At 69.2% G+C, this 115,343-nt stretch carries 75 protein-coding genes and 1 tRNA gene; 39 read left to right on the top strand and 37 right to left on the bottom strand.

The window, feature by feature from the left end:
* Window positions 1-241: 241 nt before the first annotated feature.
* Window positions 242-502, top strand: coding sequence for a hypothetical protein (locus DL991_RS28100; protein ID WP_125787356.1), 261 nt, complete (start codon window positions 242-244; stop codon window positions 500-502).
* Here DL991_RS28100 and DL991_RS28095 read toward each other — a convergent pair.
* Window positions 407-1,381: an RNA polymerase sigma-70 factor gene (locus tag DL991_RS28095; RefSeq protein ID WP_233599042.1), complete on the bottom strand. Its 975-nt coding sequence runs from the start codon at window positions 1,379-1,381 to the stop codon at window positions 407-409. The two genes, DL991_RS28100 and DL991_RS28095, sit on opposite strands and share 96 nt — an antisense overlap.
* Window positions 1,382-1,550: 169 nt before the next feature.
* Here DL991_RS28095 and DL991_RS28090 point away from each other — a divergent pair, with 169 nt between their 5' ends.
* From DL991_RS28090 to DL991_RS28080, 3 genes are read left to right on the top strand one after another with little or no spacing between them, the layout of a single operon-like run.
* Window positions 1,551-2,030: a carboxymuconolactone decarboxylase family protein gene (locus DL991_RS28090; protein ID WP_233599037.1), complete on the top strand. Its 480-nt coding sequence runs from the start codon at window positions 1,551-1,553 to the stop codon at window positions 2,028-2,030.
* 30 nt (window positions 2,031-2,060) lie between these two features.
* Window positions 2,061-2,807, top strand: coding sequence for an SDR family oxidoreductase (locus DL991_RS28085; RefSeq protein WP_125787355.1), 747 nt, complete (start codon window positions 2,061-2,063; stop codon window positions 2,805-2,807).
* A 38-nt stretch (window positions 2,808-2,845) separates the two neighbouring features.
* Window positions 2,846-3,988, top strand: a complete 1,143-nt coding sequence (locus DL991_RS28080) for a cytochrome P450 (RefSeq protein WP_370307930.1) — start codon at window positions 2,846-2,848, stop codon at window positions 3,986-3,988.
* Between the two features lie 126 nt (window positions 3,989-4,114).
* Here DL991_RS28080 and DL991_RS28075 read toward each other — a convergent pair whose 3' ends face one another.
* The 3 genes from DL991_RS28075 to DL991_RS28065 form a co-directional block, all read right to left on the bottom strand.
* Window positions 4,115-4,753 (bottom strand): NAD(P)H-dependent oxidoreductase, encoded by a 639-nt coding sequence (locus DL991_RS28075; protein WP_125787353.1) that lies wholly within the window; start codon window positions 4,751-4,753, stop codon window positions 4,115-4,117.
* A gap of 83 nt (window positions 4,754-4,836) precedes the next feature.
* Entirely contained in the window at window positions 4,837-8,163 is a 3,327-nt protein-coding gene (locus tag DL991_RS28070; RefSeq protein WP_158634464.1) for an RHS repeat-associated core domain-containing protein, read from the bottom strand.
* Between the two features lie 178 nt (window positions 8,164-8,341).
* Entirely contained in the window at window positions 8,342-9,133 is a 792-nt protein-coding gene (locus tag DL991_RS28065; RefSeq protein ID WP_199754100.1) for a phytanoyl-CoA dioxygenase family protein, read from the bottom strand.
* A gap of 234 nt (window positions 9,134-9,367) precedes the next feature.
* Between DL991_RS28065 and DL991_RS28060 the strand changes: the two genes are divergently transcribed.
* On the top strand, window positions 9,368-10,168 hold the full coding sequence (locus tag DL991_RS28060) for an SDR family oxidoreductase (RefSeq protein WP_125787351.1): 801 nt from the start codon (window positions 9,368-9,370) through the stop codon (window positions 10,166-10,168).
* A 141-nt stretch (window positions 10,169-10,309) separates the two neighbouring features.
* Here DL991_RS28060 and fgd read toward each other — a convergent pair whose 3' ends face one another.
* The 3 genes from fgd to DL991_RS28045 form a co-directional block, all read right to left on the bottom strand.
* Window positions 10,310-11,314 (bottom strand): glucose-6-phosphate dehydrogenase (coenzyme-F420), encoded by a 1,005-nt coding sequence (gene fgd, locus DL991_RS28055; protein WP_125787350.1) that lies wholly within the window; start codon window positions 11,312-11,314, stop codon window positions 10,310-10,312.
* Between the two features lie 95 nt (window positions 11,315-11,409).
* Complete coding sequence (locus DL991_RS28050) at window positions 11,410-12,171, bottom strand: alpha/beta hydrolase (RefSeq protein ID WP_125787349.1); 762 nt, start codon at window positions 12,169-12,171, stop codon at window positions 11,410-11,412.
* Window positions 12,172-12,297: 126 nt separating this feature from the next.
* Window positions 12,298-13,116: an LLM class flavin-dependent oxidoreductase gene (locus DL991_RS28045; protein WP_125787348.1), complete on the bottom strand. Its 819-nt coding sequence runs from the start codon at window positions 13,114-13,116 to the stop codon at window positions 12,298-12,300.
* 458 nt (window positions 13,117-13,574) lie between these two features.
* Here DL991_RS28045 and DL991_RS28040 point away from each other — a divergent pair, with 458 nt between their 5' ends.
* Both DL991_RS28040 and infA (DL991_RS28035) read left to right on the top strand, forming a co-directional pair.
* Complete coding sequence (locus DL991_RS28040) at window positions 13,575-14,324, top strand: N-acetyltransferase (protein WP_233599036.1); 750 nt, start codon at window positions 13,575-13,577, stop codon at window positions 14,322-14,324.
* Window positions 14,321-14,542, top strand: coding sequence for a translation initiation factor IF-1 (gene infA / locus DL991_RS28035; RefSeq protein ID WP_125787346.1), 222 nt, complete (start codon window positions 14,321-14,323; stop codon window positions 14,540-14,542). The genes DL991_RS28040 and infA (DL991_RS28035) overlap by 4 nt, the downstream gene beginning before the upstream one ends.
* 484 nt (window positions 14,543-15,026) lie before the next feature.
* Here the strand turns inward: infA (DL991_RS28035) and DL991_RS28030 are convergent, their stop codons facing one another.
* Window positions 15,027-15,209: a hypothetical protein gene (locus DL991_RS28030; RefSeq protein ID WP_125787345.1), complete on the bottom strand. Its 183-nt coding sequence runs from the start codon at window positions 15,207-15,209 to the stop codon at window positions 15,027-15,029.
* Between the two features lie 209 nt (window positions 15,210-15,418).
* Window positions 15,419-15,547 (bottom strand): hypothetical protein, encoded by a 129-nt coding sequence (locus DL991_RS43805; protein ID WP_255431311.1) that lies wholly within the window; start codon window positions 15,545-15,547, stop codon window positions 15,419-15,421.
* Window positions 15,548-16,061: 514 nt separating this feature from the next.
* Between DL991_RS43805 and DL991_RS28025 the strand changes: the two genes are divergently transcribed.
* The gene (locus DL991_RS28025) at window positions 16,062-17,348 is read left to right on the top strand and encodes a helix-turn-helix transcriptional regulator (RefSeq protein ID WP_158634463.1); all 1,287 of its coding nucleotides are present in this window, start codon (window positions 16,062-16,064) and stop codon (window positions 17,346-17,348) included.
* A gap of 178 nt (window positions 17,349-17,526) precedes the next feature.
* On the opposite strand, the gene DL991_RS28020 is transcribed toward DL991_RS28025, so the two are convergent.
* On the bottom strand, window positions 17,527-18,342 hold the full coding sequence (locus tag DL991_RS28020) for an NAD(P)H-binding protein (protein ID WP_125787343.1): 816 nt from the start codon (window positions 18,340-18,342) through the stop codon (window positions 17,527-17,529).
* Window positions 18,343-18,568: 226 nt separating this feature from the next.
* On the opposite strand from DL991_RS28020, the gene DL991_RS28015 reads away from it, so the two are divergent.
* The 3 genes from DL991_RS28015 (at window position 18,569) to infA (DL991_RS28005) (ending at window position 21,184) form a co-directional block, all read left to right on the top strand.
* Entirely contained in the window at window positions 18,569-19,699 is a 1,131-nt protein-coding gene (locus DL991_RS28015; protein ID WP_199746225.1) for a questin oxidase family protein, read from the top strand.
* A gap of 469 nt (window positions 19,700-20,168) precedes the next feature.
* Entirely contained in the window at window positions 20,169-20,963 is a 795-nt protein-coding gene (locus DL991_RS28010) for an N-acetyltransferase (RefSeq protein ID WP_125787341.1), read from the top strand.
* Window positions 20,960-21,184, top strand: a complete 225-nt coding sequence (gene infA / locus DL991_RS28005; protein WP_125787340.1) for a translation initiation factor IF-1 — start codon at window positions 20,960-20,962, stop codon at window positions 21,182-21,184. Before DL991_RS28010 ends, infA (DL991_RS28005) begins: the two co-directional genes overlap by 4 nt.
* 77 nt (window positions 21,185-21,261) lie before the next feature.
* Here the strand turns inward: infA (DL991_RS28005) and DL991_RS28000 are convergent, their stop codons facing one another.
* The 3 genes from DL991_RS28000 to DL991_RS27990 all read right to left on the bottom strand — a co-directional run bounded on the left by DL991_RS28000 (window position 21,262) and on the right by DL991_RS27990 (window position 25,534).
* Window positions 21,262-22,518, bottom strand: a complete 1,257-nt coding sequence (locus tag DL991_RS28000; RefSeq protein ID WP_125787339.1) for a cytochrome P450 — start codon at window positions 22,516-22,518, stop codon at window positions 21,262-21,264.
* 36 nt (window positions 22,519-22,554) lie between these two features.
* Window positions 22,555-23,751, bottom strand: coding sequence for a glycosyltransferase (locus DL991_RS27995; protein ID WP_125787338.1), 1,197 nt, complete (start codon window positions 23,749-23,751; stop codon window positions 22,555-22,557).
* A gap of 235 nt (window positions 23,752-23,986) precedes the next feature.
* Window positions 23,987-25,534: an FAD-binding oxidoreductase gene (locus DL991_RS27990; RefSeq protein ID WP_125787337.1), complete on the bottom strand. Its 1,548-nt coding sequence runs from the start codon at window positions 25,532-25,534 to the stop codon at window positions 23,987-23,989.
* Between the two features lie 260 nt (window positions 25,535-25,794).
* Between DL991_RS27990 and DL991_RS27985 the strand changes: the two genes are divergently transcribed.
* A complete protein-coding gene (locus DL991_RS27985; protein ID WP_125787336.1) occupies window positions 25,795-26,721 on the top strand; it encodes a putative sugar O-methyltransferase in 927 nt (308 codons plus the stop codon).
* On the top strand, window positions 26,718-27,707 hold the full coding sequence (locus DL991_RS27980; protein ID WP_233599035.1) for an NAD(P)-dependent oxidoreductase: 990 nt from the start codon (window positions 26,718-26,720) through the stop codon (window positions 27,705-27,707). The genes DL991_RS27985 and DL991_RS27980 overlap by 4 nt, the downstream gene beginning before the upstream one ends.
* Window positions 27,708-27,714: 7 nt before the next feature.
* On the opposite strand, the gene DL991_RS27975 is transcribed toward DL991_RS27980, so the two are convergent.
* The 4 genes from DL991_RS27975 to DL991_RS27960 all read right to left on the bottom strand — a co-directional run bounded on the left by DL991_RS27975 (window position 27,715) and on the right by DL991_RS27960 (window position 32,851).
* Window positions 27,715-29,091 carry an NDP-hexose 2,3-dehydratase family protein gene (locus DL991_RS27975; protein WP_125787335.1) on the bottom strand — a complete coding sequence of 459 codons (1,377 nt, stop codon included), beginning with the start codon at window positions 29,089-29,091 and terminating at the stop codon, window positions 27,715-27,717.
* Window positions 29,092-29,152: 61 nt separating this feature from the next.
* Window positions 29,153-30,451: an acyl-CoA dehydrogenase family protein gene (locus tag DL991_RS27970; RefSeq protein WP_199746224.1), complete on the bottom strand. Its 1,299-nt coding sequence runs from the start codon at window positions 30,449-30,451 to the stop codon at window positions 29,153-29,155.
* A gap of 14 nt (window positions 30,452-30,465) precedes the next feature.
* Entirely contained in the window at window positions 30,466-31,701 is a 1,236-nt protein-coding gene (locus DL991_RS27965; protein WP_125787334.1) for a class I SAM-dependent methyltransferase, read from the bottom strand.
* A gap of 28 nt (window positions 31,702-31,729) precedes the next feature.
* A complete protein-coding gene (locus DL991_RS27960; RefSeq protein ID WP_125787333.1) occupies window positions 31,730-32,851 on the bottom strand; it encodes a DegT/DnrJ/EryC1/StrS aminotransferase family protein in 1,122 nt (373 codons plus the stop codon).
* A gap of 890 nt (window positions 32,852-33,741) precedes the next feature.
* On the opposite strand from DL991_RS27960, the gene DL991_RS27955 reads away from it, so the two are divergent.
* From DL991_RS27955 to DL991_RS27940, 4 genes are all read left to right on the top strand, one after another.
* Entirely contained in the window at window positions 33,742-34,695 is a 954-nt protein-coding gene (locus DL991_RS27955; RefSeq protein ID WP_125787332.1) for a phytanoyl-CoA dioxygenase family protein, read from the top strand.
* A gap of 135 nt (window positions 34,696-34,830) precedes the next feature.
* Window positions 34,831-35,865, top strand: a complete 1,035-nt coding sequence (locus tag DL991_RS27950) for an NADPH:quinone reductase (RefSeq protein WP_125787331.1) — start codon at window positions 34,831-34,833, stop codon at window positions 35,863-35,865.
* 116 nt (window positions 35,866-35,981) lie between these two features.
* A complete protein-coding gene (locus DL991_RS27945; RefSeq protein ID WP_125787330.1) occupies window positions 35,982-36,779 on the top strand; it encodes an arylamine N-acetyltransferase in 798 nt (265 codons plus the stop codon).
* A gap of 23 nt (window positions 36,780-36,802) precedes the next feature.
* Window positions 36,803-38,089, top strand: coding sequence for a condensation domain-containing protein (locus tag DL991_RS27940; protein WP_125787329.1), 1,287 nt, complete (start codon window positions 36,803-36,805; stop codon window positions 38,087-38,089).
* A 60-nt stretch (window positions 38,090-38,149) separates the two neighbouring features.
* Here the strand turns inward: DL991_RS27940 and DL991_RS27935 are convergent, their stop codons facing one another.
* From DL991_RS27935 to DL991_RS27905, 7 genes are all read right to left on the bottom strand, one after another.
* Complete coding sequence (locus DL991_RS27935) at window positions 38,150-39,370, bottom strand: cytochrome P450 (protein WP_125787328.1); 1,221 nt, start codon at window positions 39,368-39,370, stop codon at window positions 38,150-38,152.
* 30 nt (window positions 39,371-39,400) lie between these two features.
* Window positions 39,401-41,041, bottom strand: a complete 1,641-nt coding sequence (locus DL991_RS27930; RefSeq protein ID WP_233599034.1) for a class I adenylate-forming enzyme family protein — start codon at window positions 41,039-41,041, stop codon at window positions 39,401-39,403.
* 43 nt (window positions 41,042-41,084) lie between these two features.
* Window positions 41,085-42,665, bottom strand: coding sequence for a class I adenylate-forming enzyme family protein (locus DL991_RS27925; RefSeq protein WP_158634462.1), 1,581 nt, complete (start codon window positions 42,663-42,665; stop codon window positions 41,085-41,087).
* A 572-nt stretch (window positions 42,666-43,237) separates the two neighbouring features.
* Window positions 43,238-44,773, bottom strand: a complete 1,536-nt coding sequence (locus tag DL991_RS27920) for a fatty acid--CoA ligase family protein (protein ID WP_158632585.1) — start codon at window positions 44,771-44,773, stop codon at window positions 43,238-43,240.
* 197 nt (window positions 44,774-44,970) lie between these two features.
* A complete protein-coding gene (locus tag DL991_RS27915; protein WP_125787324.1) occupies window positions 44,971-45,972 on the bottom strand; it encodes an acetamidase/formamidase family protein in 1,002 nt (333 codons plus the stop codon).
* 484 nt (window positions 45,973-46,456) lie between these two features.
* A complete protein-coding gene (gene infA, locus DL991_RS27910) occupies window positions 46,457-46,684 on the bottom strand; it encodes a translation initiation factor IF-1 (RefSeq protein WP_125787323.1) in 228 nt (75 codons plus the stop codon).
* Window positions 46,672-47,304 (bottom strand): GNAT family N-acetyltransferase, encoded by a 633-nt coding sequence (locus DL991_RS27905; protein WP_199746223.1) that lies wholly within the window; start codon window positions 47,302-47,304, stop codon window positions 46,672-46,674. The genes infA (DL991_RS27910) and DL991_RS27905 overlap by 13 nt, the downstream gene beginning before the upstream one ends.
* 368 nt (window positions 47,305-47,672) lie before the next feature.
* Here DL991_RS27905 and DL991_RS27900 point away from each other — a divergent pair, with 368 nt between their 5' ends.
* Entirely contained in the window at window positions 47,673-63,536 is a 15,864-nt protein-coding gene (locus tag DL991_RS27900) for a type I polyketide synthase (RefSeq protein ID WP_233599033.1), read from the top strand.
* Between the two features lie 388 nt (window positions 63,537-63,924).
* On the opposite strand, the gene DL991_RS27895 is transcribed toward DL991_RS27900, so the two are convergent.
* Window positions 63,925-64,092, bottom strand: a complete 168-nt coding sequence (locus tag DL991_RS27895; protein WP_125787320.1) for an MbtH family protein — start codon at window positions 64,090-64,092, stop codon at window positions 63,925-63,927.
* Window positions 64,093-64,151: 59 nt separating this feature from the next.
* Complete coding sequence (locus DL991_RS27890) at window positions 64,152-65,357, bottom strand: cytochrome P450 (RefSeq protein ID WP_125787319.1); 1,206 nt, start codon at window positions 65,355-65,357, stop codon at window positions 64,152-64,154.
* 310 nt (window positions 65,358-65,667) lie between these two features.
* Here DL991_RS27890 and DL991_RS27885 point away from each other — a divergent pair, with 310 nt between their 5' ends.
* The 5 genes from DL991_RS27885 to DL991_RS27865 all read left to right on the top strand — a co-directional run bounded on the left by DL991_RS27885 (window position 65,668) and on the right by DL991_RS27865 (window position 70,285).
* Window positions 65,668-66,291: a class I SAM-dependent methyltransferase gene (locus DL991_RS27885; RefSeq protein WP_125787318.1), complete on the top strand. Its 624-nt coding sequence runs from the start codon at window positions 65,668-65,670 to the stop codon at window positions 66,289-66,291.
* Between the two features lie 163 nt (window positions 66,292-66,454).
* Window positions 66,455-67,615, top strand: coding sequence for a DegT/DnrJ/EryC1/StrS family aminotransferase (locus DL991_RS27880; protein ID WP_125787317.1), 1,161 nt, complete (start codon window positions 66,455-66,457; stop codon window positions 67,613-67,615).
* The gene (locus DL991_RS27875; RefSeq protein WP_125787316.1) at window positions 67,612-68,706 is read left to right on the top strand and encodes a Gfo/Idh/MocA family protein; all 1,095 of its coding nucleotides are present in this window, start codon (window positions 67,612-67,614) and stop codon (window positions 68,704-68,706) included. The genes DL991_RS27880 and DL991_RS27875 overlap by 4 nt, the downstream gene beginning before the upstream one ends.
* Window positions 68,706-69,371, top strand: coding sequence for an HAD-IA family hydrolase (locus tag DL991_RS27870; protein WP_125787315.1), 666 nt, complete (start codon window positions 68,706-68,708; stop codon window positions 69,369-69,371). The genes DL991_RS27875 and DL991_RS27870 overlap by 1 nt, the downstream gene beginning before the upstream one ends.
* Window positions 69,338-70,285 carry an ROK family protein gene (locus tag DL991_RS27865; protein WP_233599032.1) on the top strand — a complete coding sequence of 316 codons (948 nt, stop codon included), beginning with the start codon at window positions 69,338-69,340 and terminating at the stop codon, window positions 70,283-70,285. The genes DL991_RS27870 and DL991_RS27865 overlap by 34 nt, the downstream gene beginning before the upstream one ends.
* A gap of 50 nt (window positions 70,286-70,335) precedes the next feature.
* Here the strand turns inward: DL991_RS27865 and DL991_RS27860 are convergent, their stop codons facing one another.
* Together DL991_RS27860 and DL991_RS27855 are read right to left on the bottom strand one after the other, a co-directional pair.
* Window positions 70,336-71,568: a class I SAM-dependent methyltransferase gene (locus DL991_RS27860; protein WP_125787314.1), complete on the bottom strand. Its 1,233-nt coding sequence runs from the start codon at window positions 71,566-71,568 to the stop codon at window positions 70,336-70,338.
* 48 nt (window positions 71,569-71,616) lie between these two features.
* Window positions 71,617-73,029, bottom strand: a complete 1,413-nt coding sequence (locus DL991_RS27855; protein WP_233599031.1) for an aldo/keto reductase — start codon at window positions 73,027-73,029, stop codon at window positions 71,617-71,619.
* 279 nt (window positions 73,030-73,308) lie between these two features.
* Between DL991_RS27855 and DL991_RS27850 the strand changes: the two genes are divergently transcribed.
* Window positions 73,309-73,926: a dTDP-4-dehydrorhamnose 3,5-epimerase family protein gene (locus tag DL991_RS27850; protein WP_125787396.1), complete on the top strand. Its 618-nt coding sequence runs from the start codon at window positions 73,309-73,311 to the stop codon at window positions 73,924-73,926.
* Between the two features lie 328 nt (window positions 73,927-74,254).
* Window positions 74,255-75,358, top strand: a complete 1,104-nt coding sequence (locus tag DL991_RS27845) for a glycosyltransferase (RefSeq protein ID WP_125787313.1) — start codon at window positions 74,255-74,257, stop codon at window positions 75,356-75,358.
* 68 nt (window positions 75,359-75,426) lie between these two features.
* Here DL991_RS27845 and DL991_RS27840 read toward each other — a convergent pair whose 3' ends face one another.
* The 3 genes from DL991_RS27840 to DL991_RS27830 all read right to left on the bottom strand — a co-directional run bounded on the left by DL991_RS27840 (window position 75,427) and on the right by DL991_RS27830 (window position 93,582).
* Window positions 75,427-76,461 (bottom strand): glycosyltransferase, encoded by a 1,035-nt coding sequence (locus DL991_RS27840; RefSeq protein ID WP_233599030.1) that lies wholly within the window; start codon window positions 76,459-76,461, stop codon window positions 75,427-75,429.
* Between the two features lie 211 nt (window positions 76,462-76,672).
* Window positions 76,673-92,041 carry a type I polyketide synthase gene (locus tag DL991_RS27835; protein WP_125787311.1) on the bottom strand — a complete coding sequence of 5,123 codons (15,369 nt, stop codon included), beginning with the start codon at window positions 92,039-92,041 and terminating at the stop codon, window positions 76,673-76,675.
* Between the two features lie 41 nt (window positions 92,042-92,082).
* Window positions 92,083-93,582 carry a bifunctional 3-(3-hydroxy-phenyl)propionate/3-hydroxycinnamic acid hydroxylase gene (locus DL991_RS27830; protein WP_125787310.1) on the bottom strand — a complete coding sequence of 500 codons (1,500 nt, stop codon included), beginning with the start codon at window positions 93,580-93,582 and terminating at the stop codon, window positions 92,083-92,085.
* Window positions 93,583-93,756: 174 nt separating this feature from the next.
* Here DL991_RS27830 and DL991_RS27825 point away from each other — a divergent pair, with 174 nt between their 5' ends.
* The 5 genes from DL991_RS27825 to DL991_RS27805 all read left to right on the top strand — a co-directional run bounded on the left by DL991_RS27825 (window position 93,757) and on the right by DL991_RS27805 (window position 101,025).
* Entirely contained in the window at window positions 93,757-97,737 is a 3,981-nt protein-coding gene (locus DL991_RS27825) for an amino acid adenylation domain-containing protein (RefSeq protein WP_158634461.1), read from the top strand.
* Window positions 97,734-98,963 carry a cytochrome P450 gene (locus tag DL991_RS27820; protein WP_125787308.1) on the top strand — a complete coding sequence of 410 codons (1,230 nt, stop codon included), beginning with the start codon at window positions 97,734-97,736 and terminating at the stop codon, window positions 98,961-98,963. Before DL991_RS27825 ends, DL991_RS27820 begins: the two co-directional genes overlap by 4 nt.
* Window positions 98,960-99,709, top strand: coding sequence for a 3-oxoacyl-ACP reductase FabG (gene fabG, locus DL991_RS27815; RefSeq protein ID WP_125787307.1), 750 nt, complete (start codon window positions 98,960-98,962; stop codon window positions 99,707-99,709). The genes DL991_RS27820 and fabG overlap by 4 nt, the downstream gene beginning before the upstream one ends.
* A gap of 39 nt (window positions 99,710-99,748) precedes the next feature.
* Window positions 99,749-100,189 (top strand): type II 3-dehydroquinate dehydratase, encoded by a 441-nt coding sequence (locus DL991_RS27810; protein WP_125787306.1) that lies wholly within the window; start codon window positions 99,749-99,751, stop codon window positions 100,187-100,189.
* A gap of 62 nt (window positions 100,190-100,251) precedes the next feature.
* The gene (locus tag DL991_RS27805; RefSeq protein ID WP_125787305.1) at window positions 100,252-101,025 is read left to right on the top strand and encodes a thioesterase II family protein; all 774 of its coding nucleotides are present in this window, start codon (window positions 100,252-100,254) and stop codon (window positions 101,023-101,025) included.
* Window positions 101,026-101,042: 17 nt separating this feature from the next.
* Here the strand turns inward: DL991_RS27805 and DL991_RS27800 are convergent, their stop codons facing one another.
* Window positions 101,043-102,266, bottom strand: a complete 1,224-nt coding sequence (locus DL991_RS27800; protein WP_125787304.1) for a 3-deoxy-7-phosphoheptulonate synthase — start codon at window positions 102,264-102,266, stop codon at window positions 101,043-101,045.
* Window positions 102,263-103,315: a 3-dehydroquinate synthase gene (locus DL991_RS27795; protein ID WP_125787303.1), complete on the bottom strand. Its 1,053-nt coding sequence runs from the start codon at window positions 103,313-103,315 to the stop codon at window positions 102,263-102,265. Before DL991_RS27795 ends, DL991_RS27800 begins: the two co-directional genes overlap by 4 nt.
* A gap of 970 nt (window positions 103,316-104,285) precedes the next feature.
* Between DL991_RS27795 and DL991_RS27790 the strand changes: the two genes are divergently transcribed.
* A complete protein-coding gene (locus DL991_RS27790; RefSeq protein ID WP_125787302.1) occupies window positions 104,286-105,335 on the top strand; it encodes a hypothetical protein in 1,050 nt (349 codons plus the stop codon).
* On the opposite strand, the gene DL991_RS27785 is transcribed toward DL991_RS27790, so the two are convergent.
* On the bottom strand, window positions 105,332-105,883 hold the full coding sequence (locus DL991_RS27785) for an NUDIX hydrolase (RefSeq protein ID WP_125787301.1): 552 nt from the start codon (window positions 105,881-105,883) through the stop codon (window positions 105,332-105,334). The genes DL991_RS27790 and DL991_RS27785 overlap by 4 nt on opposite strands.
* 6 nt (window positions 105,884-105,889) lie before the next feature.
* Complete coding sequence (locus tag DL991_RS27780; protein WP_125787300.1) at window positions 105,890-106,834, bottom strand: hypothetical protein; 945 nt, start codon at window positions 106,832-106,834, stop codon at window positions 105,890-105,892.
* Window positions 106,835-106,878: 44 nt separating this feature from the next.
* Between DL991_RS27780 and DL991_RS27775 the strand changes: the two genes are divergently transcribed.
* Genes DL991_RS27775 through xerC form a run of 3 tightly spaced genes read left to right on the top strand, consistent with a single transcriptional unit; the run spans window position 106,879 to window position 109,374 of the window.
* Window positions 106,879-107,970, top strand: a complete 1,092-nt coding sequence (locus DL991_RS27775; RefSeq protein WP_199754098.1) for a replication initiator — start codon at window positions 106,879-106,881, stop codon at window positions 107,968-107,970.
* A gap of 16 nt (window positions 107,971-107,986) precedes the next feature.
* Window positions 107,987-108,166, top strand: a complete 180-nt coding sequence (locus DL991_RS27770) for an AlpA family transcriptional regulator (protein ID WP_037319078.1) — start codon at window positions 107,987-107,989, stop codon at window positions 108,164-108,166.
* An 11-nt stretch (window positions 108,167-108,177) separates the two neighbouring features.
* On the top strand, window positions 108,178-109,374 hold the full coding sequence (gene xerC / locus DL991_RS27765) for a tyrosine recombinase XerC (RefSeq protein WP_158634460.1): 1,197 nt from the start codon (window positions 108,178-108,180) through the stop codon (window positions 109,372-109,374).
* Window positions 109,375-109,413: 39 nt separating this feature from the next.
* Here the strand turns inward: xerC and DL991_RS27760 are convergent.
* Window positions 109,414-109,489, bottom strand: a tRNA-Lys gene (locus DL991_RS27760).
* A gap of 98 nt (window positions 109,490-109,587) precedes the next feature.
* Between DL991_RS27760 and DL991_RS27755 the strand changes: the two genes are divergently transcribed.
* The 3 genes from DL991_RS27755 (at window position 109,588) to DL991_RS27745 (ending at window position 112,604) form a co-directional block, all read left to right on the top strand.
* Window positions 109,588-110,127, top strand: coding sequence for a DinB family protein (locus tag DL991_RS27755; RefSeq protein WP_125787298.1), 540 nt, complete (start codon window positions 109,588-109,590; stop codon window positions 110,125-110,127).
* Between the two features lie 25 nt (window positions 110,128-110,152).
* Window positions 110,153-111,526: a 3-carboxy-cis,cis-muconate cycloisomerase gene (pcaB, locus tag DL991_RS27750; protein ID WP_125787297.1), complete on the top strand. Its 1,374-nt coding sequence runs from the start codon at window positions 110,153-110,155 to the stop codon at window positions 111,524-111,526.
* Between the two features lie 82 nt (window positions 111,527-111,608).
* Window positions 111,609-112,604: a hypothetical protein gene (locus DL991_RS27745; protein ID WP_125787296.1), complete on the top strand. Its 996-nt coding sequence runs from the start codon at window positions 111,609-111,611 to the stop codon at window positions 112,602-112,604.
* A gap of 2 nt (window positions 112,605-112,606) precedes the next feature.
* Here the strand turns inward: DL991_RS27745 and DL991_RS27740 are convergent, their stop codons facing one another.
* Window positions 112,607-113,203 carry a DUF4383 domain-containing protein gene (locus DL991_RS27740; protein WP_125787295.1) on the bottom strand — a complete coding sequence of 199 codons (597 nt, stop codon included), beginning with the start codon at window positions 113,201-113,203 and terminating at the stop codon, window positions 112,607-112,609.
* A gap of 131 nt (window positions 113,204-113,334) precedes the next feature.
* Between DL991_RS27740 and DL991_RS27735 the strand changes: the two genes are divergently transcribed.
* On the top strand, window positions 113,335-114,225 hold the full coding sequence (locus tag DL991_RS27735; RefSeq protein WP_125787294.1) for a hypothetical protein: 891 nt from the start codon (window positions 113,335-113,337) through the stop codon (window positions 114,223-114,225).
* Window positions 114,226-114,270: 45 nt separating this feature from the next.
* Complete coding sequence (locus tag DL991_RS27730) at window positions 114,271-115,110, top strand: oxygenase MpaB family protein (RefSeq protein ID WP_125787293.1); 840 nt, start codon at window positions 114,271-114,273, stop codon at window positions 115,108-115,110.
* Window positions 115,111-115,343 lie beyond the last annotated feature (233 nt).

Below are 115,343 nucleotides of genomic sequence, written 5' to 3'. Positions count from 1 at the left end.
ACAACCCGGCCCTGAGATCCTGCTCCCGATCACCGTCCGGGACCTGTTCCTTGATCGGCCCCGTGCCGCCTGACCGGCTTGTCTCACCTCGCGGGTAGTTACGTCATCTCCCGCGCCTGCTTGACGTTGTCTTTCTCGGTACGAGGAGAACATTACACACACCCGGCGTTGAATGTCTACCTCGGCCAGCATAGATTTTCTGAAGCGCGTCGGACGGGTGAACGCAGAAGGGGAGACGACCATGAGTGACGACCTCGCCGGGGATTCGCTCGACGAGCGGTACGGCCTGGCCATGGTTCGTGACCTGGAGGAATACGCCGAAGCGTTGTCACGGCTGGTCGAGAAGGGGCTCCAGGACCGGCGCGCGCCACTGCTTTCCGAGGCCGAGGCCTACGCCGCGGCGGAACTACTCGGCCGGTTCGCGCTCGATGAACCTTGGAGCGCCTTGAACCAGCTGGCCGCCACCCTGGCCAGCCGGATCTACCACCGCCTCGGCGCCTGAACACCGGCTGACGGTGATCTCCCGCCCCACATTCGCCAGCTTCTCCGGATTGCGCACGTGGTAGGCACCGGTGACCAAGCCGTTCTCGACCCGCACCGCCAGCACGCCGTCGATCTCCCCGTCGACCCGGATGAGCAACCCCGGCCCACCGTTGATCTGAACCGGTTCGACCGACCTTTCCGCGTCCCGTTTCCACCAGCCGGCGGCCAGCAGACGCGCCACGTTGTCCACGCCGACGACCGGCCGCAGCAGGGCGTGTTTGACCCCGCCGCCGTCGCTGAGGGCGACGACGTCCGGAGCGAGGACGTCGAGCAGGCCCTGGAGATCGCCGGTTTCGACCGCTGCCTGGAAGGCCAGGAGCGCCGCCCGGTGTTCGGCGGGAGAGCCGGCGCCGCGGGGCCTGCGCGCGGCGACGTGCGCCCGCGCCCGATGCGCGATCTGGCGCACGGTGCTCGAGGTTTTGCCGACCGCTTCGGCGATCTCGTCGTAGTCGAGTGCGAAGACCTCGCGCAGCACGAACACCGCTCGCTCGGTCGGCGCGAGCGTCTCGAGCACCAGCAACATGGCCATCGAGACGCTGTCGGCCAGCTCCACGTCCTCGGCCACGTCCGGCGCGGTCAGCAGCGGCTCGGGTAGCCACGGGCCGACGTAGGACTCCTTGCGCCTGCCGAGTGTCCGCAGCCGTTTGAGCGCCTGCCGGGTGGTGATCCGGACCAGGAACGCACGAGGGGCCAGCACCGTCGCGAAGTCCACGCCCACCCACCGGATCCAGGTCTCCTGCAGGACGTCCTCGGCGTCGGTGGCCGAACCGAGCATCTCGTAGGCCACGGTGAAAAGCAGGTTGCGGTGGGCCACGAACGCCTCGGTGGCCGACTCCATGGCGGTGTCTCGTTCGATCGTCACCGGTTCCTGCCTTTCTCGAGCGTGCCCATACGACCCCGGCCCTCCTCCTTTTGTGACGGTGGCCTGCGTCACAAGGCCGATCTGTCACGGGGATCGCGTCGCCGGGATCTCTTGGTCGCAACGCCGAAGAGAAAGGAAGCCCGCCATGCCCCCGCGGTCACGCATGCCCAACCCGATCCCCTTCGTACCCGAGATGGCCGAAGTCGCCGGCGGCCTGCACAAGGTCCTCAAGAACGGCGCGATCCCCTCGACGACCATCAGCCTGCTGCAACTGCGCGCCGGACAGCTGCTCGGCAGCACGTACTTCACGATTCGCGAAACCGGCGATCTCCGCCAAGCCGGGGAGCCCGAGGAACGCATCACCGCGGTGGCGACCTGGCAGGACGCCACCTGCTTCACCGACCCCGAACGCGTCGCGCTGGAGCTCGTGGAGGCGGTCCTCACGCCGAATCCGGCCGGCGAACGTGTCCCCGACTCGTTGTACGCCAAGGCATCCGAGTGCTACGACGCCAAGGCGCTCTGGACGCTCGTCATGGCGATCGCGCATATCGGCTTCTTCGCCCCCGCCGCGCTCATCGCCAAGCCGATTCCCGGAATGCCGCCCGGCCTCAACTACACCGACTGACTTCCCCACGCTCGAGAAAGGTTCTGAATCATGAGCAAGTTCGCAGTGGCCGGAGCGACCGGACGGCTGGGACAGCACGTCGTCGACGTCCTCGCCGAACGAGGACACCACGTCGTGCCGATGTCCCGCGCCACCGGCGTGGACATCATCACCGGTGAGGGACTCGCCGAGGCGCTCACCGGCGTCGAGGTCGTCATCGACGTCGCCTCATGGCACGGCTCCGAGCAGGAGGCGGCGACGGAGTTCTTCCGCACAGCGGCCCGCAACCTGCAGGAAACGGGCCGTCAGGCGGGGGTCGCCCGGATCGCCGCGGCGTCCATCATCGGCACCGACAAGGCCACCGCCGGTTTCATCGCCGCCAAGAAGGTGCACGAGGAACTCCTTCTGGCGGGCCCTCTCCCCGTCCGCCTCCTGCGGGCCGCACAGTTCCACGAGTTCGTCGGCCAGCTCCTGGACTGGCAGCAAAGCGACGTCGTGCACCTGCCGGCCCTGCCCACGCAGCTCGTGGCCTGCCGCACCGTCGCGGAGGAACTGGTCGACCTCGCCATGGACCCGAGCGACCCTGGACCGCCCATCCCCGAAATCGCGGGGCCCCGCAAGGAAATCATGGCGGACGCGGCCCGCATCCTCGGCGCCCGCCGGGGCATCGAAGTCGTCGGCGTCGACGGCTCGGGCATGCCCGACGCCGACATCGTCGCCGCCGGCGGCTTCCTGCCCAGCCCGCACGCCAAGCTCGCGGGCCCCACGTTCCAAGAGTGGCTCGACGCCCAGTCCTGAACGGAAGGCAGAAAATGACCGAAACCATGCCGCTTCACATGCGAAGGAACGGTCTCGACCCGATCGAGGAACTGGCGCGGGCTCGCGACGGCGAGGGGATCGTACGAGTCGAGACGCCGTTCGGCCTACCCGCGTATCTGGTCTGCCGTAAGGAAGATGTCCGCCAAGTGCTGGCGGATCCGGCCCGGTTCAGCAGCGCCACGCCGTTGCCGGGAGCCGGACAAGACGACGTCACGGCGGGACAGCTGATCAGGCTCGACCCGCCCGACCACACGCGCTTGCGACGGCTGCTCACCCCGGAATTCACCGTGCGGCGGATGAACAGGCTCGAACCGCGGATCACCGAGATCGTCCAAACGGCCCTGGACAACCTGGAGCGAGCCGGTAAACCCGCCGATCTGGTCGCGCACTTCGCGTTGCCGGTGCCGTCGCTGGTGATCTGCGAACTGCTGGGCGTCCCGTATGCCGACCGCGGCGAGTTCCACGAGCGCGCCGCGCGGATTCTCGACACCTCGTTGCCGGTGGACCAGCGGGTCGCGGCGCAACGGGAGGACCACGACTACATGGCCGGACTGGTGGCCCGCGCCCGGGCGGATCCGGGCGAGGACATGCTGGGCATGCTCGTGCGCGAGCACGGCGACGATCTCACTTCGGACGAGCTGACCGGCATCGCGGGACTTCTGCTGCTCGCCGGACACGAGACGACCGCGAACATGCTCGGCCTCGGCACGCTGGCGCTGCTGTGGCATCCGGACCAGCTGGCGTTACTCCGCGAGGATCCCGAGCTGATCGAGCCCGCCGTCGAGGAGCTGCTGCGCTGGCTGTCCGTCGTCCAGTCGCTGCCGCCGCGGACGACCACGACGGACGTGGAGATCGGCGGGCACCGCGTCCCCGCGGGATCGCTCGTGATCTGCTCGATTCCGGCAGCCAACCGCGACCCCGCCCTGATCGACGCCCCCGAGACCCTCGACATCACCCGGGGAACGACCGGCCACGTCGCCTTCGGACATGGCGCGCACCATTGCCTCGGGGCACCACTGGCGCGGATGGAGCTGCGCATCGCTCTCCCGGCGCTGCTGCGGCGTTTCCCCCGTCTCGCCTTGGCCGGTCCCGACGAGCGAGTGGAATTCCGCGCGTTCAGCCTCGTCTACGGCGTGCGCGCGTTGCAGGTGACGTGGTGAGCCCCGTTCGTCTCACGCGGGAGGCGGTCGGCTATTGAGGGTAAGGCAAACGTGGAGCGAGGAGGCTTTCTCACCTCTACGGCTGTCCGGCCGCCGTGACCGGACCAGACACGTTTGCCTTACCCCTCAAGAACTGTTCCGCGCTCGGCCGGCGGCGAAGTAGGCCCGCAGCGGAGCCACGGCGTGCTCGCCGGCGCCAGCCTCGACCGCGGCGGCCAGCGCGTTCAACTGGACCGTGGCGATGCGCACGGATACCGGGTCGGAAAGGGTGGGCACGAACTGACCCTGCTCGTCTTCGACGTCGGCGAGCTTGCCTTCCGCCTCGGTGAGCACCACCCATGGTCCGCTGACCACGTGCGCGTGACAGTCGTGCAATACCCGGCCGAGATCGGTCAGCACGTTGCGGCCGAGGCCACGCCCGGGGGTGGCCACCATGGTCACCACGCATTTGCCGTGCAACGCGGCGCCCACCATGGGCCGGGACACCCAGTCGACCGCGTTCTTGAGCACGCCCGGAATCGAGCTGTTGTACTCCGGTGTGACGACGAGCAGACCGTCCGCCTCGCGGACGGCCTCACGCCACCGCTCGACCGGAGCCGGGCCGCCCTCCCGGGAATCGAGATCTCCGTTGTACAGCGGCAGATCGCCGAGTCCGTCGAAGACATCGATCGTCATCCCCTCCGGGGCCAGCTGCCGAACGGCCGCCAGCAGCCGGGTGTTGAACGACTCCTTGCGAAGCGATCCGGAAATGCCGAGAATCCGCAACTCACCACACTCGCATTCGTTTCGTAACGGTCCATGAGGGATTCCCGCCGTTCGGGGCGGTACCGCTTCGGCCACTCACGGCATCATTGCGGACCGCGGGCGTTTCGGGCACGCGCCGACTCCATCCCGACCGGCCCTCCGCCCGCGAACAGACGCGCGTCGAACCCGTCAAGGTCGGCGAAAAGCAGCAGATGATGATGATGGTGGCGAAGCAGAGAACCCACCCAGTTGCCTGCCGTTTCCGCCCGCGCCGCTTCAGCACGACTCAGGAACCCGAGAGGATCGTCGGCGGCAGGGGGATTCGGGACGTACGCATGGGGGTTCGGCGCAGCCGCCAGGCCAAGCGGATCCGGGGAGAGGTACGCGCCGGTATCGGGATCGAAATAGCGGTGATCGTGGTAGTGCAATCCCGTTTCCTGGTCGTGATACTGACCGGCGAATCGCAGCGGGGACGTCGCGGTATCACGTTGCCAGTGGGATTGCCCCCACAGTGTGCGCTGCTGATTTCCGGCGATGACGCCGTCAGCGGAGACCAGCTCGGTCGGCGCACCACTCGGGTCCGTGACCACGGAGTGGAATTCTTCGTCGACCTTCTCGTCTTCGGATCCTGCACGGACAACGGTTCGCGAGGTCTGCGTGACCGGAATGAACGAGTCGTTCCGGTAATTCCATGTGGTGATCTTCCGCCGATCGCCTTGAATGTCCTCTTGCTCGGCGAGAACTCCCCCGTCCCACGAGAACCGGGTCTGCTCCAGCAGTTCACCGTCGGCGGAAAGATGACGCTTGCCGATGCGGCGGCCGAGGGGATCGTAGTGATAGTGCCACTTGCTCCCGTCGGGAAGGGTGGCGGAGAAAAGCCGGCTGTCCGCGTCCCACGCGAAGCGCCAAGTCTCCGGATCGCCGGATATCCGTGTCCGCGTCCGCGTCACGACTCGCCCGGCGGCGTCGTACCCGTAACGGACGTTCCCGGCCCGGGTGGTGAAGGTTCCGTTCACCTCGCGGGGTCCTTGCGATGAGGTCTCCGGAGTTCCGGAAGCGGGGAAAGTGGCCGAAGCGGGCCAGACGGCGTTCACGATGTTGCCGACGGGGTCGTAGTCATAGTGCTCCGACCATTCGTCACCCCGGCCGGTCACGGCGGTGACCCGCCCTTCGGAATCGAGCCGGAACGCCCGGCCGCCGGTGAGCAGATCTTCCAAGTCCGCGACGAATCCGTCCGGGCCGTAGGTATACGCGCGCCGTTGGAGCGGTTGCCCAGCGACGATGGATCCCTCCGGACCGGAGGAAGCGGCCCGGCCGGTGAGGGTTTGAGTCACGAGACGACCGAGCAGGTCCCATTCCTGGGCGAGGACGGTTCCGCCGGGTAGCTCCCGCCGGATTTCCCGTCCGGCTTCGTCATGGGCGAACCGCAGTTCCCTGCCGTCGGCGGTGAGTGCCGAAGGCAGTCCGGCGGCGTTGTAGACCCAGGCGGTACGGGCCCCGGATGGAGTGATGCGGCTCGTTACCCTTCCAGCGGCGTCGTAGGTCTTGGTGACGGTGCGGCCGTTGCAGGTTTCGGTGATCACCCGTCCGAGCGAGTCCCGGACGAAGACCAAATCCATGTCGTCGTTTTTCGCGCGAAGGAAGCGGCCTTCCGGATCGTGGTCGAACTTCGTCACGGTGCCCTCCGCGGCGTGATGAGTCGCCAGCTTGCCGAGCGGGTCATACGCGAACGAGGCCTCGTGGCCGCTGGCGTTCACCCGGTGCACGAGCTGGCCCACGGCGTCGTACCAATACTGGGTGGTGGCGCCGTTGTAATCGGTCTGCGCGCTCATCCGGCCGGCGGAGTCCAACTCGTATTGCCACGTCAGCCCGCCGTGGGTCACCGAGACGAGGCGGCAGTTGTGGTCGAAGTCGAGCTCGCTGCGGGTACCGCCCGGCCAGTCGATCGACACGAGCCGCCCGAATGGCCCGTAAGCGTAGGACGTGACCGATCCCGTGGCGGAGACGCGTCGCAGCAGATTCTCTTCGCCGTCCCAGTCCCAGGACTCGGTCGAACCGTCCGGCAGGGTACGGGAGGCAGGGAGGCCATCCGTCGTCCACGTATAGGCGGTCGCCCCGCCGCCGGAACTCGTGACGCGTACGACTCGTCCCAGCAGGTCGCGCTCGTACCGGGTGGTTTCGCCGGTGGGTGCGGTGACCATCACGGGCATCCCGGCGGGATCGCATTCCATCGTGGTGACCGCGCCATCCGCGCCGATCACCTCGGCGAGGTGCCCGCGGCTGTCATACCCGTTCTTGAGCACCGAGCCGTCGGGCGCGGTCAGTTCGGTGAGATTGCCGCTCTTGTCGAAGGCCTGTAGCCAGACACCTCCGTCCGGCCCGGTTATCCGTACCGGGAGGCAGGCCTCGTCGACTTCGACGTTGGTGACGCGGCCGTCCGGATTGGTCACCGAGACCAGGTTGCCGCGATCGTCGTAGGCATATCGCGTGACCCTGCCGAGGGCGTCGGTGCGGACGGTGACCCGGCCACGTTCGTCGTAGTCCGTCCGCGCCGTTTTCCCGATCGGGTCGGTGATCGCGGCGACTTGGGCGGACTCGGTGATCGTGTGGATGGTGACATCTCCGTCGATGCCGGTCCACCGGGTGATGCCGTGCTCGTAGGCAAAGGTGCCGGACAGGAAACCCTCAGGGCCTTCCCCGCGTACGCAACGGCCTTCGGGATCGAAGGTGTAGTGGTAGGAGTAGCCGTTGCGGTCGGTCCAGCTGGTCAGCCTGCCCTCGCCGTCGTAAGTGAAGCGTCGCGGCAGGCCGGAGGAGTTGACGACGCCGGACAGGTTGCCGGAGTCGTCGTATTCGAAGCGGCGCAAGGGGATTTCGTCCTGGCCGTCGGGGCGGGCGAGGGTCAGCGCGGTGACGTGCTCGCCGGTGACCGTCACCAGGACGCGGTAGCCACCGGAGTGGACGATGCTGAGCGGGCGGCCGGCCTCGTCGTGGCTGAAGGTGATCTCGTGGCCCGCGCGGTCCGTGACCGAGACCAGGGGCAGTTCGTCGCCTTCGAATCCGGGCCGGCGTTCGTATCGCCAGACGAGGCCGCGTTGCGGATCGCTGATGGCGTAGGAGCCGTCCGGGTTCAGCAACAACGGCCAGGCGGGACCGGTCACCGGGATGGAGCGGGGATCGCCGGCGCCGCCCGGATGTGTCCAGGTCAGGATCTCCCCGCCGGCGAACCTCGCGTCGATCCGGTCTCCGGTCACCCGCAGGCACTGGTCGAGGCTCGACGTCCAGGACCGTCCGAACCATCGGCCGGTGCGAGCGGACGACCTGTGGGCACGCTCGAGCACGAGGGGCAAGACGCCGGGCAGCGTGACATCGGTCTCGGCCAGAATGACGTCGCCGGTCGCCACGTCCACGAGATCGCTGACGTCAGGCATCATAGTCTCCACCCTTGATTTTTAGTCCCATTTACGGCTTCATCGAGCTTTGCTCGCCGGTGGCGGTGGCGCGCTCACCGGCGTCGTACACGTTTCGTCGCCGCCCCGACAAGAGCGGACAGCCGCGGAACCAACGAGATCTCACGGCCGCCGACCCTGCGGAGGCGATTTCACCGGACTACGGAATCAGCCCTCGCAACGGCGCGAGATCGTGCCAAGGATCCTGCAGCGCTTCACGCCACTTCGCTTCGTGCTCCCGATGCCGGAGCCTGAAGTAAACCGTGCGCCGAATGGAGTCGCCGGTGTTGTTGCCACCATTGTGGCCGAGCAGGTAGTGCTTCAACAGCAGGTCGCCCGGACGACCGCGCACCATCTCCCGCTCCGGCAGCTTGACATTCGGGTAGGTCGTGAAGGCCTCGGGGCCGCGCTCGCGGAACAATTGTGCGTGCGCACGGTGTGTTCCCGGCCAGACGAAGAGGTTTCCCGTGTCATCGCTCGACTGGTCGGTCAGGAAGAACCCGGCGAGCATGGTGAACGTCCATGGGGGGTCATCGGGTTTCCGTCCCTTGCCGCCGTCGATATGCGGCTTTTCCCTGGCGTCCTTGAAGGGCGGGTAAGTCAGTGCGATCTGCACCGACTCCGGCACCTCCAACTCTCCTTCGCCCGTGAGGTTTTCGGCGAGCGAGAAGGCGGCGGTGTCACGCAACAACGCCGCGAGCACCGGTGAATCCGCCAATTCCTGGAACCGGTAGACCACCCCGACGTGGCCTTCCGCCGGCGGGCGCGCGCGCAGCTGCTCGTCGACCACCGCGTTGGCGGCGGCGATCAGATCCGGCGGCACGACATCCGGAATCACGAGGTAACCGCGCTCGGCGAACTCTTCCAGCTGTTCACGAGTCAGTGCCCGTTTCGCGCTGAATGTCGCCTGCCGGTCACCATTCTTCGGTATGACTTCGGTCGGATCCACCACGAAATCTGCCACCCACCTTCTGTCGAGTCTGCCGTCTCGGGTACCCGGCTGATGCTAGGGCGCTCGCGGAGGGATCCCTATCCCTCGGTATGACAGTTGCCCGCGCCACGGCATCGGGAATTTGCTTGACCTTCAACGTCCTCGCGGTCGCCGAGGAAACTCGCGCCGAAACAGATGCGGTAAGTTGGCTGGGATTCGGTCGAACGTCGACCTGTCAACCCTTTTGGAGGAGCCATGTCCGTCCTTGTCATCGGCGCGTACGGCAGTGTGGGCAGTCACGTGGTGACTGGGCTTCTGTCCGCCGGAGCGTCAGTCCGGGGAGCCAGCAGGAAACCGAAACCGGGCGAATTGCCGGACGCCGTCGAGATGGTCCGCCTCGACCTCGATGAGCCGGAGAGTCTTCCGGCCGCGCTCGAGGGCGTCAAAAAGGTCTTTCTCTACGCCAATCCGGGCAGTGCCGCCGACTTCGCCGCCGCGGCGCGGGCGGCCGGAGTGGAACACGTCGTGTTGCTGTCGTCGGCTTCCGTGGTGGAACCCACCCTGCAGAACAGTCGCAGCGCGAAAGAGCACTCCGCGGTGGAGAAGGCGCTGCAGGAGTCCGGAATCGCGTGGACCTTCCTCCGCCCGACCACGTTCGCCACCAAGCAGCTCAGCTGGGCTCCGGCGATCCGGGCCGGGGAACAGCTGCGGATTCCCTTCCTGCACGGGCGTGCCGCGTCCATCCACGAACGCGACATCGCCGACGTGGCGGTCCGGACACTGACCGACGCCGGACACGAGGGGCAGGGGTACTGGCTGACCGGGCCGGAAGCCTTGACGCAGCAGGAACACATGGACACGATCGCCGCGGTGATCGGGCAGTCGATCGACGTCGTCGAGGACACCGAGCCGAAGTGGCCGGAGTTCCTCATCCAGACCATGAAGCAGCTCATGAAGGAACCGTGCGTCGTGACGCCCGCCGTCGAGGAGATCACCGGAGTGCCGGCCCGCTCCTTCCGGCAATGGGCCGAGGACCACGCCAAAGACTTCAGCTGACCGGGCGGGCGTGCCGGCCACCGCGTCGTGGCGGTGCCGGCACGCTCATCGTCACTCGGTCTTGCCCCGGCTACCGGCGCAATTCGTCCTGATTGGACACCCCCGCCGAGGTGAACCGCTCGGTGGGGTGGCCACGAGTGGTCAGCCGAGCTGACGCAGTCCGGGGAGGACCTGCTCGGCGAAGTGCTTGAGGAACCGCTCTTGGTCATGTCCGGGGCCGTGGAAGACCAAGTGGTCGAACCCGGCGTCGACGTACTGCTTGATCTGACCGATCGCCTCGTCCGGGGTGGAGGCGACGATCCAGCGTTTGGCGATCTGCTCGATGGGCAGTTCGTCGGCGGCCTTCTCCATCTCGACCGGGTCCTCGAAGCCCGCTTTCTGCTCGGGAGACAGTGACAACGGCGCCCAGAACCGGCAGTTCTCCAGTGCCTGGTCCGGGTCCGGGTCGTAGGAGAGCTTGATCTCGATCATCTTGTCGATCGCGTCGTGGTCGCGGCCTTCCTGCCCCGCGCCCGCTTCCACGGCAGGCAGGAGTTTCTCGGTGTACAGCTCCATGCCCTTGCCACTGGTGCAGATGAAGCCGTCACCCTTGCGGCCGACAAATTTGGCCATGACGGGACCGCCGGCGGCGAGGTAGATGGGGACCGGTACCTCGGGCCGGTCGTAAATGGACACGGCGGTGGTCTGGTAGTACTGCCCCTCGAACGTGACGCGGTCTTCCGTCCACAGACGGCGGATCAGGTCCACGGCCTCACGCAAGCGGGCGAACCGCTCCTTGAAATCCGGCCAGGTGATGCGCGCGACCGCGACTTCGTTGAGCGCCTCGCCGCTGCCGATGCCCAGCGCGACCCGGCCGGGGTACAGCACCCCGAGGGTGCCGAACGCGTGCGCCACCACGGCCGGGTTGTACCGGAACGTGGCGGTCAGCACGCTGGTGCCGAGCTGGACCCGCTCGGTGCGCTCCCCGACCGCGCTGAGCCAGGACAGGGAGAACGGCGAGTGGCCGCCCTCGTGCCGCCATGGCTGCAGGTGGTCGCTGATCCAAACGCTGTCCAGGCCGTGGGCTTCCGCGCTGACCGCGTACTCGACGAGCTCGCGCGGGGCGAACTGCTCGGCCGACGCCTTGTAACCGATCTTCAGTGCCATGCTTCCAGTAATAGGCCGCGCTGGGAGGGATCCCTATCCCCCGTCCTGACGGTTGGCGGTGCCGACGGATCGGGCCGGACGCCGCCGCGCTCGCCTCAGGCCGGTGAGGTGAGCGCCCGGTCCAGATGCCGGGCGAAGAACCGGACCGCGCTGTCGACCTCGAACCTCGGCACTTCATGGTGCTTGCCCGCGTTGGCGTGCAACGTCTTCTCCTTCGAGGCGAAGGCGTCGAACAGCGTCAGGCTGGCCTCTCGCGAGATTTCCTCGTCGTCCCACTGCATGTCGAACTCGATCGGGATGGTGATCCCCTTCGCCTTCTCCGCGAGGACATCGGGCCAGTGCTGGCCGAAGACCGCGGCCGTGATCCTGGGCTCGATCGCCACCAGCGGCACCCCGATCGCGGTGCCGAGGTTGATACCGAAGTAACCCACCGGCCCATCGGCGCCGATCTCCGCGAGCCCTTGAAGGGCATCCAGGGTCGCCCGCCACTCCGGCACGGCCAGCTCCGCCAGATACGCGCTGTAGCGCCGGGCGACCGGGCCTTCCGACTCGCCCGCGGCCTTCGCCGCCAACAGCGCGGCGACCTCCTGCTCGTCGCGCGCCGAGCGCGGCCGGTCACCGTGACCGGGCGCGTCGACGACGGCGACGTGAAAGCCGCCTTGAGTCACGAAGCGCTGTGCCCGGCCCGCCATCGCCGGATGCTTTTTGTGGTTGCCCCCACCGTGGCCCATCAGCACCAGAGGCGCCCGCTCGCCGGCGGCAGGCGACCAGAGAACGCCGGGGACCTCACCCACGACGAAGTCGCGTTCGACCATGCCGTTCGACGAAGATTCGGCAAGGAACCGCAGAGAATGCATAGGTGTCGCCTTTCGAGAGGGCCGTGACGCTGGTCCTCCGCAACCGGCGTCCGGGACCACCACGCTCCCGCCGAAAGCGCCGACGCGTTCTCGGCGGTCCGGCGGAAGCCGTGGTGGTCCGCGTGATCAGGCGAGAAGTTCGAGCACCGGGGCGAACTGCTCGGCGAACACGGCGTTCAAGGTGAAGCAGTTGATGCCGAGCGTCTCGCGCCGCCGCAGCAGTTCGTCGGCCATCACCCGCGGGCTGCCGCGGAGGATGCCCAGCGAGTCGTGCTCGATGAGCGTCTTCATGTCGGTCTTCAGCAGCCGCGGGACCCACGGCGGCGCCACTTCGCCGATGACGAAGATCGGGGAGACGAACTCGATCTGGTCGCCCCGGTCCCCGGCCTGCGCACGCATCCCCGCGACCAGCGCCGCGATTTCCTCCCGGGTCGCGATCGGGCTCGCGGCGACGGTGATCCTGTCCGCCTTCGCGGCGGCCAGGGCACGGGCCTTGGGACCGCCGGCGGCGATGAGCACCGGGGTGTGCGCGTCCCCGTCGAGGGCACGCAGTTCGTCGATCGTCTGCTCCACCTGCGCCAGGCGTTCCGCGGGCGAAGACGGCGTGATGCCCAGCAGCTTCACCGCGTCATCCAGGACGAACGGCCTGCCCGTCCCGATACCCAGGTCGAATCGCCCGCCACTCAGCAGTGACAGGGTGTGGGAATCCCAGGCCGCCATGCGCGGCGCGCGCAGGGGGCTGGCGGCCACCCACGTTCCCACCCGCAGGGTCGTGGTCGCCCCGGCCGCGATGGCGAGGGCGGGGAACGGTGACGGTGCGGTCAGGACGTCGGCCGAGAGCAGGCTGGTGTATCCCAGGTCTTCGGCCTGCCTGGCTATGCCCAGCCACTGCTTCTCGTCCGTTGGCTCCGCAATCACGGCGAACTTGAACGCCTTGTCGGTCATGGGGGAAACCCTGTCCTTTCGTAGAGCGGACGCCATCGGGCACGGAGGCCGCCCCCGATCGCGGGCGGGGCGGACCCCGCGGTCCCGCGGCTCGGATCAGCTCCGGTGCGTGCGCGTGGCGGAGTACCCGGACGAAACTTTTTCGGCCCGCGTTCAGCAGGCTAAAAGCGGCTGCACCCCCTCCGGCATCCCTCAGCCTGATAGCCCGGCCGCCCGGCGATGGAAGCGCGCCGGAAGGATTGCGTGAGTCAGCGATCCGCTGCTAACGTCGTTTGAGACCGTGAATTCGTCGGAGGAGGTGAGACCCGTGAACGTAAACACCCATGGGTGCTCCCTGAGCCCTTTACGGTCCGGCGGCTGAGGTTCGCTGCCGCCAGGAGCGCCTGAGACCGAGGCACTCCTGGAAGGAGTCTCCGATCAACACGAAGCCTTTGACATCCGGCCTGAGCGAGAACGCGGTGGTGATCACGCGCGTCGCGGACAGGCATTGGCACGCACTCGACGACGACAGGGTGGTCGGCCGCGGATATGCGGAGCACCGGCCCGATGGCCGGTTGTTCGTTTGCGTCGACGCCTGGCGCGAGGCCACGTTCGACCGGCTCGCCGAGGCGATGGTGGCCGAACTCCCGGAGCCGCTGTACACGGTGGTCGACGAAGCCGACGTCGAGCTGACGGCTTGCTGGCAACGAGCCGGTTTCACGATCCGGCGCCGCGAGTGGGAATACGCCGTGCCGACCGACCCGCGGACCACGGGACTCGAAGAAACCCTGCCACCTTCCGGTGTGACGATCGTGCCCGCCGGCCAGGCGGACGAGGGTCTGCTGCGGGCGGTGGACCGCGCGATCCGTGACGAAGTCGAGGCGACCGTCGGGTGGCAGTCGATGCCTGCCGAAGTGATCCCCCGCCCCGAAGGCGACACCATCATCGACCCGTCGAAGTACGCGGTCGCCGCGACACCGGACCGCTACCTCGGCCTGATCCGCGTAGTGACGGTGAACCGGCCGCGCATCGGACTGCTCGCGGTCCGCACCGTCGAGCGGCGCCGCGGCATCGCGCGTGCGCTGCTGGCCCACGCGCTGGGGACGCTGCACCGCGCCGGATTCGCCGAAGCCTCGGCCGAAGTCCAAGAGCTCAATCACGCGGCCTCTGCCCTGTTCGAAGGCATCGGCGCCCGGCCGATGAACAGCAACCTGGAGCTGGTGCGATGAAGACTAGAAAAGGCATCGAAGTCGAGGGCAAGGTCGTCGAGGCGCTGCGGGCCGGCATGTTCACCGTGGAGCTCGACAACGGCCACCGGGTGCTCGCGCACATCAGCGGCAAGATCCGCCAGAACTTCATCAAGATCTACCTGGAAGACCGGGTGCTGGTGGAGCTCACGCCGTACGACCTGTCGCGCGGCCGGATCGTCTTCCGGTACCGCAACTAGCTTGAGTTCCTTGAGCGGAAAGTCAAACGTGTCGCGGCGTGGGGCCAGTGTCGCTCCTGCGTCTGGTCGTGAAGTACATGAAGGCCCCCTTCCTTGCGTCTAGCGCAAGGAAGGGGGCCTTCATGTACTTCGGCAAGGCGTGACTCGCGTGCGTGGGGACGTGCCTCACGTGCCTGGATGCCGCACTCGGGGGTGTGGAGTCTGAACACGCGAGTTCCGTCTGCCTTGGCCCTCAATAACCTGTTCGGCGGGGTCCGCCGTGGATCCACGGGGTTCCTGGCGAGACGGAGAAAGCCGCTTGCACCGACCGGTTTTCTCCGGCGCGACCAGGGCCGCGCGGGCCGCGGCGGCGGGAGACGAGCGAGGTCACACGACACGGGCGCTCGGCCGTGGTCCAGGCACGCTCATAATCGGAAACGAGTTTATCGGCGTCCTGCCTCCGGCCGGACGCCGATCACGTTGGTCACCTGTTCGGTCCGCGCTGCTATTCGACGGTGTCGTCGCGCAGCCACAGACCGTCGATGTCCACCTCGATACACGGAGAGAAAAGGACCCTCTGGTGCAGGTCGGCATCCGGGGGAACCGACATGGTGAACAGGTAGAACTCCGCGGGCAAGGCGCAGCATGCGAATTGCGCCGCCGGATACGGGGAATTCGAGCCAAGCATTGCGGTGTTCCTGACCCACCGACGAAGAATGCCTCTGAGACGGAAGCCCATTACTTTCCTTCGCTTTTCGGAGACCAGAAAAGCCTGGCCCCCACCGCCGCGACCCATCAGGTCACCCGGATCGACAATCGAGGGCTCATCGAGAGCCGATGCGCGCCCCCTGTCCGGATCGGACAGGCCTCACTCACGCCCCGGAGGAGCGATCACCTTCAGCCCGCCGCGGCCACCTCGTCGCCGTCCAGCACCGCGACGAAGTCACCGGCTCGTCCCACGACGAACCTCCCGTTCCCGCCCCCGAGAAGTTCCGAGGATCGGTCCACCAGCGGCAACGCGGACATAGGCCACCTCTCGAAGTGCCGATGCGGACAGCGCCGACCTTGACCACCATCGTGCCCATCCCGCCGCACTGACGGCAACTACCCAGCCTGACAGTGTCCGACTCCTGTCTCGCCGCGGTCCGCTGAGCCACGCATGCCCGAGCCCTCCGGGGAACCGACAATTCGGACAGAACCAGTCAGTTTTTCCGCATTCTCGGTATTCAACCGGTTGGCGGTTTCGACGACGAAAGGCCAATGACTCACAGGCTTCCATCGGGCGCACTCCGGCAGCGCTGGCGGAAAATCATAGCCGTCGTCACTACTCCGTGTGACCTTGACATAGCGCAGCGATCAGGTATCGTCGGCCAGGTCTGGGGTGCTCATAACAACTGGGGTAAGTATAGCAATTTGACGCAATCTCTCCGCCGAAGAGAGATTGGGCTTAAATCGTGCTGTCCAAAGATCGAGTCGTGCTCTTCACCATAAATGGGCTTGGAGACTTCCTTAAATGTGCATGGAAACTTCGGGGGTTCGATTGGGCATTCTGGGACTAAACGCGTCAATTCTCTCCTCTCATGACTGCATCAATCTCGAAATCCTGCACACAGCCGGTTCGGTCTGGCTCGAGGGCGACGTCGTCTCCGCCATCTCCCTGGCCGAGGCCGCGGCGACGGCCAGGTGCCGTCGGGGCAGCGCGCACTGCACGGCGCTGGCGAGCCTGCAACTCGCGCTGCTGCTGACCAATCTCCGGTGTATCGACGAAGCCAAGCGCGCGGTCCGTCAAGCCAACGCGGCGGTCGACGACCCTGCCATCGACGCGGTAACGGCGCTGGTCAGAGCCAAGATCGCACTCTGCGAAGGCGACATCGACGAGGCGGTCGAGCTGTGTGACGCCGGCATGGTCGTGGCGAACGACCCGCGTCTCGCGTCGTGGGCCTCGATCGGGAACACGGTCCGCGCGATCACCGCGATGCGGCGTGGCGAACTCGCCGCGATGATCCATCATGCCAACCAGCTCAAGGATGACGTGCTGTTCGGCAGGGACGTGCTTTTCGGCAGGCGGGATACCTTTCCTTGGGACTCGCCCGCCTGGCTCGTCGTCCAGATCCTCGAAGCGGAGAAGGGCTGGGAGGTCGCCGTACCACTCGCCCGAGGACTCTTCGAATCCGAATCGTCGGCCCGTGGTCTCCTGCTGTCCGAGCCCGCGGCTGCGTCGTTCCTCGTCCGGATCCTGCTGCGGGCGGGCGACCGGGAAACCGCCCAGCGCGGCCGTCGTTGCGCGGCGGCGCTCTCCGCGGACAACCCGGACATCCGCGCCATCACGGCCGCCGCCCTGCACCTCGACGCGCTGGTCGAGGAGGACGTCAGCCTGCTTCAGCAAGCGGCCACCGCCAGCCGCGACGCGTGGACCCGCGCCTCGATGAACGAGGACATCGGCGACCTCCTGTCCGCGAACTACGGAGAGTTCCGGCAGGCATGCACGCATTACGACACGGCCATGCACTCCTACGCGGACGCCGGCTCACCGCGCGACTCGTCCCGGGTCCGCAGCAAGTTGCGGCGCCACGACACGTCCAAGGCCGCGGCGAGGTTCTGGCCAAGCAGCCGGATCCCCATGCTGACCGACACCGAGTACGCGGTGGCCGAACTGGTGGCGGGCGGACTCACGAACGCCGAGGTCGCCGGCAAGATGTTCCTGTCTCGCCACACCGTCGCCTTCCATCTCCGCAAGATCTTCCAGAAGGTCGGGGCGAAGTCGCGCATCGAGCTCGCGGTCATGTGGAAGCAGCTGGTCGGGCAGGACATCACCACGTCGATGTGAGTCGTCGACGCGGGTTCGCCGGGACTGCGCGGCGGAGGTAAGTCAAAGGTGGCGTGTCGCGAAAACCACTTTCGGGACACCAGATGTCCCGAAAGTGGCTTTCGCGACATGAGCACCGGACGCCGAATCGCCACTCACGACCGACCCGGCCCCGCCACGTTCGCTCTCGGGGCGGCGGTCAGCTGAAGTCTTTGATGTGCTCCTCGGCCCACTGCCGGAACGGACGAGCCGGCGCCCCGGTGACCTCCTCGACCGCGGAGGTCACGGCACACGGAGCCTTCATGAGCTCGGTCATGGTACGGACGAAGGATTCCGGCATCTTCGGTTCGGCGTCCTCAGGAGGCAGCTCGACGACCTCGACCGGCCGCCCCAGCACCGCACAGATCACCTCGATGCATTCCTGCTGTGTCAAAGCCTCCGGTCCGGTCAGCCAGTACGCCTTCCCCTCGTGCCCGGCGCCGGTCAGGGCCCGGACCGCCACGTCGGCGATGTCGCGCTCGTGAATCGCCGCGGTGCGCAACCGCGGGAACGGAATCCGCACCACCTCCTCCCCGGACCGGATCACCGGAGCGAAGCGGAGCTGGAGCGCGGCGAACGTGGTCGGGCGGAGGAACGTCCACGCCATTCCGGACTCCCGCAGCGCCTCCTCCACCATCGAGTGCAGCTGCGCGCTCCGGCTGTACCGGGTCGCGGGTTGCACCACGGAAGACGAGGACAGCAAGACGACGTGTTCCACCCCCGCCGCCCTCGCCGCGCTGACGAACTCGGAGACGCCATCTTGGTTGGCGTAGAGAAAGACCTTCTTGACGCCCTCCAGCGCGGCCGGCAGGGTCTCCGGTTCGCTCAGGTCGAGGCGGACCATCTCGACGGCGTCCGGTAGCTCACCGGTTCGCGGTGCTCGACTGGTTCCCCGGACCGACATTCCAGCGGACAGAAGTCCATCCACGACGTGGTTGCCCACATTGCCGTACGCACCGATAACAAGAACGGACATAGCTCCTCTAAGGGGGTAACGGATCACCATTCGGGCAAATCGCACCCGGGGACGGCACCATTGAACGACCTTGCCCTGGTACTGACCATCCCCCGCCTTGGTAAAGCGGCTACGTACGCACCTGATGCCACTGTCAACGTCGGGGATAGTGCGCGGCCGCGCGCCAGACCTACTGTCCGGAAAAGGGTTCGGGCAAAGAGTCCGGCGGCCAGCTTGGAGGACCCGGGTGAAGGACAACGAATCGGTCCTGTTGGAGGCCTACCAGCGGTTCCACCAGACGGGACCGGAATGGGGCGGCCACCATCTCAGCAACCACGGCCCCATGGCCGTGGAGGCCATGATCCGGCACGGACACGCCGGCTCCGTGCACCACTGGATCGACAACTACACGCAACGTCTGGAAGAACCACCACGCGGGATCGACCCCGTCACCGAAAACGACTGGCGAGAGGCACTCGGTGACCTGAAACGGGTAGCGGACTGGACCACCCTGTTCCACCGCGAGGTCACCGAACGTCCCTGGCGGGAAGTACTGGCGACGTGGTGGCCGCGGCTGGTACCCGGCATCGCCGGCGGTACGGCTCACGGCGCGATCCGAGTCGGGCACGTGGTCCACTCGATGCTGACGGCCGAAGCACGGGCAGGATCCGTCGACAGCATCGAAAACCCGTACGTGACCGAGCTCGCCGACGCACTGGGCTACTGGGCCGCGTGCTGGACACCGGTGACGGGCGACCCTTCCCGGCGGCTCGGGTCGCTACGCCCGGCCGACGCCCTTGCCAACGTGCCGACGGTCGCCGACCAGCAGAAAGGCGTCCCCTACCGGCTCAGCCAGCTCCCGACCACCGACGGGTGGCAATCGGCGCTGGGCGCGCTGCGGACCGTGGACGATCCCGAGCAAGTACCCGCGTTGCTGTCCCAGCTGATCGACGCCACGGTGTTCCGCTACCTGAGCTACGGCCACGGTCACGCGGTCATGCTGGTCCACGCCTCGACGGCACCCACCGCGGTCCTCCGCGTGCTACCCGCCCTACCGCGGCGGCTGTGGGTTCCCAGCCTGGACGCCGCCTGGCAGGCGACCGCGGCCCTGACCGCCGCGTGCACCCCCCAGCTCGCCGCCGACCGGGCGGATCTCACCGTCCACACCAACGGCGTCGCGACGACCGAGGACGCCATGGCACTGGCGGTCGACCAGGGAGACGAACACGTCATCAAGTTCGCCGACACAGCCGTGGAAACCTTCACTCGCACCGGGAACAAGGACGCGCTCGCGGCCGCGAGCCGATGCGCGGAACTCATCACTCTCACGGAGGCCGCAGGACGTGCACGATTCGATGGCCGCGGACCCACCAGCTGACCGACCCGGCTCCCCGGTGCCCGCGCTTCCGGCCACTGGGGGAAGTGCCACCGGCCGGAACAGTCTTTTAGCGGCTTCTTATGCCTCGATGTGGTGTTTCAGGTATTCGGTGTGGACTTCGCGGTCCCGAAGCCGAGTCCTGAGTGAAGAACCGCTGTTCAAAGAAGGCTTCACCGCATTTCGGCAATAGTTCGCGCCTACCCGAACGCGTTGTCCCGCCAGCCTCCAGTGCGGCCGACGGCCCCCTGGGTGCCGAGTGTCCACTGTCCGGAAAGCGCGGGTATCTCAAAGGATTTGCGCGAGGCGGTCGCCCACTGCTAGGTTCATGGCGACCGTGAATTCGTGCAAGGAGGTGAGACCCGTGAACACAATCACCCATGGGTGCTCCCTCAGCCTCTCACGGTCCGGCGGCTGACCTTCGGTGTCGCCAGGAGCGCCTGAGATCAAGGCCCTCCTGGAAGGAATTCCGATGAATACAAAGCCTCTCACCAGCCTGAACGAGAACGCGGTGACCATCACCCGCGTCGCGGACAATCAATGGCACGCACTGGACGACAACCGAACGGTCGGCCGCACCTATGCGGAACACCGGCCCGACGGACGCTTGTTCGTCAGCATCGACGCCTGGCACGACACCATCTTCGACCGGCTCGCGGAAGCGATGCTGGCCGAACTGCCGACACCGCTGTACACGGTGGTCGACGAAGCCGACACCGAACTCACAGCCTGCTGGCAACGCGCCGGTTTCGCGATCCGGCGTCGCGAGTTCGAATACACCGTACCGACCGACCCGCAGGCCACCGGACTCGAACAGGCCCTGCCGCCTTCCGGGGTGACGATCGTGCCTGCCGACCAGGCCGACGAAAGCCTGCTGCGGGCAGCGGACCGCGCGATCCGTGAAGAAGTCGACGCGGCCGTCGGGTGGTGGCAGACAATGCCCGCGGAACTGGTCTCCCGTCCCGAAGACGAGGACACCAGCACCGGCCCTTCGACCTACGCGGTCGCCGCGACACCGGACCGCTACCTCGGCCTGATCCGCGTGGAAACAGTGCACCACCCCCGCATCGCGCTGGTCGCGGTCCGGGCAGGCGAGCAACGTCGCGGCATCGCACGGGCACTACTCGCCCACGCACTCGGGACACTGCGCCGCGACGGACACTCCACCGCCTGGGCCGAAGTCCACGAGAGCAACCACGCGGCCTCGGCACTGTTGAAAAGCGTCGGCGCCCAGCCGGTGGGCAGCAACCTGGAGCTGGTCCGATGAAGAAGAACAGGAACGGCATCGAGGTCGAAGGCAAGGTCATCGAGGCGCTGCGGGCCGGCATGTTCACCGTCGAACTCGAGAACGGCCACCGGGTACTGACCCACATCAGCGGCAAGATCCGCCAGAACTACATCAAGATCTACCTCGAAGACCGGGTGCTGGTCGAACTGACACCCTACGACCTCACCCGCGGCCGGATCACCTTCCGCTACCGCAACTGACAACGACCCAGGCCCCGGTCACGATGTCTTCGTGACCGGGGCCTGGGTCGTCGGTTCGAGCGGTCGCGGACTTCCGCTCAATACTTGCGGACCTCGATCGGCAGCTTGTTGACGACGCGGGGTTTCACCACGTCACCGATACCCCACCGGCCGGGCCTTTCGCCCGAAACCGCCCAGGGATTGCGCAGGCCGGCAGGAGCGTCGTCGCGCACGCGGATCTCCTGGTAGCGCTCCAGGAGAAGCCGGATCGCGATCCTCGTCTCCAGTCGCGCCAGTGGCGCGCCCACACAGTGATGTATGCCCTTGCCGTACGACAGATGCGGATTGGGCTTGCGGAGGATGTCGAACCGGTCCGGGTCGGCGAAGACGCGGTCGTCACGGTTCGCCGTGGTCAGCCACACCAGGACGGTCGCGCCGGCCGGGATCTTCTGGCCGCCGAGCTCGGTGTCCTTCGTCGTCTGGCGGGGTGAGCGCGGGAACGGCGGCCGGAAGCGCACCGACTCGTCGATCGCGGCCGGGATCAGCGCCGGGTCGGCCCGCAACTGGTCCCATACCGAGGGATTCTCGTCCAGCGCGAGAATCGTGTTGCCCATGGCGGCGGTGGTGGTGTGGTGGCCGGCGACCAGCACGTTGAGACAACCGAGGGCCTCTTCCTCGTCCAGCCGCTCCCCGTCGGCCTCGATCGTCATGAGCCTGCTGACCAGGTCGTCGCCGGGGTTCTCGCGGCGGGCGCGGAGGATCTCCAGTAAGTGAGAGTTCAACTCGCGCAACGGCTTCAACTCACGCAGCGGCGGCGCGTCGTCGTTCGACGCACTTTCCCGCCGGTCGTCCGGCGACTCCTTCGCGGGGGAGTTCTGCACCTCGACGACGGAGTCGGACAGCTTCCGGACGAATTCCAGGTCCTCGGCGGGAATGCCGAGCATCTCGGCCATGACCATGAACGGCAACGGGTGGGCCAGCTGTTCGATGAAGTCCCACTGATGGCCGCCGTCATCGGCGGTATCGAGCAGCCGCGTCGTCAACTCTTCGATCCGCGGCTCCAGGTCGGCCATCATCTTCGGGGTGAGCGCCTTGCTGACCACGCCGCGCAGCCGCCGGTGAGCCGGATTGTCCGCCCGGAGGAAGTTGCCCGTGAAGTCTTCCTGCACCGGCCCCAGCGGGGCGACTTCGGAGGAGAAGGTCACCGAGTCCATCTGCACCTGCTGAGTGACGTCGTAGCCGAGTACGTGCCACGCCTTGATCTTCTCGTCGAAATGCACGTCTCCACGTGCTCGTAACACGTCGAGATAGCCCAGAAGATCGGACAGCGTCGGTTCCGACTGGGTGACACCCATGAAAACTCACTCTCTTCCTACGACCCGGTAGGCGCGCTAGCAAAACTCGGGAAGCCGGGACGCGACTTCCGTGGGGCTTGGCATGGCGGCGATCTCCTCGGCGATGGCTTTGGCCGCCTGTCCGGCATCCGTATCGGCCAACAGTCCGCCCGCTGCCTCGGCGATGGCCGCCGCGGGGACGATGTCAGTGCGGCGACGGTCGTCTTCCAGTTCGACCCCCTCGGGCAGCAACTGCCTCCCGGCACCGGTGGCGGACACCGCGCCGGCCATGGCGAAGTTGTCGAACCCGACGGGCAGGAACAGTTGTGGAACCCCGGCGGCGGCAGCGCTGATGGTCGTCCCGGGGCCGCCGTGGTGTACGGCGAGGTCGACGAGTGACAGCAGTTCCCCTTGCGGCACCCAGCGTTCCAGGTGCACGTTTTCGGGAAGCACACCGAACTCGTCCAACGAAAGGTTGGGCCAGGCCGCCACCACAACCTCGACGTCCAATGCCGACAACCCATCGACAGCGGCACGCAGGGCGGCGACGGTGCCCAGCACGGTCCCCAGTGTCAGATAGACCAACGGGCGTTTCCGCTCGGCCAGCGCGATCTTCGGTAGCTCACCGGGTTCACTGAACGGGACGAGGCGCAGCGGCAACCGTTCCGGACGAGCCAAGAACGACGTCTCCTGCAGCGAGGCGGGAAAGACGTCCAGGTACGGGTCACCCAGGAGGTATCGCCCTTCGGGCACCTCGACCCCGATTTCGGCGGCGACCGCACGGAGGAGCTCCATGTCCACCTGCCGCCATCGGTCTTCTCGGTCGACCGCGTCCGCACGGGAGTTGGCGTGACATACCGCGGGAATGTCCAGGCGATGGGCCGCGAGCCCGGCTCCCGGGTTGCCCGCTTCGTACACCACCAGGTCGGGGCGCTCCGCCCGCAGCACGGGCATCAGGTCGGCGGCGAACCGGCGGGGTAACAGCTCACTGAACGCCCGGACCGAGGGATCGAGCAAGCCACGCCACGGTAGGTCGCCGGTATCCCTGTCCTTGCCCGCCTGAACGGAACTCAAGGCTTCATGGATCGGCATTCCGACCGGCACAGTACGGAATCCGAGCTCCTGCAACAACGGATGGAATCTCTCGCCGATCGCGTAAATGACGTCATGGCCGACCTCCCGGGCAGCGAGGGCCAGCGGCAGCAACGGGTAAGCGTGACCGTAGCCGGACAGGCTGGAGAAAACGATCTTCATTCCCGGCTTCGCCTTCCTGCCTGGAAAGATCGAACAAGACAAAGCACAGGCTAACCAGCAGGTGCCGCCGCCCCCATCCCTCACCTTGACTGCGCCGGACCGAGAGCGGTCGCGTTTCCAGCAGGATTGTCCATTATGGACAGAAGTGGTCGTGAACCTTTCGAGGTCCGTGAAGGACTCCTTGAGGGACTCTGGGTCCCTCAAGGAGTCCTTCACGGACCGGTCGCTACCTGGGTCAGCCGATGCCGCGGGCGAATTGGAAGAACTTGTGCGGATCGTAAGCCCGCTTGATCCGCACCAGCCGGGGATAGTTCTCGGCGTAATAGGCGGTCCGCCAGTCCCGCAGCGCCGGGTCCATGTAGTTCTGGTAGCTCTCGCGCAGGGAATGCCGGTCGAGCACCGCGAAGCCGTCGGCGAGCCAGCTTTCACACGCCGCCGTGTCCTCGTCGGTGTAGGCGAAGTCGCGCAGTTCCGCGGTGAGACCGGCCAGCATCTTGGTGGTCCGGTGCACATAAGCGGTGTCCGTGCGGGCCCGCGTGTTCGCGGCACCCCCGAGGGCTTCGAAGTACAGCATGCGGGACTGCCCGTTGCGGAAACGCGCCGGATCGGCGAGGGCGGCCAGCAGGTCTTCGACGTCGGCTCGAGGCACCGCTGAGCCGAACATCCGGCACCGGGTGCGGTAGTAGTTCCAGCGAGGTGCCGTCGCCTCGGAAGTGGCGCCGACCCGGTGGCCCTGCGCGGTGGCGGGATCCGCGTAACCATAGAGCTGCGTCATGGTGTGCTGAGCAGGCAACTCCCAGACGGACCGGTTGAGCGGCGTCACGCCGGTCGCAGCGACCAGCTCGTCGAGGCGGCGGTTGAGCTCGTCCATGGTGCTGTACCAGGTGCCCGAGACGGTCACCATCGTGCTGGGTGAGGGCGGACTCGCGGTGCGGGCCATCAGGACCGACGAAAGATCGTCGGGTGCCGTCAGCACCCAATGCTGCCAATTCTCGATCAGCGCGGCCGAGTCGGCTCCCGACCAGATGAGCCGGTAACCGACCAAAGTGTTGCGCTGCACCGGTTCCAGCGTGTACCTGGTGACGACGCCGTAGTTGCCGCCGCCGTTGCCGCGCAGCGCCCAGTAGAGATCAGGATTCTCCTGGGCCGAGGCCCGCACGACGCGCCTGTCCGCCAGCACCACCTCGGCCGAAACCAGCCGGTCGCAGGCCATGCCGTATTTGCGAGTCTGGTGACCGATACCGCCACCCTGGATGTAACCGCCGGAACCCACCGTCGGGCACATGCCACTGACCAGGGCCAGCCCGTAGGGGGCCAGTGCGGTCAGCGCGTCGGCCTGCTGGGTGCCCGCGCCGATCGTGACGTGCGTTCCGTCGGTGATGACCTGGTTCAGCCGGGAGACGTCCAGGATCATGCCCTTTGTCGTCGAATAGCCCCCGAAACTGTGCCTCCCGCTGCGGGGAACGGTGTGCACCCCGTTGTCCTGGGCGAAAGCGATGACGGTTTGGACGTCCTTTGCGCTTTCGCAGTAGGCGACGGCCATCGGATTGGTGTTGTCGAACTGGCTGAGCTGCTGCTGGCGGGCCAGCTCGTAGCGCGGATCCGACGGCAGGACGAGGTCACCGTCGAGGTGACGCCCCAGCGAGGTCCAGTCGACCGCGCCACCGCCGCGCCGGACGGTGCTGCCGGCGGCGGATGCGGTCGGCCCGAGGACGCCGGTCACGGCACCGATCGCGGACGTGGCAGCGAGGCCGAGAACACTACGGCGAGTGAAGTTTCCCATCACGGTAATTCCCCCATACGAGTGATCGATGCTCTGATTCTTATCCGGCGAGTAACCGATGCGCAAGGACGCCGTGGGGCTGACCGACGGCCGAAGGCGGACAACTACTCACTCGACCGGCTGCCGGACCCGCCACGGCGGGTGTAGGAAAGAGCCATGAAATTCCGCGTACCCGACCCGTACGAGAGTCGACGCGGGGCAAGCCGACCGCGCGCCGGCGGCACGGCAGGCGAGGCGGCATCGGCGAAGGAGACGCGGTCATGACCGAGCAGGCGCACCGGCGATACGGCCCGAGCGCGCAGTGGTTGCACATCAACGACGCGCATATCACCGAGGAGGCCGTGGCCGACCTCGCCGGGTTCAAGTCGAACGGGGTCAACTTCAAGCTGGCGCTGTGGAATCCGCGGCCCAACGGCGTGCGATACCTGAAAGCGCTCACGTTCGCACTGGGCATGCGACTCAGCCCCGCCAACAGGGAGAGGCTGCGCCGCACGCGCAACCGTGAGGTCGGCGACCCCTATTCAGTGCGGTGCGACGGCGAACCAGTGTGCCTCGACTACTTGCAGGCGGTGCACGAAGTCGAGTTCATGGCGGCGAACCTGCCCCTCGACGGCGCACGGATCGTGGAGATCGGCGCCGGCTACGGCCGGACCTGCCACACCCTGATGTCCAACCACGAGGTCGCCGGATACACGATCGTCGATCTGCCGAACACCCTGGCACTGTCGCGCCAGTACCTGCGGACCGTGCTGGAGCCGGAGCAGTTCGCGAAGATCCGTTTCGTCGGTATCGACGAGGTGGACGAGCAAGTGCGCGGTGCCCGCTTCGACCTGTGCGTGAACATCGACTCGTTCGCCGAGATGAATCCCGGCACCGTGCGGGACTACCTCGGGCTCATCGACGCGACCTGCGCGCACTTCTACGTCAACAACCCGGTCGGCAAATACCTCGACAAGACGCTGGACGGCCACTCGCAGGGCGCCGCGGTGGTGGAGCTGGCGCTGAGCTCCGGGTTGCTGCGCGATGTCATCGACATCCACGACAGCGAGGCGGTACTGGAGAAGGTGCCCGCTTTCGTGTCCGCGTACCGGCCCGGCGAGCGGTGGCAGTGCGTGGCAAAGGAACGCTCGGTGTCGTGGAGCTATTACTGGCAGGCCTTGTACCGCGCCGCCCCGGTGCCGCGGTGAGCGCCGCCGGTGACGGCGGGGACCGGCCGCTGATCGCGGTGCTGGGTGGTTCGGGCTTCGTCGGCGCCGCGGTGGTCGAAGCCCTCGCCCGGCGACCGATCCGGCTACGTACGGTCGGCCGCCGGCCGCAGCCGGTACCGCCCGGCGCCGTGGCTGAAGTCGAGGTGCTGACCGCCGACCTCACGGTTCCCGAGGGGCTCGAAGCCGCTGTGGCCGGCGCGGACACGGTGGTCCATCTGCTGATGCACACCGCCGGCTGGCGTGAGGCCGACGGCAACCTGGCCGCCGAACACGTGAACGTCGGCGTGCTGCGCGATCTCATCGAGCTGACCGGGAAGATCGGGCGGCCACCGACGATCGTGTTCGCGGGCTCCACCTCGCAGGCCGGTCTGCCGGAGCGGATGCCCCTCGACGGCACCGAACCCGACCGGCCCGTGACCACCTACGACCGGCAGAAGCAGACAGCGGAGCAGCTGCTCAAGGCGGCCACCGCCGCCGGGCTGGTCCGCGGCGTTTCCTTGCGGCTGCCCACCGTGTACGGGGACAGCCCACAGGGGCGGCTGAACGGCCGCGGCGTGGTCTCCACCATGGTGCGCAAGGCCTTCGCCGGCGAGGAGCTCACACTGTGGAACGACGGCACCGTCGAGCGCGACCTGCTGTATGTGCACGACGCCGCGGACGCCTTCCTCGCCGGGATCGACCACGCGGACGTGCTCGCGGGCAGGCACTGGCTGCTCGGCACCGGGCGCGGTGTGCCACTGGGCGACGTGCTGCGGACGATCGCCGAACTGGTCGGCGCCCGCCTCGGGCGGCCGCCGGTGCCCGTCGTCTGCGTACCGCCGCCCGATCTCGCCACGGCCACCGACATGCACAGCGTCGTGATCGACTCGTCGAGGTTCCGGGCGGCCACCGGCTGGAGCCCCCGGGTGCCGTTGCACACCGCACTGCGGCGTTGCGTCGACGCGTTCGCCGACAACGCCGGATAGTGCGGGCCTACAGCAGCCCGTTCAGCAAGCCGACGACCGCGAGCAGCGTACGTGCCTGCATGTTGAGGTAATGCCCGTGCCGCGCCAGCGAATTCAGCTGGCCGGGAGTCACCCAGGCGAATCCGGGCGGCGGCTCGGCGCCCACCTCGGTTTCGTCGGCCTCCACGAGCAGGTAGCGGCTGACGGCGTTGAAGAAACGGCCACCCTCGTCGGAATGCACTGCGGCATACCGGATCCGGTCCGCCCCGGCGCGGCGCACCAGGTCGAAGAACAGCGGCCGCTCCCGCTCCGGCAGGTGGGTGTAGTTCTCCGGGGTGCACTGCACCGTCGGTCCGAGTTCGACGGTGTCGAGGAGACCACCCTCTGCCCTGGCATGGGCCAGCAGATGTGGCACCCCGCCGAAGCGGCGGACCAGGAATGCGCAAAGCCCCAAGCCGACCGGCTCGAACAACGGCTGCATCCACGAGGTCACCTCACGGTTCCCTGCCTCGACGGACACCCCACCGACCCGGAAGTACCGGTTCCCGACGTGCTGGATGTCGTCGTCGGTGCGAACCCAGTCGCTGACCTTGGCGAGCGGGACGCGCAGAGCCCGCACGTCGTGCCGGGCCCGCTCGTTGGTGAACCACGACAGCACGTCCGTGTCGGAGCGCACCGCGCCCGGCTCGGCGGGTGCCGTCGGGGCACAGGCGAGGACGCTGCGTGCGTCCATGTTCACGATGTTGTCGCGGTGCAGCAGCTTGCCGATCTGCCCGAGAGTGAGCCAGCAGAAGTCGTCGTGCGGTGGCACGTCGTCGAAGGTCTCGATGATCATGTTGCGGTTGGACTTGCACAGGAACCAGGAGCCGTGCTCCGACTGGAGCACGTCGGCGAGCACCCTGCCCCTGGCAGGCCGGGTGAAGTACTCGAGGTACCTCACGTCGGCGCCCCGGTGCACGCCGGTGTAGTTGCTGTGCGTGGCCTGCACCGTCGGCGAGAGCTGCAACAGGCCGGGATTGCCTGGCTCCATCTTGGCCTGCATCAGGAAATGCAGGACGCCGTCGAACTCCTTGGCCAGGATGCCCAGGATCCCGACTTCGGGTTGCACGATGATCGGCTGCTGCCACTCGCGGCCGTCGATCGCGACGTGCAGCCCCTCCACGCTGAAGAACCGCCCGCTGCGGTGCACGATGTTGCCACTGTCCGATTCGGACGACCAGCCCTTGATCTTTCCGAGCGGCACCCGCTCCACGATGAAGCGGTGCGCCCGGCGGCGTCCGGCGAGCCAGGCGTCGAAGTCCTCGGTCCGCATGTCCGTGCCGGTGGCGGCCGCCCGCCGGGAACGCGCGAGCCGTGCGGGCAGCCGGGTGTCATCCCGCGCCGCCAACTGCGTTGCGATCACCATCTTGGATCCCCTTCGAGACGACGCCGGGCACCGGACTGCGCGACGCGTGGTGTCGTGCCCTTCACCGAGCGTCCGGCGGCCGAGTGGCCCGGAGGCTCACGTAGTCGTTGTCCCTTTCCAGGCCGAGCACTTGCGCGCTCAGGTAGTCGACGCCGTCGGCGTAGGTGTACGGCTGCATGAACCGGCCGGCGCGCACGTCCCGATACAGCCGGGCCAGCGGGTGCTCCGCCACATACGTGGCCCCGCCCACCACGGTGATGCAGTCGTCGACCACCGCGGCCGCCAGTTCGTTGACCACTTGCTTGGCGCACTGGAACGGGGTCATCAGCCGACGGCCGCGCTCATCCGGATCCATGTCGTGACGGGGGGACAGTTCGTCGGCGTTGACGAGCGCGGCCGACACCGTGGCCCGCAGCGCGTACAGCCGCGCCTCGATCTCGGCGACCAGGGTGCGCGACGCCGCGGGCGGTGCGGCCGACCGCCGGGCGACCGTGTCCACCGCGAGGTCACGGGCGGCCTTCGCGACCCCGGCGTAGATGCCGAGCATCGCGATGGAACTGATCGCCTGCCCGGCGAGGACCGCGTCGTTGTGCGCACCGACGCTGCCACGCGCCAGCACGTCGCCGGCGGGCACCGGGCAGTCGTCGAAAGCCACGTCGAGCGTGCCGGACGCGCGCATGCCAAGGCCGTTCCATCCGTCGACGATGGTGAGCCCCGGGGTTTCCCTTGCCACGATAGGGGCGTACAGCCGCGCTGATCCGCCGTCGACCGGCGCCTGAGCGGACACGACGAAATGCGTCCCGATCGGCGCCATCGTCACCAGCGTCTTGCGACCGGACAGCAGCCAGCCACCGGAGCCGTCGGGGCGCAGCCGGGTGACCTCTCGCCCGTGATCCTTCACCGCGCCGCACACCACCGCCTCGCCCCGGGCCATCGCGCGCAGCAGCCGTTCGGCCAGTTGCCGGGTCGGCGGCGGACCGTACTGCCACTCGTAGGTCAGGGTGATCCCCCGGCTGAACTGGGCGTGCAGGGCCAATGCGGTCGAGGCGTCCGCCTCGGCGACCCGCAGAAGCGCGACCGCCACGTCGTGGAGCCGGCTGACCCCCATCCCGCCCAGCTCCGCGGGCACAGTCGCGCCGAGCACGCCGTCACGCCCGAAACCGCGGAACGTCTCGGCGGGGAACGTGCCGTCCCGGTCGTTCGGCGCCGCCTCGGCCCGAATCCGGGACAGGTGCCGAGCCAGGACGGTCAGCAACTCCCGGCCCGGCTCGGTGGTCGCGGTGCTCAGGTCGCCGGGTGGCACCGCCTGCCACGGCGTGGTTCGTTCCGTCTCCATCAACGCGGTGTCGTGTTCCAGCATGGCCCTCGATCCCCTCAAAGCACCCGGACGTTCGGCACGTAGCTGATCCATCGCCCGCCGGAGCGCCGGAACTCCTGCTCGTTCGCCATGATTTCGTCGGCGTGGTTCCAGGCGAAGAGCAGCGCGTAGTCCGGGTACGGATCGCGGAACGCGGCCGGCGGGCGTACCGGGATGTGCTTGCCGGGCGTCATCCGGTGCTGTTTCGCGGGCGTGCTGTCACATACGTAGGAGACGAGTTCCGGTCCGATATCACAGAAGTTGGTGACGGTGGCGCTTTTCGCCGTGGCACCGTAGGCGACAACGCTGGATCCGTCGACGCGCAGCCGTCGCAGCAGTTCCACCAGGTCGTCACGCACGCGCATCACGCCGTCGGCGAACCGGCGCAGGGTGGCCATGCCGGACAATCCGCGGGCGTCCTCCTCGGCGAGCAGGGCGGCGACCGCGGCGCTGGGCGTGCGCTTCCCTGCCCGGGCGAGGGTGTACCGGACCTCGCCGCCGTGCACCGGCAGCCGTTCCACGTCGACCAGTTCGAATCCGTGATGCTCGGCCATGGCCCGCACGGAGTGTGCGCTGAACAGGAAGAAATGCTCGTCGTAGATCTGGTCGAAGGACGTCTTTTCCACCACGTCACCGAGATACGGGTCCTCGAACACGAACACGCCGTCCGGTGCCAGCAGCGCGTCGACGCCGCGGAAGATCGAATCCGGGTACGGGATGTGGCACATGGTGTTCGCCGCGAAGACGACCTGCGCCGGCCCTTCCGCGTCACGGACCTCCGCCGCCGTCGCGTCCTCGAAGAACTCGGTACGTACCCGGACGCCCTCGGCGCGGGCCAGCTCGGCCACCCGCCCGGAGGGCTCGAAGCCCAGATGACGTACGCCTGCCCGGTGGATCGTGCTCAGCATGACGCCGTCGTTGCAGCCCATCTCGACGATGAACGGGTCCGGCACGGCCAGCTCGGTGGCGAGGAACCGTCGTGCGACGCTCGCGAAGTGCTCACGCATCACCGCCGAACCGGACGAGTGGTACGGGTAATCCTCGTGGAACATCTTCTCCCGCGGTACCGGCTCGGTGAGCTGGACCATCGTGCAGGACTCGCATCGGCCCACGGCGAGCCGGAAGAAGAACTCCATGGCATCGCTGCCTGGCTCCCGGAAAGCGTCGGACAGCGGCTGACGGCCGAGGTCGAGGAACTCGTGGACATCGCCGTCGCACACTCGGCAAGTTGCGGTCGCCAGTTCTCCCGGCATGTGTTCCCTCCGTACCAGATGGGTTGTCTCAGAAACCGGCCAGCACCTCGCGAAGTGCCCGGATCACCGCCTGCTGCCGGTCGAGTGACAGCGACGGGTACATCGGCAGCGAGAACACCTCGTCCGCCAGTTTCTCGGTGACCGGCAGCGAACCCTTGGCGTATCCGAGGTTCTCGAATCCCGCCATCGTGTGCACCGGCCAGGGATAGCTGATGTTCAGCGCGATGTCGTACGCGCGCAGCCGCTCGATGATCTCGTCCCGCCTGGGGTGGCGGACCACGTACAGGTAGTACACGTGCTCGTTCCCTGACGACACCGCGGGCAGCACGAGCCCACCGGGCGCGGCGAGGTCGCTCAGCGCCTCGTCGTAGCGCCGCGCGATCGCGCGGCGCCCCGAGACGTACGCGTCGAGCCGGCGCAGCTTGCCCCGCAGGATCTCGGCCTGTACCTCGTCAAGGCGGCTGTTGTGCCCGGGGGTCCGCTCCACGTAGTAGCGGTCCTCCATGCCGTAGTAGCGCAGGCGCCGGATGTTCTGGTCGGTGCACTCGTCGGCGGTGATCACGGCGCCGCCGTCACCGTAGGCGCCGAGAACCTTCGTGGGATAGAACGAGAAGGCGGCGGCATCGCCCATCGCGCCCGCCTGCCGTCCGTGGTGGCGCGCGCCGTGCGCTTGGGCGCAGTCTTCCAGGACGACCAGGCCATACCGGGCGGCCAATCGGCTCAGCGGGGCCATGTCGACGCACTGGCCGTACAGGTGCACGGGCAGGAGTGCCCGGGTGCGCGGGCCGATCGCGGCCTCGACCTGGTCGGTGTCCATGAGGAAGTCGTCCTCGCGCACATCGACGAAAACCGGCTTCGCGCCCGTCCCGTCGATGGCCACCACGGTCGGTGCGGCGGTGTTGGCGACCGTGATCACCTCGTCCCCCGCACCCACACCGAGCGCCTGCAACCCCAGCTTGAGTGCGTTGGTGCCGTTGTCGAGACCGGCGCAGTGGGCGACACCGTGGTACGCCGCGAACTCCGCCTCGAACCCGGCCACGCTCGAGCCGAGGATCAGCTGGCCGGACTCGAACACCTTCGCCACCGCGGCGAGCACTTCCTCGCGTTCGTCGTGGTACTCCGGCAGGTAGTCCCATACCCGGATCGTCACCGTCGTCCTCCCTCGCGGGCGAATCACCCCAGCCGATCCGATCGAACCGGCGCTGATATTTCTTGCGTATTCGGTAGCCGTACGGCGTCGCACGGCAGGTTTTTCGCCCACAACTCGTGAATCACCGAGATGGCCGCCATCGGGCCGGATACTCGAAACCTCGCGCGGAATACCTGGGTGAGCAGGAAAAGCAGACAATGTCCGTTCGGACTTCGTCACCCCATGAAGAACCCACTCCTGTGGCGCGATGCTCAGCGGACACGGTACGTCCGGACAGCGGGGTACTGGCATCCCACACGCTGCTAGTTGTCGCGGGTGAACCGTTGAGCGCACAGTCAACCCACGGGATGGCGTGCCCGCCCCGGGTCGGTCACGCTTCCGGCGTCGACGGTCTCGAACCGCCCGGCCACCACACACAGCTGGCGACGGTTGCCGCAGGTCAAGCGCTCGGTTGCGCCGGCCGACGGGAGCCGGCACGCCCCTAGCGTCCACTGTGGACGGATTTCGGTGACTGGATGTCCGATTGATGACGAAATGTGCGGTCCTATGGAGGGATGGGCAAGGGCGGCGTGGTCGGTGCCGGGGGTCGTGAGTGGCGATTCGGGTTCTAACCCGAATCGCCACTCACGACCCCCTCTTACAGCTGCGCAGAGCACCCAAATCGAGCACCCAGATCCGGACAAGCGTCCCGTGTGGACAGTCGCCCCGGGTCCACTGCCGGTGACTTGTCCGGCTTGATCGAGCAGACCGGCAGCCGCTCACGATCAACTCAAGCTACGTGGCATTCGCCCTTGGTGCTGTCAGACCGAGGGATACGGATCACTCCGGCCCCGCCATAGCATCGGCTGAACGTCCCAGACATCAGATGTGACAGGAAGGGTGGCCAATTCGTGGCTGAAAACGACACGATCACCATTCGCGTTGACGACCGGATCGAGCAGGCGATTGCCGCCCTGACCCGCGGTGGCGCGTCTGCCACGGAGGCGATCGAGCGGGCGATCATGGAGTCGGCGAGGCGCGCCGCGCCTGCCCCACCCACCGAGGCCATGCCGGGCAGCATCGACTCGAAAACGTTGAGCGTGCGGCGGAAGTTGACGCGCGAACAGTTGCTGGAGTTCGCCGAACGCGGCTACCTCGTGATCCCGGATGTCGTCCCTCCGGACATCCTGGCCGCGGCCAACGCGGCGGTGGACGGACAGCTGCGCAAGCATCAGCCCGAGGAAGGGCACGCCGGACCGCACTTCATGTTCCCGAAATGGGATGAGGAGCCGGACCTGGCGGCGCTTTTGCGTGACACCCCCGCGTTCGAGCTCGCCGAAGAACTCACCGGTGACGGTGCCATGGAATATCCGTGGCAGACGCAGATCGCGATGACTTATCCGCCCTACACCGACGACCGGGGAATGCCGCATATCGATGGCGGCATGCGCCGAAAGGCCGATGAACCCCCGCGGACCTTCACCATGCTCGCCGGTTTCTTCCTCACCGACCAGGACGGCGACGACACGGGGAACCTCTACGTCTGGCCGGGAACGCACCGCGCTCACGCGAAGTACTTCCGCGAGAAGGGGCCCGACGCGTTCACCTCCTACCCGGACATCGAGCTGCCCGAGCGGGAGCAGGTGCACGCCAAAGCGGGTGACATGCTGCTGAAGCACTACATGGTCGGCCACAACGTCGGCAGCAACTTGTCCGACTCCATCCGGCGTACGGTCTACTTCCGGCTCAAGGTCCGCGGGCACGACGCGACGTGGCGTGAGATCATCCAGAATCCCTGGCACGATTTCACCCCGTTGCGGCCGCTGGTGTCTTCATTCGAAGACAACGGCGAGTCCGGCGAATAGAGGTCCTGGCCGGATGCGAAAGCCGGCAGGTTCCGACCTGCCGGCTTGGCCTTGTCGGCCGCGACATCACTTGGTTTGACAGTGTCCGCACCACTTACCTTGGCGAGTGGAAAATATGTCGAATGATCTTTCAACATGAAGGCGATCGTATATTCGTCGACCGGCGGAATTGACGTTCTCCGATTCGTCGACCGGCCGGTACCCGAGCCGGGGCCCGGTGAGGTCCGGGTCCGGGTCGCGGTCTCCGGGGTGAACCATTCGGACTGGAAGGGCAGGCAGTTCGGTCACCGCAACGGCACCCTGATGTTCCCCGAGGTGATCCCGCACAACGACGGCAGCGGAGTGATCGACGCCGTCGGAGCGGGCGTCGACCAGGAACGGATCGGCCAGCGGGTGTGGGTATGGGAGGCGGCGTACAAACGCCCCCACGGCACGGCCGCCGAGTATTCCGTCGTCCCGTCCCGCCAGGCGGTGCCACTGCCGTCGAACGTTTCGTTCGAGGCAGGCGCCTGCCTCGGCCTCCCGGCGGTCGCCGCCCACCGCTGCCTGCTCACCGGGCAGAAGGGCCCCGACCGGCTCGGCCCCGGCACCCTGACCGGACGGACCGTGCTGGTCGCCGGTGGCGCCGGAGCCGTCGGCCATGCCGCGATCCAGCTCGGCGCCTGGTCCGGGGCGACCGTGATCGCGACGGTCAGCGGTCAGGAGAAAGCGAAACTGGCCCGCGCCGCCGGCGCGGCACACACCGTCGACTATCGGTCGGACACGGCGGAGGCCGATATCCGCGCCGTCGCGCCCGACGGGGTGGACCTCATCGTCGAGGTGGCGGCGACCAAGAACATCGACACCGCCGTGGAGGTGCTGGCACCGAACGGCACCATCGCCGCGTACGGCACCGAAGGGGACAGCGTGCTGGCGTTCCCGACCAAGAAGGTGATCGGCCGGAACACGCGCCTTCAATTCGTACTGGTGATGACGCTGCCCGTGGCGGCCAAGGACCTCGCGTCCGCCGACATCACGAGAGCAGCGGCGGAGGGGGCACTCGCCGTGGGCGAGGAGGCCGGGCTGCCGATCCATCGGTTTCCGCACCCGAACACCGGCGAGGCACAGGACGCCGTGCAGGGCGGCACCCTCGGCAAGGTGGTCGTCGAGATCGGTTCCCTTGCGGGGTAAGGCAAATCGTGAGGCTGCTGGTGGAGTGAAGGCGCGAGGGGGTCGTGAGTGGCGATTCGGGTTAGAACCCGAATCGCCACTCACGACCCCCGAATCGGCGCCAGAGGGGACGGACGATGTACGACTGCGACACGTACCTCCGGCGGTTGGGCTACGACCCCGCCACCGGCCGCCCGGCCGCGGAGCCGGCGACCCTGGTCGCACTCCACAAGCGGCATATGGAGGCCATCCCGTTCAACAGCGTGGGCTCGCTGGCCGTGCCGGCGCCGAGCGGACGGCTGGTCGATCTGGTCGACTTCGACGAGGACGCGACGTTCGACTCGGTGGTCGCGGCGGGCAACGGCGGCGGCTGCGTCCAGCTGACCCGGCTGTTCCTGCGGCTGCTGCGCGACCTCGGATTCGATGCCGACCTGATCGCCGGTACGACGGCGGAGGGTCGCCAGTCCTACGGCGTCGAGGTCGAGCACATGCTCATCCTGGCCCGCGTGGACGGCGAATCCTGGCTGGCCGACATCGGGTACGCCGGTCCGTCGTTCATCGAGCCGCTGAACCTCGACGGCGGTGGCGTCGAGCAACGTCAGTACGGCTGCCGGTACCGGCTCGTCCCTGACGGCGACGGTGTGTCGCTGCGGCGCCGTCCCAGGCTCGGCCAGTGGAGCACGGTCTACGAGTTCACCGCGAAAGTCCGCGACCGGTCGGACTGGGCGCCGGCGGAAAAGGCGATCAACGCCGCGCTCGCGGCAGGCGACGACGACGGCGGGCTCTACAGCCGAGCGGTCTCCGACGGCCAGGTCGTGTTGAAGGGCCGTCGATATCTGACCGTCCGGGCCGGCATCGAGAAGGCAGGCACCCTCAGCGACGACGGTGCTTGGCGCGCGCACCGCGACATGATCCTGGCCGGCGAAGTCGGCTGAGCACAACAACCGAGGAGGAAGGCATGCGCCGACGGATTGCCCGGTCGGAACGGATGTACGTCAGCGAGATCAGGACGCAGGCGCTGCAGATCTGCGTGGTGCGCGGCGGCGTCGACGCGCAGATCCTGGACGCGGCGTTCACCGCTGTGCTCGCGGAGGCCCCTGGCCTGCGCAGCAGGCTGGAGAAGGACGGCGACGACTACTACCTCAGCCTGCTGGACCCGAGTGAGCTGCCGCGCCTGCACGTCCGGCGCAACGAGCCCGGTGCGCGGATCGAGGAGTACAACAAGCCGTTGCACCTCGGTGGCCCGCTCGCCCGTGCCGTCCTGCTGACCGGCTCCGACGAGGACGTCGTGATGTTCGGCGTCGACCACGCGATCTCCGACGGCCGCAGCGCGACCGCGTTCTGCAGCCGGATCTGGCAGCGCTACATCGACATCCAGTCCGGCAGTTACTCGGGCCCGGCACCGGGGCCGCAGGAGTGGCCGTCGCCGCTCGACGACTGGCTGCCGTCGCGCAGCGAAGCCGAACTGGACGCCTATGTCCAGGAGCGGCTCAAGCGTGCCGAAGGCGCACCGGTGGCGTCTCTGCCGTTCCGTGCGGCCGGGTCCGCTTCGGCGGTGCCGCCGGAGAGCCTGATGACGTCGCGGCGGCTCCGGCTGACCGAAGCGGAGACGACCGGGCTGCTGGCCTTCGCCAAGGACGCCGGAGTGTCGATGAACGGGCTGGTCGCCGCGGCACTGCTGGCGGCCGTCCGCGACGGTCTGCCCGAAGAGCTGGCAGGGCACCGGCTGTCCAGTTTCTGCACGGTCGACCTGCGCGACCAGGTCGCGCCGGGCCTCAGCCACGAGGCGATGGTGCCGATGGTCTCCTGGTTCCGCGATCTGCTCGACGTGCCCGACGGCGTCGACCTGGTCAAACTCGGGCACCGGTTCACCACCGAGCTGCGCGCCGCCATGGAACGAGGTGACGCGGCGCTGGAGATGCAGGCACTGGACAGGCTGCTCCCCCACCCCCAGCTGTGGCCGACCAGCCTGGTGCTCACCAACGTCGGGAAGATCGACGGGCCGCCGTCGCCGAAGGGCCTGGAAATCACCGACATGACGAAGTTCCCGCTGTCCAGCCGGTGGGACCCGGCGCGCGGGGCGGGCCCGCTGCTCGCGTCGCCCGCGACGATCTACGGCCGGTTCAGTCTCGAGATGCCGTACAGCACGCAGTGTTTCACCACCGAGCAGATGGATTCGATCCACGACCACGTCCGCGATTCGCTGCTGGCGTGCGCCGATCGGGCGCCGAGTTCGCACCGGTAGAGCCGGCAAAACGTTCGCGGGCGGCCGGATGCCATCCGGCCGCCCGCGAACGGGTCGGGATCAATAACGCACGGGCAGTCGAAGGACGCTCAGCACCGGTGTCTTCAGCCGGACCGGAACCTCCTGCAGCGGCACGTCCAGAGCGAGTCCTGGCAGGCCGAGTACCAGCGCGGTCAGCGCCTCGGCCAGCACGAGCCGGGCCAGTCGCTGCCCGACGCAAGCGTGCACGCCGTACCCGAAGGCCAGCTGAGCGGACGCGTCCTGGGTCAGATCCAACCCGTCGGGACAACCGAACTTGGCCGGATCACGGTTGGCCGACGGCAACGCGACCGTCACCGTCTCCCCCTCGCGGATCAGCTCTCCACCGAGCTCCACATCGGACAGCGCGGTCCGGAAGATCTGGAACTGGTTGACCGAGGTGTACCGCAACAGCTCCTCGACCATTCCCTCGATGCCGCCCGAGCCGCCGGTACCGGCGGCCGAACGCAGCTTCTCGAGCTGGTCGCCGTGGTACAGCAGTGACAGCAACGACGACGCGAGCGCGCCTTCACAGCTGGCGAAGCCCGCCGCGAAGACGATCAGCAGCATGTTGGTGATCTCGCGGTCGGTCAGCTCGGGCTCGGCCGCCAGCCGCCCGATGACGTTCTCGCCCGGCTCGACCCGTGCCTTGCCCACGAGGTCCAGCAGGTGGAAGAACGCCCGCGTCCCGGCCTCCCGCTCCGCCTCAAGGCTGACCTCGTCGTCGGTGGCACTGTCGCTCAGTGCGGACAGGACCGAGCTGCCGGCGAACGGGACCCCCAGCACCTCGCACAGCACCCGCAGCGAAAGTGGCCGGACATAGGTCGGCAGGAGGTCGACCGGCGAGCCGTGCTCCCGGACCTCCGCGAGCTGCGCGGTGGCCAGCTCGGCCACCCGCGGGGCATACGCCGCCGTGGCGCGGGCGCTGAACTCGCCGCTGAGCAGATTCCGGTAGCGGGTGTGCTCCGGCGGGTCCATGTGAATGAACCCACCCGGCACGATGGGCACGGACGGGAAGATCTCGCCCTTCTTCGTCACGGGGGCGTGGGTGGTGTGGAACCGGTGGCTGAACGCCTGACTGCTGAGCACCTCGCGGGCCAGTTCGTGGCTGGTGGCCAGCCAGCCGACGTGACCGTCCGGGTACACCATCCGGGCCAGTGGCCGCGTCCGGACCAGCTCACCGAGTACCGACGGCGGGTCGAACGGTTCGGTGCGATCCCAGTGCCGCAGATACGAGATCGGTTCCGAGATTCCCTCAGTCATGCGATGACATCCCCTGTTCTGGACCGGCTTTCACCGGGTCGCGTCGGATCCCTCGTTCGCGGCCAGCACCCGAAGCGCTTGCCGGTCCACCTTTCCCGCGGCGCTCAGCGGCAGGGCGGCCAGCAGCACCAGCCGTTCCGGGAACTTCCGTGGCTCCATCCCGGCCGCGGCGAGGTGCGCGGTGACCTCGGCGAGGCTCAGCTCGGCCGAAGTGGCGACGCAGGCGCAGACGCGCTCGCCGTACAGCGGATCCGCCACCGCCACACAGGCAACGTCACGGACCGCCGGATGCGTGATCAGCACCGACTCGACCTCCGCCGGGCTGATGTTGAGGCCGCCGCGGATGACGACGTCCTTGCGGCGGCCGACGATCCGTAGCCTGCCGCGGTCGTCGATCAGCCCGAGATCTCCGGTGCGGGTCCAGCCGTCCGCGGTGCGCAGCGTGCTGTCCAGCTCGGCGGAATTGAGGTAACTCATCGGCGACATCGGGCCGCGGGCGACGACCTCGCCGGTGGCTCCGGCCGCCAGCTCGGCTCCGTCCTGGCCGAAGACGCGGATGTCCGCGACGGCGGGGTCGGGACGGCCGACCGTACCGTCGTAACGGCCGAGACCGCTGTTGCACGAGACTCCGTCGGCCGACCCGTACAGGGAGACGACCGTGCACCCCAAGAGCTCCTCGGCGCGCCGCGCGGTGTCCAGGTCGAGCGCGGACCCACCGAGCACGGCGGCCTGCAGGGAGCTGAGGTCGGCGTCCGGGAGCCCAGGGCAGTCCAGCAGCATCCGCAGCATCGTCGGCACACCCAGCAGGTGGGTGGGCCGGGTGTCGGCGATGGTCCGCAGCGTCGCGGCGGCGTCGAAGGCAGGCCTCAGCACGAGGGTCCCGCCGAGGGTCGCGAGGGTGACCGGCGTCCCGCTGGAGCCGAAAGCCGACGCCAGCGGGACGAGGAAGAGGTTGCGCATCGAGGCCGGAGTTCCCCGGTGCAGACCGGCCATCATCACCCCACGCCCGCCGGCCAGCGCGTTGTGCGAATACAGGACCATCTTCGGTTCCGCCTCGGACCCGGAGGTGACCAGGATCCGCGCCGGTCCGTCGGGATCGATCTCCCTCGGCGCGAACTCGTCCGAAGTGGCGGCGAACAGGGCCTCGATCGGCACACAGCCCGGCGTCCCGGTGACACCGTCCCCGGCGACGACGACGGCACGCAGCATCGGCAGGGCGTCGGCGTGTTTCCGGATGCGCTCGGCGCAGGGATAGCCGCGGTGATCGGCGACGGTGATCACCACGACCGCCTCGGAGCGGCGCAACAGGCTCACCGCGTCGCGGTCGCCACGGCCGAGCGGGAACGGCAGCACGATGGCGCCTACCGCGGCGACGGCGAGGTCGACAGCACAGGCGAGACGGTCGTTGGGCAGCTGGACCGCCACTACGTCGCCCGGGCCTACGCCGAGCTGCGCCAGCCCCGCGGCCAGTCGCCGGGCGGTCCGGTCCAGTTCGCCGTAGCTGACCGTCCCCTCGGCGTCCAGCACGGCGGGCGCCTGAGGCGCGCGCCGGACGTGCCCACGGAACAGGGAATACAGGTCCTGGTCCGGATAGTGGCCCGCGGCGGCCCATGACCGGCGCAGGTCGGCGGGAACATGGTCGGTGTAACGGATGATGGAGGTGCGGTTCACGAGACCCTCCCTGGTCTGCGCCTGACGGAGATGCATACGGTCCCTAGACCCGGGAGACGGGCCGGGTCAGCGCCGCGCGGCCATCGGCCCGCAGCTGGACCCGATCGGGTTTGCCCCAGCCGGTCTTCGGCAGTGATCGGCGAATCTCGATCAGACTGGGGACGTGGTTGTCGGACAGTGCCTCGGCGACCTGGCGGCGCAGCTCCTCGGCGTCCACCGTCGCACCGGGCTCCGGCACGACGGCGGCGTAGATGCGCTCCACCCGATCGGCGTCTTCGACCCCGCACACCGCGGTCTGGGACACGCCGGGAAGCCGGCCGAGCACCTTCTCCACCGCCTCGGGATGGATGTGGACGCCGTTGATCTTCATCAAGTCCGCGAGGCGGCCGCTCAGGTGCAGGTAACCGTCGGCGTCGAAGTGCCCGAGGTCGCCGGTGCGGACCCAGCCGTCGCGGACGAGCGCCGCGGTCAGCTCCGGATCGTGCCAATACCCTGCCGCCGGCCAGCTCGGAATCGCGCAGACCTCGCCGACCTCACCGGCGGCCAGGGCCTCGCCGGTCTCCGGGTGCCGGACGCTCAGCCCCCCGGGGTTCACCGGTCTGCCGACCGTCCCGCGGGCGCCGAGGTCGCCGTGCTCGTCGGAGGCGAGCATGGTGAGCACGCCGGTCTCGGTCGTGCCGTACACCTGGATCAGCACCGGGCCGAAGATCTCCTGGACCTCGCGCAGCCGCTGCGGCTCGGGACGTCCCGAGTAGAACACCTCGGTCAAACTGGACAGGTCGGTGCCGGGCCGGTCCGGATGTTCGGCGAGCGCGTACATCTGCGGAGTGCCGAGAAAAAGCCGGCTGATCCGGTACTCGGCGACGGCGCGCAGCACGGCCCCCGCCTCGAAGCCCGGCTGCAGCACGACCATGCCACCGCTGACGAGCGTGTCGTCCGCGGCGAACACGTCGGAATGGATGAGCGGTGTGGTGATCAGGAGGTTCGTCCGGCCGTCGGCGCTCGCGCCTGCCATGGGTGGCAGGCAGGGGGCCGCCGAGACCATGGCGTTCCTGACCCCGAAGGTCCAGCAGACGCCGTTCCGGCCGCTCGGGAGCCTGACCTGGGTGATCACCGCGAGGTCGTCGTCCGCGAGGTCCGTCGCCGGGCCCGCGCCGTCGCCGGAACCGGCGGTCAAATCCACGGTGTCCGGCCGCCCCTCGCCCAGCACGGCGAGAATCGGCCGATCGCTCGCGTCCGCCAGCAGGCCACGCGCCCGTTCCTCGTTGGCCGCGTCGACCGCCAGCATCCGTACACCGGCATCCGTGCCGAGGGCGCGCCGCAGCTCCGTGCGCAACTCGTCGTCGGGTCCGTCCGGGCGCACCCAGCGCAGATGCGCGGCGGTCGCCCCCGCCAGATTGACCGCCCATTGCAGGATCATCGTGGCGGCGGTGTTCGTCTCGGTCAGGACGCAGACGACGTCACCACGGGTGATGCCCTGCCCGCCCATCACGGCCGCGGCCCGGCGGGTGGCATCGGCTAGCTCACCGGTGGTGAGGAGGGCGTCACCGCTGACCATCGCGGCGCGATCCGGCTCGGCATCGAAATGGGTCAGCAACTGCTGGACATAATGCACATTCGTCATACTCATTACCCGGTTTCGCCCTCCTGTCCGGGAAAAACGATGACCAGCGATCGAAAGAAGATGAATCGCAGGCTAATCGGCGGATGCCCCGATCCCATCCCTCACCTTGACTGCACCCGCCGTTTCCCGGAAAGGCCGACACCGGTCGACCCGGGTAATACTCGGGGAAATGCCTGTACCGTCCACAAAGGAAACTCCTCGTGGCTGCTCGCCCCTTTGTTCGAGAGATAAGGCAAAGGTGGCATGGTCGTGGACTTGGCCGAAGGGGTCGCGGGGGTCGTGAGTGGTAAGTGTCGTTAGGGCGGACCGGTATTTGCCTACCTACGCTGGACCAGGCCGAGAGGGTTGACGATGTAGGAATTGGGACGTTGAGTGTCCCGATTCCTACATCGTCACGACGTCGTGCCGGCCCCGGATCTTGATCAACGGAGGATGGGACGTTCAACGTCCCCAATCCTCCACGCCCGGCCCCTGCCGTAACACCGGCACCAGTGGGTAGGCAAATACCGGTCCGCCAGAACGACACTTACCACTCACGACCTAACCGCGGACTCGGCTTGTGAAACGTGCCCCTAGACCCGGGAGACGGGCCGGACCAGTGCCGCGCGGGCATCGGCCCGCAGCCGGGCACGGTCGGGTTTGCCAGGACCGGTCACCGGCAGTTCCCGGCAGATCTCGATCAGGCTGGGGACGTGGTTGTCGGACAGTGCCTCGGCGACCTGGCGGCGCAGCTCCTCGGCGTCCACCGCCGCACCGGGCTTGGGCACCACGGCGGCGTAGATCTGCTCCACCCGATCGGCGTCTTCCACCCCGCACACCGCGACCTGGGAAACGCCGGGAACCTGGCTGAGCACCTTTTCGACGGCCTCGGGATGGATTCGGAGTCCCTTGACCTTCATCATGTCCGCGAGGCGGCCGCTCAGGTGCAGGTAACCGTCGGCGTCGAAGTGCCCGAGGTCGCCGGTGCGGACCCAGCCGTCACGGGAGAGCGCCGCGGTCAGCTTCGGCTCGCGCCAGTAACCGGCCATCGGCCAGCGCGGAAGCGCGCAGATCTCGCCGACCTCACCGGCGGCCAGCGCCTCACCGGTCTCCGGGTGCCGGACGCTCAGCGCCTCGGGATTCACCGGCTTGCCGACGGTGCCGCACTTGCGCAGGTCGTCGTGGTCGTGCGGGAAGAGCATGGTGAGCACGCCGGTTTCGGTCGTGCCGTACACCTGGATCAGCACCGGACCGAAGATCTCGTGCGCCTCGCGCAGTCGTAGCGGTGCCCCGTGGCTGCCGGTGTAGATCAGCTCGGTCAGGCTGGACAGGTCGGTACCGGGCCGGTCCGGATGCTCGGCGAGCGCGTACACCTGCGGAGTGCCGATGATGAGCCGGCCGATCCGGTGTTTCGCGACCGCGCGCAGGACGGCTCCCGCGTCGAAACCGGGATGCAGCACGACCATGCCACCGGTGATGAGGGCGTCGTCCGCGCCGAACCCGCTGGAATGGGTGAGCGGTGCGGTGATCAGGAGGTTCGTCCTGCCGCTGCGGCCGACGGCCGACGTGGCCATCTCGTTCTTGACCCCGAAGGTCCAGCAAACACCCTTCGGCAGGCCGCTCGACCCGCTGGTCTGGGTGATCACCGCGAGGTCGCCGTCGACGATGTCCGCGGCCGGGCCCGCGCCGTCGCCGGAACCGGCGGTCAAATCCACGGTGTCCGGCCGCCCCGCGCCCAGCACGGCGAGAATCGGCCGATCGCTCGCGTCCGCCAGCAGGCCACGTGCCCGTTCCTCGTTGGCCGCGTCGACCGCCAGCATCTTCGCCCTGACATCCGCGACGACGGCGCGCTGCAGCTCCATGCGCAACTCGTCGTCGGGCACGACCGCGTTCATCCCGCGCACATGCGCCGCGGTCGCGCCCATCAGGTTGGCCGCCCACCGCAGGATCAGCGTGGCGGCGGTGTTCGGCTCGGTCAGGATGCCGACGACGTCGCCGCGCTCGACGCCATGGTGCCGCATCGTGGCCGCGGCCCGCCGGGTGGCATCGGCCAATTCCCCGGCGGTGAGGAGGGCGTCACCGCTGACCATCGCGGCGCGATCCGGCTCGGCATCGAAATGGGTCAGCAACTGCTGAACATAATGCACATGTGTAGTACTCATTACCCGGTTTCGCCTTCCTGTCCGGGAAAACCGATGACCACTGGACGAGCGCGACAAGGCGCAGGCTAATCGGCGAGTGCCACGGTCCCCATCCCTCACCTTGACTGCACGGGTGACCGCGAACGGAGCGGCCGCTGACATTTCACCGAGAAGACGAATACGCGTCAGGCCGCGGGACGCAGCCAACGGTCGACCCGGGCACGCAGATCGGCCGGGAAGATGTCCTTGCGCAGCAAGGCGTGCACCCCCTTGGGCGGCAAGGGAACGTCGACGTGGTGTGGCTCGGTCTGGTCCGCGTACTGGGTGACCCGGAAACTCGCCGCCATGCTGCACAGGGCGTGGGCTTCGGCACGGGTGACGCCCGACGCCGCGCTGAACCAGCTGATCAGGCCGCGCAGGCAGTCGACCAGTGCGGCCTCCAGGCTATCGGCCAGCCCGATGCCGACCCAGAACGTGTCGGTCTCGGCGAGCGGCCGGGTCAGGCCCACCTGCTTGTGGAGGTCGTACCGCATCCGCAAGCGCTCGGCCGTGGACTTGAGGGCGGTCTGGTCGACGAGCCCGTCGCCCTGCAGGGCGTGAATGTCGCCCAGCCAGATCCGGGCCCCCGGCTTGGCGACGGGGAGGAACAGCGAGGAACCCACGGTGAGTTCGGGAAGGGCCAGGTTGCCGCCGTGGTCGCCGCCGATGAGCGCGCTCGTCTCCTCGTCGCCCGGCGGTTCGACCGCGATGATGCCGGCGAACGGGTCGAGTGGCAGCGAAATCCCGTGTACGTAGTCGGCCCGGGTGCGGGTCTCGTCGAACCGGAAGTCGTGGAAGTACGGCTCGTCGAAGTCGTACGGCAGCGCGCCTGCCCTGGTGGGGAAGGCGTTGGCGCCCCAGTCGCTCAGCCGCAGTTCGGTCAGACGGCACTCGACGACGTCGCCTGGTTCGGCACCGGCCACCTCGACCGGACCGACGATCTGGAACGGGCAGCCAGGGTGCTCCTTGCGCAGCCGCGCACGGTCGGCCGAGGACATGCCGTACCGCAACCGGTTCTGCCAGTTCGTCCAGGTGTCAGGGTAGAGAACCTCGTCACCGGGATCGATCTTGGCGGCGGGCGCCGCGCCGGGATCGAGGAATCCCGGCCGGACAGTGTCCATTGTGGACTCTACTGTGTGCGTCGTCACGGATGCAACGCTAGGCAGCCGAGGACAGGCCGGGCAAGGAAGTCCTGGCGTCGCCGGGAAAGACTGTCAACCTGACTGGTGCCGCGCGACACGACCGTGGGCAGGCCGACGCGGGCCCGGACTGGGCCGTCAGGTCTCGCCATTCCGTCCACAAGGGACAGTTGGCCTTGTCCGGCGGCCGTGTCGCGAAAGCCACTTTCGGGACATCAGGCGTGACTGAAGGCGGATCTCGCGTGATTGGAGGCGGAACTCGCGTGATTGAACGCGGAACTCGCGTGATTGGAGGCGGAACTCGCGTGAGGCCACACGACGACCAAGGAGATCTCAGAGCGCGCGCCGCGAGTAGTGGGTAAGCAAATGCGGTGTCCCTCAAGGAGGCCTTCACGGACTTCAGGGCCGGACGGCCACCGCGGGCCTGCGCGTCAAGGGCCCCTTCACCGCGCTAGACGCGATGAAGGGGCCCTTGACGTAGTTCAGGCGGGCGTTACTGCATCCGGTGCCGGAAGGTGATCCGGCCACGGGTCAGGTCATAGGGGCTCAGCTCCACCGTCACCGTGTCCTGCGGCAAGATCTTGATGTAGTGCTTGCGCAGCTTTCCACTGATATGGGCGAGTACCTTGTGCCCGTTCTCGAGCTCCACGGTGAACTTGGCGTCTTTGAGGCACTCGACGATGGTGCCGACGACTTCGATACCCCGGTTTACTTTCGACACATCAACTCCAGGGTGTTACTGGCACGGCGAGCGCCGATACCTTCCAACAACAGGATTGCCGCGGTGTCGTTTTCGTCGACGTCGACCGACGTCAGAGCGAACCCGCGAGCGTGCACAGCGTTCAGCGCCTGAACCAGCAGCGCGCGGCCGATGCCACGGCGCCGCTGCTCGGCACGGACAGTGATGGAGACGATCCGCGCGATCCGCGGTGTCCCGTCGTCCCGCATCAGCGTTACAAAGGAGATCGCGCCGACCTCGGCGCCGTCGACTTCGGCGCGGAACACGCCATCCCCGCCGACGAGGGTCACTCCGGCCGGGGGCTGCGCGGTTGTCTGCGCGTCGCTGGACGACAGCACGTATTCCCGCTCGCGTCGGTGTTCGACGAAACCCGCCCGCTGCCAGTTCGAGATCGTTTCCGAGTCGCCGTCGTCGACGAGCGTGTACAGCGGTGACGGCAGCTCCGCCAGCATGGCGGCGGCCAGCCGGTCGAAAACCGCGTCATCCCATGCGTCGATGCTGATGTACAGCCGCCGATCCACTTTGCGCGCAGTGTCACCGCGACCGACGACGGTATCGTCTTCGACGGCGTGCCACTGATCTGTTGCGACCCTCGTGATCACGGGGTCCGGGATGCGATGCTTAACGTTAATCGCTGTCGCCTTTCAGGAGTGCCATTGCGGGGCGCTCCTGTGACATCTAAGTCAGTCACCTGCCGTGACAGGGAGAGAGCACCCACTTCGTCGTACCAACGTTCACGGGACTCACCTCCTCGACTGTCTGTCACGGCCAAGACAAGACACTACCAGACCGGGTGTCGTGCGCCACCGCCTGGATGCCTTCCGTGGACAGCGGACGCGCGGCGGTGAGGCGTCTACCAGGCTGAGGGATCCCAGGTCAGCACCGCCGCTTTTAGCCTCCGAATGCGGGCCGAAGGGCTTCGTCCATCCACTGCCCGATGGGTCCGCTCTACGAGAGGACGTGTGATTCCGTGCGCGCCGAACTGATCAAAGCCCTCCCCCTGGTGTTGCGGGGACACGCGGACAGCTTCGGCGAGAAGGTCGCCTTCCAGGACGACAAGCGGGCGGTCACCTACGGCGATCTGGAGGCGCGGACCCGGCGGCTGGCCGGACATCTGGCCGTCCTCGGTGTACGGCGCGGCGACCGGGTGATGATCTGCCTGCGCAACAGCGTGGAGATGCTCGAGAGCTACCTCGCCATCCTTCGTGCGGGCGCGATCGGGGTACCGGTCAACCCCGCGTCCACCAACTCCGAACTGGACTATCTCCTGCTCGACAGCGAGGCGGTCGCCGTCATCACCGACCCCGTCCACGCGGCGGGCTTCCTGCGCTCGCCATCCCTTGCCCCCGGCGCACGCCTGCTGGTGACCGGCGAGGTACCCGCGCACTCGTCCGTCCACGCCTACCAAGAACTCGCGAAGACCGAGCCCGCGGAACCCGCCGGTGACGATCTCGGCCTGGACGAAGTGGCTTGGATGTTCTACACCTCCGGGACCACCGGAGAACCGAAGGGAGTGCTGTCCAGCCAACGCAATTGCCTGTACTCGGTGGCGGCGAGCTACGTGCCGATCCCCGGGCTGTCGGCGGACGATCGCGTGCTGTGGCCGCTGCCCTTGTTCCACAGCCTTTCCCATATCGCGTGCGTGCTGGCGGTGACCGTGGTCGGTGCGACCGCCCGGATCATGGACAGCCCTTCCGGGGACGAGTTCCTGGAAGCCGCCTGGGAAACCGAGGCCACCTTCGTGGCGGGGGTGCCGACCACCTATCACTACCTTCTCGAGGCACGGCGGCAGCGCGGGATCACCCTCCCGGCGCTGCGGATCGGGCTGGTGGGGGGCGCGGTCGCCGGTGCCGAACTGTGCCGGTCGTTCCGCGAGGGTTTCGGGGCGCCGCTGGTCGACGCGTACGGCAGTACCGAGACGTGTGGGGCGATCACGATGAACCCGCCGGGAGGAGTCCCCGTCGACGGGTCGTGCGGGCTTCCGGTGCCCGGGGTGGATGTCCGGATCGTCGACCCGGAGACCGGCCGCGACGTGCCGGACGACGTCGAGGGCGAGGTGTGGGTACGCGGCCCGAACGTGACGTCCGGCTACCACAACAAACCGGAGGTGACCGCGGCCGCGTTCCGAGACGGCTGGTACCGCACGGGTGACCTCGCCAGCCGGGACGCCGCCGGGTACTTCACCATCCGCGGCCGGATCAGCGACCTGATCGTCAGGGGCGGAGAGAACGTCCATCCGGAGGAGATCGAGGCGGTTCTTCGCGGCGCTCCGGGGATCGCCGACGTCGGCGTGGCCGGACGGCCGCACGAGGTGCTGGGCGAGGTGCCCGTCGCCTACGTGGTCGCGGATCCGCCGGGTGTCGAGATCGGCGCCGTGCTCGAACGGTGCCGCCGGGAGCTGTCCGCGTTCAAGGTTCCCGAAGAGGTCTACGAGGTGGCCGCCGTCCCGCGGACCGCTTCGGGGAAGATCCAGCGCCGCCGGTTGGCCGGTCGGCCCGCCGCGCTGCGGTACACCGCGAGCGGGTCGCACGACGGGGTCCTGCGCCTGGAGTGGGTGCCCGCGCCGTCACCCGGCACCGACGGCCCCGCGCCGTCGACGTGGGCGTTCGTGGGCCCGGCCGCCGCCGGGGGGCCGTTCTCCTCCGGTCACGCCGAGCTGGCCACGGCAGGCGCCGCCGAGATGACGGTGTTGCTCGCGCCCGGCACCGTGGGCACTTGGGATGAGCGCCGCGCCGCGACCCGGCGACTGGTCGAAGAGGTGACGACGTGGGCCGCCCGGGCGGGATCGGGGAGGCTGGTCCTGCTGACCCGGCGGGCGGTGGCGGTGTCGGCGCTGGACGAACCCGCCGATCCGGCTCAGGCCATGCTGGCGACCGCGATCGACCGAGTTCTGGGGAGCCGGGCGATCCTGGTCGACCTGGACGGCGAAACGCCGATCGACGCCGTGCCGTACGCGGTCCTGCGTGATGAACCGCGCTGCGCGCTGCGCTCCGGCGAGCTTCTGGTGGCCCGGCTGACCCGCCAGGCGGTGGCGGACCGTTCGACGCGGGACGCGTGGCCGGGCTCCGACGGCGTCGTGGTGCTGACGGGTGCCGACACCGTGCGCGGCGCGGCGGTGGCGCGGCATCTGGCCGCCGTGGTCCCGGACGAGCGGCTGCTGCTGCTCTCCGGCGCCACCGGGTGGGAGCCGTCGATCGCGGCAGGCCCGGCCGCCGCGGTGATCCTCGCCGACGGCGACCCGGAGCTGGCCAGGAAGTTGAGCGCCGCCACGGACTCCACCGGAACTTCGTTCCTCGCGATCGTCGACTCGGACGAGGCCACCGAGGCGGCGGACCCCGGCCGGGAGGTCTCGGCGGCCATGGTGGCCGCCGTCGTCCACGATCGTCGCCGTCGCGGGCTGGCGGGCTCGATACTGACCTGGACCGAACCGGCCACGGACACCCCGGGGTCATCCTGGTTGCGTGACGGGCTGTTCGCGGTCGACACACTCCTTGCCACCACGGACCCGGCGCCGCTGTTCGCCCTGCGTGCGCACCGGCCGGAGCCGGGGACCGCCGTGCCCGCACTCCTGCGTGATCTCTTCCCGGAGCCGCTCGTCAGGGACGGACTCGGCGACTCGACGCCCGCCATCCGGGAAGAATTGGCCCGCCTGGACCGGCACGCGCAACGCGCGCTGCTCCAGGCCATGGTCCAGGACGAGTCCGCGGCGACGCTCGACCGGTCCGGCGAGGTCGGCGTCCCGGTGGACCGGGCGTTCCGGGATCTCGGGTTCAGCTCGGTCGCGCTCGTCGAACTGCGTACGCGGCTGATGGCCCGGACCGGTCTGAAGCTGCCGACCGGAGCGGTGTTCGACCATCCGACGCCGCGGGCGCTGGCCGCGTTCCTGCACGCCGAACTGGTCGGTGACACCGCCGGGGCCCCGGCCGAGACCGCCGTCGGCACCTCGCCGGGGACCGACGAGCCGATCGTGATCGTCGGGATGGCCTGCCGGCTGCCGGGCGGGATCACTGGGCCGGACGAGCTGTGGCGTCTGGTCAGCGAGGGCCGGGAGGCGTCCGGGCCCTTCCCCGCCGACCGAGGCTGGGACCTGGAGGGGCTCTTCGACGCCGACCCCGACCGGCCAGGGACCTCGTACGTCGACCGGGGCGGGTTCCTCGAGGGCGCGGCCGAGTTCGACGCCGGCTTCTTCGGGATCTCCCCGCGCGAGGCGGTCGCCATGGACCCACAGCAGCGGGTGCTGCTGGAGACCGCTTGGGAGGCGCTGGAGCACGCCGGCATCGACGCGTCGTCGTTGCGGGACACCGATGCCGGTGTCTTCGCAGGCCTGATGGAGCAGGGCTACGGCGCCGCCGGCCCGGTACCGGACGAGCTCGAAGCCTTCCAGACGACCGGCACCGCGGGCAGCGTCGCGTCAGGCCGGATTTCCTATCTGCTCGGCTTGCGGGGACCGGCGATCACCGTGGACACGGCATGCTCGTCCTCACTGGTCGCGCTGCATCTGGCCGCCCACGCGCTGCGTCGCGGCGAGTGCTCGCTGGCCTTGGCCGGTGGGGCCACGGTGATGGCCACCCCGCAGTCCTTCGTCGAGTTCTCCCGGCAGCGCGCACTGGCCGCCGACGGCCGGTGCAAGTCCTATGCCGCGGCCGCCGACGGCACCGCGTGGGCGGAAGGCGCCGGGATGCTGGTGCTGGAACGCCTCGGCGACGCCCGCCGCAACGGGCACCGGATCCTGGCGGTGCTGCGCGGCTCCTCGGTGAACTCCGACGGTGCGTCGAACGGCCTCACCGCACCGAGTGGTGAGGCGCAGCAACGAGTCATCCGGCAGGCGCTGGCGTCGGCGGGCCTTGGGCCGGCGGACGTCGACGCGGTGGAGGGGCACGGGACCGGGACCGTGCTGGGCGACCCGATCGAGGCCGAGGCGTTGCTGGCGGGCTACGGCCGGGGCCGGGACGCCGATCAGCCCCTGTGGCTGGGTTCGCTCAAATCGAACCTCGGCCACACCCAGGCCGCGGCGGGCGTCGCCGGCGTCATCAAAATGGTCGAGGCGCTTCGGCACGGTGTGCTCCCGGCGACACTCAACGTGGACGAGCCGACCTCGCGCGTCGACTGGTCGGCCGGTGCGGTCGCGCTGCTGACGGAAAGCAGGCCATGGCCGCACCGTGATCGTCCGCGCCGGGCGGGAATCTCCAGCTTCGGCCTGAGCGGAACGAACGCCCACGTGATCCTGGAGGAAGCACCCCGGCAGCCTGCCGTCCGGCAGGACGCGACGGTGCCGTCGCCGTCGATCGTGCCGCTGATCTTGTCGGCCCGGGCGACGCCGGCGCTCAACCGGCTGGCGGACCGGCTGGTCCCGCTCATCGAGACCGCCGACGAGTCGTCGTGGATCGACGTCGCCGTGGCACTGGCGGCTCGGCGAACGACCATGGACGAACGCGCGGTCGTGCTGGCGGCCTCACGGAAAGAGGCGCTGGCCGGCCTTCGCGCACTGGCCCGTGACGAGGCCAGTCCCCTCGTCGTGCGTGACAGCGCCACTTCCGGTGCCTCGTCCGGCGTCGTGCTGATCTTTCCCGGCCAGGGCGCGCAGTGGACCGGGATGGGGCGCGAGCTGCTCGACACCTCCCCCGCGTTCGCGGAGGTCGTCCAGGACTGCGCCCGGCTGCTGACCGAATGGGCGGACTGGTCGCTGATCGACGTGCTGCGAGGCGAGGCCGATCAGGAACTGAGGGATCGCGTCGACGTCGTCCAGGTGGCGAGCTTCGCGACGATGGCCGGGCTCGCCGCGCTGTGGGCGTCGGTGGGCGTCCGGCCCGACGCGGTGGTGGGCCACTCGCAAGGCGAGATCGCCGCGGCCTACGTCGCCGGGGCGCTCTCCCTGCGCGACGCGATGCGGGTCGTCGTGGTCCGGAGCCAGCTGATCGCGGAGACCCTGTCCGGCCGGGGAGGCATGGCATCGGTACGTCTCGACGCGTCCGAGGCGACCGCTCGGCTGGCGAAATGGGACGGCCGGGTACAGGTCGCCGCGGTGAACGGTCCGTCCTCGGTGGTGCTCTCCGGTGCCCCGGAGGCGCTGACCGAGGTGGTGCGCGAGCTGGCCGAGTCCGGTGTCGACGTACGGCGGGTGGCGGTCGACTACGCGTCGCACAGCGACCAGGTCGAGGCCGTCCGGGAGCGGCTGGCGGTGGCGCTGGCCGATCTGTCGCCGGTCGAGCCGGCGGTGGCCTTCCACTCGACCGTGACCGGGGGCCGGGCCGACGGCGCGCTGGACGGCGGCTACTGGTACCGCAACCTGCGGCAACAGGTCCGTTTCGGGCCGACGATCGACCGCCTGCTGGAGCAGGGTTTCGGCGCGTTCATCGAGGTCAGTCCGCACCCGGTACTCGTTCAGCCGGTCACTGAGGCCGTACACGAAGCGCGTTCGGAAGCGGTCGTCGCCGGTTCGTTGCGCCGGGACGACGGCGGGCTCGGACGCTTGGCGCGATCGATGGCTGAGCTGTTCGTCCGCGGCCTCCCGGTGGACTGGCGCGGCTTACTCGCCGCCGAAGACGTCCGGGCCACCTGGATCGACCTGCCGACCTATCCGTTCGAACGACAGCGTTTCTGGCGGCGGCCGGTGTCGACCGCCGACGCGCCGGGCATGGGTTTGGACGACGCCGGGCATCCGCTGCTCGGCGCGCTCGTCCGGCTGCCCGATTCCGGTGGCCTGATCGCGACCGGGCGATGGTCCGCGTCGACCCTGTCGTGGTCGGCGGGCGACGCGGTACCCGAGGCGGCCCTCGTCGAGCTGGCGCTCTGGGCGGGCGACCTGGTCGGCGCCCCGGTCGTCGAGGAATTGACCGTCGACCGCGCCGTCGTGCTGCCACCCCACGGCGGCCTGAACGTACGGATCGTCGTGGGGCGGCCGGACGCCGCCCACCGGCGGTCGCTGACGGTCCACTCCGGTCCGTCCGGGGCGAGCGCCCCCGAAGAGTGGACACCGCACGCCACCGCCACCGTGGCACCGGCGGCCCGATCCGCCGCCGAGGCCACCGGTACCCCCGCGGTGGAGGTCGCTCTCGACGACGCCGAGCGACCGGACGCGCACCGCTACGGAATCCACCCGGCACTGCTCGACGCGGCCGTCCGGTCCGTGCTCGCGGCCGGTCAGCGGCCGAAGACCTGGCGAGGCGTCCGGCTGCTGGCCGCCGGGGCCGACACCGTCGGCGTCCGGTCCACGCCCGCCGGGGACCGGACGGCCTTCCGCGTCGAACTGGCCGATCCGGCCGGGCGGCCGGTGCTGGCGGTGGCGGAACTGGTTCCCGGACAGCGCGCGTCCACCGCGGCCCTGTTCCGCCTGGACTGGGTCGACCACCCGACGCCACAGGACACTTCGGCGCCCGGCCTCGCCGACGCGACGCTGCTGATCCACGAGGCCGACGTCTCGGACGAAGATCCGCGCGCCGCGGTCGTCGAGGTGCTCGAGCTGATCCAGGCGTTCCTCACCCGGCCGGACGAGGACGACGCCCGGCTGGTGATCGTCACTCCCGACCAGGACGGGATCGCCACCAGTGCCGTCCGGGGGCTGGTCCGATCCGCCCAGTCCGAGCACCCCGGCAAGCTCGTGCTGGTGGCCGCCGACCACGCGGACCGGGCGACCGCCTCGATCACCGCGGCCGTGCACAGCGGTGAACCGCAGCTGAGGCTTCGGGACGGCCGGATCCGAGTGCCCCGGCTGACGCGGCGGCGCGCGGCCGAGCCCTCACCCGCGTCCCGGCCGCTCGATCCCGACGGCACCGTACTGATCACCGGTGGTACCGGAACTCTCGCGGCGGTGACCGCGCGGCACCTCGTCGCCGAGCACGGTGTCCGACGGCTGATCCTGGCAAGCCGCCGCGGCCCCGCCGCCGACGGCGCCGCGGCGCTGCACGACGAACTGGCCGGGCTCGGCGCGACCGTCCGGCTGGTGGCCGCCGATGTGGCGGATCGCGAGCAGGTGGCGGCGCTGCTGGCCACGGTCGGCGAGGAGCATCCGCTGACCGCGGTCGTGCACACCGCCGGGGTGCTGGACGACGCGGTGATCACCGAGCTCGACCCGCACCGCGTCGACACCGTGTTCGGGGCGAAGGTGGACGCTGCCCGTCACCTGGACGACCTCACCCGCGACCTCGATCTCGCCGCCTTCGTGCTCTACTCCTCGGCCGCGGGTGTGCTCGGCAACCCGGGACAGGGGAACTACGCCGCCGCCAACGCGGCACTGGACGCCGTGGCGCGGGAACGGCGGAACGCCGGCCTGCCCGCCGTCTCGATCGCCTGGGGTTACTGGGACCGGGCCAGTGGCCTGACCAGCCACCTCGGCGACGCCGACCACCGGCGGAACCGGGACATCGGCATGATCGGCCTGTCCGACCGCGACGGGATGGCGTTGCTCGACCAGTGCCTGCTGGCGGGCGACGACGCGGCCGTGGTCGCGGCCGGTTTCGACCTGGCCGCGCTCCCGGCGGGCGATGACCCGCGGATGCCGTCCGTGCTGCGCGGCCTGGTACCGGCGAGGCCGCCGGTCGACCGGGGCGGTGCGACCGTGCGGCCCGCTCCGGCGGCGCAGGCCTCCCCGTCCGGCCGGATCGGCGAGCTGCCCGCCGCCGAGCAGCTCGACGCGCTGGTCGACCTGATCCGCCGTCAATCCGCCCTCGTCCTCGGCCATCCGAGCACCGACGCGATCCGGCTCGACCGCACGTTCAAGGATTCGGGCTTCGACTCGCTCACCGCGCTCGAACTGCGCAACCGGCTCGCCACCGCGACCGGACTGGCCCTGTCCCCCGCGATGATCTTCGACTATCCGCGGCCGCGGTCGCTGGCGGCCCATCTGCAGGCCAAGCTCCTCGACAACGCGCAGGCCGGACCGGCCACCGCGGAGCCGAGGGCGACGACCGAGGAGCCGATCGCCATCGTCGCGATGGCCTGCCGGTTCCCCGGCGGCGTACGCAGCCCCGAGGACCTGTGGCGAATCCTCGCCGCGGAGACCGACGCGGTCACCGAATTCCCCACCGACCGCGGCTGGGACACCGACCGGCTTTTCGATCCCGACCCGGACCACCTCGGCACCACCTACGTCCGTCACGGCGCCTTCCTCGACGACCCGGGCGCGTTCGACGCCGGCTTCTTCGGCATCTCGCCGCAAGAGGCGCTGGCGATGGACCCCCAGCAGCGACTGGTCATGGAGACCTCGTGGGAGCTGCTCGAACGCGCGGGTATCGACCCGCACAGCCTGTACGCCCAGGATGTGGGCGTCTTCGTCGGAGTGAACAGTCACGACTGGACCGTGCGCACGCACCACGCGTCCGGCGTCGAGGGTTTCCGGCTGACCGGCGGCTCGGGCAGTGTCCTCTCCGGGCGGGTGGCCTACCACCTCGGTCTGGAAGGCCCGGCGATGACCGTGGACACCGCTTGCTCGTCGTCGCTGGTGACCCTGCACCTGGCCGTGCAGGCCATCCGGAACGGCGAGTGCTCGATGGCGCTGGCCGGCGGCGTGATGGTGATGGGCACCGTGGAGACCTTCGTCGAGTTCTCGCGGCAGCGTGGGCTCGCGCCCGACGGCCGCTGCAAGGCGTTCGCCGACGCGGCCGACGGTACCGGGTGGTCGGAGGGAGTCGGATTCGTTCTCGTCGAGCCGCTGTCCCAGGCCCGCGCGCGGGGCCATCGGGTGCTGGCGCTGGTCCGCGGGACGGCGGTGAACTCCGACGGCGCCTCCAACGGCCTCACCGCGCCGAACGGCCCGTCGCAACAGCGCGTGATCCGCAAGGCGCTCGCCGCGGCCGGACTGCGGGGCGACGAGGTCGACTCCGTCGAGGGGCACGGCACCGGGACCACGCTCGGCGACCCGATCGAGGCGCAGGCGCTGCTGGAAACCTACGGCCAGGACCGGCCCGCCGACCGTCCGCTCTGGCTGGGTTCGGTGAAGTCGAACATCGGCCACACCCAGGCCGCGGCCGGCGTCGCGGGCGTCATCAAGATGGTGCTGGCGATGCGGCACGGCGTCCTGCCGAGGACGCTGCACGTCGACCGGCCGTCGACCCACGTCGACTGGTCGGCGGGCGCGGTGCGGCTGCTCGCCGAACGCCGCGACTGGCCTCGTGCCGGACGGCCGCGCCGGGCAGGCGTGTCGTCGTTCGGCATCGGCGGGACCAACGCGCACGTCATCCTGGAGGAGGCGGGCGACGAGATCGCCGATCAGGACGCCGGTGAGGTGACCGATCGGCCTTCGGCAGACCTCCGCGTACCGGTTCCGGTCTCCGGTCGCACTCCCGCCGCGTTGCGGGCACAGGCCGGCGGCCTGGCGGACTTCATGGCGGCGCGGCCGGAGCTGGAGCCCGCCGACCTCGCGCTCGCGCTGGCCACCGGCCGGGCGCAGCTCGACCGCCGGGCCGTCCTGGTGGTCCGGGACCGGGACGAGCTGGCCGCCGGGCTGCGCGGTCTGGCCGAAGGTTCCGCTCCGGCCATCGGCGGCGCCCCGGCCGACGGCAAGCTGGCCATCCTGTTCACCGGGCAGGGCAGTCAGTGGCCCGGCATGGGCCGGGACCTCGCGGCCTGTTTCCCGGTCTTCGCCGAGGCGTTCACCGACGCCTGCCAAGCCGTCGAGAAGCACTGGACCGGTCATTCCACGGCGCCGCTGTCCGACGTCGTCTTCGACGCCCTCGACGCCGAGGCCGGTCGGCTGATCGACCAGACGATCTACACCCAGGCCGGCCTGTTCGCACTGGAAACCGCGCTGTACCGGCTCTACGAGTCGTGGGGAGTGCGCCCGGACCTGGTGGCGGGCCATTCCATCGGAGAGATCACCGCCGCGCATGTCAGCGGGGTGCTCGACCTGGCGGACGCGGGACGGCTGGTCGCCGCGCGGGCCCGGTTGATGCAGGCGCTGCCACCGGGCGGAGCGATGGTCGCCGTCCAGGCGACCGAGGCCGAGGTGACCCCGGAACTGCTGGAGGCGCCCGGCGTCATCGACGTCGCGGCGGTCAACAGCGCCCAGTCACTGGTGTTGTCCGGTGACGAGGTGGCCGTGCTGTGGGTGGCGAGCGATCTCGCCAAGTTCGGCCACAAGACCCGGCGGCTGCCGGTGAGTCATGCCTTCCATTCGCGGTTGATGCGGCCCATGCTCGCCGAGTTCCGGAAGGTCGCCGAAGCGCTGACCTACCGGGAGAGCCGGCTGCCCGTCGTTTCCACGGTCACCGGCAGGCTGGACGCCGGACAGCGCTTCGCCACGCCCGACTACTGGGTCGAGCAGGTCCGGGCCACGGTCCGGTTCGGGGACGCGGTCACCTCGATGCGAGATCAGGGCGTGACGACGTTCCTGGAGCTCGGACCCGGGGGCGTGCTCACCACGATGGCGTCCGAGAGCCTCGACACTTCGGCGGTGTCCTGCGTCGCGACGCTGCGCGCGGACGGCGCGGAGGTCGCCGACACGGTCGCGGCCCTCGGCGAACTGCACGTCCGCGGGGTTGCCCTCGACTGGCCCGAGATCATCGGCCGTCCGGCCGGCTCCGCCACGGTCCTGGCCACCGAGCTGCCGACCTACGCGTTCCAGCGCCGGCGGTACTGGCTCGACGAAGCGCCACTCGGCGACGCGGTCCCCGCGGCCCCGGCCGGGCAGGAGGACGCGCGAGGCAGCGTCGCCGACCGGTTGACGACCCGTGACCAGGACGAACGCGAGCGGATCGCGCTCGAGGTGATCCGGGAGTCGGTGGCGGTCGTGCTGGGCTACCAGCAGGCCGATCTCGACACGATGGACGACGACCAGTCGTTCAAGAGCCTGGGTTTCGATTCACTGGGCGGCGTACGGCTGCGTAACCGGCTGCGGGATCTCACGGGCGTCGACCTGCCCGTGACGGCGGTCTTCGACTTTCCGACCCCGAAGGTCCTCGCGGCGCGTCTTGGCGGCGAGGTGGCGGATGAGGTCGCCGAGGTGCCCGATCGCGCTCCGGCACCGCCGGCCGCCTCCGACGAGCCCATCGCGATCATCGGCATGGGCGTGCGGCTGCCCGGCGGTGTGGAGAGCCCGGACGACCTGTGGCGGCTGGTCATCGAGCGACGCGACGCGATCTCCGGCTTCCCGGTCGACCGCGGTTGGGACACCGACGGGCTCTACCACCCGGATCCCGCGCACGTCGGGACCACCTACACCCGGTCGGGTGGCTTCCTCGGCGACGCCGCCCAGTTCGACCCCGGGCTGTTCGGGATCTCCCCGCGTGAAGCGCTGGCGATGGACCCGCAGCAACGGCTCCTGCTGGAGGCGTCCTGGGAGGCCATGGAACGGGCAGGCATCGACCCGCTGTCCGCCCGTGGCGAAGAGGTCGGCGTGTTCACCGGGATCGTGCACCACGACTACGCGACCCGGCTGAACCGGATTCCCGAGGAGGTCCGGGGATACGTCATGACCGGCACGTCGCCGAGCGTCGCCTCGGGCCGCATCTCGTACGTCTTCGGCTTCGAGGGACCGGCGGTGACCCTGGACACCGCGTGCTCGTCCTCGCTGGTCGCGATGCACCAGGCCGCACAGGCCCTCCGGCGCGGCGAGTGCACGATGGCGCTGGCAGGCGGGGCCACCGTGATGGCCAGCCCGGAGGCGTTCGTCGAGTTCTCCAGCCAGCGCGGCCTCTCGGCCGACGGCCGGTGCAAGTCGTTCTCGTCCACCGCGGACGGCACCGGCTGGTCGGAGGGCGTCGGCGTCGTGCTCCTGGAGCGGCTCTCGGTGGCCCGGCAGCGTGGCCACCGGGTACTGGCCACGATTCGCGGATCGGCGGTCAACTCCGACGGTGTGTCGAACGGACTGACCGCGCCGAACGGGAAGGCGCAGCAACGGGTCATCCGGCGGGCGCTCGCGTCGGCGGGACTGGAGCCTGCCGACGTCGACGCGGTGGAGGCGCACGGGACCGGCACGGTATTGGGCGACCCGATCGAGGCGGCGGCCTTGCTCGCCACGTACGGGGAAGCCCGGGACGCGCGGCGGCCGCTGTGGCTCGGGTCCTTGAAATCGAACATCGGGCACACGCAGGCGGCCGCCGGCGTGGCAGGCGTGATCAAGATGGTCGAAGCGCTGCGGCACGGTGTGCTGCCGCCGACCATCAACGTCGAGGAACCGACCGAACAGGTGGACTGGTCGTCCGGCACCCTCGCGTTGCTGACCGAGCAGCGGGAGTGGCCGCGGACCGGCAGGCCCCGGCGGGCCGGCGTCTCCGCGTTCGGCGCCAGCGGGACCAACGCGCACGTGATCCTCGAGCAGGCCCCGGCCGAGGAAGCCACGACCGCACCGCCCGAGGATCCGGACCGGGTGAAGGGACTCGTGACGAACGTCGTGCCGCTGGTGGTGTCCGCCAAGAGCGTCCGGTCACTCGGCGCGCAGGCCACCCGGCTGCGGACGGCTCTGGACGATCCCGCCGAGACCGGCGGACCGGTGCTGCCGTCGATGGCCGACGCCTTGGTGCGCGGCCGGGCGACGCTGCCGGAGCGCGCGGTCGTGCTGGCGAGCTCACGAGACGAGGCGCTGACCGGTCTCGCCGCGCTCGCCCGCGGCGAGGCGGCACCCAACCTGACCACGGGCAGCGTGGCAGGCTCCGGCGCACCCGGCAGGCTGGTCTTCGTCTTTCCCGGCCAGGGTTCGCAATGGGCGGGTATGGGCCGGACGCTGCTGGACGGTTCCGCGGTCTTCCGTGCGCGGATCGACGAGTGCGCGCGGGCGTTGGCACCCTGGGTGGACTGGTCGCTGACCGATGTCCTGCGCGGCGAGGTGGACGAGAAGACCCTCGATCGCGTGGACGTCGTCCAGCCGGCGAGTTTCGCGATGATGGTCGGCCTGGCCGCACTCTGGGAATCGATGGGCGTACGGCCCGACGCGGTGGTCGGCCATTCCCAGGGGGAGATCGCGGCGGCGTGCGTCGCGGGCGCTCTGTCGCTGGCCGACGCGGCCCGCGTCGTCGCGGTGCGCAGCCAGGCGATCGCGACCACCCTGTCCGGCCGGGGCGGCATGGCGTCGGTGCTGCTCGGCGCGGACGAGGCGAACGAACGGCTGGCTGCCTGGTCCGGGCGGCTCGAGGTGGCCGTGGTGAACAGCCCGTCTTCGGTCGTCATCGCCGGTGACGAGGAGGCGCTGGCCGAGGCTTTGGAGGTCTTGACGCGCGAAGGCGTGCGCACCCGCACGGTGCCGGTGGACTACGCCTCGCACACCCGGCACGTCGAGCGCATCGAGGACGTTCTGGCGAAGGCGTTGAGCGGGATCGGCACCCGGCCTCCGCACCTTCCGTTCTACTCGACGGTGACCGGTGGCTGGGTCGACGACGGCGATTCGCTCGGCGCGGACTACTGGTATCAGAACCTGCGGCGCCCGGTCGGTTTCGGCCCGGCCGTCGCCAGTCTGCAGGCACAGGGCTTCGGAGTGTTCCTGGAAGTCAGCGCGCATCCGGTACTGGCGCAACCGATGACCGACGTCATCGACGATCCGGGCCAGGACGACCGATCCCGCGGCGCCGGACGGCCGATCGTCTCCGGCACGCTGCGCCGGGACGCCGACGGTCCGGCCTCTTTCCTCGCCTCGGCCGCGCGGCTCTTCGCCGGCGGGGTGCCGCTCGACTGGAGCTCGGCACTACCGGCGCGACGGCTCCCGCACCCGGCCGAGCTACCCACCTACGCCTTCGACCGCAAGCACTTCTGGCTGACCGACGCCGCTCCGGAGGACGACGGACCGGCGGGCCCGGCGGTGGATGCCGGCTTCTGGACCGCGGTCGAAGACGCCGATCCCGCGGCACTGGCCGCCATGCTCGAGCTGTCCGCCGACCAGAGTGAGGCCTTGGACGCGGTGCTGCCCGCCATCGCCGGCTGGCGAAGGGCCCGCGACACCTGGTCTGTCTCGGAAAACCTCCGGTACGCGATCGGCTGGGTCCCACCCCAGCGCGAGGCCCTCGGTGTGCCCGCCGGCCGCTGGCTCGTCCTCACCCCCGCGGCCGGGGACGCTTCGCTGCTCGACCAGCTGCGGGCCAACGGCCTCGACGTGCTGCCCTGCGCGGTGGAAACCGGCCTGCCCGGTGCCGAACTCACCCGGCGGCTCGGTGAAGTCCTTGCCGACAACGAGGTGGCCGGGATCCTGTCCCTGCTCGCCCTCCCGGATCCGGCCGAGAGCGACCGGCCGGACCCGGTGGCACTCACCACCTCCACCCTGACCCTGATTCAGGCGCTCGCCGCGGCCGGTGCCACGGCACCGCTGTGGTGCCTGACCCAGGGCGCGGTCAGCGTCGATGCCCGCGACGCGGGGGCCGGGGCCGCGCAGGTGGCCCAGGCGGCGGTTTGGGGCCTCGGCCGGGCGGCCGCACTCGAACGCCTGGACCGCTGGGGCGGCTTGATCGATCTTCCCGCCGAACCGGACGGCCGAGCGGTCCGGCATCTGCTCGGTGTGCTGACCGGGACGTCCGGTGAGGACCAGGTGGCGATTCGACGGTCCGGCGTCCACGTCCGGCGCCTGCGGCGGGCCACCGGTCCGGCCGAGACCGGTGAACGGCGCTGGCGGCCGAGGGGGACGATCCTGGTCACCGGCGGCGCGGAAGGCCTCGGCCGGTACGTCTCGTTGTGGCTGGCGCAGGCCGGCGCCGCGCGATTGGTGGTCACGACCAGCGCGAACGAACCCGGCGGAAGCGTCGGATCACTGCGCGACGAGCTGGCGAAGCTGGACACCGGCACCGTCGTCGAGTCGTGCGCCGACACCGACCGGGACGCGCTCGCCGATCTCGTCCACGCTCCCGGCCCGCCGTTGACCGCGGTCGTCCACGCCGCCGACATGTCCTTGACCAGCCCGATCGACGAGACCACCGGCGTCGAGGTCGCCGAGGTGTTCCTGGCCAAGGTCGACACCGCGGTCCGGCTGAGCGAACTGACGGCGGAATTCCCGCTCGACGCGTTCGTCGTGTTCTCCTCGATCGCCGGTATCTGGGGCGGTGGCGGTCAAGCGGCCGCCGGCGCCGCGAACGCGGTCCTCGACGCGCTGGTACGGCGTCTTCGGGCGGACGGCGTTCCGGCGCAGGCGATCGCCTGGGGTGCGCTGACCGCGGCAGGAGGAGGGATGGACGAGGAGACACTGGCCCAGCTCCGGCGGCGCGGCGTCATCCCGATGACACCCGACACGGCGATGGCCGCACTGGACCGGGCGATCCAGGCGGCAACGGAATCGGTGGTCGTCGCCGACATGGACTGGCGCGCCTTCATCGTGCCGTTCACGTCGGCCCGCACCAGCCCGCTCTTCGACGACCTGCCGGAGGCCGCGGCGGCGATCGAGGCGGCGCAACCCTCCGACGACTCGACGGAAAGCGCGTCGTCGCTCACGACCTCGCTGCGCGCGGCGGGGGAGGCCGAACAGGATCGGATCCTGCTCCAGTTGGTCCGGAGCCAGGCGTCCACGGTCCTCGGGCACAGTGGTGCCGACGGAGTCGGTCCGGCACAGGCGTTCCAGGAAGCGGGTTTCGACTCGCTGGCGGCCGTCAACTTCCGCAACAGCCTGATCGCCGCCACCGGGCTGAGGTTGCCCGCCACCCTGATCTTCGACTGCCCGACGCCGCGGGCGGTGGTCGAATACCTGCGCTCGGAACTGCTCGGAGCCGAGGACGAAGTGGATTCCCGGGAGGAGGACGTGCGGCGGATCCTTGCCTCCGTGCCGTTCGAGCGGTTCAAGGAGGCCGGTGTCCTCGATGCGTTGCTCGGCCTCGCCGACACCGCGACGAACGGGGCCGAGGACGTCGACTCGGCGCAGGCGGCCGACGACGAGCTGATCGAGGCCATGGACGTCGACAGCTTGATCGAGCGGGCACTCGGCTCCGGCGGCTGATCACCGGAGCGGAAGCGGTGCCCGACACGTCGACGGCACCGGTGCTCGCCTGGGCGCGCGAACGGCTGGACCGGGTGGCGGTCGTGAGTGGCGTGGCGTTTCGCGGCGGAGGTCCGTGAAGGCCTCCTTGAGGGACTCAGGGTCCCTCAAGGAGGCCTTCACGGACTTCTGACGAGGCACTGATGTCACGGCTGCCCCACAGGCACCAGGGGCCACACCGCCGGGTAGCGAAGGGCCCCTTCACTACCCTCAGGGTAGGCAAGGAGGCCTTCACGGACCGGAGAGCGCCGCAGCCCTCACGCCCACTCGACCCGGTGCGCGTGAAGGCCCCCTTCCCTCGGCTGAGCCGAGGGAAGGGGGCCTTCACGCGCACCCGGTCAGAAACCGGTCACGGGGTCTGCTCGATGGAGGCGAGGCACGCCTGCCGTGTGTCGGGGCCGGCGACCACGCGCCAGCCCGGGGGCACCTCGGCGAAGCGGGGCCAGAGCGAGGACTGGCCCTCGTCGTTACGGAGCACGAAATAGTCGCCGGACTCCACCTCGAACGGGTTGGCCATGAGGATCTCCTTCCGCGGTTCACCCACGGATTCGGTACTGAGGGTGGACGCCGGGGGCGTCAGAACCGGCGGACCTCGATGGGCAGCCGGTTGACGCCGATCATCGCCCACGGGTTGCGCAGGTTGACCGGGACGTCGTCGCGTACGCGGATGTCGCTGTACCGCTCCATCAGGATGCGCATGGCGATCTTCACCTCGAGCCGCGCCAGCGGCGCACCGAGGCAGAAGTGCATGCCCTTGCCGAACGTCAGGTGGGGGTTGGAGTCCCGGTGGATGTCGAACCGGTCCGGGTTGGCGAAGACGCGTTCGTCGCGGTTCGCGGTGGTCAGCCACGCCAGCACGAACGCGTCGGCCGGGATCTTCTGGCCGCCGATCTCGGTGTCCTTCGTGACCTGCCGCCCGAGACGGGGGAACGGCGGCCGGTAGCGCATCGACTCCTCGATCGCGGCCGGGATCAGCCCCGGGTCGGCCCGCAACTGTCCCCACACCTCGGGGTTCTCGTGCAGCGCGAGAACCGTGTTGCCGACCGTGGAGGTCGCGGTGACGTGGCCTGCCAGCAGCAGCAAACCAAGAAAACCGACGGTCTCCTCGTCGTCAAGCCTCGCACCGTCGACCTCGACCGCCAGCAGCTTGCTGGTCAGGTCGTCGCCCGGGTTCTTACGGCGGTCTCGGACGAACTCCAGCAGGTGCAGGTTCAGCTCACGCAGCAGCGGCGCGACGTTGTTGACCGCGCTTTCCCCCAGTTCGTCCAGCGACGCCTCCGGATCGACGTTGTGCACCTCGAAGAAGGTGTCGGACAGCCGCCGGACGAATGCCCGGTCGGTGACCGGGATGCCGAGCATCTCGGCGATGACGATGAACGGCAACGGGTAGCCCAGCTCTTCGATGAGGTCCCACTGGTTGCCACGCGCGTCCGCGTCGTCGAGCAACTGCATGGTCACCTCGGTGATCCGCGGCTCCAGATCGGCGATCATCTTCGGGGTGAACGCCCTGCTGACCATGCCGCGCAGCCGTCGGTGCGCCGGGTCGTCCGCCCGGACGAAATTGCCCTTCTTGAAGAGGTCGAAGTCCTCCTGTTTGGGCGCCAGCGGAGCGACATCGGAGGAGTACGTCACCGGGTCGGTCAGCACCTGATAGGTGTCGTGGTACCCGAGCACGTGCCACGCCTGGATCTTCTCGTCGAAATGCACGTCTCCACGCCCGCGCAGCTCGTCGAGATAGGCGAGAAAGTTGGACAGTGTCCGTTCGGACTGCTTTACGCTCATGAACTCACTTCTCTCGTACGGCCCGATTCCGCGCTACCCGTCAGTCACGGTAGTTCCGAGCCGAACCGGACGGACATCCCTCACATTGCTAGTTGTCACCGCGCGGGAATGCGCGACGGAAACGCGGGGAACACCGTCAACCCGCGCGATGGCGCGCACTGTCCGGCGTCGGGAACACTTTCCGGCCGCGGCCGGCTTCGTGGAATGGAACGGCGGCGAATTCCCGGAATCGCTGTCAGCTTGAGGGATAGTGGCGCCGTCGCCGGACTTCGTACGGTGAGGCCAATCGACAAAAAGGAGCCAGGCGGATATGGGTGGCAGCCAGGTAGAGAGCTACGACACGCACTACACCGGGGTACCGCTCTGGGACATCGGCCGTCCACAGCTGGCCATGCGCGAGCTCGCCGAGGCAGGTGCCTTCCGCGGCCGTGCCCTCGACATCGGCTGCGGCACCGGCGAGGTCGCGCTCATGGCAGCGGCGCTCGGTCTCCCGGCGGTCGGCATCGACTCGGCGCCGACAGCGATCGAGACCGCGCGACGCAAAGCACGCGAACGCGGCCTGGAAGTGCGCTTCCAGGTCGGGAACGCACTCGAGATCGGCGACCTCGACGAGCAGTTCGACACTGTGCTCGACAGCGCGCTCTTCCACGCGTTCAGCCGTCCGGAGCGGATCCGGTACGCCGCCGGCCTGGCCACCGTCATGCCGCCGGGCGCACGGTTGTTCCTGCTCTGCCTCAGCGACCGCCATCAAGCCGGCCGCGGACCGCGACGGGAGGCACAGGGCGGGATCCGCGCTCTGCGGGTGAACCAGGACGACATCCGAGCCACCTTCGCCGACGGCTGGCGGGTCGACTCGATCGAATCCGCGACTTTGGAGAACACCAGGGACGCGGCCGGGGCGCCCGCCTGGCTGGCCACGATCACCCGCACCTGAGCACTTTCCCGAGGCGAATACTCTCCGAAAGACGCCCCCTTCACTTCGAATTCCCGAAATGGGGCGTCAGTGAATTCCGGGAATCGCCGTCAGCTTGAGGGATGGTGACGACGGAGCCGCAATTCGTATCGTGAGGCCAATCGACAAAAGGAGCAAGGCAGAAATGAGTCCGCAACCCGGGCCGACCTTTCCGGATTGGCCGCAATTCGATGACACCGAACGCCGCGCTCTCGATCGTGCGCTGTCCCAGGGCCAGTGGTGGCGTATGGGCGGCAGCGAGGTGGAGAGCTTCGAGCGGGAGTTCGCCGGATACCACGGTGCCGGTCACGCCCTCGCCGTCACCAACGGAACGCACGCGCTGGAACTCGCCCTGCAGGTGATGGGTGTGGGGCCGGGTACCGAGGTGATCGTGCCCGCGTTCACCTTCATCTCCTCGTCACAGGCCGCTCAGCGGATCGGGGCGGTCGCCGTGCCGGTGGACGTCGACCCGGACACCTACAACATCGACGTGACCGCCACCGCCGACGCGATCACGCCGCGGACCAAGGTGATCATGCCGGTGCACATGGCGGGTCTCATGGCCGACATGGACGCACTGGACAAGCTCGCCTCGGACGCCGGCGTCCGGATCCTGCAGGACGCGGCCCACGCGCACGGTGCCCGCTGGCAGGGCAAGGGCGTCGGCGAGCTGGGCTCGGTCGCGTCCTTCAGTTTCCAGAACGGCAAGCTGATGACCGCGGGCGAAGGCGGCGCGGTGCTGTTCCCGGACGCGGACGAGTACGAGAAGGCGTTCCTGCACCACTCCTGCGGCAGGCCACGCACCGACCGCGGCTACCACCACCAGGTGGCGGGCACGAACATGCGGATGAACGAGTTCTCGGCCGCCGTCCTGCGTGCCCAGCTGGGCAGGCTCGACAGTCAGATCGATCTACGGGAACAGCGGTGGCGGTTCCTGTCGGCGCTCCTGGCCCGGATTCCCGGTGTCCGGCCGCAGGGCGGCGACTCGCGGGCCGACCGGAATCCGCACTACATGGCGATGTTCCGGCTTCCCGGCTGGTCGGAGGAGCGGCGCAACCTGCTGGTCGACCGGCTGGTCGACGCGGGGATCCCGGCCTTCGCGGGCTTCCGCGCCATCTACCGCACCGCGGCGTTCTGGGAGATGGGCGCCCCCGAGGAGTCCGTCGACGCCCTCGCCAAGCGGTGCCCCAACGCCGACGCGATCAGCCAGGACTGCGTTTGGCTGCACCACCGCACCCTCCTCGCGTCGGAGCAGGCGCTCAGCGACACCGCCGACATCGTGGCAGGCCTGGTGGCCGCCGGATGAGGATCCGCACCGTACTGGTCGGGTTCGGGTGGTCCGGCCGGGAGATCTGGCTTCCTCGTCTGATGGCGAGCAGCGACTACGAAGTGGTGGCCGCGGTCGACCCCGATCCGGTCAAGCGGGAGGCGTTCACCGCGGCGACCGACCGTCCGTCCTTCGACGGAGTCGACGCGCTGCGAGCCGAAGACGCCGACCTCGCGTTGGTCGCCTCGCCCAACCACCTTCACGCGGCCATCGCGCGACGGCTTCTCGGCCGCGGTCTCGCCACCTTCGTGGAGAAACCGGTCTGCCTCACGAGTGCGGAGGCGGACACACTGGCCGAAGCCGAGCGGGCGGGTGGCGGCCGGTTGCTGGCGGGAAGTGCCTTCCGGTGCCGCGCCGACGTGCGGGAGCTGACCGCTCTGGCCGGCGAGCTCGGCCACCTGCGCCACATCGACCTGGTGTGGGAAAGGGCTCGTGGTGTGCCCCGGTCACAGGGCTGGTTCACCAGCCGGGCGGAAGCGGGCGGCGGCGTGTTGTTCGACCTCGGCTGGCATCTGCTCGACGTCTTGGAGACCATCACCGGGCCGGTGGCCTTCGACCAGGTCGTCGCGTCCACTTCGCACGACCACGTCAACGACCCGCGCTGGACAGCGGCCTGGCGGCACGATCAGCCGGTGCCGGAACTCGACGCGGACGTCGAGGACACCGTGCGCGGGTTCCTGGTCACCCGATCCGGTCTGTCCGTGGGCCTTCGCGCCAGCTGGGCGGCGCACTCGGCGAGCCATGACGTCACCGAGATCCGGGTCGACGGGAGCGCCGGCTCCGCGACCCTCCGGACCACCTTCGGCTTCAGCCCGAATCGGGAGCCCCGGCCGCGGCTCAGCGTCGTACGGCGAGGCCGGACGAGCGAAGTCGCGGTCCCGGCCGAGCCGATCGGCACCGAGTACACCCGTCAGCTCGACGACCTCAGGGACCGCCTCGCCGATCCATCGGCGCGCGGATCCGCGATCGCGGGCGTACGGCGGATCGTCGGCACGATCGAGGCACTGTACGCGGCCTCGGCGACCCCGCTCCTGCCCGCCGGACCGGTCACGGCAGCGGCGGCGACCTGATGGAGAACGTAACGATGCGCAGTGTGGTGATCTTCGACCTCGACGGCGTCCTGGTGGACAGTCACGAGGTGATGGGACGGGCCTTCGCCGCGGCATACGCGGAAGTGGTCGGTACCGGACCGGCGCCGTTCGCCGAATACCAGCGTTACCAGGGCCTGTACTTCCCGGAGATCATGCGGCGCATGCGCCTGCCACTGGAGATGGAGGAACCGTTCGTCCGGGAGAGCTACCGGCTCGCGGATCAGGTGCCGGTGGTGAACGGGGTGGCCGATCTGCTCCGGACGCTCCGGACGCGCGGGTTCCGGCTCGCCGTGGCCACCGGGAAGGCCGGGCCGAGGGCTCGCTCCCTGCTGACCACACTCGATCTGATCCAGCACTTCGACCACGTGGTCGGCTCGGATGAGGTCGTCAACGCCAAACCCGCCCCGGATATCGTGCTGCGCGCGCTCAGCCTCCTCGACGCGGAGCCGGACGCGGCCATCATGATCGGCGATGCCCCGGCCGACATCCGCAGCGCCCAAGGCGCCGGGGTGACCTCCGTGGCGGCGACCTGGGCGACCGTCGACAAGGACGACCTGATGGCGGCCGGTCCGGATCTGGTCATCCACTCCCCCGGTGAACTGCTGCCGATGTGCCCACCGGTGTCGGTGCCGGGACGGCGGTGACGTCGACCTGGCTCGGCATCGACTTCGGCGGCACCAAGGTGGCGCTGCGAACGGAGACCGACGGCGGGGAAGTCCGCGAGCACGTCTTCCCGTGGCGCGGGCGCGGCCTGGAGTCCGACCTGACCCAACTGGCGGCCGAGATCGCCCGGTTCCGGCTGCGGTTTCCGGGTGGCTACGCCGGGATCGGGGTCGCGCTACCGGCCACGGTGGGAACGGACGGGTTGGTCGCGGCCTGGCCGAACCGCCCCGAGTGGATCGGCCTGGATCTGCGGCGGACATTCCGCTCGGTCTTCGGGGACGCCCCCCTGCGCTGGGCCGACGACGGGGATCTGGGCGCTCTGGCCGAGGCGCGGGCGCTCGGTTGCCCCGACCTGCTCTACGTCGGAGTGGGCACGGGAATCGGCGGTGGCCTGGTCGCGGGCGACACGCTCGTGCCGGGGCCGGAGCGCGGCTCCTTCGAACTCGGTCATGTGGTGACCGACCCGCAGGGGCGGCTCTGCGGGTGCGGGCGCCGCGGATGCCTGCAGGCCGGCGCGTCCGGGCCTGCCACGTTGGCTCGGGCGACCCGGCTGCGTGGCACCCCGGTCGGGCAAGCCGAGCTCTGCGATGGCCTACTGGCCCACGAGGAGTGGGCGGTCCAGGCCGTGGACCGCACCTGCCACCTGCTCGCGGTGGCCATCACCGGGGTCCAGGAGCTCCTGCACCCTGGCAACGTCATCTTGGGGGGCGGTTTCGCGGCCGGAGTGCCCGGGTTCGCCGACCGGGTCGCGCGCCACGTGGCGGCCTTGGCCCGGCCGGGTGTGCCTGCCCCCGTGGTGCGGGCGTCACAGCTGGGCCCACTGTCCACATTGCACGGCGCGGTCGCGCTGGCTCGCCTGCTCGGATCGGCTCCGCTCTGGCGTGCCGTCCGGTAGACGCGGCCAGGCCGCGCCGAGAACGGCACGCCGTTCTCGGCGCGGGGACGTCACACTACTTCGAGGGCGGGCATCGGGAAGACCAATTTGCCGCCTGCGGCAAGGAAATCCCGCTCCCGTTCGAGGAAACCGTCACGGTAGATCCACGGCAGTACCAGCAATTGATCCGGCCGGCGGGCCTTCGCGTCATCCTCGGACACGATCGGGATCCCGGTGCCAGGGGTGAAACACCCGGCCTTCTCCGCGCTGACCTCGCCGATGACCGGGAGGTCGGCTGTGCCGAGTCCGCAGTACTGGAGGATGACGTTGCCTTTGGTGGAGGCGCCGTAGCCAAGAGTCGTACGTCCCTGTGCCCGTGACTTCGCCAGGAACTCGACGAGTTGTTCTCGCTGCCGCTCCGCCAGTCGCGCGAAGGATTCGTAGGGGGCACGGTCGGCCAACCCTGCCTCGGCCTCGCCCCTCCGGATTCGGTCCAGCGCCCCCTCGTCGGCCGCGTGCCCGGCTCCGTCCCGGCAAAGTACCGCGCGAAGGCTGCCACCGTAGACGCTGGTGATTTCGGCGGTCAGCACGCGCAGACCGGTACGTGCGGCCATCCACTCGATCTGCTCGAGCGCGTAGTACTCGAGGTGCTCGTGGCACACGATGTCGTACGAACCGGTTTGCAGCATCGACGGCAGGTAGCTCTGCTCCATGAGCCAGACGCCGTCGTCGGCGAGGACGTCGTGGACGTCGCGCATGAACCGCATCGGCTGCGGCAAGTCGTAGAACATGGCAACCGACGTGACGATTTTCGCCCGTCTATCGCCATAACGGGCGAAAAACTCCTCCGCGGTGAAGAAGTCGCTCACCAGGTCCGCTTCCGCCGGGTAGAGATGCCCGAACTTCTTACCGACGAGGTCGAAGCCGACCAGTTTCGGCGCATCCGGGAGATAACCGCGCAACAGAGTGGCGTCGTTGCTGCCGATGTCGACCACCACGTCCGCCGGTCCGATCTCCACCATACGCCGGAGTTTCGCCACGATGTCGCGAAGGTGGTTCACCATGAAGGGGCGAATGCCGGAGCGGTAGCCGTAGCCGTCGTTGTACATCAGCTCGAAATCGGCGCTGTCCCGCAATTGCACCAACCCGCACCCCGGAGGCGCGCACTTCACCAGTTCCAAGGGAAAGGCCGGGACGACTTCATCCCGAGTACGGGGAAAGACGCCAGTGAGACACTGGTCTCCCAAATTGAGTACCGATTCGAGCTCGCGATTTCCACAAATACGACAAGTATCAATGCGCATTTACCAGGTATCCGTTCCGATAGATCTGTCCAGCCGGTCCCTCGGTGATCATCCCAGCCAAGCTTCCGGCGCAGGTCCTCCTGACCACGAAACGGGGAAGATCGACTCCAGTTCGTCCATTTCGTCGTCGGCGAGCTTCAGGTGTGTCGCGCGAAGTGCGGAGTCAAGCTGGTCAGGGGTACGAGGGCCGATGACGGCGCCAGTGACGCCGGGTCGAGACAACACCCAGGCCAGCCCCACTTCGGCGGGGTCCGCGCCCACACTCTGGCAGAACTTCTCGTAGGATTCGACAGCCGACCGAAGCGCGGGAAGCGATGCTTGCGCCCTGCCCTGCGCGGACTTGACCGCCGTGCCCTCCCGCAACTTTCGCAGTACGCCACCGAGCATCCCGCCGTGCAATGGCGACCACGCGAACACACCGACCCCGTACGCTTCAGCTGCCGGCATCACTTCCAATTCGGCATGACGCACGGCCAGATTGTAGAGGCATTGGTGAGCGACGATGCCGAGCCGGTGCCTGCGGGCGGCATTCTCTTGGGCGGCGGCGATATGCCAGCCTGCGAAATTGGACGATCCGACGTAGCGCACCTTTCCACTCGCCACCAGGACGTCCATCGCCTCCCAGACCTCGTCCCATGTCGTCGTCCGGTCAACCTGATGCGGCTGGAATATGTCGATATGGTCGACGCCGAGACGGCGCAGAGATCCTTCGCAAGCTGCGATGACATGCCGGGACGAGAGGCCGCCGTCGCCCGGCCGGTCGGTCATCTGGCCCCCGACCTTGGTGGCCAGCACGATGTCCTCCCGCCTGCCACCGCCGCGGGCGAACCAGCGCCCCAGCAGCTCCTCTGTGTGTCCTTTGTGGACCCTCCAGCCATAGATGTCCGCGGTGTCAATGCAATCGATCCCGCGTTCGCGCGCATGGTCCAAGAGCCGCAGCGCGTCTTCGTCCGGCACGCGGCCACTGAAGTTCACAGTACCGAGCCAGAGCCTCGTGGTGCGGAGCCCCGACCGGCCAATCGGCACGCGTTCCGCGAGACTCGGGCCTGTTGTCATCGTGAGCACCCCCGTCGGTTCCCGAAAGTCGAGCGGGACCGCAGTTATTCTGCCGCTCCAGTGCCGCTCAAACAACGTTAAGGTGGGTAGTCGAGTCCGCGGTTTTGGAGCTCGCGAAGCGGTGAAGCGGACGGGCGACGAGGCCGTCGTTTCCTGGCGAAGATCGAGTACATCCGCTGCAGCGAACGAGAACCGGGCGACCCGCGTCTCTCCGGCCTGGATGTCGAGCGCGGCGTTGATCAGGTGGGGGTCGTCCCGGTCCCGCCCCCACGACGATGTCAACGGGTCGACGGCGCTGCCAGTGGGAGCACGCGAAGAACTTGCCAACGCAAACTTCGAATGGACAGAATCCTGGTATCGTACGAAATGAACAGAGGTCGGCATCGGAATGCACTGCCGCGTCATGTTCGAAACCCTCCACACCCACTGTGTCCGGGAACTGGGCAAGGTGACACCTCGTTCAGCGGACCTATAGGGGAGTCATGGTTTCCCGGCCACCGCACGTGGCAGTCCGAGGAGGGTCGCCGTTTCTACCGAACTGACACATAGCGACCACGTCAACATTCAACTGCGCGGTGTTTCCCAACTGCGCAGTGTTTCTCAACAGCGCGGTGTTTCTCAACAGCGCGGTGTTTCTCAACAGCGCAGCGTCGACGATGTACGCTCGGAAGGTTGGCTGCCCCAGTGCGTGTCCGCGAGTTGAAGGTGGCCGGTGCGTTCGAGTTCACGCCGGATCCGGCGCCGGATCGACGTGGGCTGTTCGTCGCACCGCTCCAGGACGACGCGTTTGTCGGTGCGGTCGGGCACAGGTTTCCGGTAGCTCAGGTGAACACCGTGGTCTCGAAGCTCGATGTGTTGCGCGGACTGCATTTCACCCGCACGCCCGGACAGCGCAAGTACGTCCATTGCGTCGCCGGGCGCGCACTGGATGTGATCGTCGACCTCAGGGTCGGCTCACCGACCTACCTGATGTCGGATGTCGTGGAGATGGACGCCGAGTCCTTCCGAGCCGTCTACTTTCCGATCGGAACGGCGCACGCGTTCCTGGCGCTGGCGGACAACACGGTGATGTCGTACCTCGTGAGCACCTCTTATCGGGCAGAGCTGGAACTGGCGATCGATCCGTTCGATCCGGCGCTGAACCTGCCGTGGCCGTCGGACCGTAAAGTCATCCGCTCGGATCGGGATACCGTGGCGCCACTCCTGGCGGATATGCGGCGGGACGGCCTGCTGCCCGATTATGCGGACTGTCTCCGTATATCCCGGGAAACAGGCTATGCCGGGGAGGGCAAGGCGATTTGACCTGCGCCCCGGCACGGTCGGGGTAGGAGGTTTCGCCGCCGGACTTCCGTTTGCCGGCCGCGCGAAGCCTTGTCAAGCCGAGGGATGCCGGTTCGGCGCGGCCGCCGATAGCCTGCTGAATGTGGCGGATAGGGTCTCGCCTCGATCTTCACCGAGCAGGAAACGATGGCGGACCGCGCGGCTGTTCCAGGACCTTTCCGGACATCCTCGATAACGACATCGAAGCCCTGATCGGCGCCTGCAAGGACTACGGCCCGGACGCGGCGAACCTCTTCCTCGTCATGACCGGCCCGCTCTCAATCGAGACGGAAAGGGCCCACGAAGGCTCATGAGAATCCTGTTCGCCGCCGTTCCCGCGCCAGGCCACGTCCTGCCACTGCTGCCGCTCGCGGACGCGGCGATCGACGCCGGTCACGAAGCCGCCTTCCTGGCCGCCGACTCCGCGGCGCCGTTTCTCGCCGGTCGGCGCCTGCTCCCGGCGGGCCCGTCCGTCAAGGAGTTGATCGTGGTGAACCTGGAGCGGGCCGGCCCCGCGCGCACCCTCGGTCCGGGTCTGGTCGAGCTCCTGGCAGGTACCAGAGTCGACCTGACCTGGGACGACGCGCTCCGTCAGGGGCAGCGATACGAACCCGACCTGATCGTGGGCGAGTCGCTCGATTTCGTCGCACCGCTGCTGGCGGCCCGGCTCGACGTGCCTTGGGCCTCTTACGCGATCTCCGGTCCGCTGCCCACCGAGTTCGTCGACGGGATCCGGGAGCGAACCAGAGAGCAACACGCTTCTCGTCTCGTGACACCACGAGACCGGTTGGCGCTGCTCGATCCCTTCCCCGAATCCCTTCTCCTGCGGACCGACCCGGCCCCGGAGTCCGGCCGGATCACGATCCGTTTCAGCGGAGTGGCCGTCGAGGTCGCCGGGCAGCCGAGCCGTCCTGTCCCGCCGCGCCGGCCGAACGTGCCAAGGGCGCTGGTCACCATGGGCACCAGCGTCGGCGAGGGCAACCCGGCGCTGGTCGCCGGCCTCGCCCAATCCGTCGCCGAGGCGGGATTCGACGTCCTGGTCACCGCGAGCCCGGAGCAGGCGCACCTTGGTCCGCGGGTGCGAGCAGTCGGGTTCGCTCCGCTGCCCGAACTGCTGGCCGGCGTCGACGTGGTGATCGGCTCGGCCAGCGTCGGAACCCTGCTGGCCACGCTCGCGGCCGGCGTACCCAGCGTGCTGTTGCCGGTGTTCGCCGATCAGCCGACGAACGCGGAGCGCGCGGCGCGCCGCGGCGCGGCCCGGATGATCGACGACCCGAACGAGGTAGGCCTCGCCGCCTGCGAGGTACTCGACGACCCGAGCTTCCAGCAGGCGGCACGGGAGGTGGCGAAGGAGACCGCGGCGATGAACTCGCCACGGCAGGCGCTGACCGAACTGCTGACGCTATACCCCTGAACGCACGACGGCGGCCGAGGACGGGCGGCTTTACGCACGTGGCGAGATCGGGTAGCCGAGGGACCGCGTCAAAGGAACTCGGGAAACCGGGACACGATCTCGGCGGGATCCGGCATGGCGGCGATCTCCTCGGCGAGGGCCTTGGCCGCTTGCCCGACTCCGGGATCGGTCAGCAGCTCACCGGCCGCAGCGGCGATCGCCGCTGCGGGGACGACGGCGCCAGCTCCGGGACCGTCCTCCATCCGTTCCACCCCCTCGGGCAGCAACCGTCTCCCTGCCCCGACAGCGGACAGCGCGTCGGCGTTGCGGAACCCGTCGAATCCGAAAGGCAGCAACAGTTGCGGCACGCCGGCGCCGGCAAGGCCGAGCGTGGTTCCGGCGCCGCCGTGGTGCACGGCGAGATCGACCAGGTGCAGCAGTTCACCTTGCGGCACCCAGCTTTTGAAACAAACGTTCTCCGGCAACGAACCGAGATCGGCCGCCGAGATCCCCGGCGCGGCAACCACCACGTCGACGTCCAAAGCCGAGAGCCCGTCGACGGCGGCGCGCAGCCTGCCAAGGTCGCCGATCTTGGTGGTGCCCAGCGTCAGGTAAACCACTCTTCGTCCCCGCCCGGCGGAGATGATCTCCGGTAGCTCGCCGGGTTCGCAGAAGGGCACCGGGCGCAGCGACACCCGTTCGGGGTTGTCCAGGAACGAAGGATCCTGCATCGATGGCGGATAAATGTCCAGATACGGGTCCCCGAGAAGGTGCTGCCCCTGGCGCAGCTCCACTCCGATCTCGGCGGCGACTTCACGGAGAAGTCCCATGCCCTTCCGCCACTGGTCGTCCTGGTCGACCGACCCGACCCCGCCGCAGGAGTGGCATACCGCGGGAATACCCATGCGGCGCGCCGCCAGCCCGGCTCCGGGGTTGCCCGCCTCGTAGACCACCAAGTCGGCTTGCTCCGCCCGCAGCACGGACAGCAGATCGGCGGCCATCCGGCGGGGCAACACATCGTGGAACGCCCGGATCCCGCGCTGCAGCCATTCCTGAATGGGAAGTTCCCCGGTCTTCCCCGCGTCTCCCCCGGCTGCGGCCTCGAAGGCCTCCGGAATGGTCATTCCGGCCGGTGCTGGACGAAATCCAAGTCTTCGCAACAGCGGATGGAGTCTCTGTCCGGTCGCATAGACGACGTCGTGGCCGACCGCACGTGCCGCAAGGGCCAACGGCAGCAACGGGAAAGTGTGACCGTACCCGGGAAGACTGGAGAAAACGACCTTCATGACATCGACCAATACATATCGGCATACCTCCGCACGCGCGGGTCTCCCATCATTCGGAGGGTTCTAGACATTCGATGAGATACCGGGTCAGCTCCCCCGGGGTCGGGTTGTTGAACACGGCGGCCGGGGTGAGCGCTGTGCCGGCGTGGCTGTTCAGCCGCCGGGTCAGTTCGAGTGCCATCACGGAGTCCAGGCCGACCTCGAAGAAGCCACGATCCGGCTCGACCGGTTCGTCCGGGTTCAGCCCGAGGACGCGAATCAGCTGCGCCCGCACCAGGTCCAGCATGGTCTTCTCCCGGTCCGCACCGGTCCGGGCACTCAGGAGTTCCGTCCACCGGCCGGCGTTCTCCGCGCCGGCCTCCGCCCGGTACGCGGACCGCCGCCGTGACCGGACCAGCCCGCGCAGCAGGGGCGGGACCGGCTTGCCGGGCGCGGGCGCACCCCAAAGATCGGGCCTCCCGGGAACCGGGAACTGTTCGGCGGTGTCGATCGCCGCGGACAGCGCCGTCACAGCCGTGCCGTCCGCGGACTCCAGCATCGGGACGCGGGCGCCGCGGCGGATGGCGGCCGCCCGTGCGAGCCCGTCGGCGGCCCCCGTGGCCACCCGGTCGGCCGGTCCGGTGAGCTCGGCTGTCGTGGTGACCACGGCGAACAGGGCGAGGTCCTGATCCGCGACGAGCTCGGCCAAATGCCGCAGCGACGCTTCCCTTCCTTCGAGGACGGCGCCGAGCCGTTCCGGGTCCAGCTCCGCGAGCGCGGTGCGGTCGGCCATCCCGGCCGCGTGCACCACCCCGGTCAGCGGGTGTTCCGCCGAAATCCCGGACAGCAGCCGTCGTATCGCGTCCAGGTCGGTCACGTCGCAGGCCACGACGGTCGCGGACGCGCCGAGCTCGGCGAACTCGGCGACCAGGTCCGCCGCCCCTGGGGCGTCCGGCCCGCGACGGCCCGCGAGGACCAGGTGCCGGACGCCGTGGTCGGCGATCAGCTGCCGGGCCACCCGGGAACCGGCCCGGCCCGTGCCGCCCACGATCAGGACCGTGCCCGCCGGGTCGAGCGGGCGGACCGCGGGTCCGGCTTCGGCGACGGGAACCAGCCGCGGGAGGTGGACGCGTCCGGCACGTACCGCCGCCTGCGCGACCCCGTCGGCCAGCACCGGGCCCAGACCGGCGTCCGGATCCTCGTCCGGATCGACGTCGACCAGTACGAACCGATCGGGGTACTCGGCCTGGACGGCGGCGATCATGCCCCGGACCGCCGCGGCGGCCGGATCGAGCATCGTGCCGGGCTCGATCGGGACCGCGTTCCTGGTCCGGACCACCAGCCGGAGACCGGCCAGCGCGGGCTCGTCCAACCAGGCCTGTGCGACGGCGAGCGCTCGACGGCAAGCCACCACGGGCGGCTCGCCGAGCGGCACGTCGAGGACCGCGACGGCGGCGGTCACGGCGGACGGATCGTCGCCGAGGTCGAGTACTGCCTCGTCGCTGTTCACCGGAACGGTTCGCGGTGGGGCGGCGGCGGTCTCCCGGTCGAGCTCGGTCCACTCGATCCGCAGCGCGCCGCCCGGCGTGGCGAGCCGGGGCCGGGACGCCGTCCGTGTCGCGATCCGGCCGGCGGTGAGCACCGGCCTGCCCGCCTCGTCGGCCGCGGTCAGCGCGGTTCCCTTCCCCGCCGGGCTCAGCCGCACGCGCAACGACGTGGCGCCGGACGCGTGCAATTCGACGTCGCGCCACAGTGCCGTGCTCCCGGGCGCCCGGTCCCCGTCCAGCGCGCGGCTCGCGGCGTCCAGGAGCAGCGGATGGATGCCGAAGGCCGCGGCGTCCTCGCGGAACTCGTCGGGCAGGACCAGCTCCAGGAAGGTTTCCTCCCCTCGCCGCCAGACGCCACGGACGTCGTCTCGCGGGTCGGCCGGGGTCACCGGTTCGGCACCGGCCGGAGGCCAGACGGTGAGACCGGACTCCGCCGCGTCACCGCCGTCCGGGCTCGAGACGAGCAGACCGGTCGCGTTCAGGGTCCAGCCCGTCCGATCGCCACCGGCCGAGGCGGGCGCGGACCGCACGGTCACCGGCCGCCGACCGGTGGGATCCGTCCCACCGACGCAAACCTGCACCGACAGGGACACACCCCGGTCCAGCCACGCGGGCTCGATCACGTCGAGCTCCGCCACCGTGCCGCAATCCAGTTCGTCACCGGCCCGGATGGCCAGCTCGACCCAGACCGAAGCGGGTACTTCGACCGGGCCCGCGGCGCGGGCGAGCCACGGCTGCCGGTGCGCGGACAACCGCCCGACGGCGAGCACACCATCGGAATCCGGCAGGCCCGTCACCGTGGTCAGCAGCGGGTGCCCCGACTCCTCCGCCGACGGAACGGCGCCGGAGCCGCCACGCAGCCAGTACCGGCGACGTTCGAACGGATGGGTCGGCAGCTCACCGCACAACTCACGCCAAGCCGTGCCGTCGACGGGGACGGCCGCCGACCAGTCGACCGGCAACCCGAGCACGAACGCCTCGGCCATCGCGGTCAGCAGCTGGCGTGGGCCACCCTGGTCACGGCGCATCGTGCCGATCACCCCGACCGGCCGTCCGGCGTCGGCGACGACATCGAGGATCGACGACACCAGCCCCGGATGCGGGGACACCTCGACGACGGCCCGCATGTCGGTGGTCACCGCACGGACGGCCGCTTCCAGCTCGACCGGTCGGCGCAGGTTCCGGAACCAGTAGCCCGCGTCGAGAATCTCGTCCGGGCCGATCCATCGGCTCTCGACCGTGGAGTAGAACCGGCACGAGCCGACGAGCCCGCGTGCCGGGCGCTCGCCGACCCCGTCGAGCTGGGCCAGCATCGGGCGCTCCACCTCGTCCACGAGGAAGGAGTGGGACGCGTAGTCCGCCCTCAGCCGGCGGCACCAGATCCCCTGCTCGGCGGCGAAGGCCTCAAGTCGTTCGATGGCACCGACTTCACCGGAGACGCCGACCATCGCCGGTCCGTTGACCGCGGCCAGCTCGAGCCTGCCCTCGTAGGCGGGCAGCAACTCCTCCGCCCGCGCACGGCTCACGCCCAGCACGAGCATTCCGCCGGTGGGTGGCAGCGCCGCGGCCAGCCGGGAGCGCACCACGCAGATCCTCAGCGCGTCGTCCAACGAGAGCAGCCCGGCCACGCACGCCGCGGCGAGCTCGCCCTGTGACGACCCGATCACCACCTCGGGCGTGACACCGGCACTGGCCCAGAGCCGTGCCAGCCCGGTCATCAGCACGAACGCGGCAGGCTGGACCACATCGGTCCGGGAAAGGTCGTTGTCACCGCCGAGCGCTTCTTCCAGCGTCCAGTCACAGTCGTACTCGTCGAGCAGCTCCTGGCACCGGTGCACCCACTCCCGGAATTCCGCCGACCCGGCCAGCAGTTCACGACCCATACCGGCCCATCCGCCGCCCTGGCCTGGGAAGACGAACACCGCGCCGGTGCCCGGCCCGGAACGCCCGGTGACCACGCCCGGCTCGGTCTCGCCGTCGGCGAGAGCGCGCAGCTTCGCCATCAGTTCGACGTGGTCGGCCGCGAGCACGGTCGCCCGCTGCCGGTGCTTCGTCCGGCCGAACGCGAGCGCGGCGGCCAACTCGGGCAGCGGCGGCCGCTTGCCCTCGACGGCGTCCGCCAGCCGGGTACCGACCGCGGCGAGACGTCCGGGATCGCCTGCCGACAAGACGAACGGCAGGAGTCCTCCTGTGCCGTTCCGTGCCGGTTCGGTCGCGGGGATCGGCGCCCGCCGGGGCGGCTCCTCGAGAATGAAGTGCGCGTTGGTGCCGCTGGCCCCGAAAGCGGACACCCCGGCGCGGCGTGGTCGGTCCTGGCGCGACGGCCACGGCCGGGCCTCGGTCAGCAGCCGGATGGTGTCACCGGACCAGTCGACCTCGGGGGTCGGCGTGTCCGCGTGCAAGGTCGCGGGCAACGTCTGGTGCCGGAACGCCAGCACCATCTTGATCACGCCGGTCACCCCGGCCGCCGCCTGGGTGTGGCCGACGTTGCTCTTCACCGATCCCAGCCACAGCGGCTCCGCCGTCTCGCGCTTCCCGTAGGTCGCTTGCAGGGCCTGTGCCTCGATCGGGTCGCCCAGCCGGGTGCCGGTGCCGTGCGCCTCGACGACGTCCACCTCGGAGGGCGCGAGCCCGGCGGCCGCGAGCGCCCGCTGGATGACCCGTTGCTGCGCGGGCCCGCTCGGGGCGGTCAGACCGTTCGAGGCGCCGTCCTGGTTGACCGCCGAGCCTCGGATCAAGGCGCCCACCGTGCTGCCCTGTGCCTCGGCGTCCGCCAGTCGCTGCAACAGCACCACGCCGGCACCCTCCGACCAGCTGGTCCCGTCCGCCGACGCGGCGAAGGGCTTGCATCGCCCGTCGACCGCCAGCCCGCCTGCCTTGGCGAACTCGACGAACGCGTTGGGCGTGGCCATGACCGTCACGCCGCCGACCACGGCGAGCGAGCATTCGCCGTCGCGCAGGGCCTGCATGGCCAGATGCATCGCGACCAAGGACGAGGAGCACGCGGTGTCGACGGAGATCGCCGGCCCGGTGAAGCCGTAGGCATAGGACACGCGGCCGGACGCCACCGAGAGCGCACCGCCGGTGACCCGGAGGCCGTCGGTCTGCGGGTCACCGCCGTCCATCCCGTAACCCTCGCCCATCACACCGACGAAGACACCGACCTCGGAACCCCGGTAGGCGGCGGGGTCGAGCCCCGCGTCCTCGAAGGCCTCCCAAACGACCTCGAGCAGCAGCCGCTGCTGGGGGTCCATCGCCGTCGCCTCGCGCGGGGAGATGCCGAAGAATCCGGCGTCGAACTCGGCCGCGTCGGTCAAGAAGCCGCCCGCCTCCACCGGGATGGTGGACAGGTCCCAGCCGCGGTCGGCAGGCACCGCGGAGAGTCCTTCCCCGCCCGCGGCCAGTAGGTCCCAGAACCCGCCAGGGCCACGGACACCGCCCGGCAGCCGGCAGCCGAGCCCGACCACGGCGATCGGATCGGTCCGGCTCGCCGCGACCCCGGCCTCGGCCGCCACCGGCGCGTCGCGGCCGGTGAGCCGCTCCCGGAGGAATCGGGCCAGCTCCACCGGCGTCGGGTAGTCGAAGACCAGCGTCGCGGGCATGGCGAAGCCGGCCGCCGTGCTGAGCCGGTTACGCAGTTCGACCGCGCCGAGCGAGTCCATCCCGGCGGACTGGAACGGCGCGTCCGGCGCGATCTCGTCGGCCGAGGCGTACCCCAGTATCAGCGCGACCCTGGCCCGGACCAGGGACAGCAGAGTGCGCTCCTGCTCCGCGACCGACCGGCCTGTCAGCGAGCCCGCGAGGTCACCGCCGGTCGACGGCCTGCCCGCCTGGCGGCGGACGCGCACCAGGTCACGCAGCAACGGCTGGACCGGTCCGCCGGTGGCGGCGTCGGCCCGCGCGGCGGCGAGGTCGAGCTTGATCGGCACGAGATGGGCCTCACCGCTGTCCACGGCAGCGTCGAAGAGCGCGAGTCCCTCTTCGTGGCGCAGCGGCGACACACCGCCGCGGCGCATCCGGGCCCGGTCCGCGTCACCGAGGTCGCCGGTGATGCCGCCATCCTGAGCCCACAGGCCCCAGGACAGGGACACGCCGTTCCGGCCGTTCGCGCGCCGGATCTCCATCAGGCCGTCCAGGTAGGCGTTGGCGGCGGCGTAATTGGCCTGCCCCGCCGAGCCGAGCAGCCCGGCGGCGGACGAAAACGTCACGAACGCGGCGAGGTCGTGGTCGCGGGTCAGCTCCTCCAGATGACGGGCGGCGTCCGCTTTCGGTCGCAGCACGGCGCCGAGCCGATCCGGCGTCATCGCGTCGACCAGCCCGTCGTCCAGCACGCCGGCGGTGTGCACGACCGCGGTCAGCGGATGCTCCGGCGGGATCGCGGCGAGCAACGCCGCCACCGCGCCCCGGTCCGCGACGTCACAGCCGACCACGGAGGTCTCGGCACCGAGTTCGGACAGCTCGGCCACCAGCGCCTCGGCGCCGTCGGCCGCCATACCGCGCCTGCTGACCAGCAGCAGCCGCCGGACCCCGCGGGTCCGCACCAGGTGGAGCGCGACGAGAGCGCCGAGGGACCCGGTGCCACCGGTGATCAGCACCGTCCCGTCCGGGTTCCACGAGGCGGGCTCCGCGGCCAGTGCCCCGGCCGCCGCGAGGCGGGGCACCCGGAAACCGCCATCCCGGGCCGCGAGCTGTGGTTCGTCGACGGCCAGCGCCGTACCGAGGACCGGTCCGGCGTCGAGGCCCGGCTCCACGTCGAGCAGCAGCACACCGGGCATCTCGGCCTGTGCCGCCCGGACAAGGCCCCATACGGCGGCGCCGGTCGCGTCGGTGACGCCGCCGGACCCGCCGTCGACGGCACCCTCGGTCCGCACGACGAGCCGGAGGTCCTCGGGGGCATGGCGTTGCCAGGCCTGGAGCACGGCGAGAACGTCGGCGAGGACTGCCGCCGGATTCGACGTGCCCGCCGGCACGTCGTACACGGCGGCCGTCAGCCGAGCGGGCTCGGCGACGACCGCGGCCAAACCGTCAGCGCTGGTGATATCGGCGGTCGCGGGCAGAGCGGAAGGGACCTCGGGGGTGGCGACGGGCTGCCAGACCACCCGGTACATGGCGTCCGTCGCGGACCGGGCGCCCACGTCGTCCTGGCTGACCTGCGTCGCGCCCACCGACCGAGCGGACACGACCTGCCCACCGGTCTCATCGGTCGCCTCGAGACTCCAGTGATAGTGGTCCAGCCGGGCGAGACGCGCCCGCAGCCGGCGTGCCCCGGTGGCGTGCAGCACCACCGACTCCCATCGCGTCGCCAGCGAACCGGGGTCGAGCACCGCACCGGTCACCGCGTCGAGCAGGGCCGGGTCGAGGCCGAACGGGGCGGGCTCCTCCTCGTCGGCGAGCGCGACCTCCACGAAGGTGTCCTCGCCGCGACGCCACAGCCCGAGCAGCTCCGAGCGTCCGACGGTCTCCGTGCCGGTCACGACCCGCTCGGCGCCGGACGGCGGCCATTGCCGCACCGGCTCGTTGTCGATGACGGCGCCGGATTCCAGCGTGCCACCGGCGTACCGGACCCAAGTCCCCTCGGCGTCCCGCGCGCCGAAGACGCTGAACGGGCGGCTACCGCCGTCCTCGGCTCCGACCACGATCTCCAGCCGGACGGTCGTCTCCGGCTGGATCGCGAGCGGTGCCTCCAGCACCAGGTTTCCCAGTACGCCGCAGCCGAGTTCGTCACCCACCCGCACGGCGAGATCGACGAACGCGGCGGCGGGCAGGATCGCCACGTCGTGCAGCCGGTGCCCGGCGAGCCAGGGATGGGTCGTGAGCGACAGCATGGCCGTGCCGATCAGGCCACCGGTGTCCGGAACGGGCACGATCGCCGACAACAGCGGGTGCTCGACCTCGACCTGCCCCAGATCGGCCGCGTTCACCGCGCCGCGCGCCGAGGTCAGCCAGTAGTGCCGCCGGTCGAACGCATACGTCGGCAAAGGCACATTGGGGGTGCCTGGGACGTCTTCGGGGACGAGCGGCTGCCAGTCCATCGGCACTCCCCGCACGAACAGCGCGGCCAGCGAACCGATCACGGTGTCCGGCTCGGCCTGTCCGTCCCGGAGCGCGGGCACGCACAGCGGTTCGTACCCGGACCGCGCCGCCGTCTCCAGGATCGGCGAGGACAGGGCGGCCCCCGGCCCGAGTTCGACGAACAGCCGTCCACCCCGGTCCAGCGCGGCGCGGACGCCGTCGGCGAAGCGCACGGTGCGCCGGACGTGGTCGACCCAGTGGCCGGGGTCCGTCAGGTCGGCTCCGTCGTGGGCGACCACCGGGATCCGGGCCTGCCGCCACACCACGTCCGCGATCGCGGACCGGAACTCGTCGAGCATCGGGTCCATCCGCGCCGAGTGGAACGCGTGGGACACCGAGAGCCGGTGCACCTTGCGGCCCTGTTCTCGCAGCATCCGCACGGCGGCGTCCACCGCGTCCTCGTCACCGGACAGCACGGCCGACGCGGGATCGTTCACCGCGGCGAGGGAAACCCTCCCGTTGAGGAACGGCCGGAGCTCCTCCTCCGTCGCGGCCACCGCGGCCATCGCCCCACCGTCGGGAAGCGCCTGCATGAGACGACCGCGGGCGGCCACCACGGTCGCCGCGTCGTCGAGCGACAGCATGCCGGCGGCGTGCGCCGCGGTGATCTCGCCGATCGAGTGCCCGAGCAGCAAAGCGGGCCGTACGCCCCAGGACTCGACGAGCCGGAACAGCGCGGTCTCGACCGCGAACAGCGCCGCCTGGGTGTAGACGGTCTGGTTCAACGCGGCCGCCTCGGTACTGCCGGTCCGCGCGAAGACGACGTCCCGGACGGGCCGGTCCACGGCGCCGGCCAGCCGTTCGTCCAGCTTCGCGCACGCGTCGTCGAAGGCGGTGGCGTAGACCGGGAACCTCTCGTAGAGGGCACGGCCCATCTCCGCCCGCTGTGCCCCCTGTCCAGGGAACACGAACACCACCGACGCCCCGGCACCGGCGGAGACGGCACCCAGCGCGGTGCCCGGACCGGTCTCGCCGACGGCGACCGTGTCCAGACCGGCGAGCAGCGTGTCGCGGTCGGCCGCGGCGACGACTGCCCGATGCGGGAGCAGCGCGCGGTCGGCGATGAGCGTCCTGGCCGCACCCGGAAGCGGCACTCCCCGCTCCACGGCGGTCCGCAGGCGTCCCACCTGGCCATCGAGGGCCGCCGCGCTCTGCGCGGACAGGACGAACGGCAGCACCACCGGCTCGGCGTCCCCGTCCTCGTCCGGCGCCGCCGGTTCGGGGACCTGTTCCAGGATCAGGTGGGCGTTGGTACCGCTGATCCCGAACGACGAGATCCCGGCGCGCCGCGGCCGGTCGACCTCGGGCCAGTCCCGGCCCTCGGTCAGCAGTGTCACGGCGCCTTCGGACCAGTCGACGTGGGGGGTGGGTTCGTCGACGAAGAGCGTGGGCGGCAACTGCCCGTGCCGGATCGCCTCCACCATCTTGATCACCGCCGCGACACCGGCCGCCGCCTGGGTGTGGCCGAGGTTGGACTTCACCGAGCCGAGCCACAGCGGTCGCTCGGCCGGACGGCCGTGACCGTAGGTCGCGATGATGGCCTGCGCCTCGCTCGGATCACCGAGCGTGGTGCCGGTGCCGTGTGCCTCCACGGCGTCGACCTCGTCCGGGCCGATACCGGACGCGGCGAGAGCGGCCCGGATGACCCGTTGCTGGGCCAGGCTGTTGGGGGCGGTGAGGCCGTTGGACGCGCCGTCCTGGTTGATCGCGGAACCGCGGACGATGGCGAGCGGCCGATGTCCCTTGCGCCGCGCGGTGGACAGGCGTTCCAGCACGACGACGCCGACCCCTTCGGACAACACGGTGCCGTCGGCCGCCGCCGAGAACGCCTTGCAGCGGCCGTCTGCGGCCAGTCCCCGTGCCCGCGAGAACCCGGTCAAGCCGACCGGGGAACCCATGACGGCGACCCCGCCGGCGAGCGCGGTCTCGCATTCGTCCTGGCGTAGTGCGTTCGCCGCCAGGTGGATCGCCACCAGAGAGGACGAGCACGCGGTATCGACCGTCATGGCCGGACCCTCGAGACCGAACACGTACGACACCCGGCCGGAGGCGACGCTGCCGGCCGTCGCCGTGGTGGTGAAACCCTCGAACTCGGCCGGTACGCGCGCCAGGTCGCCGAGGTAGTCGTGGATGGACATGCCGGTGTAGACGCCGACGGACTCGCCGCGCAGCGACGACGGATCGACACCGGCGGCCTCGAGCGCCTCCCACGTGGTTTCGAGCAGCAGCCGTTGCTGAGGGTCCATCGCGGTCGCCTCGCGCGGCGAGATGCCGAAGAGCGCCGCGTCGAAGTAGCCGGCGTCGTGCAGGAAGCCGCCCTGCCGGGCGTAGGTGGTACCGGCCTGATCGGGATCGGTACCGAGGAGGCGGTCCACCTCCCAGCCGCGGTCGGACGGCAGCGGGGACATACCGTCCCTGCCTTCGGCCACGAGGTCCCAGAACTCGGCGGGCGTGGTGACCCCGCCCGGCAGACGGCACGCCATCCCGACGATCACCACGGGATCGTCGGCGGCCGGGAGCGGACGTTCCGCGGCCCGTGGCGCGGGCACCGCGGCGTCGCCGACCGGCCCCCGCACCTTCTCGATCAGGTGGGCGGCCAGCTGCCGCGGGGTCGGGTAGTCGAAGATCAGCGTGGCCGGGAGCTTGACCGCGGCCGACGCGGTCAGCCGGTTGCGCAGCTCGACCGCGGTCAACGAGTCGAAGCCGATCTCGCCGAAGCGGCTGTCGTCGGAGGAATCGTCGAGGTCGGCGATGCCGAGCACGGTCGCGACCTCGGTGCGTACGAGCGCGAGAACCAGTTCGTCCCGCTCCTCGGCGGTGAGCCCGGTGAGCCGCCTGCCCAGCGCGCCCCCTTGCTCGCCGTCAGCCGCCCGCGCGGTCCGCCGCGGCGGCCGGACCAGCGACCGGAACAGTGCCGGAACGGTGCCGTCGGCCCCCGCCTCGGCCCGGACCGCGCCGAGGTCGAGACCGATCGGCACCAGCAACGGGGCGCCGGCGCGGATGCCGGCGTCGAAACTGGCGAGCGCCTCGGCGGCGGGCATCGGCCGGACGCCGCCCCGGCTCATCCGGGTCCGGTCGACGTCGGCCAGCCTGCCGGTCATCCCGGTCGCCGGACTCCACAGTCCCCATGCCAGCGCCACCGCGGGCAGGCCACCGGCAGCGCGCGCGGACACGACCGCTTCGGCGTACGCGTTCGCGGCCGCGTAGTTGCCCTGGCCCGCGGAGCCGAAGACGCTCGCGGCCGAGGAGAACACGGTGAAGACCTCGGGCGGGTCGTCGCGGGTCAGTTCGTCCAGCAGCCGCAGTGCCGTCGCCTTCGGTGCGAACACCCGCGCCAGGCGGTGCGGGTCGAGGCCGGTGATGACGGCGTCGTCCAGCACCCCTGCCGCGTGGATGACGCCGGTCAACCGGTGCTCGGCCGGGATCGCGGCGAGCAGCGCGGCGAGCGCGTCCCGGTCGGTCACATCGCACGCGGCCACCTCGACCGACGCGCCGAGGCCGCCCAGTTCGGCCACCAGTTCGGCCATCCCGTCGGCGGCCATGCCGCGCCGACCCGCCAGAACCAGCCGCCGCACGCCGTGCTCGCTCACCAGATGCCGGGCCAGCAGCGCGCCGAGCACGCCGGTCCCGCCGGTGATCAGCACGGTGCCGTCGTCGGTGAATCCGCTCCCGGGCTCGCCGGTGAGGACGGCGCGACCCAGCCGCGGGGCCAGTACGACGTCTCCGCGCACCGCGACCTGGGGCTCGTCGGCGGCGAGACCCGCGGCGATCGACCCGTCGCGGTCCCCGCCCGGCTCCACGTCGACCAGGAGGAGGCGGCCAGGGTGCTCGGCCTGCGCCGAGCGCACCAGTCCCCAGACCGCGGCACCCGCCGGATCCACGACCGGAACCGACGCCGGAACCGCGCCGTGGGTCACCACCACCAGCGGCACCGAGGCGAGCACCGGCTCCTCCAGCCAAGCCTGTACCACTTCGAGCACCCGGCCCAGCGCCGGCAGCGGCTCGGCCCCGGGTACGACGTCCAGGACGGCGACGTCCGGGAAGGGGTCACCGAGCTCCTCGGCCATCGCCAGCCGCACCACATCGCCGGAGTCGTCGACGACGACCCGGTGCCCCGGCGCCGTGGCGGGCCGCGTCGAGGGCAGCGACGTCCAGTCGACCTGCCAGAGCGAATCCGGCGTCCGGCCGCCCTGCCGCCCGTTCAGATCCGTGATCGGGAGCGAGACCAGTGATTCCATGGACAGCACCGGCGCACCGGTCCCGTCCGCGGCGTCGAACGACAACGCGTCCGGCCCGCACGGCGCGACCCGCACGCGCAGCGCGACGGCACCACCGGCGTGCAGCCGGACACCGTTCCAGGCGAACGGCAGGACGTTGCGGTCGTCCGCCCGCCGGTGGAAGGCGTTCGCGTGCAAGGCGGCGTCGAAGAGCGCCGGGTGGATGCCGAACCGGTCCACGTCGTCCCGATGGTCGGCGGGCAGCGCCGCCTCGGCGAAGATCTCCTCACCACGCCGCCACACGGCGGTCAGCCCGGCGAAAGCCGACCCGTACTGGTACCCGCGGTCGGCGAGACGCTCGTAGAAGTCGTCGACCGCCTCGGGAACGGCGCCCGCGGGCGGCCACTGAGCGAAGTCGAAGCTGCCCGGCGGCTGGTCATCCGCGTCGGACAGCAGACCGGCGGCGTGCCGGGTCCACTCACCGTCGGCGTGGGAGCTGTGCACCTCCACCCGCCGTCGACCGGAGGCGTCCGGCGCGCCGACGGCGACCTGCAGGCTGACCGCCGCGTCCGCCGCGAGCACCAGCGGCGCCTCGATCACCAGCTCGTCGAGCACGCCGTAGCCGAGCTCGTCACCGACCTGGATCGCCAGGTCGACGTAGGCGGTGCCGGGTACGAGCACGTTGTCCTGGATACGGTGCCCGGCCAGCCACGGATGGGTCGCCAGTGACAACCGGGAGGTGCAGACCACGCCGTTGGTCTGCGGAAGTTCCACCACCGCACCCAGCAGCGGGTGGCCGCTGGTCACCTGACCGAGCGATTCGGCGCCCGCCGCGGTGGTCGGCATGGTGATCCAGTACCGCTGGTGGTCGAAGGGGTAGGTGGGTAGTTCGACCCGTGCCGCTCCGGCGTTCTCGGGCAGCAGGGCCTGCCAGTCCACCGGCACGCCACGGACGAAGACCTCGGCCGCCGAGGTGGCCAGCCGGGCGGGTCCGTCCTCGTCCCGCCGGAGCGACCCGACCGCGAGCACGTCCGCGTCCAGCTCCGCCGCGGTGCCGGTGATCGACGGCAGCAGTACCGGATGGGCGCCGAGCTCGATGAAGACCCGGTGGTCCTCGGCGATCAGCTCGCGGACGGCCGGTTCGAACAGAACCGGTTGACGCAGGTTGCGATACCAGTAGCCGGCGTCGAACGGGCCGTCGTCCCGGCGGCCGGGCTCGACCGTCGAATAGAACGGGACGCGCGTCGTCGTGGAGGTGACCGCGGCGAGATCGGCCAGCAGGGCGGATCGCACACTTTCCACATAGTGGCTGTGCGAGGCGTAGTCGACCGGCACCCGGCGGAACCGGACGTCGCTGTCCGCCAGTCGCGCGGCGAGCTCGTCCAGCGCGGCGCCCTCGCCGGCGATCACCACGGACGACGGCCCGTTGAGCGCCGCCACCTGCAGGCGTTCCCCCCACGGCTCGATCAGGGCGCGTACCGCGTCCTCGGCCAGTCCGATCGATGCCATCCCGCCCCCGGCGGGCAGCAGCTCGGCGATCAGCTGGCTGCGCAACGCCACCACCCTGGCGGCGTCGGGCAGCGAGAGCGCGCCCGAGACGCACGCCGCCGCGATCTCACCCTGCGAGTGTCCGACGACCGCGTCCGGGACCACGCCGAGCGATTCCCAGACCGCCGCCATGCCGAGCATCATCGCGAAGCACACCGGCTGCACGACGTCGACGCGTTCGAGGTCCTCGGGGGCCTCTCCGCGCAGGACGTCGGCCACGGACCAGTCGACCCAGGGTTCGAGCGCCTTCTGGCACTCGGCGATCCGGGCGGCGAAGACCGGCGACGTGTCCAGAAGCCGACGACCCATGCCGAGCCACTGGGTGCCCTGGCCGGGGAAGACGAAGACGACCTTGCCCGGCCCACTCGTAGCCGCCGACCCGGTGATCACTCTGTGCCCGGTCCGGCCATCGGCCAGCGAAGTGAGCCCCGCGCGCAGCTCCTCCCGGGTCTGGGCGACCACCACCGCCCGGTGGCTTTGGACCGCGCGTCCGGTCGCCAGCGCATGGGCGAGGTCGCCGAGCGCGATGCTCTCGTCGCTCTGGTCCAAGGTGTCCGTGAGCCGACGGCCGAGGTTGGCCAGCGCGGTCGGGGTCTTGGCCGAGACGACGAACGGAAGTGCCGTCTCCGGCGCGACGCCGTCGGCCTGCTCGCCCGGCTCGAGCTCCGGCGGAACCTCCTCCAGGATCATGTGGACGTTGGTCCCGCTGGCACCGAACGAGGAGATGCCGGAGCGGGCAGGCCGTCCGGTGTCGGGCCACTCGCGGCCCTCGGTCAGCAGCTCGACGGTGCCGGGCGACCAGTCGACCTGCGGGGTCGGCGCGTCGACGTGCAGTGTGGCGGGCAGGTACCGGTTACGCAGCGCCAGCACGGTCTTGATCACCGCCGCGACGCCGGAGGCACCCTGAGTGTGGCCGAGGACCGACTTGACCGAGCCGAGCAGCAGGGGCTGCTCCGGACTACGTCCCCGGCCGTAGGTCGCCAGCAGCGCCTGCGCCTCGATCGGGTCGCCGAGCGTGGTCCCCGTTCCGTGCGCCTCGACGGCGTCGACCTCGTCCGCGGACAGCCCGGCGGCGTCCAGCGCGGCGCGGATGACCCGCTGCTGCGCGGGCCCGTTCGGGGCCGTGAGGCCGTTGGAGGCGCCGTCCTGGTTGACCGCGGAGCCTCGGATCACGGCGAGTACCTGATGTCCGTTCCGCCTGGCGTCGGAGAGGCGTTCGAGCAGCACCACGCCGACCCCCTCGGCCCAGCTGCTGCCGTCCGCCGCGGCGGCGAAGGACTTGCACCGGCCGTCGCGAGCGAGGCCGCGCTGCCTGGCGAACCCGACGAAGCCGCCAGGCGTCGCCATCACGGTCGAACCCCCGGCGAGCGCCATCGTGCACTCGCCCCGGCGCAGCGCCTGGCTCGCCAGATGGATCGCGACCAGGGACGACGAGCACATCGTGTCGACCGTGACCGCGGCCCCCTCGAGCCCGAGGCAGTACGCGACCCGGCCGGACGTGATGCCGCCGGCACTGCCCAGCGCGCGCTCGAGGCTGAGGAAACCCTCCGCACCCGCGACGTCGGGCGCGTAGTCCTGATGCACGATCCCCGCGTAGACGCCGGTGGGGGTGCCGCGAAGGCTGTCCGGATCGATCCCCGCCCGCTCGATCGTCTCCCAGCAGACCTCGAGCAGCTGCCGCTGCTGCGGGTCCATCGCGGTCGCCTCTTGCGGTGAGATCCCGAAGAAGCGGGCGTCGAACTCGGCGGCGTCGTGCAGGAACGCGCCCTGGTCGACGTAGGTCGTACCCGGGGTGTCCGGGTCCGGGTCGTACAGGTTGGCCAGGTCCCAGCCCCGGTCGGCGGGGAACGGCGTGTAGACGTCGACGCCTTCGGACACCACCCGCCAGAAATCCTCCGGCCCGGCGATGCCCCCGGCGAAGCGGCATCCCATCGAGACCACCGCGATCGGCTCGGAGGCCTCGGCGAGCAGCTGGCTGTTCCGCTGCTTCAGCCGGGCCGTTTCCTTGACCGACTCGCGCAGCGCCCGGATGAGATCTTGCTCGGAGGTACTCACATCGGTCAACGCTAGGGGCGAGGCATGGCGGCCGGGATCCCTCAGTCTGACGGGCGATGTGGCCGCAGCCGGTCGAGCAGACCGTCCACCAGCGCGCCGGTCGCGCCCGCGGCGACGGTGCCGTAGACGTGGTAGTCCGGCCTGATCAGCACGGACGCCGCGCCCCGGTCCCGCAGGTAGTCCAGGTACCCGCCGTCCTCCTGGTCGCCGGGTCCGAGATGGACGACGGTGGCGCCGAGTCCCGACAGTGAGGCGCGCCGAGTCGCGCTGACGGCGTCCGGCTCCTCGGTGGTGAGCAGCAGGAAACCCGACGCGATCAGGTCGTCGAACCGGCCGGTGACGATCACGTCGCCACCGCCCGGCTGGAGGAAACCGGTGGCCAACGGTGTCGCTTCGGGTGGTGACGTCCGGCGGCCACCGCCATTGGCCCGGATCGCCGCGTCGCGGTCGGCGGCGGCGGCCGGGTCGGTCACGCAGATGACCCTGCCGAGTTTGACCGAGGCGAGGACGGCCGCCTTGGTGTGGCCTCGCCGCTCGAGCGTGTAAGTGTCGAGCAGCCGCTCGTCGGCCCGGCCGCCGAGCACCAGGTCCAGCTTCCACGCCAGGTTGCTGACGTCACGGATGCCCGAGCACATGCCCTGACCGGCGAACGGCGGCATCAGATGGGCGGCGTCCCCGGCGAGCAGAACCCGGCCCTGCCGCCACTGCTGGGCCCATCGGGCATGAGATCGGTACACCCCGCTCCGCAGCAGCTCCGCCGTTCGCGGCGTGACGCCGTGCGGCGCCAGCAGCCGCCACGCCGTCTCGGCGTTGTCCATTTCCGCCGCGGACTCCCCCGGCAGGCACATGAACTCCCAGCGTCTCCGGTCACGTCCGCTGCCCACCAGCGTCGTGGGCCGGGCCGGATCGCACAGCTGCAGGTTGGTCGGGACGAATTCGCGGGGCTCGTGCAGCCTGACGTCGCACAGCAGCCACTCGAAGGAGAACCCCAGATCGGTCATCGGCACGGCGGCCAGTTCGCGGACGACGCTGTTCGCCCCGTCGCAGCCGACCAGCCAGCCGGCTCGGAAGGTGTGGGTGGCACCGCTTTCGTCCTCGGCGCTCGCGGTGACGCCGTCGTCCGTCTGGCTGATGTCGACGACGGACAGGCCTCGCCGGACTTCGACCCCGGGTTCGGCCGCCAGCGCGGCGCCGAGCAGCCGTTCCAGCGCGGGCTGATGCATCGTGTTCGCGTCCGGCCACCCGTACCGGCCGACGTCGCTGAAGGAGATGTCCAGCAGAACCTGCCCATCGGTGCCGCGCCACTGGTAGCCGGTCGCGGGCACCGCTATGCCGGGCAGACCGGCGCCGACCCCCGCCGCCGCCAGCAGCCGGGCGGTCTCCCCGTCGAAGCTGGTGGCCCGGGGCAGCCCGAAGACCTCGCGATGCCGCTCGAGCACGATCACCCGGTGGCCCCGCCGGGCCAGCAGGCTCGCCAGCACGGCACCACTCGGACCGCAGCCGACCACCAGGATGTCGGCGCGAGAGGTCAAGAAAGCCATGTCTCGCGACCATACGCAGGCGGGCAGGCGTCACCATCGCTCGCGCTGACAGTGCGGGCGGGGAACCCCGTCCGCGCCGGCGACCACTGTCAACGCGAGGGATCCGCGGCGGCGGACCCCGCACCTAGCGTTGCCCTGCACACCGTCACGACGGCCTGGTTTGTGCCGGCGCCCATGATCACGGCCGCTCCGTCGGCCTCGATCGTCGAGCTGCATTGGAGATCACCGTTGCGGGGGCATGACCACTACGTCCGCCAGATCCTCGGCAGGCTCGACGCCGACCCTGCCGCCATTCCCGTCCGGCTCGGAGACGAGCCCTTCTCGGCCGAGCGGCTCGCCAGAGCGGTCCGCACGACCGCGGCGTCGCTGCGTTCGGCCGGTGTCGGACCTGGCACCTCGGTCGCCGTTCTGACCAGCCCCAACACGCCGTCCACCCTGGTCTACCGGTACGCGGTGAACCTCCTCGGCGCGACGGCGGTCCACATTCGCGGAATCAACGCCGCCGACCCCAGGGACGAGCTGGGTCCTCGCGTCCAGGCCGAGATTCTCGCCGACCTCCGGCCGAGCGTGCTGGCGGTCGACCAGGACAACCTCGACCGGGCGCGCGGGTTGCGTGCCGCGGCCGGATCGGCGTTCGCCCTCGCCGCCCCGGGTCCGTCCGGACCGGACGTGCTGGACATGACCCGGTCCCCGGAGACACCGTTCGACGACTCGACGGCCGAAGAGGCGGAGACCGCCGTGGTGACCTTCACCAGCGGCTCGTCGGGGCGGCCGAAGGGCGTCAGCTGGCCGTCCGCCGTCAAGAACGACATGGCCGCCGCCGGCTCCCGGCCCGCGGTCTGCCTGATCACCGGGTCGCTGACCCACTCCAGCGGTTTCTCCGCCGATGACGCGATCATCGCCGGTGGCAGCGTCGTGCTGCACCACGGGTTCGACGCCGAGGCGGTGCTCCGGGCCGTCGAACGGCACCGCGTCACCCGGCTCGTCCTCGCTTCTCCGCAGGTCTACGCCCTCACCGAGCACCGCGCGTTCGACGACTACGACCTCTCCAGCCTGCGTGAGGTGTTCTACACCGGGAGCCCGGCCGCGCCGGAACGGCTGGCGGCCGCCGCCAAATCACTGGGCCCGGTGCTGTTCCAGGTCTACGGGACGAGCGAGACCGGCATGATCAGCCTGCTCACCCCACAGGATCACCTCGACCCCGACCTGCGCCGCACGGTCGGCAGGCCACCGGCGAACGTCCGGGTCACCGTCCGTGATCCACAGGACCACGACCGGGTCCTCCCGCCGGGTGTCGCCGGCGAGATCTGCTCGTCCGGGCGCTGGGCGATGAGCCACTACTGGAACGACCCGGAACAGACCGTGCGGACGGTGCGCGACGGTTGGGTGCACACCGGCGACATCGGACGGCTCGACGAGTCGGGATACCTGACTCTCGAGGGGCGGCTCGACGGCGTCCTGAAGGGTGAAGGCGTCCGCGTCTACCCGGAGGCGGTCGAGCGCGTGCTCCTCGAACACGCCACCGTGGCACAGGCCGCGGTGTTCGGGATCGAGGACGAGGACCGGCTGGCGCTGGTCCACGCGGTGGTCACCCCGGCCTCCGGCTGCACGCCGCGACCGGCCGACCTGCGGGCGGAGGTGGCGGCCGCGCTCGGTGACCGCCACGCTCCGGTGGATATCGAGGTCAGACCCGAACTGCCCCTGCTGGGATCGGCGAAGCCGGATCGGAACCTGCTCCGGGAGCAGGCGCTGGCGGCGCGGTTCTGGCAGTCGTCGCTGGCCGGTGTCGACGGTGATTCCCTGCTCCGCGACAGGCTCGGCCGGCGTGGCGACGACACGGCCGCCGGACCGGCGCCCGTCCGGCGGATCCCGGAGTTCCCGGCCGCGGAGAACACGCTGCTCGGCGCCTGGGCGGTACTGCTGCACCTGCTGGGTGCCGGCTCTCCGGTGCTCTTCGGAACCGGGCCCCGGCCGCTGCTGGTGGCCGTCGCGCCGGGTGACGAGATCGGCACCGTCCTGGACCGGGTCGGGGACGCCGTGACCGCTTCGGGCGGGCACGCCGAGCTCGGACCGCGGGGGCGCGCCCTGCTCGACGCCGCGGCGGACGCGTCGTTCGACACCGCCGTCACCTTCACCCCCGCCGAGCCGCCCCGGCCCCGCACCGCCGAACTCAGGGTCGGCCACGACGCGGGCGAACTCGTCCTGACCCTGGTCACCGACCCGCGGCTCATCGGCACGGAAACCGCGGAGCGTCTGCTCGACATGGTCGTACGCCTGCTCCGTGAGTTCCGCGAGGCGCCCGGCCGACCGGTCGGCAGGCTGGACCTTCTCGACGCGGCCACCCGCCACCAGGTGCTCCGGAAGTGGAACGCGGTCCGGAACCCGCAGCCCTCCGCGACGCTGGGCAGGCTGTGGCAGCGCGCCGTCGACGAGCACGCCGGGCGACCGGCGGTGGACTCCGGCGGCGCAGTGACCTCGTACGCCGACCTCGACCGCCGTGCCGGACGGCTCGCGGCCGCCCTCGCCGAGGCGGGGGCGGCACCCGGCCGGATGGTGGCCCTCGTGCTGCCACGATCGCTGGACCTGATCACCGCACTCCTGGCGACGGTCCGGATCGGCGCGGCGTTCGTCCCCGTCGATCCCGGCTATCCGCGGGAGCGGATCGCGGCCATGCTGGAAGACTGCGACCCGCTCGTCGTCTGCACCTCGGCGTCGGCCGATCTCCCGCTGACCCGTCCCTGGCCGCGCGTCCTCGTCGAGGATCCGGGGATCGGCGAACGGACGGACGGATTTCCGCGAGTCACCCCGAGACTGACCGATCCGGCGTACGTCATCTACACCTCCGGCACGACCGGCCGTCCGAAGGGCGTCACGGTCACCCACACCGGACTGGCGAACCTCGCCGCGACCAAGCGTGAAGGGCTGGGACTGGACAGCTCCTCCCGGTTGCTGCAATTCGCCTCGCCGAGCTTCGACGCGTTCGTCGCCGAACTGATGGGCGCGTTCACCGCGGGGGCGACGATCGTGGTGCCGCCGTCGGGGCCGCTCGCCGGGGAACCGCTGGCCGCGGCCCTGCTCGCGCGACGGATCACCCACGCCATTCTCCCGCCGGTGGCACTGTCCAGCATCGACCCCGTGGCCGTGCCCGCGCTCCGCGGCTTGATCAGCGCCGGCGAGGAATGCCCCGCCGAACTGGCCGCGCGGTGGTCCGAGAACCGCCGGATGGTGAACGCCTACGGGCCGACGGAGGTCACCGTCTGTGCCACTCAGAGCGAACCGCTCACGGGTGGCGGCCGCCCCCCGATCGGGCGCCCCGTCGCCGGTGCCCGCGTCTACGTCCTCGGTCCCGGGCTGCGGCCGGTGCCACCTGGCTTCCGCGGCGAGCTCTACGTCGCGGGGCATGGTGTCGCCCACGGTTACCTCAACCAGCCCGCGTTGACGGCCGAACGTTTCGTGGCCGACCCGTTCGGCCCGCCCGGCAGCCGGATGTACCGCACCGGCGACATCGCCTCCTGGCACGGCGACGGCGACCTGGACTTCCACGGCCGCGCCGACGACCAGGTCAAACTCCGTGGCTTCCGGATCGAACCCCGCGAGGTCGCGGCGGTACTCGAAGAACTGCCCACGGTCGCCCGCGCGGTGGCAGGCCTGCGCGAGGACGGTGACGGCCGCGTCCGGCTGGTCGCCTGGATCGTGGCCGCGGACGGGGAAGCGCCCGTCCGCGAGCAACTCCGCGAGCACGCCGCACACCGATTGCCGGACCATATGGTGCCGACCGGGTACGTCGTCGTCGAGGCCCTTCCCGTGACGCCGAACGGCAAGCTCGACCTTGCCGCGCTGCCCACGGTCGCCGAGCAGGAGAGTTCCCCGCCCGCGACGGCACAGCCCGCCCTGCGGACCCCGGCGGAACACGCGCTGGCCGCCATCTTCGAGGAGCTGCTCGGTGTCACCGACGCCGGTGTCGACTCCGACTTCTTCGCACTCGGTGGCGACAGCATGCTGGCGATCTCGCTGATCCGGCGCGCTCGCGAAGCGGGGCTGGCCGTCTCCCCCAAGGAGATCATCGGGAACCCCACGATCGGTGCCCTCGCCGCGATGGCCACCTCGCTGTCGTCCTCGACCGCCCAGACTCCTCACGTGGAAGGCCGCCGATGATCCGCCCCGTAGTCAACCCCGAGCTCCTCGATTCGCTCGACCTCGCCGACCCGGTGCTGCACGCCGAGAACGAACTCTCCGAGGTTTGGCGCCGTCTCCGCGAAGACCGGCCCCACTACTGGCATCCGGCGAAGGACGACCGCCCCGGCTTCTGGGTCTTCAGCCGCTACTCCGACACGATGGCGATCTACCGCGACAAGGAGCACTTCACCACCGAGGGCGGCAACATGCTGTCGACCCTGCTCACCGGCGGGGACTCCGCGTCCGGCTCGATGCTCGCGATGACCGACGGCGACAAGCACACCCAGCTGCGCAACGTGCTGAACGCGGCCTTCGCCCCCCGCAGGCTCAAGGCGATCCGCGAGGCGATCCGGCGGACGATCGACGACCTCATCAAGGCGGCGATCGACAAGGGCGAATGCGATTTCGTCCACGACGTCTCCGCGAACATCCCGCTGGGTGCCATCTGCGGGCTGATGGACGTGCCGGAGGCCGACCGCAGTTATCTGCTCGGACTCACCTCGCAGGCGTTCAGCTCCGACTACGCGGACGCCCCGCCAGAGGACAGCTGGCAGGCGAAGAGCGAGATTCTGCTCTACTTCGCCGACCTGGCACAAACCCGGCGCGGCAGCGACTCCGACGACGTGGTCAGCCTGCTGGCCAACTGCCAGGTCGGCGGTCAGCCGTTGAGCGACGCCGACCTGATGTCCAACTGCTACGGGCTGATCATCGGCGGCGACGAGACCGGCCGCCATGCCATCTCCGGCGGCATCCAGGCGCTGATCGAGCAGCCGGACCAGTGGCGCGCCCTCAAAGAGGGCACCGTCGGCCTCGACACCGCCGCCAACGAGGTCCTGCGCTGGACCGTTCCCGCGTTGCACAGCGGGCGCAAGGCCACCGGCGACACCACGGTCAACGGGCAGCCGGTCAAAAAGGGCGACATCGTCACCGTCTGGATCTCCTCGGCCAACCGCGATCCCGAGGTCTTCGCCGACCCGGACCGCTTCCTGCTCGATCGCAAGCCGAACAAGCACCTCACCTTCGCCTTCGGCTCGCATATCTGCCTGGGGCACACGCTGGCGCGCATCGAGGTGGAGGAGGTGCTCGACGCGCTGCGCACGCTCGTGTCGTCCGCCGAACAGACCGGGCCGGAGCGGTGGATCTACTCCAACGTCCTGAACGGCATGAGCTACCTGCCGGTCAAGCTGGCACCCGAGACGACGTGAACCGCGTCGCCATCGTCACCGGATCGGCAAGGGGCATCGGTGCCGCGGTGGCCGGACGGCTGCTCGAGGAGGGCATCGATGTCGCCGTCCTCGACATCGATCCGCCGGCCGCGGAGCGCGCGGTCGCCGGCTTCGACCGAGCGGGCGGCCGCGCCACGGCCGTCGCGGTCGACGTGAGCGACGCCGACTCGGTCCGCGAGGCGGTCGACGAGGTCGCCGACCGGCTCGGGCCGCCCGGCATCCTGGTCAACAACGCCGGTGTCACCAGGGACAGCCTGGTTTTCTCGCTCTCGCCCGCCGACTGGGACCTGGTCATCGACGTGAACCTGCGCGGCACGTTCCTGATGACGCAAGCGGTCACCGAACATATGGCCAAACTCGGCTGGGGCCGCGTGGTGAACCTGTCGAGCATCGCCGCGGTCGGCAACGCCGGGCAGGCCAACTACTCGGCGGCGAAGGCCGGGATCGAGGGCCTGACCAAGACGCTGGCCATGGAACTCGGTCCGCTGAACGTCACCGTCAACGCCGTGGCGCCCGGCTACGTGGCCACCGAGATGACCGCGGCACTGGCCGCGAAGGCCGGCCATACGGCCGAGGAGCACCAGGCACGGGTCGCCGCGACGATTCCGCTGCGCCGGGTCGGTCAGCCGAAGGACATCGCCCACCTGGTGGCCTTCCTGGCGAGCGACCACGCGTCGTTCGTGTCCGGCCAGATCATCCACGTCGCCGGTGGGCCGGTCTGCTGACCAGCGTGTCCACCCTCGCATCCGGAAGGAACTCCTCCTGTGAAAACCGTGCTCCTGCTCAACGGGCCCAATCTCGGGATACTCGGCGACCGCGAACCGGAGATCTACGGCTACGACACCCTCGACGACATCGCGAAATTCGTCTCCGACGAAGTGGCCGACGCCGGTTGGCAGGTCGTCCCGGTTCAGGACGACCACGAAGGCGGCCTGGTCCAGGCGGTGCACGCGCACCGCAAATCGACCATCGGCGCGATCGTCAACCCCGGCGCGCTCATGATGGCCGGGTGGAGCCTGCGCGACGCGCTCGCCGCCTATCCCGCACCGTGGATCGAGGTGCACCTGAGCAACGTCTGGGCTCGTGAGCGCTTCCGCCACGAATCGATACTGGCCCCGCTGGCCAGCGGAGTCGTCGTGGGTCTCGGCGCGTTCGGCTACCGCCTGGCCGCCAGGGCGCTGTTGCAGCTGTGCGGCCACGAATGAACCACCAGGCCGTCACCAGCGGCCCGGGGCACTCACGACAGGACACCAGGGAGACACCCACGATGCCGGAGACCTCGGCGCGATTCCAGACGTGGCTGCGTCGCTTCAGCCCGCCAGGCGACGCGACGTCCACCCTGGTCTGCCTGCCCCACGCGGGCGGATCGGCCAGTTTCTTCTTCGCGCTCGCTCGAGCGTTGGCCCCGGAGATCGACGTACTGGCGGTCCAGTACCCGGGGCGGCAGGATCGCCGTCACGAGCCGAATATCGACAACCTCCCGGAACTGGCCGACCGGATCGTCGACGCGGTGCGACTCGTGGACGATCGGCCGTTCGCCCTCTTCGGGCACAGTATGGGCACGCTGCTGGCGTACGAGGTCGCCCTGCGGCTGGCCGCCGCCGGGTCGCCGACGCCGACCCACCTGTTCGCCTCGGGGCGCCGGGCGCCGTCCCGGCATCGGAACGACCGGTTGCACCTGTCCTCGGACGACGACATGCTCGCCCACATCCGGCGACTCGGCGGTCCGGGTTCGGCGCTGCTCGACGACCCGGAGATCCAGGCCATGGTCCTTCCCCTCCTCCGCAACGACTATCACGCGGTGGAGACCTACCGGCACGATCCGTCCGCCGTCCTCGACTGCCCGATCACCGTGCTCACCGGCGATCGCGACGCGCTGGTGACCATGGACGAGGCACACGCGTGGGCCCGGCACACGACCGGGCCCACCGAGGTCGTGACGTTGCCCGGCGGTCACTTTTACCTGGCCGACCGGAACGAGGAGGTCGTAGCGCTCCTTCGTCGGCGACTCTCGGCCATCGCCGTGGACAAGACGCCGTAGCGGTCGAGTCCGGCCCGCTATGTCCTGGCCGCCGCGACCAGCTCCGCGACCGAGCGGGCGAGCCCCATCGCCTGCCTGGCGTTCAGGCGTGGATCGCAAGCGGTCTCGTACCGGTTCGGCAGATCCTCTTCCGCGACGGCCGGGACACGACTGAGACATTCCGTGACGTCATCGCCCGTCACCTCCACGTGGATGCCGCCGGGATGGGTGCCCAGCTGCCGGTGCACCTCGAAAAACCCGGTGATCTCGTCGACCATCCGATGAAGCCGGCGCGTCTTGTAGCCGTTCGCCGACAGGTAGGTGTTGCCGTGCATGGGGTCGCACTGCCAGATCACCTGTGACCCGGAGGCGGTGACTTTCTCCACGATCGGCGGCAGGACGTCACGGACCCTGCTGTGCCCCATCCGGCTGACCAGGGTGACTCGCCCCGGCTCACCGTGCGGGTCGAGCCGTCGCACGTATTCGACCGCCTGCTCGGGGGTCGTCGCCGGACCGATCTTGACGCCGATGGGGTTGGACAACAGTTCCGCGAACGCGAGATGGGCGCCGTCGAGCTGGCGGGTGCGCTCGCCGATCCACAGGAAGTGCCCTAGTCCGCTCGACACCCGAGGCTCCGGCCCGCTGGTGTCGGCCCACAGCTGCGACCGTTCGTAGTCCAGCAGGAGTGCCTCGTGGCTGACGTAGGTTTCGTCGCCATCCGTGCCGCCTCGGCGGAATTCACGGACGAGACCCATGGTTTCTACGGCGCACGCGTGGGCTCGCAGCATCCGTTCGGGAGCGGGTGTCCTGGCCACGAGCGTGGATTCGGCCGAGTTGATCATGTCGCCGCGGTAGACGGGCAGCCCCAGTGCGTCGACGGCTTGGGAGCGGGGCTTGGCATACTGTCCGGCCATTCGAGCGATCTTGACGACGGGCAATCCGGCCCGGTCGGCGAGCACCGCGGCCATCCGGTCCAGCGTCCGGAGATTGCCGCGCTGATGCGCTTCGGTGTTTCCGGCGAAAGTCTCCGCGCAGTCGCCTCCCTGCAGCAAGAACGCCTCGCCCCTGGCAACCGCGGCGAGCCGCCCTGCCAGCCGCGCGGTCTCGTCCGGCAGGACGATCGGCCCAGCCCGGCTCAGCGCGGCCACCGCGTCCCGTGCCCGGCGCGGATCGGGCCACTCCGGTTGCTGCGCCGCGGGCTTCCGCAACGCTGCCTCCAGCCGTCCGGCGAGAAAGCCTTCCAGCGGGGGAAAGTGCGTCATCGGCGAGCCCCACCGGACGAACCGACCAGGTCGGCCACGGGAGTTCGCGGCATCCGGGCCAGCTCGCTCGCGACCAGGTCCGGGGGGACGTCACTGACCAGCGCCGCACCCTCTGGTCCGTCCAGGACGAAGGTGAATCCCCGGACCGCCTTCTTGTCGTGTCGCATCAACCGCATCAGGGTGGCGGTATCGGCCTCGGCCGGCAGCGCGTCGGGGAGTCCGTAATGCCGGACGACGTCGCGATGCTCCGCCACCCGGGTCTGCCCGATCCGGCCGAGAGCGCCGGCGAGCCGTCCCGCGAAGACCGTTCCGATGGCCACCGCCTCGCCGTGGCGCACGGCGTAGTCCGTGGCTCTCTCCACCGCATGGCCCAGCGTGTGGCCGTAGTTGAGCAGGTGCCGCGGTCCGGTGTCCCGCTCATCCGCCTCCACGATGCGGGCCTTGAGTGACACGCTGGCGGTGATCTGTTCGACCAGGGTGAGCCCCCGCAGATCCGGTGCGCCGATGAAGTGGCAGCGGGCGATTTCGCCGAGGCCGCTCAGCATCTCCCGCCGCGGCAGGGTCGCCAGGTAGTCGGTGTCGCAGAGCACCGCGCTCGGCTGCCAATACGTACCGACCAGGTTCTTGCCGTCGGGCAGGTTCACCGCCGTCTTCCCGCCGACACTGGCGTCCACCTGTGCCAGCAGGGACGTCGGCAGATGGATCACCGGTACGCCCCGGTGGTACAGCGCGGCCGCCAGCCCGACCACGTCAGTGGTGGTGCCGCCGCCGCACGAGACGACCACGTCGGACCTGGTCAGACCGAACCGTGCGAACTCACCGCACAAGGCCTCCACCGTGCCGAGGGTCTTGTCATGCTCACCGTCGCGCGCGGGCAGCACCAGACTGGGTACCCCGGTGTCGGGCAACGACTTCCGTGGTCGAGCGGACACGACGACGGCCCGCTCAGCGCCCAGCCGCCCGATGACATCGGCGAGCGCCGTCCGCACGCCCGGGCCGATGATCACGTCATACGAATGGTCCCTCAGACGCAGAGAAACCGTGGTCATGTTGTCCCCTTAGGCCGCCGCGTAACGGGTTCCGCCCACCGCCTGATCAGTTTGCCGCCGCCGCTCCGCGCAGCCATCACCAACGTGAATAGTTCGGCCGGGCGGCCCGCCTCCGCGCGGCTCCGGGACACGATCGGACACACGAACGACAGCATCGGGAATGGCCGAGCCGGAACAGAACCAGAGCGGCCCCGCTGTCCGAAGAAGCGCGACTTCCCCTTGGCAGCACCAAAATCCCGGGTACTGCCGAACGCGATGCCGGGGGGTGAAAGATCATCAACCGCCCTGCTTTCGCAGGTCAGAAGCATGCTTTTGGTGGGCCGCCTGGGGCTCGAACCCAGAACCTACGGATGCAAGATCAACTACTCTGGATGGTTCCGGACGACTCCGAATGTCCCCGTTCACCTGGGCATTTCGCAGGTGCAAACGCTGGTCAGTTCGGAGTCATCCTGGTCGAAACTGGCTGTTTGGGGGCACTAAAGGGGCAGTCGCCACCTCGGGAGGCGAGCCGCGTTCGGGAAGCCGCCAATGCCGGCCAATCCACGCGCCTCCTTTCCCGATCCTAAGCCGCCTGAGGCCAGGCCGGACACGGTCAACCCTGTAACCGATCTCGCGCCCGGAACGACCTACGCAAGGTGACCGATGTTACGGAAGGTGACCACGCGCGAGATCGGCGCGAAGCGGGGTTGACCGTGTCCGGCCTGGCTTCGACCATCCGGCGATCGGGTTGGGTGGCGTCCCCGAACGCGCTGACATGTGACAACCTTTCGCGTTCTACCAACCGTCCTGCCGTGTCCTGCGCGCGTGTCCGACGGCGTCCGGCGCGGCCGTCCAAGACGGAGGCGGCCAGGGCGGCCGCGCGCCTGTTCGGACCGCGCGCCCGCCCGGTAGGGCGGCTTGAAGACGTAAAGAAAGTTCTCACCGGCCTCAGAGGTGTCTGCGCCTCTCTAGCAACAACTTAAGGTTTGTCATGACGCATGCTATGCAAGCTATAGAAACATCGTTGAACGAGATAGAGAACCTCAGTCGCTCAATTACCACATCAATCGAGGCGTTGCCTCGAAGGTTGCGAGAAGAATTCGCACGGATATCATCGTTTAACTTTCCGGCAACAATTAAGAATCTCGACTCTGCTGTGACCTCAACCTCAGAACTGGTGCGAGAATTTCGCATTGCAATCGCGCCTGCATCAGGAGACGTATTCCGGTACTTAACTGAAGATTTTGAACTCGCGCTCGCCAGTCTAGTCAGCGAGTTGCAGCCAATCGATATGCTGCTATCCAGCTTAATTAACATGCAGCATAACCTGGCCGACCTGAGACTACAAAACACCGCACTTGATAGCCGAATCAAGAAGATTCGAAACCACCAAAAGCGAGCCATCGAGGTTCTTCGAGAAACTCAGAGCAGACTTCGATCAAACGGTGTTATTTCGCCCGATTTCAACAACTTTATTAGCAGTTGGACTAGCCTGCTTCAGATTGAAGACATACGTTCATCTGTCGAGAATGCAGGAGAGAAGGTAGAGCAAGTACTAGATGCCAGCCGAAAGGCTGCTGGACAGGTCGCCGAAAATAGTCTTTCACTGCACTTCAAGAAAGTTACAGATCGCGAACGCACCATAGCGAACAAGTTTCGCTGGATTGCCGTAGGACTGCTAGCATTGACCGGTGTAGCAAACTTTTATTTGACGAAGGTTTCCCCGGGCGTAACGGCAGCAATTTTTGATCGGTTGCTATTTTCTGTTCCCGCATTGCTCTTAGCAGCTTACTTCGCTAGAGAGTCGTCAAAACATCGGCATGTTTCGCATGACGCAGAGCAAGTTGAAGTGCGACTACTAACTATAGATGCTTACGTAGCATCCCTCGAACAAGAAGCCCAGGATGAACTGCGTGCAGAATTTGGAAAACAGATATTCTCAGTAGAGAATACTGGTACCAAAGACGAAACCGGCCTCGGCATGCTAACCGAGTTGAATAGTTTACTTGACCGAATGATGCCACGCAAACCAGAAGCCTAACGCCCAAAGTCTGTATACTTTACTAGATTTAACTGCTTTGCATCATTCGCTTGAACTAATCTTCTATAAAAAGAAGGCTTCAACATCTCCTTTACCTCACCCAGGTGATGGAATCCGAAGCTTTTTAGTTCGTCTGGAGGAAGTCGAATCTTCCTGATGTCTTCTTCACTCAGAACACCACCGTCAAAAATAAACTGAAGCGAGTCGCGCCAAACGCCATGTTGAGGCATCCAGTCAACAACAAGCAGGTTACCGATCTCAATGTTGATCCCAAGTTCTTCTCGGATTTCACGTTGACATGCAGCGTAGGGAGATTCGTTCGCATCTACAACGCCGCCCGGAATTTCCGGATATGGCTTATAGATTGGGGTGACGAAGAAGATCCGCCCTTGTTCGTCATTGATCAGTACACCTGCGGCGACTGTCTTGCTGGCGATACGGCTAGCGATACCGGGGTTGAACTCGACCTCGGGTTCCCCCTCGGCCTCCATGTCCTGGAAGAATTGGGCAGCCTGCTCGGGGCTGAGGTGGTGTGCCTGCTCAGTCATCAGCGTTCACCCAGCCAGCAGCAACCGGGCACGTTCCCGGAAGTCCCGAACTTGAGGTTGCTTGGCGTATCGCTTGAGCTGAACATCTACCTCTCGGATCACTTGGAGTGAACGTTGCGATGCCTGTTTGTTGCTGGACTCAACCGCGGCTAACCCCAAGCCGGCCGCCTGCTCGATGTCGCCGTTGAGCACTGCGACCTTAGCAAGCTGGCCAGTGCTGTAGACCTGCCGTCGTGGGTGTCCTTGGGCAGCGTTCCAAGCGAGCTTGAGCGGTGCATATGCCTCGTGGGGCTTGCCCATGTCAACCCAGCTCACACCGACGTAGGTTGCGAACACTGCATCAGTCCAGTGTGACGCCCACTCGGGAGTGCTAACAGCCTCTACCTGGGCAAACAACCGCTCTGCATCCAGGATCATCGCGCGACAGTCTGTCTCGTTGCCCAGTCGAGCGTATGCCTGGGCTGCCATGAGAGTGGCTTCTGTGGCGACGATGGGCACCGTGGAGACATGCACGTTCGAGCGTGCGGCGAGTGCGAATCTGAGGGCCTGATCTGGCCTGTTGAGGTAGAGCGCCTGGTGCGCCATCGTGGCCAGGACGTAGGCACCGTAAGCGGGTTCGTCTGCGTCCTTTGCGAGTCGTAGGGCTTGCACGAAGTAACGCTGAGCAACACTGTGCCGTTCTGCGTCGTACGCCATCCAGCCGATCACTTCGCACAAGATGGCGGCCGCCGTGAACAGGGCCCGACTTGCTGGATCGGTTCCAGCCACGCTGAGACGTGGGGCCAGTCGTTCGCGCACGAACCGCACTGCAAGTAGGCGTTGAGTCTCTCCGCCGATCGTTCGATCCAGGCTGTCGAACATCTGGGCAGCACTTCGCACCTCGAGTACGTCTGCCTCGGTGATCCGCCCATCGCTCGACTCGTAGCGCGACTCCCTGAACAGCCAGTCCATGCAGGCAGCGTTCAGGGCATCGACCGAATACGAGCCGTACCCGCGTGATCGGCCACAACAGCCAAGTCCGCCCTTGCCGGGCTCGCCGGAACACCGAGCCATGCCCCCACGGACGCCCCCAGACGTGCCTGGAACGCCACCACGAGCACGATCCCCGCGTCGGTGAGCCGATCTGCCGGGACTGCTACGACTACCGCCACCAAGCCGCCTGGAACTTCCACGCTGGCGAACTCTGGCGACGCACCACCATCGCCCTCAACCGGGCCTTGGCCCATGCCGGCCGAATCCGCGACACCCGCGTCCGGCTCTCCTTCGCCAAGGTCGCCGAATACCAGCGACGCGGCGTCATCCACTTCCACGCGCTCATCCGGCTCGACGGCCGCGACCTGGACAACCCGGACGCGATCCTCGCGCCTGATCCGTCGATCACGATCGACCACCTGCGCAGCTACGTCGACCACGCGGCCGCCACGACCTCGTTCACCACCGAACCCCACCCGGTGAACCCGTCCGGCTGGCCGATCCACTGGGGAGCCCAGGTCGACATCCGCACCGTTAAACTCAGCCCAGCGGACGCAGACGACCACGGCACCTTGACCACCACGGCCGTCGCTGCCTACCTGGCCAAATACGCCACCAAGGCCACCGAGGAAACCGGGCACACCTCCCGACGCCTCGACTCCCTCGGCATCGACCTGCACACCGAGCACGACACCCACCAAGCCCGGCAACTACTCGCCTGCTGGGAACTCAGCTCACGCCCCCTCAACTGCCGCACCAAAGCCCAGCGCGAAGCCTGGGCACAAGGCTGGGGAAAGCTCCAGAAGTGGGCGCACATGCTCGGCTACGGCGGGCACTTCTCCACCAAGAGCCGCCGCTACTCCACCACCCTTGGAGCGCTCCGGGCTGTCCGCAAGGCCTTCAAACGCGGCGACCCCATCGAACCCGCCCAGCCCGAACTACCCCACGACGCAGATCCAGACGGCGATGACTCCATCGTCACCCTGAACTGGATCTTCGACGGCGTCGGCTGGCTCACCCTCGGTGACGCCATGCTCGCCAACACAGCAGCCGCCAAAGCGCGCGAACGAAAGCAGATAGCACGAGAGGAGGTCGAAGAAACCATTGGCAAATAACAGAAAGGAGTGACCCATGAACCCCTTGTGGACGGTCGACGACGTAGCAGCGTACCTCAAAGTCCCTGTGAAGACCTTGTACGACTGGCGCACACGCGACTACGGACCAAAGGGCAAACGCGTCGGCAAATACCTGCGATACAAGGCCGAAGAGGTCATCGCATGGTTCGAATCCCTCGACCCCGAAGCAGCCTAAAAGGACAGAACATGGCACGCCCACCCCTGCCGGTTGGCACGGCTGGCAAGATCACAAGTCGGCGCGATGGTCCTAACTGGATCGCGTTCTGCAAGTACCGTGATCTTGACGGCATCGTGCGCAAGATTCGCGTCTGGGATAGCACGAAGACCAAAGCAGAGAACAAGCTTCGTGAACGCATCCGCGACCGGCAGGCAGTCCAAGGACGAGTCAACATGGACACCAAAGTCGTTGTGGTGGGCGAAAAATGGTTGTCTGAGTTTCGTGAACAGGTCGATCTCGGCAACCGAAGTGGGTCCTCGTTGGACACCTACGAGCACCGCTGGAACGCCCACGTGAAGCCTCGCGTGCTCGGGTTGAGCATGGGCGACTTGGACGCGGGACGCGTTGACACGATCTTGCAAGACATCAACCGCGCATTGTCGGCAAGTTCAGCGAAGACAGCACGCACTGTCCTTTCAGGACTCTGGGGCTACGCTGTCCGCAATGGACCATTGAAGATCAACCCTGTTCGGGACGCTCGTCCCGTGGAGAACCGTAAGCGCCGCAAGGCTCCACGAGCCCTGGAAGTCCACGAAGCACTGGCGATCTTCGAGCTTGCCGACGGTGACGAGATCGCGGTACGGCAGGACCTTCCGGACATCATGCGGTTCTATGCGGGCACAGGGGAACGTACTGGTGAAGGCATCGCCGTGCGCTGGGAGCATATCGACTTCGAAGCCAAGGTCGCGCGCATGGAGGGCAACTTCGTTCGGACCAAGGCCGACGGAGCCAAGATCAATGACGGCAAGAGTGAGAACGCGCAGCGTGACGTCGTGCTAGCCGATTGGCTGGTCACCATGCTGTTGAACCGTCGCGCCCGGATTGCTGCTGAACGTGGCGTGGCTCCGGAGGCTCTGACCGGCTGGATCTTCCCCAACTCCAAGGGTGGCCTCCGGGAGACCAGCAACCTCCGCCGCGACTGGCGAGCCTTCCGGGTACGGCACTGGCTGGGCGACTGGTTCACCCCGCGTACCTTCCGCCGCACCGTCGCCACCGTGCTTACCGACGCCCTACCGGCCCGGTACGCGAGTGACTTGCTCGGGCACTCCCGGGTCTCCCAGACCACTGACACCTACGTCGGCCGGGAGGCGCCGTCACGTCGTGCCGCTGAGGTTCTGGAAGTCCTCGGCGGTGACCTCAAAGAGGGCAGCAAAGGGGCACCATGATCAGACAGGTGATCGTTAAGTGCCTCTGACCTGGGCTTTTGGTGGGCCGCCTGGGGCTCGAACCCAGAACCTACGGATTAAAAGTCCGCAGCTCTACCAATTGAGCTAACGGCCCGTGCGGCTGAGTCTAGTAGACCACCGCCGACCACCAGGATGGCGGGGCCGCCGCCGGAGCGCCACGGAATTGTCGGGGGTCTCTGCCAAGGTCGGGGCATGGACACGATCCCTGACGAGAACTACTCGGCCACTTGGGAGGGCGACCGTTCGGAGCCTCCGCGGGTGGCGAGCGAGCGCGAGATCTTGACGTCCACGCTCGACTGGCATCGGCGCACGTTCGAGCTGAAGTGCCAGGGTCTGACGCCGCAGCAGATGGCCCTGCGGTCGGTGGAGCCGTCGAGCATGTCGCTGCACGGGCTGCTCAGGCACCTCACGGGCACCGAGCGCTGGTGGTTCCGCCTGCAGTTCGCGGGTGAGGACGTCCCGTTGCTCTATTACTCCAACGAGTGGCCGGAGCAGGACTTCGAGGACACGGATGGCGACGTCGAGGCCGCGTGGGCGGCTTGGCGTGAGGAGTGTGCGCGGTCGCGGGAGATCGTGGCGGCCGCGTCGCTTGACGACACGGGCACGAGCCGCCGCGACGGGGAGCCGTTCTCGCTGCGGTGGCTGCTGACGCATCACATCGCCGAGTACGCGCGCCACGCCGGGCACGCTGATCTGCTGCGCGAGCGCATCGACGGGAGGACGGGCCACTGAGACCTTGAAATGCGATGCTGGGGCGATGAACGCCGATCCCGACTCCGGCCTCTTGTCCCCGGTCCGTGCCGGCACGCCCGCCGAGGCGGCGACGGGTGATCTCGCCTGGGTACGGGCCCTTCTGGACACGGAGGCGGCGCTCGCCAGGGCGCAGGCCGGCACTGGGCTGATTCCGCAGGCCGCCGCGGAGGCGATCACCGAGGCCGCCGCGTCGGTCGAGATCGACGTGGTCGCGTTGGCGAGGGCGGCTCGTGAGACGGCGAACCCGGTCGTGGGGCTGATCAAGGAGCTGACCGAGGCGGCCGGGACGGAGTACGTGCATCGCGGCTCCACCAGCCAGGACATCTTCGACACCGCGATGATGCTGGTCGCCGCGCGGACCCGGGCGCTCATCACCGCGGACCTCGAGGCGACGGCGAACGCGCTGGCGGATCTCGCCCGCGCGCATCGCGACACGATCATGGCCGGGCGCACCCTCACCGCACACGCGGTCCCGACCACGTTCGGGCTCAAGGCGGCGGGCTGGCGGCAGCTGACCCTCGACGCGCTCGACAGGTTGGACCGCGTCGTCCTGCCGGTCTCGCTCGGGGGTGCGGCGGGCACGAGGGCGGCGTACGCCGAGTACGCGCGGCTCGCCGAGCTGCCCGACGGCTATCCGCAGCGGCTTCAGACGGCGTTCGCCCAGGAGACCGGCCTCGCCGAGACCACGCTCCCCTGGCACACCCTCCGCACCCCGACGGCCGACCTCGCGGCCGCTCTCTCGTTCACCGCCGCCGCGCTCGGGAAGATCGCGGTCGACGTCCAGTTCCTGACGCGCACCGAGGTCGGGGAGGTCACCGAACCGGCGGGCGAGGGCCGTGGCGGTTCCTCGGCGATGCCGCACAAACGCAATCCGGTACTCGCGACGCTGATCCGTTCGGCCGCGTTACAGGTCCCGGTGCTGGCCACCGGTGTCACCCAGGCCCTGCTCTCCGAGGACGAACGGTCCGCGGGCGCGTGGCACGCCGAGTGGCAGCTGCTGCGCGAGTGCCTGCGCCTGACCGGCGGCGCCGCGCATACGGCGGCCGAACTCGCCCGCGGTCTGGTCGTCAACGACGAACGCATGCGCGAGAACCTCGCCTTCACGCACGGCCAGATCGTCTCCGAGCGGCTTTCGACCGTGCTTGCCCCGCTGCTCGGCAAGGCGCGGGCCAAGGAGGTCCTCGGCCGAGCGTCCAAGCTCGCGTTGGAGCAGGACAGGGCCCTCGGCGAGGTACTTTCCGACCTGCCGGAAATAACCGGAGCGCTCTCCGCGGAATCCCTCGCCGACCTGCTGGATCCCGCGAACTACACCGGTTCGGCCGGGGTGCTCACGGACGCCGCGCTGGAGGCCCGCGAAGAAAATCCGCGAACTCCTTGAACCGGTCCCGCGAGGGGTCCGTGTAGGGGGTACAAGCTCACCGCGCCAAGCCGCGGAACCCCTACGAACAAGGAGAAATCCCATGCTTCGCAAGCGTTTCGTCGTCGCAGCGGCGTCCGCGGCCGTGGGCCTGGTGGCGCTGTCGGCCTGCTCCGGCGGCACCGAGACGGCGGCGCCCGCGGTCGCTCCGGCCGCCGCGGTGGCCGGGGCCGGCGGGAATGCCCCGGCGGCCAAGGGCGAGACCAAGGTGGCCGTGGCCGAAGCCGGGAACCTCGGCCAGGTGCTCGTCGACAAGGACGGGTTCACCTTGTACCGCTTCGACAAGGACAGCGCGAAGCCGCCGAAGTCCACTTGCGACGGTGACTGCGCGAAGGCCTGGCCGCCGGTGGTCGCCGAGGGCGACGTCCAGATCGAAGGCGTGGATCAGGCCCTGGTCGGCGAGCTGACCCGCGCCGACGGCCGCAAGCAGGTCACCGTCGGCGGCTGGGCGCTTTACCGCTACGCCAAAGACACCAAGGCGGGCGAGACGAAGGGGCAGGGCGTCGGCAGCACCTGGTACGCCGCGAACGTCAAGGGCGGCAAGGCGGGCCAGGCGGCGAAGGAGGCCGAGGCGGCTCCGGCCGAGCAGAAGGCCGAACAAAAAGACGGCGCCACGAAGCTGGTCGCGAGCAACGTCGACGGCATCGGACCGGCCATTGTGGACCAGGAGGGTTTCACCCTCTACATGTTCACCAAGGACAAGAAGAACAAGCAGCCGACCTGCAACGGTGACTGCGCGAAGGCCTGGCCGCCGGTGCTCGCCGAGGGCGACGTCCAGCTCGAAGGCATCGACCAGAAGCTGCTCGGCACGGTGAAGCGCGCGGACGGCACCACGCAGGTCACCGTCGGCGGATGGGCCGTCTACCGCTACGCCAAGGACGCGAACGCCGGCGAGGCGAACGGTCACGGCGTCGGCGACACCTGGTTCGTCATCGAGCCCGCGGGCTGCAAGAGCACCGCGCCGGTGAAGAACAAGGCGGCACAGAGCGGGAACGCCTCCGAGAAGAAGGAAGACGCTCCCGCCCAGTCCGGTTACTGAGACTAGTGGGCCATGCCCGGCGGTCGCTCTTCATGAGCGGCCGTCGGGTTTTTCTTGTGCTTCGGCCATCGCGAGCGGTCCGGATGGGATTCGACGACCGTGGCGCTGTCGGCCTGATCCGCCATCACTGTTTCGTCCTCGTCCTCCGGCAGCAGCACCTTGTGCCGCGCGGGCAGGAACGCGATCACCAGCCCGAGTGCGGCGAGGCCGAGGTGCAGCCAGTTGTCCGGCCCGTTGAGGTTGAACGGGTTCCCCGCCTGTGACACCGGGTTCGTGGAAACGGTCCCGGCGATCATGAGGCCCCAGACGAACAGCGCCCCGAAGGCGATGAACGTCAGGAAACCGAAGGCCCGGGACCGGCCCGAGCCGAAGGTCAGCAGCAGACCGATCGCGCCCAGCAGGACGAATCCGAGGTTGTAGAGCGGGTTCACCGAGAATCCGAGAACGGTCGCGTCGTGACGGCCGGCAAAATCGGCGAATCCGGTCCTGGTGAAGCCCACGATCCCGAACACCAGGAATGCCAGGCTCGCCAGCCCGGCGAGGACCTGGGCGGGTTGGAGTCCCGCCGTTCGGATCCGAGCGCGTTGTGCACGTGCCATTGCTCCGCCTCCCAGAGTTGGCGAATTGAATTCACGCTGGAGCCCGGATACCCCGAGGCCCTCCCGGGCAAACCGAGGCGGCCGAATGGCCTAGCCGTGAACACGAACGGGTGATGCGGGCAACAACTTGTGTGGGCAAAGCAAGCGGGGTCTTCCTCCTGGTGGGGCTGTGCCTGGGTGCGATCGTCGCGATGACGCTGGTTCCGCCGTCGCGTTCCGGCCCGGCGGCGATCGCGGCGTCGAGGGCCGCGGTGCTGACGATCGAGGCCGAAGCGGTGCCGGTCGAATCCCCGCCCCCGTCCTCCTCGGCGGTGCCGGGGCCACCGCCGAAGACCGTCGACATCCAGGCCCTCGCGGACCTCGTCCCCGGCGGGCAGGTGAGCGCGGTCGTCTACGACCGCACGGCCGAGAAGACCGTGGTTTCCCTCAAATCCGAGCGTTCCTACACCTCGGCGTCGCTCGTCAAGCTCCTCATCGCACTGGAAGCGCTTCAAGCGGGCACACCGGCGAGCACCGTGCAGCGGATGCTCTCGGCCAGCGACGACGGCATCGCCAGCAGGTTGTGGTCGGCCCACGGCGGGCCGGTCATCGTCACCCGATGGGTGGCGAAAATCGGCCTCGGCGGCACGCGTCCGCCCGAAGATCCCGGCCGCTGGGGTGACACCAGGATCACCGCCGCGGATGTCGTGAAGGTCTACCGCTACCTGCTGGACCAGGCGGGCGCGGGCACGCGGACGACGATCATGCGCGCGTTGAGCGGCGCGACCGAGAGCGGCTCCGACGGGATCCGGCAGTACTTCGGCATCCCCGACGGCGTCGGCGACCTTCCCTGGTCGATCAAGCAGGGCTGGGCGTGCTGCCGCGGTTCCCGGATCCTGCACAGCTCCGGCGTCGTCGGCGAAGAAGACCGCTACCTCGTCGTCGTACTGACTTCCCAACCGACGTCCACCACCTATTCCGGCGCCGGCAAGCGGGTGACCGACGTGGTGAAGGCACTGCTCCCCGCTATTGACGGCCTGTAAACAAGGTGGGACAGTGGCCGTACGCCACTCTTCCGGGAGGTCGTCATGAGCACCGAAGCCCACCTGCCCGCCGTGACCCCGCTCGGCCCGGATTCCGTTGCCTGGCAAGTGGTCGGCGACCGGAGGCTGCTGCTCGGCGCGGGGACGGCGTTGCTGCTCCAGGTCGCGCATCCGGTGGTCGGCGCGGGCGTCCACGACCATTCGAACTACACCGAGGACCCGTGGGGCCGTCTCGACCGGACCATCGATTCCTTGCTGTGCCAGGTTTTCGGCGGCCGGGAAGCGATCGCGGAGGCCGAGCGGCTCCGCGAGATGCACAAGGCGATCAAGGGGGTCGACCACCACGGCGAGCGCTATCACGCGCTGAACCCCGAGGCCTACTGGTGGGTGCACGGATCGACGTTCTGGACGACCGTCCGCATGCACGAGGTCTTCGTCCATCCCTTGTCCCGCACGGAAAAACACCGTTTCTACGCGGAATGGCGACGGCTTGGCCTGCTGCTCGGCCTCCGTGCGCACCACATGCCGGAGGACCTCGAAGGATTCGAGGCCTACTTCGACGACGTCGTCGCGAACCGGCTCGAGGACAACCATACGGTCCGAGAACTGCTCCGTTCGATCACCATGCGAGACACCCCATCGCCGCCTTGGTGGTTCTTGCCTGAGGCCTTCTGGCGGCCCGTCCGGCCCGCGGGCGGGAACGTACTGACGCTGTGCGCGATCGGCTTGCTACCTCAGACTCTTCGCGATCGCTTGGGTCTCAAGTGGACAGACCGCGACGAACGCCGGCTCCAGCGGATGGGCGCGGTCACGAGAGCGACCGGCAACCGGGTTCCCGACCGGCTTCGCTTGTACCCCAAGGCTTATCGCGCCAAGCGCGGCTAGCTGAGGGGTAACCGCAAAGGTGTCGGGTCGCGGAGATTCGCTCGCGGCCGCGGGGGTGATGGGGTCGCGAAAGCCACTTTCGGGACATCAGGCGTTGCGAAAGCCAGGCGGTTTCAATCGGTTGTTGCAAGTGGTGGCGGCTGATAGGGAGATCGTCATGCCAGGAGCCCGGTTGACGCGCGAGGAGCGGGAAAAGATCCAGAATGGTCTGGATCAAGGTCTTACTCAGGACG

The sequence above is a fragment of the Amycolatopsis sp. WAC 01375 genome (genome assembly GCF_003947325.1).
Lineage (GTDB): Bacteria > Actinomycetota > Actinomycetes > Mycobacteriales > Pseudonocardiaceae > Amycolatopsis.
The sequence above is the reverse complement of the archived record's forward strand: the minus strand, read 5'-3'. Positions and strand labels throughout refer to the sequence as shown.

Coding starts and splice junctions, on each gene's coding strand:
- DL991_RS27755 (WP_125787298.1), top strand. CDS start 109,588: ATGGACACGATCCCTGACGAGAACTACTCGGCCACTTGGGAGGGCGAC.
- xerC (WP_158634460.1), top strand. CDS start 108,178: ATGGCACGCCCACCCCTGCCGGTTGGCACGGCTGGCAAGATCACAAGT.
- DL991_RS28070 (WP_158634464.1), bottom strand. CDS start 8,163: ATGCCTGACGTCAGCGATCTCGTGGACGTGGCGACCGGCGACGTCATT.
- DL991_RS27975 (WP_125787335.1), bottom strand. CDS start 29,091: ATGGTGATCGCAACGCAGTTGGCGGCGCGGGATGACACCCGGCTGCCC.
- DL991_RS27845 (WP_125787313.1), top strand. CDS start 74,255: ATGAGAATCCTGTTCGCCGCCGTTCCCGCGCCAGGCCACGTCCTGCCA.
- DL991_RS27805 (WP_125787305.1), top strand. CDS start 100,252: ATGCCGGAGACCTCGGCGCGATTCCAGACGTGGCTGCGTCGCTTCAGC.
- DL991_RS27870 (WP_125787315.1), top strand. CDS start 68,706: ATGGAGAACGTAACGATGCGCAGTGTGGTGATCTTCGACCTCGACGGC.
- DL991_RS28085 (WP_125787355.1), top strand. CDS start 2,061: ATGAGCAAGTTCGCAGTGGCCGGAGCGACCGGACGGCTGGGACAGCAC.
- DL991_RS43805 (WP_255431311.1), bottom strand. CDS start 15,547: ATGTCCGCGTTGCCGCTGGTGGACCGATCCTCGGAACTTCTCGGGGGC.
- DL991_RS27995 (WP_125787338.1), bottom strand. CDS start 23,751: ATGAAGATCGTTTTCTCCAGCCTGTCCGGCTACGGTCACGCTTACCCG.
- DL991_RS28060 (WP_125787351.1), top strand. CDS start 9,368: ATGTCCGTCCTTGTCATCGGCGCGTACGGCAGTGTGGGCAGTCACGTG.
- DL991_RS27940 (WP_125787329.1), top strand. CDS start 36,803: ATGCGCCGACGGATTGCCCGGTCGGAACGGATGTACGTCAGCGAGATC.
- DL991_RS27990 (WP_125787337.1), bottom strand. CDS start 25,534: ATGGGAAACTTCACTCGCCGTAGTGTTCTCGGCCTCGCTGCCACGTCC.
- DL991_RS27880 (WP_125787317.1), top strand. CDS start 66,455: ATGAGTCCGCAACCCGGGCCGACCTTTCCGGATTGGCCGCAATTCGAT.
- DL991_RS27935 (WP_125787328.1), bottom strand. CDS start 39,370: ATGACTGAGGGAATCTCGGAACCGATCTCGTATCTGCGGCACTGGGAT.
- DL991_RS27890 (WP_125787319.1), bottom strand. CDS start 65,357: ATGAGCGTAAAGCAGTCCGAACGGACACTGTCCAACTTTCTCGCCTAT.
- DL991_RS27785 (WP_125787301.1), bottom strand. CDS start 105,883: ATGACTGAGCAGGCACACCACCTCAGCCCCGAGCAGGCTGCCCAATTC.
- DL991_RS27855 (WP_233599031.1), bottom strand. CDS start 73,029: ATGACGCGGCAGTGCATTCCGATGCCGACCTCTGTTCATTTCGTACGA.
- DL991_RS27795 (WP_125787303.1), bottom strand. CDS start 103,315: ATGACCACGGTTTCTCTGCGTCTGAGGGACCATTCGTATGACGTGATC.
- fgd (WP_125787350.1), bottom strand. CDS start 11,314: ATGGCACTGAAGATCGGTTACAAGGCGTCGGCCGAGCAGTTCGCCCCG.
- DL991_RS28090 (WP_233599037.1), top strand. CDS start 1,551: ATGCCCCCGCGGTCACGCATGCCCAACCCGATCCCCTTCGTACCCGAG.
- DL991_RS28020 (WP_125787343.1), bottom strand. CDS start 18,342: ATGTCCGTTCTTGTTATCGGTGCGTACGGCAATGTGGGCAACCACGTC.
- DL991_RS27820 (WP_125787308.1), top strand. CDS start 97,734: ATGATCCGCCCCGTAGTCAACCCCGAGCTCCTCGATTCGCTCGACCTC.
- DL991_RS28080 (WP_370307930.1), top strand. CDS start 2,846: ATGCGAAGGAACGGTCTCGACCCGATCGAGGAACTGGCGCGGGCTCGC.
- DL991_RS27925 (WP_158634462.1), bottom strand. CDS start 42,665: ATGACGAATGTGCATTATGTCCAGCAGTTGCTGACCCATTTCGATGCC.
- DL991_RS27770 (WP_037319078.1), top strand. CDS start 107,987: ATGAACCCCTTGTGGACGGTCGACGACGTAGCAGCGTACCTCAAAGTC.
- DL991_RS27745 (WP_125787296.1), top strand. CDS start 111,609: ATGCTTCGCAAGCGTTTCGTCGTCGCAGCGGCGTCCGCGGCCGTGGGC.
- DL991_RS28045 (WP_125787348.1), bottom strand. CDS start 13,116: ATGACCGACAAGGCGTTCAAGTTCGCCGTGATTGCGGAGCCAACGGAC.
- DL991_RS27840 (WP_233599030.1), bottom strand. CDS start 76,461: ATGACCATTCCGGAGGCCTTCGAGGCCGCAGCCGGGGGAGACGCGGGG.
- DL991_RS27875 (WP_125787316.1), top strand. CDS start 67,612: ATGAGGATCCGCACCGTACTGGTCGGGTTCGGGTGGTCCGGCCGGGAG.
- DL991_RS27895 (WP_125787320.1), bottom strand. CDS start 64,092: ATGGCCAACCCGTTCGAGGTGGAGTCCGGCGACTATTTCGTGCTCCGT.
- DL991_RS28010 (WP_125787341.1), top strand. CDS start 20,169: ATGAATACAAAGCCTCTCACCAGCCTGAACGAGAACGCGGTGACCATC.
- DL991_RS27800 (WP_125787304.1), bottom strand. CDS start 102,266: ATGACGCACTTTCCCCCGCTGGAAGGCTTTCTCGCCGGACGGCTGGAG.
- DL991_RS28095 (WP_233599042.1), bottom strand. CDS start 1,381: ATGGAGTCGGCCACCGAGGCGTTCGTGGCCCACCGCAACCTGCTTTTC.
- pcaB (WP_125787297.1), top strand. CDS start 110,153: ATGAACGCCGATCCCGACTCCGGCCTCTTGTCCCCGGTCCGTGCCGGC.
- DL991_RS28030 (WP_125787345.1), bottom strand. CDS start 15,209: ATGCTTGGCTCGAATTCCCCGTATCCGGCGGCGCAATTCGCATGCTGC.
- infA (WP_125787346.1), top strand. CDS start 14,321: ATGAAGACTAGAAAAGGCATCGAAGTCGAGGGCAAGGTCGTCGAGGCG.
- DL991_RS27885 (WP_125787318.1), top strand. CDS start 65,668: ATGGGTGGCAGCCAGGTAGAGAGCTACGACACGCACTACACCGGGGTA.
- DL991_RS27985 (WP_125787336.1), top strand. CDS start 25,795: ATGACCGAGCAGGCGCACCGGCGATACGGCCCGAGCGCGCAGTGGTTG.
- DL991_RS27740 (WP_125787295.1), bottom strand. CDS start 113,203: ATGGCACGTGCACAACGCGCTCGGATCCGAACGGCGGGACTCCAACCC.
- DL991_RS27730 (WP_125787293.1), top strand. CDS start 114,271: ATGAGCACCGAAGCCCACCTGCCCGCCGTGACCCCGCTCGGCCCGGAT.
- DL991_RS27970 (WP_199746224.1), bottom strand. CDS start 30,451: ATGCTGGAACACGACACCGCGTTGATGGAGACGGAACGAACCACGCCG.
- DL991_RS27780 (WP_125787300.1), bottom strand. CDS start 106,834: ATGGACTGGCTGTTCAGGGAGTCGCGCTACGAGTCGAGCGATGGGCGG.
- DL991_RS27965 (WP_125787334.1), bottom strand. CDS start 31,701: ATGCCGGGAGAACTGGCGACCGCAACTTGCCGAGTGTGCGACGGCGAT.
- infA (WP_125787340.1), top strand. CDS start 20,960: ATGAAGAAGAACAGGAACGGCATCGAGGTCGAAGGCAAGGTCATCGAG.
- DL991_RS27860 (WP_125787314.1), bottom strand. CDS start 71,568: ATGCGCATTGATACTTGTCGTATTTGTGGAAATCGCGAGCTCGAATCG.
- DL991_RS27945 (WP_125787330.1), top strand. CDS start 35,982: ATGTACGACTGCGACACGTACCTCCGGCGGTTGGGCTACGACCCCGCC.
- DL991_RS28100 (WP_125787356.1), top strand. CDS start 242: ATGAGTGACGACCTCGCCGGGGATTCGCTCGACGAGCGGTACGGCCTG.
- DL991_RS27830 (WP_125787310.1), bottom strand. CDS start 93,582: ATGGCTTTCTTGACCTCTCGCGCCGACATCCTGGTGGTCGGCTGCGGT.
- DL991_RS27825 (WP_158634461.1), top strand. CDS start 93,757: ATGATCACGGCCGCTCCGTCGGCCTCGATCGTCGAGCTGCATTGGAGA.
- DL991_RS27950 (WP_125787331.1), top strand. CDS start 34,831: ATGAAGGCGATCGTATATTCGTCGACCGGCGGAATTGACGTTCTCCGA.
- DL991_RS28000 (WP_125787339.1), bottom strand. CDS start 22,518: ATGGGTGTCACCCAGTCGGAACCGACGCTGTCCGATCTTCTGGGCTAT.
- DL991_RS27790 (WP_125787302.1), top strand. CDS start 104,286: ATGACGCATGCTATGCAAGCTATAGAAACATCGTTGAACGAGATAGAG.
- DL991_RS28050 (WP_125787349.1), bottom strand. CDS start 12,171: ATGCATTCTCTGCGGTTCCTTGCCGAATCTTCGTCGAACGGCATGGTC.